This window comes from Paenibacillus sp. WLX1005 (assembly GCF_046603685.1).
Taxonomy (GTDB): domain Bacteria; phylum Bacillota; class Bacilli; order Paenibacillales; family Paenibacillaceae; genus Saccharibacillus.
On record NZ_CP176756.1, the window covers coordinates 2,035,659 to 2,151,001 of the forward strand.

A 115,343-nucleotide genomic window follows, 5' to 3' on the forward strand; every position below is an offset into this window, starting at 1 on the left:
GACGTGACGGATTCGTTATGGCGGAAGGATCAGGCGTACTGATTCTGGAATCACTGGAGCATGCCCAGAAGCGCGGTGCGCATATCTATGCCGAAGTGATCGGTTACGGTCTGAGTGCAGATGCGTTCCACATGACAGAACCGAACCCAGATGGTCCGGCGCGTTGTATGAAGATGGCACTGCGTACAGCTGGCATCCAGCCGGAAGACGTTCAATACATCAATGCACATGGTACATCGACTCCAGTCGGCGACAAATCCGAGACGAAAGCGATCAAAATGGCGATGGGCGACCACGCGTACAAGATGGCAGTCAGCTCGACCAAATCGATGACAGGTCACCTGCTCGGCGCAGCCGGCGGTGTGGAAGCGGTTATCTGTGCACTGTCTCTGGAAAATCAGATTATCGCACCAACGATCAATCTGCATGACCAGGACCCTGAGTGCGATCTGGATTATGTTCCAAATGAGGCACGTAAAGCTGATTTGAATGTGGTTATGTCCAACTCTTTTGGATTCGGGGGACACAATGCCTCGATCGTCCTGAAGAAATTTGAAGCGTAAGGGGTCAGTTTCTTGAACGGAGATGTGAAACAGCTACAGCAACAAATTCAAATTCAGTTCCATAACCGCCAGCTGCTCAAACAGGCGTTCACACATGCTTCGTATGTGAATGAACATCGCTTCAGTCAGCATCAGGATAATGAGCGTCTGGAGTTTCTAGGCGATGCGGTTCTGGAACTGACGGTGTCGGAGTATCTGTATAATGAGTATCCAGATCGGCCGGAAGGCGAGCTGACGAAGCTGCGTGCAGCGATCGTTTGCGAGCCTTCGCTGGTCAAGTTCGCGGAAGCACTTGATTTTGGACGTTATGTTTTGCTTGGCAAAGGGGAAGAACTAACCGGTGGACGTCAACGTCCGGCGCTGCTGGCAGACGTATTTGAATCCTTTATCGGTGCGCTGTATTTGGATCAAGGTCTGGATGCAGTGAAATCTTTTCTGGAAAAGTACGTATTTTCAAGCATTTCGCCTGGCGGACAACTTCAGATGATGGACTTCAAAACCGAATTACAGGAATTCACCCAGCATCATAATATGGGTGTATTGGAGTACCGGATCATCGAGGAAAAAGGCCCTGCCCATGAGCGGGAGTTTGTCTCGGAAGTCTACATGGGAGATGAAAGCCTTGGCCAGGGCTCAGGACGTTCCAAAAAGGAAGCGGAGCAACGCGCAGCAGCAGCTGCACTGACCCGGTTAAAGCTGAAATAACATCTCTTTCTTTTCTGGCGATTACAGGACAAACAAAGAGCAAAGAGCAGTCACCGCCACCTTGCAACAAAGGCAAGAGGCACGACCGCTTTTTGCTCTTTTTCCATTGATGGCAAAGCAGGTAATTATGCTACAATAGCAATAGAGGTGAACACGAACTATGTTCCTGAAACGAATTGAATTAGCCGGCTTCAAATCATTTGCCGATAAAACGGAATTGGAGTTTGTCCAAGGAATTACTGCTGTTGTAGGACCAAATGGCAGCGGTAAAAGTAATATCTCCGATGGCATCCGCTGGGTGCTAGGTGAGCAGTCTGCCAAGTCACTCCGTGGTGGCAAAATGGAGGATATTATTTTTGCAGGTAGCGATTCACGTAAACCGGTCAGCTATTCCGAAGTATCACTGACACTGGATAACGAAGATGAAGCGTTGCCGCTCGATTTTAACGAAGTGACCATTACCCGGCGCGTACACCGTAGCGGGGATAGCGAGTATATGATCAATAAGCAAGCGTGCCGGCTCAAGGATATTACCGAACTGTTTATGGATACCGGGATCGGTAAAGAAGCGTACTCGATCATTGGGCAAGGTCGTATTGAGGAGATTCTCAGTACGCGTTCGGAAGATCGACGCGGTATTTTTGAAGAAGCATCAGGTATCGTGAAATACAAATCCCGTAAAAAGGATGCCGTGCGCAAGCTGGATGATACCGAGCAGAACCTGCTGCGCATCTTCGACCTGGTGAATGAGCTGGAAGACCAGATCGGTCCGCTGAAGGAGCAGTCCGAAAAGGCAATTCATTTTAAACAATTAAAAGAACAGTTAAAGCATAAAGAAATCTCACTGTATGTGCATGATATCGAACGTATTCACGGTTCGTGGACGACTGCAGGCGAGAAGCTCAAAGAATTAGAAGCTGTACAGCAAAAGCTGGCTAACGTTGTAGCCGGACATGATGCCAAGCTGGAAGATGAGCGTAATGCGCTGCGTGAAGCCGAGCAGATGGTGGAGCGGATGCAGGAACTGCTGCTGCAATACAGTGAGCAGGCAGAGAAGGCAGAAGGTCAAGTGGAGCTGCTCAAAGAACGCCGCCAAAATTTAGAGCAAAATCGTAAGCAGCTTGGTGTCGCTCTGGAACGCAGTGAAGAACGTACAAGTCAACGTACAGGCGAAACCCAGCAATTGCAAGATAAGCTGGCTGAGTTACAGCGCCAGTTGATCGAATTGAAGCAGACGCTTGCGACCGAAGAAGCGCAGCTAAATGATATTAACGGCGGGATTAGTCAGAATCGCGAGGAAAGTCTCAAAGGCGATCTGCTGCAATTGATGAATGATATGGCGAATATGCGTAATGAGATTCGGTACGCTGATCAGGAGACGGAAGCAACGCAGCGCCGAATGGTGCGAGCCGAGACTGAATCTGGTAAATGGCGCGACGAGAAAAAGCGACTGGAGCAGAGCAAAGCTACATTTACCATTCAGTTAGAGAAATTTGCCAAAGAAATCGCAACGGTACGCACGGATTATATCAAGCAAAGTGAGCAACTGAATGCGCTGCAAAAATCCGCCGAAGATATGCAGACCTCGATTCGCAAATGGGAACAGCGCCGCGAAGCGCTTATTTCTCGCCGTGATACGATGCAGGAGATGCAGGAGGACTTTGAAGGCTTCATGCTAGGTGTCAAAGAAGTGCTCAAGGCGTCTCGCAACAATCAGCTGCCAGGTGTACATGGTGCTGTCGCTGAATTGATCCGTGTGCCAGAGCATTTGGAGCAAGCGATGGAAACGGCACTTGGTGCATCCGTTCAGCATGTCGTTATGGAAAATGAAGAAGTGTCTCGCCGCGCGATTGCTTTTCTGAAACAGCGTCAACTCGGTCGTGCAACATTTTTGCCGCTGGACGTTATTCGTCCACGTCGAATTCAAGATAGCGACAAACGACTGGCAGAAGGTGCCGAAGGCTTTGTTGGTATCGGTGCGGAACTTGTGCAATACGATGAGCGTTACGCGTCTATCGTGGGTAGTCTGATCGGTAGTGTAGTCATTGCCGAGACACTGGAACAGGCGAACAAAATCGCTGCCAGACTGAATTATCGCTACCGCGTGGTCACATTGGAAGGCGATGTAGTCAATGCTGGTGGTTCTATGACCGGTGGTAGCCAGCACAAAAAGAACAACAACCTGCTTGGACGCAAACGCCAGCTGGATCAGCTTGGTGAGCAAATTATCGAAAGCGAAGATCAGATCAAACGTCTGAGCGCTGAGATTATTACTGTGCGTGATCGACTGCAAAGTACCGAGAATCGTTTGGATCAATTGCGTGCTGCTGGTGACCGTAAACGTACTGAAGAGCAGCAAACGGCGGGTGAACTAAAGCAACTGGATCACGAATTCCGGCATGTGAACGAACAGTACGAGCTGTATGGGCAGGAGAAAACGGCGTATACAAGCGAGCTGGAAGGCATAGCCAAAAAGCGCAAAGAAGCAGAGCAAAAGCTGGCTGAATTGCAACAGCAGGAAGAACGTATTCAGTCCGCGATCCAGTCCGCCGAGCAACAGCGCAAATCGAACGAATCGGTCAAAGAGCAATTACAGGAAAAAGTGACCGATCTCAAAATTCGCGAGGGCAAGATCAGCCAGGAGATCTTTTCACTGGAAGAGCAAATGTCTCGTACTCACGAAGAATCTCAGGACTATGGTCGTGAACTGGAAAGTAATCGTGAGCAACTGTCTATCCTTGTCCGCGATCTGGACAAAAACAGCAATGATCAGAAGCGCCAGCAAGAACAATTAGATCGTCTGCGCCGTCAACGCAGCGAAACAAGTGAGCAGCTGGAACAGAAGCGCGCACAGCGTCTTGCTTTACAGCAAAAGCTAGAGCAAGAAGAAGACAAAACTCGTCAGCAGCGCAACGAACTGAAGGCGATTGAAGATGAACTGCGTAAAACCGAAATTCAGGTCAATCGTCTGGATGTGGAACTCGAAAACATCCTTGCCAAGCTGCAAGATGATTATGAGCTAACCTACGAAATGGCGAAGCAGCGTTACGACTTGCCAGAGAATGTGGAGCAGACTAGTCGCGAAGTGCGCGAGCTGAAGCTGCAAATCGCCGATCTGGGTGAAGTCAATCTGGGTGCGATTGAGGAATATCAGCGTGTTAACGAACGCTACGAATTCCTGAGTGAACAGCAAAACGATCTGATCGAAGCCAAAACTGCATTGTATCAGGTCATCAAAGAAATGGACGACGAGATGTCCAAGCGCTTTAAGCATACATTTGAAGCGATTCGCGGACAATTCGGTATGGTCTTTTCCAAACTATTCGGCGGCGGTCGTGCCGATCTGATTCTGGCAGATCCTGAGCGGATGCTGGAAACAGGCATCGATATCGTTGCCCAACCACCAGGGAAAAAGCTGCAAAATCTGCAATTGTTGTCCGGCGGCGAACGTGCATTGACCGCGATGGCATTATTGTTTGCTATTTTGCAGGTGAAGCCGGTGCCGTTCTGTGTGCTGGATGAAGTCGAAGCGGCATTGGATGAGTCGAATGTGACGCGTTTTGCCCAATATTTGCGAGAATTCTCTGGTCAGACGCAGTTTATCGTCGTGACACACCGCAAAGGTACGATGGAAGAAGCCGATGTGCTATATGGTGTGACGATGGAAGAAGGCGGCGTTTCGAAGCTGGTTTCCGTTCGTCTGGAAGAAGTGGACGGCGCGGAGATCGCTTAATCCGTACGTGATAGTCTATACGTTATTATGATGGCAATGTATTGAATGAATCATGTATTGCCATTGTACGTATTATCATCCAACATGCAATCTTGTTTAGTTATTCCCGAATATACGGCAGCATTCTATCCACGAATCATGAATGTCTGCATCCTATCGGATCAATAAGGTACGTCTGTACTCACTAACTTATGTCGACGGAGGAATCCCATGAGCTTTTTTAAAAAATTGCGAGAGAGCATTTCGCAACGTACCGAAGCGGTAACTCAGCAGTTCCGTGATGGTCTGGAAAAAACACGCAAAGGTCTGGTCGATGCAGTGACCGATCTGGTTGTGCGTCGTAAGAAGATCGATGAAGAGTTTTACGAAGAACTGGAAGAGATTCTAATCAGCGCCGACGTAGGTGTAAATACCGTAATGGAATTGATCGATGATCTACGAGTCGAAGTGAAAAAGCGCCGACTGGAAGATGCTGCTGATTTGCAACCTGTGCTGTCAGAGAAACTGACTGAATTGCTGCGCGGCGACGAGAACCCGGGTCTGAACATGAACCCAGACGGAATTACCGTTATTTTGTTTGTCGGTGTGAATGGCGTCGGTAAAACGACTACGATCGGCAAAATGGCGCATCGCTTCAAACAGGAAGGCAAAAAAGTACTACTGGCAGCAGGCGATACGTTCCGTGCCGGGGCAATCGAGCAATTGGAAGTATGGGGACAGCGTGCAGGCGTAGATGTGATCAAACAGCAATCAGGTTCTGATCCGGCAGCTGTTATGTACGATGCTGTACGTGCTGCCAAACAGCGTAATGTGGATGTATTGTTGTGTGATACAGCAGGACGTCTGCAAAATAAAGCGAATCTGATGGATGAGCTGAACAAAATCTTCCGTGTGATTCAGCGTGAGATTCCAGATGCACCGCATGAAGTATTGATGGTGCTTGATGCAACAACCGGTCAAAATGCACTCAGCCAAGCAAAGCTATTTGGCGAAAAGAGCGGTGTTACTGGTCTCGTATTGACCAAGCTGGATGGTACAGCCAAAGGCGGTATTGTTATCGCTATCCGTCAAGAATTGAATTTACCAGTCAAATTTATCGGTTTGGGCGAAAAAGTCGGCGATCTGCAGCCGTTTGACAGTGAACAATTCGTGCATGCACTGTTCACCGGTCTCATTCAAGCAGAACTCGACGCTGAAGAAGGTAAAACCGAGTAATTGATTTTATTTTACTCTGTCATAATATAGAAACCACAATAAAGCCTGCTTTTCGCTGATACACCAATCGCTGACTAAACAGATGCGATGGTTGCTTTTTAGCGAAAGGCAGGCTTTTCTAATTAGGTAGAAGTATATTTCGCTACTATCTTCGTTCTATAACATAATGGATTAGAAAGAATAGACGCATTGAGCAAATGTACATATCATGTACACGACTACGCTGGAAATATCATGCACTTCCGGGTTACAATAATAACAACATATCACACCAGACACAGAAAACTGCTAGGCATCCAGCAGATCAGGATTGGAACCATGAGAGGAAGTGTACGATGGCGGATACACATATCTATACCCGGCGCGAAGAAGTTGCCAACGCGATTACGCACGGTATTGGCGCAGCATTAAGTGTGGCTGCACTTGTACTGTTGATTGTTTTCGCTAGTTTGAAAGGGACACCTTGGCATATTGTGAGCTTTACTATATATGGCATTACGATGCTTCTGCTTTATCTAAGCTCTACACTGGTGCATAGCTTTAACGAAGGTAAAGTCAAAGACCTGTTCGAGATTTTTGATCATTCGGCGATCTATTTGTTTATTGCCGGTACGTATACACCGTTTATGCTGCTTGCAGTGAAAGGTGCACTAGGTTGGTCAATTTTCGGTACTGTATGGGGCATGGCGCTACTTGGTTGCGCGTTTAAAGCCTTTTTCGCGAAACGGTTTCTGTTTATGTCCACGATTTTCTATGTGCTAATGGGCTGGTTGATCGTGCTGGCATGGGGACCACTGACTGCATCGATTGCAACGGGCGGTATTATCTTACTTGTTGCGGGCGGCATTATGTATACGCTCGGTACCGTATTTTATGTATGGAGAGGATTTCCGTTCCATCATGCGGTCTGGCATATATTCGTATTGGCAGGCAGTGTACTGCATTTCTTCGCCGTTTTGTTTTACTTACTGCCATGGCAGTCATAATATGATAGAAGCCAAAAAAAAACAAAATGTATACATCCTTTATCTGCCTGTCATTTTGAGGCGAGGTGAAGGATGTATTTTTATGGATTGGCTATGTTGAATAGACCAATTATTGCTTGCTATTCTCATTTGAAAATGGACTCTTTGTCCAGTGTGAATATGTTAAGGGAAAATGCTTGACATCATCCTGTATTTTAGCTATGATATAAAACGTTGAACATCACTGTAAAGTGTTTTTCCTTGACGGAGGGAGTGCCCCGTATGAGTCAAGAGAATCGGCTCGAAAAGACGAACCGAATTAATTTATTATTCGACTTCTATGAACTGCTGCTGACCGAAAAACAGCAAATGTTCCTTAAATATTATTTTCACGATGACTATTCCCTCGGCGAGATCGCTGCGGAGTTTGACATTAGCCGTCAGGCGGTTTACGAACATATCAAGCGTGCCGAACAGGTGCTAGAGATGTACGAAAACAAGCTGGGACTGATGGACAAGCATTACCGCCGCTCGCGACATTTGGAACAGCTCAGAGTCATTCTGGAGCAGGACGGTTGGAACGAAGCACAACGAACCGAAGCGTTACAGCTGATGTCGGAGCTTGAACAAGTGGACGATATGTCCTAAATACGAACCTGTGCGCCGCAATCCGGATTAGAACTGTAACGCCGGATACGGTATACTATATAGATACTGCCACTTTGAACCAAAGTACAGTACACGAAGCTGCATATAATGGAAACCATGCTTACGGCATGATGGCATAGAACAGGAAGCGAGGTGAAGACAATATGGCATTTGAAGGATTGACGACACGACTGCAAAACGTGTTCAGCAAGCTGCGCGGCAAAGGCAAAGTATCCGAAGAGGATGTAGGCGAAGCGTTGCGTGAGGTACGACTGGCATTGCTCGAAGCGGACGTTAACTTCAAGGTGGTAAAAGAATTTATCGCCAAGGTGAAGGAGAAAGCTGTCGGTCAGGACGTGATGGAAAGCTTCACTCCTGGCATGGTCATCATCGATATCGTAAACAAAGAGCTGACGGAGCTGATGGGCGGAACGCAGGCGAAGCTTGCGAAGGCAACCAAGCCACCAACCGTCATTATGATGGTCGGTTTGCAGGGTGCTGGTAAAACGACCACCTCTGGCAAGCTGGCACGAATGCTGCAAAAGCAGAACCATCGTCCATTGCTCGTTGCAGGCGATATTTATCGTCCGGCTGCGATCAAGCAATTGCAGGTTCTCGGTGAACAGATCAAGGTGCCGGTCTTCACACTGGGCGACCAAACAAGCCCGGTAGAGATTGCTCGTCAGGCGTTGCAAGAAGCCAAAACGAACAATAACGACTACGTAATCATCGATACCGCAGGTCGTCTGCATATTGATGAAGAACTGATGGATGAACTTCGTCAGATTCACGAATTGACCAATCCAGATGAAGTACTGCTCGTCGTTGATGCGATGACCGGTCAGGATGCGGTTAACGTAGCGGATAACTTTAACAAGCAATTGCAATTGACCGGGGTCGTATTGACCAAGCTCGATGGTGACACCCGTGGTGGTGCAGCGCTTTCGGTCAAAGCCGTTACGGGCTGTCCGATCAAGTTTGCCACCCTCGGTGAGAAGCTGGATGCGCTGGAAGTGTTCCACCCGGAACGTATGGCTTCCCGTATTCTCGGTATGGGCGATATGCTCTCCCTGATCGAGAAGGCGCAGCTGAATATCGATGAATCAAAGGCAAAGGAAATGGAGCGCAAAATGCGCAACGCCGAATTTACCTTTGAAGACTTTTTGGAACAGATGGATCAAGTGAAAAAGCTTGGCCCGCTCGACCAAATCATGGATATGCTGCCCGGCATGGGCAAAATGAAACAAACGCAAAATCTTCAGGTGGATGACAAGCAGGTTGGCCGGATCGAAGCGATTGTACATTCGATGACGATTCAAGAGAAGCAGCATCCAGAAGTGATCAACAATAGCCGTCGCAAGCGTATTGCAGCAGGTAGCGGAACTTCCGTAGCCGAGGTGAATCGTCTGATCAAGCAATTTGATGAAATGCGCCGCATGATGAAACAGTTTTCGGATATGATGGACCCGAAAGCAATGAAGGGCGGCGGCAAGAACAAAATGATGAAACAAATGCAAAAGTTGAGCAAAGGCGGCGGGGGCGGCGGTTTCAAGTTCCCATTCCGTTAAAACTCACTTTACAGATACCAGTTATGAATTAGTTTAAGGAGGTGAATTCTCTTGGCAGTACGCATTCGTCTGAAACGTATCGGTGCTCACAAAGCGCCTTTCTATCGTATCGTTGTTTCCGATTCCCGTTCTCCTCGTGATGGACGTTTTATCGAAGAAATCGGTACTTACAATCCAGTTGCAGAACCATCTGTAACTAAAATTGATGAAGAAAAAGCTCTGAAATGGCTTCAAAACGGCGCACAAGCTTCTGACACTGTTCGCAACTTGCTCAGCAAAGCTGGCGTTATGAAAAAATTCCATGAGCTGAAACAGCAAAAATAATTGCTGAATATGCTTGGCCCTATGAAGCGTTAGCTAACAGCTAGCGATTTGACGTGAAGCGCGATTTTACACAAAATTGCGCTTTTGTCAGGTCTGCTGCTGATGGCGGCGCTTTGGGCTGCTATTGCAGCCTGTTTTGACGACAACTGATTTTGCACCGCAACATATTTTGTCTACTCCGGAGGATGAAACGATGGAACAATTAGTAATGGTTATTGCTAAAGCTCTGGTGGATCATCCGGAAGATGTGTCTGTGAACGTGGTGGAGAAGGAGAACCTCATCGTATACGAACTAAGCGTCCACCCGGACGATGCTGGCAAAGTAATTGGCAAGCAGGGACGTATCGCGAAGGCTCTTCGCACCGTTGTCACATCAGCCGCGGTAAAGACACATAAACGGGTTACGGTTGATATCATGTCTTAAAAATGTATGCCAAAGGGCTAGGAGGATTCCTAGCTTTTTTGCGTACATTTTTATCATTATTATAGTATAAAGATCATTAAAGGAGCGTTTTATGGCACAGCAATGGTTAATGGTGGGCAAAATCGTCAATACACATGGTATTCGCGGTGAACTGAAAATTTATCCGAATACCGATTTTCCGGAAGTGCGTTTTGCACCAGGCAACAAACTGATGATGTTTAATGAAGAAAACGGAAATCAGCAACAAGTGGAGATTCAATCATCCCGTTTGCAAAAAAATATGTATGTCGTGCGCTTCAAAGGCTTTGGCAATATTAACGAAGTAGAACAATACAAAGGTTGGGCGTTGCGCGTAAGTAAGGATGAAGCGGTCGAACTGGAAGAAGACGAATACTATTTCCACGAGATCATTGGTTGTGAAGTGGTAACTGAAGAAGGTGAGTCACTCGGTATTATCAAAGAAATTCTGACACCGGGAGCGAATGATGTCTGGGTTGTTAAACCTGCCAAAGGTAAAGATATTTTGATTCCATATATTCATAATGTCGTGCAGGAGATCAATATCGAAGACAAGAAGATCATCGTGCATATTATGGAAGGCTTGCTGGAATGATGAAGATCGATGTATTGACCCTTTTCCCAGAAATGTTCACCGGTGTATTTGGTTCGAGTATTCTCGGTAAAGCTGCTGCCAAAGGCATTGTTGAACTACATGCGGTCAATTTCCGTACCTATTCCACCAGTAAGCATGGCACGGTTGACGATACGCCGTATGGTGGTGGTGGAGGTATGGTGCTGAAGCCAGACCCGATCTTCGCAGCAGTAGAAGATCTGTTGTCTAGCCCAAAGTCGGACCTATCTGAACAGTCCGCTGAGGCAGAAGCAGGTGTGAAGCCGCGTATCATTCTGATGTGTCCACAAGGTGAGACGTTTACACAGCAAAAGGCGGAAGAATTGTCCCGTGAACAGCACTTGATCTTCATTTGTGGTCATTATGAAGGGTATGATGAGCGCATACGAGAGCATCTGGTAACCGATGAGTTGTCAATCGGTGATTATGTGCTGACAGGCGGTGAACTGCCTGCAATGACCGTTGTAGACAGCGTGGTACGTCTATTGCCCGGTGTGCTTGGTAACGAAACCAGTGCAGTGACCGACTCATTCAGTACCGGCTTGCTGGAATATCCGCATTATACGCGTCCAGCTGAATTTCGCGGTATGAAGGTGCCGGATGTATTGCTGTCCGGTCATCACGCCAATGTAGAGAAATGGCGGCGTGAGCAATCACTGCTGCGTACATGGGAGCGTCGTCCCGATCTGCTGGAACAGGCGGATTTGACCGATAAGGAACGGCAATGGTTAAAATCAAAAGATTCTGAGCGAAAAGGCAACTAACGCGGGTAAGGTTACAAAGATAGGAGTCTGGAACATGTCAAATTCTAACGAAGTCACCGAACCTGCGATTGGTTGGGTACAGCGGTTAAGCAGTGATCTGCGCAGTCAGGGCTATGCTTCCATACTGAACATTACCTTTTCGGAGCAGGAAGCGGATTCCGTTATTGGTCAGCTCTTACCGGAGTTTAAGTATTTGCTGTATATCGATGCTGATGAGCGTAAAAAATATTTTATCGCCGACTATGCTGGACGTAATACAGTAATCAAATTGCTGGATCGAATGATAGACCAAAAGAAAAGCGCCCGTCTAAATATTGACGAGCATGATCGCATTGGGTATAACCGCTATAGTGGCGAGATCCAGCACTTGGATGAACTCAAAAAAATGCTGCTACAGGAACGTTTTGGTTGATCTGAAAATAAAGTGAATGATCCTTCAAAAAAGTATTGTCAGCTTCTATAAAAGTATGATATGATTCGAATGTTGTGTAAATACGATGGTCCTCTGCAGACAATGATGAGAAGACGTAAGGTCTTCCTGAGTCGCAAGAACATCTGTGCGGAAGGAGGGAGTCATAGATGAATATCATTCAGGCGATTACTCAAGATCAACTGCGTAAAGATATCCCTAATTTCCGTGCCGGTGACACTTTGAAAGTGCACGTTAAGGTAATTGAGGGAACTCGTGAGCGCGTTCAGTTGTTCGAAGGTGTTGTAATCAAACGTCAAGGTGGAGGCATTGGTGAGACTTTTACAGTTCGTAAAATCTCTTACGGTGTAGGTGTGGAAAGAACTTTCCCAGTACACTCCCCTAAGATTGATAAACTCGAAGTGGCTCGCCGTGGTAAAGTGCGTCGTGCGAAGCTGTACTATCTTCGTGAACTTCGCGGTAAAGCAGCGAGAATTAAAGAATTGCGCCGTTAATCCCATTTGGGACAATGGTTGGAAAGGGCTTGGTCATACAAGCCCTTTTCTTTATGTTAAAGCTTACTTAATTGCATAGGCAGGTTGTCATTCCGCCAGACAGTTTTACGGAAATGTCGTTTTTCATCCAAATGGACCGCTGTGTACACCAGAGCTTGATTGGTATACGTGCTGTTGCGTCTGTCGCATTACGCGTCAGAACGACGTAAACGGTTTATTTTTATGGTAAAATGACCCGCAGCTGCAGACGGAATTTTTTGTATCATGATCTATGTATGTATTGTCATGAAGAGGGTCATATCAAACTTGACAATCATAATCCTTCAAAATTTGGTTTTTACAAAATTGTGTGTAAAATAGATTAAGGAATCGTATAGGTACTTGGTAACATTGACACTGGGGATGTTGCCTGATGGTTCAGACCGGTACATATACAAAGCGCCAATTCAACCAGGAAAGAAGGCATAGTTATGGAGCAAGATAAACAAAATAATCATGTAGCAGAGACAGCTGAGCCTGTCGTGGTACAGGACACGGATACCGTACACACTTCTGAATCCGAAACTGTTCCACCCAAAAAGAAAAAAAGCGAAGCGAAAGAATGGATCAAGGCGATTGTAGTTGCATTGCTGCTCGTTATCGTAATCCGTGGCTTCCTATTTGAACCATTTATTGTAGATGGACCATCTATGCAGCCGAATTTCCATACAGATGAGCGTGTGATCGTTAATAAAATTCTGTATGATATTCGTGATCCACATCCAGGCGAAGTGGTCGTATTGAAAGTCCCTTCACAAAATCGGGATTTCATTAAACGGGTGATCGCTGTTGGTGGCGATACAGTCAAGGTAGAAGGCGATACTGTCACGGTAAACGGTAAAGCCATTAGTGAACCATATATTCAAGCTGCCATTGATAAAGCACATGCACAGGGCAGTGATTACAATATTAACAATTTCCCAACCGAACAGATTCCAGATGGCAAAGTGCCAGCAGGTTATGTGTTCGTGATGGGTGACAACCGTTCCAATAGCCAGGACAGCCGGATGATCGGATATGTGCCTCTGGGCGATATTATCGGTCGTGCCGATGTTATTTTCTGGCCATTGAGCGATGCGCAGTGGATTGATCATTATTAATCCCTGACTCTATTTTAGGATGTAAGGGGGAAAACCTGTGACCATTCAATGGTTTCCCGGACATATGACCAGAGCGAGACGCCAGATCGAAGATAAGCTGAAGCTGATCGATATGGTAATCGAGCTGTTGGACGCGCGTTTGCCGCTGTCCAGCCGTAATCCGATGATTGATGAAATTTTGCAAAATAAACCAAGATTGATTGTTCTGAATAAATCCGATCTCGCTGATCCAGTGACGACAGCAGGCTGGGTAGATTATTTCAAGCGTGAAGGTCATGAAGTACTCACGCTGGACGCTGCAAGTGGACATGGGATCAAAGAAATTCCAGAGCGTGCCAAGGTATTGCTGAAGGAACAGCGTGATAAACGTGCGGCAAAAGGCATGAATCAGCGCCCTATCCGTGCGCTAATCGTCGGCATTCCCAATGTCGGCAAATCTACATTGATCAACCGTCTTGCCGGTAAAAGCATTGCTGCTACCGGTGATCGTCCCGGCGTAACGAAGGGACAACAGTGGATCAAAGTTGGTACGGAAATGGAATTGCTTGATACACCAGGTATTCTATGGCCGAAGTTTGAAGATCAAGGTGTAGGTTATCGACTCGCTGTAACGGGAGCGATTCGTGAAGAAATTCTGAACGTAGAAGATATCGCTTACTACGGGATGAAATACATTTGCGAATATTACTGGGACAATATTGCTGAGCGCTTTGATCTGGATGAGCGACCGCAGGATCTCGATAATCCGAACGACATCGTGGAGATTATGGAAGGGATCGGTCGCAAGCGTGGCTGTTTGATGAGCGGCGGTCGTGTCGATCTGGAGAAAGCGTCCAAAGTAATTTTGCGCGAATTGCGTGCAGGGAAATTAGGTCGCATTTCGATGGAAACACCGTAAAAAGGAAATGAATATGGAGGGACTGCCGTGTCTGAACTGCTGAATTATGAGCGGGAATGCTGGGCTGCCAGTTATGAACATGTAGCTGGCGTGGACGAGGTTGGTCGTGGTTGCCTATTTGGTGATGTGGTCGCAGCTGCGGTTGTTATGCCGCAGGAGCTAATCATCGAAGGCGTCACCGACTCCAAAAAATTAAGCGACAAAAAGCGTGAGCAACTATATACGCAGATTATGGATCAGGCGCTTGCTGTCGGTATTGGTCACGTTAGTGCTGCCATTGTGGATGAGATCAATATCAAGCAAGCAGCACGATTGGCGATGAAGATTGCCCTTGAGCAATTGACGGTAAGTCCTAATTATATTCTGGTCGATGCAGAACAGGTCGATCTGCCACAACCGCAACGTAGCATTATAAAAGGCGATGCCAACAGTCACAGTATTGCTGCCGCTTCTATCATTGCAAAGGTGACCCGTGATCGCCTTTGTGTAGGGGAATGGGAAGAGCAGTATCCAGGCTACGGCATTGCTGGACATAAGGGCTATGCGACCAAGCTGCATCGCGAACGTATTTTGGAGCTTGGGGTTACACCGCTGCATCGTCGTAGTTTCCTTGGAAATTTGCTGCTGGAACAACCGACATTGTTTTGATGTGATGAAGTAGTGATCAGGTAGGATGCAGTAAGTAGGGATTTACTATTGCTTGATGCACTATGTATGGTGATCGTAAGTGCAACAGCTGCGTAACCACTGCATAAAAATGCATTTGCGCTTCTATGCGGAATGCGTTACGATATGAGGTATACAAGACCTGCATACAGAGAAGTATGCGAACGTCATGGGAAGAACCCGAATCTTTGACCAAAGATCGGGTTCTTTTTGTATCTTATCTACTGTAACCAATGATAACGATGCAAGCCGCTACGAGGTGAAGGCTTATTTTGTACGGTTATGACATTTATAACTCATCATAACAGGCGAATAAACCGATAAATAAACCATATATTCTGGTGCGCACGGTATACATACATTGTGTTACAAGCACCATGTGAACAAGCATGAAGATAGGGGGAGAAGTTATGAATATCGGTTCACTGTTCCGTGGAATCATGGGCGATAGCAAACCCGGCGAAGCCAAACAAATGGAATTGAAAGAAGGTCAGGTTGTCCGCGGAGTAGTGACCAGTGTATCTGAAGATGGTCAGGAAGCAGTCGTTCAGATTCAAGGTGTCAAAGTACGTGCCAAGCTGGAAACACAACTTCAGCAGGGAGCGACAACACTACTGCAAGTTCAGCCGCCCGGCAAGGATGGTATGCCTGTACTCAAACCGGTAACCGCCAATACGACAGGTCAGCAACCCGCTGCTTCGATGAATGATTTGCTGGAATCGATGAGTTTACCAGACACGAAAGACAATCGCGAAATGATTACTCAGATGCGTTCTGCTGGTATTCCGTTAACCGCTGAGAACGCTAAAAATATCCAAGCCTCACTCACACAAAAGCCTTCATCTGTACCGCTCGGCGAATGGGTACAATCAGCGGCGGTTGCTATTCAGCGTGGTCTACCTGTTACCGGACAAAGTGTTGCTGGTTTACAGCAGGCGATCTTTGGACCGCCACTACACGAAAGTTTGGATAACTTAAATAATCTGCTGCGTACAGTAGCTTCGCAAACGCTGGGCAATGCTGCTTTAGCAGATCAAGCTGTACCAGAGGGAACATTACCAACGAATACGGCTACAGCTCAGAGCAATACCACAGCTACCAGCGGAAACACTACATCCGCAGTCAACAGTCAACATACAGCATCAACAGCGAATACTGCTGCTAATGCCAATGTGGCAACTACCGCTGGACTGAGCACCGGGACTGCCCAGTTGCTTGATAAGCTGCAACACGTCATTCGCCAGTTAAATAGTCTTATTCCACAAGCGGAACCTAACGAAAGTGCTCCGCAGCAGAGCAATGCTACAGTGAATAATCAAAGTCAATCGCCCACAGCGGAAGGTCAGCAGGCAAGCGCCACTGCCAATACAACAACACCAACAACTACACAAGGCAGTACCAATAGCTCGCCATGGTTAGGACAGGTGATGAAGCTGCTGGGTGCTGAGTATGAGCAGCAGACGGTACGTGCGGCACTGACGCTTACTTCGACACCAGCTTCCACAGAGCAATCCAATGGTCAGCCAGCGGCGAACGCCAATCCTGCGAATGGCAATGCGTCATTGAGTGGGAATCATGCAGCAGAGCAGGCGGCACGCAACATAACAGGCAATACACCGCCGCCTGTCAACAATCCGCTCGCCAGCAGTCCAATTCCGAATCCATCTGCACCGGTACCACCGCAGGCTCCACAAGTGCCGAATGGAGCGCAAACAGCTTCGGCTACCGCTTCTTTGACAGATGTAGAAGTACCAGATGCTCCACAGGCACCGCTTGCGACTAGTACAGCCAATCCAGCTGCAACGAATAACGAGCAAACGACTGCTCAGCCAAGCAATAACAATACTGCTAATCCATTGTTACGTGGAACGGCGGATAGTACGGATGCACAACCTGACCCGGCTAATCTCATTCCTGCATCCCATGCGTCTGCTGAAGAAACGATAGCCAAAGCACAGGATACATTGAAAGGATTACTGTTACAGCTCAGCAGTGCAGATGATGCGCCGCCGGTTTTAAAAGATGCTGCTCAACAACTCGTTCAACAGCTGACTGGGCAACAGCTACTGTTAAATACCGATCGTACGGCTCCTTTTGCTCAAGTTACGATGTTTGTGCCGTTTAATGGACCAGATGGGCAGGAAACTGCTTCGGTTCAGATTCAGTCTCAGCGTGGTGGGAAAGGAGAGCTGGATGCGTCCAATTGCCGCCTCTGGTTTGATTTGGATATGAAGTCGCTTGGTCAGACGTTGCTGGATGTACAGGTCGTTGATCGCATCGTTACACTCAAAGTGCATAATGATCAGGAACAGTTGGCACCGTTTGTAGAAAGTAAAAAGCAGGATATTTCTGATGCTATCGGTAATCTTGGTTACCAGTTGCTCTCGCTACAATTTGCGCCGCTACCTGTACGTTCAACTACCGATTCATTGTTAGGTACAACAAGTAGCGATATTACCGATCAATACGCACCACCTGAATACAAGGGAGTTGACATGAAAATATGAATACGCCCAAACGTCAACCGTCCAAAGCGAATACCATCAGTGCTAAACGCGCTGTTGCTCTTAAATATGATCCTGCTCAAAATGCCGCTCCAGTCGTCGTAGCCAAAGGACGCGGTAGAATTGCTGAAACGATTTTGGAAAAAGCACAGGAAGCTGGCGTAATTATTCAAGAAGATCCAGCGCTGGTCGAAGTCTTATCCAAGCTGGATCTGGATCAGCAAATTCCAGGTGAACTGTACGATCTAGTCGCTGAGATTTTATCGTTTATTTATCGCACTGATAAAAACTACTCGCCCGGTTTGGATATATGGTAAGTAGTCACGACAGACCGGACGATCGCAAACGAAAAGGAAACATTGCCGAAGATATTGCCGCGTACTATTTGGAACAACAAGGCTATACGATTGTACAGCGCAATTGGCGTTGCCGTAGCGGTGAGTTGGATATCATCGCTACAGAGCTGAACGAATATACGACAACTCCTGCTATTATTGTAGTGGAGGTTCGGAGCCGTGCCAGCGATACACATGGTACGGCAGCCGAATCGATAGATTGGCGTAAACGCAAACAGATTCGTGAAACGACCTCTGTCTATGCACACCAAAATGGATTGTCTGGTTACGCTTTTCGGTATGATGTGATTACGGTACAGTTGAATCGTCATTATCAGGCGATTCATATGGAGCATTGGATCGAAGCATTTGTATAAGTATCACGCTACATACGATGAACGTAGAAGTAAGCGAATATGAGTTATTATGTTTTTAAAACGAATACTATTGTACTAAAAATACATTGTACGAGAAAATTGAGGAAGCACCCATTTTCGCACTGAATATGCGTTGCAGAACAGGAATCAGCAAAGGCTGTACATGATCTGTACTGCAACTAGCGAAAAGAGAGGGTGTTTTATTTATGTATGGAAAACTGTATAGTGCCTGCGTGCACGGAATTAATGGCGTTATGGTCGAAGTAGAAACGGATCTCTCCAATGGACTGCCAATGGTATCGATCATTGGCTTGCCGGATTCAGCAATCCGCGAATCGGTAGAACGTGTTCGTTCAGCGATCAAAAATTGCGGGTTTACGTTTCCGTCGCAACGTGTCACTATCAATCTCGCACCAGCGGATCTTCGTAAGGAAGGCTCGGCGTTTGATCTGGCGATTGCACTTGGCATACTTGTCACGAGTGATCAGATTGTATTTCCTCAGCAGGAGCAGATGCTATTGATCGGTGAATTGGCACTGGATGGAACATTGCGTCCGGTAACTGGTGTATTATCTATGGTCGATACGGCGCGTCAATATGGGCTGAAATCAGTTGTTTTACCGCTGCAAAATGCTGCTGAAGCTGCATTGGTCGAAGGCATTTCTGTATACGGAATTAGTCATATTAATGATCTGTTTGCAGCTGAACAGCAAGTTTCTGAAATCGGCACGGAACAATTCCAATTCCATATTCCTGGTCAGCCTTCGGTACTGGTCAAAAAGATTGCGTCAGAACATGCCCATCCTTCATCTCATCCACAGAAACAGGTCAATATGAAGCCTTTATTATACGTACGTGAATCTGCGAATAGACAACAAACTTTTACCTGTCATATGAAAGAAGATTATGCCGATGTATTCGGGCAGCAACATGTGAAGCGTGCACTGGTTATCGCTGCTGCTGGAATGCATAATATTTTGCTGCTGGGACCGCCCGGTACAGGCAAGACGATGTTAATCAAACGATTGCCGACCATTTTGCCGCCGTTGAGTGAAGAGGAAGCACTGGAAGTGACCAAAATTCTAAGTGTAGCCGGCAGATTCAAAGAAACTGGTGAAGGCTTGATCCGTGCACGTCCATTCCGCTCCCCTCATCATAGCATTACTGCTTCTGGTCTGATTGGCGGCGGAGCTATTCCCAAACCCGGTGAAGTCAGTTTGGCACATCAGGGCATATTGTTTTTGGACGAGTTCCCGGAGTTTCCAAGACCGATTCTGGAATTGCTACGTCAGCCGTTGGAGGATGGGGAAGTACATATTAGCCGTTCACGTGCTGTCTTTACGTTTCCAGCATCCATGCTGCTTGCTACAAGCATGAATCCGTGTCCATGCGGATTTTTGGGTAGTGATCATCCTTTGCAGCGCTGTACATGTACGGAGAATAGAATCGCACGCTATCGTGCCAAAATCTCCGGTCCATTGCTAGATCGAATTGATCTGCAAATCGAAGTACCACGTCCAAGCGAACGCGATTTTCAGCAATCGGAGACTTCTCAGTCTGATGGCTATGATTCGACTACAATGCGCCAGATGGTATTGGATGCGCAGCATATTCAGCTGAAGCGCTATAAAGGGACAGGCATATACTGGAATAGCCAGTTGTCAGGTAAACTGCTGCGACAGCATACAGTGGCGACAACCGAAGCAACAATGCTGCTCAATGCTGCTTTTGAACAATTGGGCATGAGTATGCGTGCACGCGATCGGATTTTAAAACTAGCGCGTACGATTGCTGATCTGGAGCAGAAAGATCAGCTGGATGCGGTACATGTTGCAGAAGCAATTCAGTATCGACAGTTGGATCGGAAGGTGTAAAAGGAATTGTAGCATTGGATAAATAAACAGTACAATGAAGATATAACGTGTATAAAAAGATTTGTAAATGTCTGTAATATGAGAAAGGAGGATCATATGCAAAAGAAGTATGAGACGCGTGATTTTAATGAATTGACGATCTCAGAAATTTCCAGAATGAAAGGACTTCCCGATGATGAACCTGATAAGCGAATACCATTGTCAGTCTGGATTCATGACATACGCAATATTCCTCTAAAACAACTAACCGATGGCGATATTGCTAAGTTAATTCGTCAGACCATTTTCCTGAGCTATATTGTTCCTATAGCTTATAACAGAATAAATAATAACCCCCTTGCCGGCTCTCTAGGAGATGGAGAAGTAATAGAGTCATTTCAGTTAATCAGTGTAGAAGAATGGAAAAAAGAAAGTAAGGCATTGTGTATCGATACTCAGCGATTTTTTGGAGATTTACTTTGGAAATTAAATCATTTGCAGTTGGATATTCCTTACGATACAGAAGGATTTGATGACGTGGACAAAGCAGATTTGGAGAATTCGATTCAGCGTACGATTGAGAATTTAAATGAAGCTTTGCAGTGAAATTTAGGAACATGGAATTACAATGCTATATACTTTGGAAAGAGGGGATTGTAATGAATACCGATGAACTCAAAGACTGGATTCTCAGGCACGAGATTGAGAAAAGGACGATAGAATGTTTTTGGCTTAATTTTAGATGTTATGAGACAGAGGAAAAGGAAGAATGTAAACATTTTTTTGGGAGTTTTGATGAAGCTGAATTGCAGGTGAAGATATCACAAATTGCTTTGATGCTAGGGAATTATCCAAAGTTCGATTATAATCATATCGTCTCGTACATTCCGATTATTTATAGAGGTAAGAACATTGGGCTATATCGTCTTTACTTTGAATATAGTGGAGCAATCAGCGATGATTACTTTACTTTGTATTAATAATAAGTTTGAGAAGTAGAATGAACTGAAACGAAATGATAGGAAAACTGTTGCGTTATTTCCGTTCAGTCTTAGCAAAATGAGAGAACATACGAAGAGTACATAAGAGAATAGGCTGCCTTATAAAAAAGACAGCCTGTGTTTATCGCATTACATCAATTTTATGTGGTAATTTATCATACCAGTTGAGATATCATTTATCACACAATCACACAATCACACAATCACACAATCACACAATCACACAATCACACAATCACACATCGAGCCTAGACAGATTTGATTTTCAAAAAGTTATCAATGCGCTCCAGTGCTTCGGCTGGACCGCCGGATTGATGGAAGCTAGCGTTGATTTTTTTGACATTTTCTTTATATGCCGGATTACATAATACTTCATCAACTGCTGTTCGCAGTGACTCCACATGGATCTGATCTTTGGTAATACGATAACCAGCGTCCAGCTCTACCAGTCGCTGCGCGACCATCGGTTGGTCTTTATCCTGTGGCAATACAACCAGCGGAACATTAAAATGAACGGCTTCATTAACACTATTCATTCCACCATGCGTAACAATTACATCTGTATGGTTCAACACTTTCAATTGAGGCACATACGACGAAATTATAAAGTGATCAGGTGCTGGATTAAGCTTGGACAGATCTGCTTTTTCTCCCGCAGCGATAACAACGACACCTTTAAAATCAGCAAAAGCTTCAATGCATGTGTTAAAAAATTGCTCCACTTGATCCAGCACTGTTCCCATAGAAATATACAGCACCTGTTGACCTTCCAGCCGCTCCAACGGGAAGTCAGAATTGTCCACGCGCTCTGGAAAGCTTGGACCGATAAAAATATTATTGTCGCCGAACAATTCGATCTTAGGTTGAAAATATTTACTTGTATAAACAACCGTTAGTTGTCCCACATTATTCATAAATTGAATCATACCTTTGGGCGAGACGCCATATTGCTGTTGCATCAAAGCTAGCGAATCTTTCATCTGTTGGTTCGGCTCAAAGGGCACAGGACCTTCATTACGGAAAATTTTATCTGCCATTGCATGATCCGGCATTAGAAACGAAGCGGAGGAGCCGATAGCTGGCACATTCAGATACTCACTCACCAATTCACCAGCTCCGAATTTATCGAAAATAACAAAATCAAAATCAATCGTTTGCTTCAATTGACTGGCAATTTCCAGATTCGCGAGCGAAGTTTGAATATGAATATTCAAAAAGTCGTTCAATCCTTCTGTTGTTTTGATATTCACTGCTGACATACGCATCCAGTCCGTATGCAGATGGACAGTTGCACCAACTGCTTCCACACGAGCTTTGTATTTTTCAGTCGTAATATAATGAACTTGATCGCCGCGCTCGGTAAATGCTTGTACCAATCCGAGTGTAGGATTCACATGACCTTCTGCCGGGAAATTGACGAATAAAATGTTAAGCATGACGTACCACTCCTATTCTCTATACTTGAAAATACATATTCGCTATGATCTTGGTCACATCGAATACGAAGTTACACGCACTTTCAGTTATACACGTTTACTGGTAGAAAAATCAACTTTGTACAAAAATTCTCTGTTTTTGTTCACACATGCGATGTATACAAATATCATTGTTATTAGATATAAATATTCGACATATTCTATATGTATTTATACATTTGATTTGCATCATGAAGAAATGAATCAGAATATGTAATAATATATGTATTTTTATAATTATGAACAAGAGTATATGTAAATATATATGCAAAGGTATATGTAGTTGAGCATATTTATTGCAGTATGTCTATTTCAGTACGATATACTTGCTCTCTTGCAGGTATTACATGTATCCTATGATGAATTGATCTCTATACAATAAAATTTTTGTACAATAAATTGTTTGTCATATCAACTCTCTATCACATCAACTCTTTGCAAAATGAATGGTATGTGTGACGAATTCAATATTCGCAAACATCTATTGTAGAGCCTGTATTCACTCAAGAATCCAATCAATACATCGAAAAGGAGCACAATAAAGATGAGCCAACAATCCTCTAATCAACATCATCAGAACCAATCGACAGCCGATCAGTCTGTACTTTCTAGCTCCATGCCTACGATTGCCTTTCATCAACCAGATACATTGCCAGCAGTTCCAGGCTATACACATGTAGTCGAAGTTACAGGCGGCAGAACTCTCTATATCTCCGGTCAAGTTGCATTAGATGAGCAAGGACAGCTCATCGGCAAAGGCGATGTTATTGCCCAAGCAGAGCAGGTATTCCGTAATATACAATTAGCATTACAGACAGCGGGCGCGACGTTTGAGCATGTCATCAAATTAACATTTTTTATGACCGACATTACCGATTTACCGTGTATTCGCCCTGTTCGCGATCAATATATCAATACACTTCGTCCGCCTGCGAGTTCAGCTGTAGAGGTTCGTCGATTGGTGCAGGAAGATTGGTTGCTCGAAATTGAAGCGATTGCGGTTTGTCCATAAACGAGCGGGTAATGAATGACAACTCTATTTAACATGATCCAAGGGAGGCATGTATCATGCTTGATAAAGCGGATCGTCTAAAAAAGGCACGTGTACCGCAAAAGCCGCAGCTGGAAGAAGAAAAGGCAAAACGTGTACCGCCGGGACAAACGCTGACCGATAGTTTTCCGATTTTGCATGAAGGTATGGTGCCGGAATACGATATGGCAACATGGGATTTGCGGATATTTGGAGCGGTAGAAGAAGAGCGGACGTTTACGTATGATCAGCTTCAGCAATTGCCGATTACACGCACGGTGAGTGATATTCATTGCGTCACGCGCTGGTCCAAATTAGATACGCCATGGGAAGGTGTACGTTTTGCCGATCTTGTCAAACAGTTAAAAATCAAACCGGAAGCTCAATATGTAATGCTGCACGCTGATCCAGATTATGAGACGAATATTGCTCTGGATGAACTGATGAAGGACGATGTGCTGCTTGCGTGGAATTACGATGATAAGCCATTGACTGCCAAGCATGGCGGACCACTGCGCATGGTTGTACCACAATTTTATTTTTGGAAAAGTGCCAAATGGCTGCGCGGAATTGAATTCATGACAGAAGATCGCCGGGGATTTTGGGAAGATCATGGATTTCATAATGTGGCTGATCCATTTAAGGAACAGCGCTTTTCTTCCGACGAATATGAAATGCCCGAAGACGAGTGGAAGTACTGCGAAGCAGATTGAATCAGCTTGTAATGTAACGTATAAACGAAAACCCAGCCCTTGTATTGCGGGCTGGGTTTGTTTTGTGTTCAGCATTCCTGTAGTGCTCAAAACAATACATACTACAAATAGACAATATTACAGACTGTTTACTGCTTTTTTCAGTTCAGCATCCAGTTTACCTTTTTCTGTGCTACCGTCATTCAGTGCTGGTTCGAACCAATAAATGACTAATACATTGCCTTTGGTATACTCTGTTTTGCGGAAAGGAACGCCGTTGACTTGCGTTTCCAGATCTTTCATACCTTTTTCCAGATCAGCGGAAGAATCGAATACATAAATGGAAACAGGTTCTGCTTGTTTAGCATCACTGCTCGTTACATAACGATCCGGTTTCACATTGTTCAGTACCCAGTCTTCTTTTGGTTGGGAAGTCAATTTGATTCCTTGTTTTTCGATGACTTTGGCAACATCTTTGGTTGTCAGATCGCTAGCCGTTGTGGATTCAATGCTGCTAGTATCTGTAGATTCTGTGCTCTCATTACTACCTGTGTCTGTACTTGTTGCGGAATTGTCCATGCTGCTTTCTTGACTACCAGTTTCGGTAGAAGTGGTGCCGCTGTTATCGGCGCTGTGTTCACTAGTGGCTGGAGTCGTTGTGCTTTCTCCGGTAGTTTGGCTGTTGTTACTGGAATTGGAACAGCCGGTCGCCGCAACGACGGTCAGTGCGAGTAGTAGAGTGCTGATTTTGAGTTTCATACGTTGACCTCCTGTGAGTGCTCTGTTTTATTTGCAGAAAATAAATGCAACGCTTGATGCGGTTTACATTATAGTTCATACATAAACCACAGAGCAACTTTTGACACAATGCTTACATATTACGCAAGAGCATTATTGTCGAAATTACGATCCTATTGTTATGTATAACGACTGGATAGAGACTAGGTAACGATATAAAAAAGACATAGAAAAGAAGCGATACATGCATCGCTTCTTTTCTACTACTTATCTATTTATATTACAGTACGTTCAGTTCCACCGCGATGTTACCGCGTGTTGCACGGGAATATGGGCATACATCATGTGCAGCTTTTACGAGTTGCTCTGCTGTTTCACGATCTACACCTTTTACAAGTACATCCATCGTTACAGCCAGCGCAAATCCGCCATCTTCGGCTTTACCGAAGCTTACTGTACCCGTTACTTCTGTACCTTCGTGTTTTACTTTTTGCATACGTGCGACCATATTCAGTGCGCTATCAAAACATGCAGAGTATCCAGCTGCAAACAGTTGCTCAGGGTTTGTTCCTGCACCACCAGCGCCACCCATTTCTTTCGGAGTAGATATATCGAGACGCAATTCTGGGCTGGAAGATTCGATATAACCGTTACGACCGCCTACTGCTTTAACCGAAGTTTCATACATTTTTTGTTGAATATTTAGCATGTTATTACTCCACCTTTTCTATTTGATATTTTAAATTATTTAACAAAATTAAATTTAGCACAATTAATATTAAAAGTAAAATATTTTTCGTAATCATACTGTCATGCAATTAAATGTATGATATAATATACGTTAAGCAATACAGGTTTCCGCATATTTATATGTTCATGCAATTATGTATACGTTAGTAATATTCGGTTGCATAAATACCTGTTCTCGTTACTAGGTACGATATAGGTACGGTTAGTGGCAACCAGAGCATGATAAGCTCCATGAGTGCAGAAGATGATTAGAATAAATGAGTTTTTATGATGTTTATCGCGGGCTGCAGGTTGATTACCAACAGGACAGCCGCATTTTGAATAATTATTATATTGAAAAAGTAGGTGATTGTATTATGGATACGTCTCAAGAATATCCTCATCCTCAATTGAAGCTGGACAATCAGTTATGTTTTGCCATTTATGCTTCTTCGCGCGAAATGACCAAAATGTATCAACCTTTATTAGAACATCTCGGTCTGACGTATTCGCAATATCTTGTGATGCTCGTATTGTGGGAACAGCAAGAATGTACAGTCAAAGAATTAGGTACAGCGTTATATCTGGACTCTGGAACATTGACTCCATTGCTGAAACGTCTGGAAGCTGCCGGTTTGATCATTCGCAAACGTTCAACGGAAGATGAGCGCAAAGTGCATATTACGCTAACTGATGCAGGTTGGGCATTGCAACAACAGGCGCTCTCGATTCCTGATGATTTGCGTAGTCGGACTTGTATGGATCTTGATAAACTGGATGAATTATTGCATGAATTCCGTCATTTACTGAAGACGGTACATGAAGTGAATGTGAGTGGTACTAGCAAATAAGTCATTGTTTTCATATGGTATATATATCGTTTATCGTTATGACATATAGGATTAACGATGATATGTGCACGAAATCATTTGGATGATCCCCTTTGCCATACAGGTGAAGGGGATTTTATTTTTTTACTTTGTTAACGCATAAATGGTATATTATTTATATCATCCATATCTTGGCTTTTAGGTGGCAGCCTCTAGTTGATGATGTGGAATACCGTAACATTGTGCAGCATTTTACTGCTGTTTTTGTTGAAATACGGTGTGGATTAAAATGGTAAAATTTTTAAGGAAAGCGTTTTAAAAACGTGGTACAATGACTAAGGTTGTTGATTTGCCGGGCAACATAGCCGGAATGCATTCATGCCGATAGGAGGATTTACCAGATGAATATCCATGAATATCAGGGAAAACAAGTACTCAAGCAGTATGGCGTGGCAGTACCAGAGGGGAAAGTTGCTTTTACAGTTGAAGAAGCTGTGGAAGCGGCTCAATCGCTCGGAAGTCCGGTAAGCGTCGTAAAAGCGCAAATTCATGCCGGTGGCCGCGGTAAAGCGGGCGGTGTCAAGGTAGCGAAAAGCGTTGACGAAGTGCGTGAATATGCACAGGAACTGCTCGGCAAAGTACTGGTCACACATCAGACCGGTCCTGAAGGCAAAGAAATCAAACGTCTGCTCATCGAAGAAGGCTGTGATATTCAAAAAGAATATTACATAGGGGTAGTTATCGACCGTGCCACTGGCCGCGTTGTCATAATGGCTTCCGAAGAGGGCGGTACCGAAATTGAAGAAGTAGCGGAGAAAACACCGGAGAAGATTTTCCGCGAAGTGGTTGACCCTGCTATTGGTTTGCAGCCGTTCCAAGCGCGCAAGCTGGCATACGCAATCAATATCCCAACCAAGCTGGTGAACAAAGCAGCTCAATTTATGGTGTCTCTGTACACTGCATTTGTGGATAAAGATTGCTCCATTGCTGAGATTAACCCGCTCGTCGTTACTGGCGACGGACAAGTACTGGCATTGGATGCCAAATTGAACTTTGACTCTAACGCTTTGTATCGTCATCCGGAAATTCTGGAGCTGCGCGATCTGGCAGAAGAAAATGAAAAAGAAATTGAAGCATCCAAATTCGATCTGAGCTATATCGCTCTCGACGGCAACATCGGCTGTATGGTCAATGGTGCGGGTCTGGCGATGGCTACGATGGATATTATTAAATATTACGGCGGCGAACCCGCTAACTTCCTCGACGTAGGGGGCGGTGCAACAACCGAGAAAGTTACCGAAGCGTTCAAGATCATCCTGTCGGATGAGAACGTAAAAGGGATCTTTATCAACATTTTCGGCGGTATTATGCGCTGTGATGTTATCGCCAACGGTGTGGTCGAAGCGGCAAAACAAGTCGGTCTGGATCGTCCGCTCGTTGTCCGTCTGGAAGGCACCAACGTGGAGATCGGCAAGAAAATTCTGGCTGAATCCGGCTTGAATATCGTTGCTGCGGATTCCATGGCGGATGGCGCACAGAAAATTGTCGCGCTGGTATAACATCTGAACCCAATTTAAGTGATAGGAGCTGTGACTGGACAATGAGTATTCTGGTAGATAAGCATACAAAAGTTATCACTCAGGGCATCACTGGTGCTACGGGACTGTTCCACACCAAAGGTGCGCTGGATTACGGCACACAGATGGTAGGCGGTGTTACACCAGGTAAAGGCGGCACTAACGTCGACATCACACTGGAAGACGGTTCCAATGTTAGCCTGCCGGTATTCAATACCGTGAAGGAAGCTAAGGAACAAACCGGCGCAACCGCCAGCGTTATTTATGTTCCACCTGCATTTGCTGCGGATTCGATTCTGGAAGCTGTCGATGCAGAACTGGATCTGGTCATCTGTATTACGGAAGGTATTCCAGTACTGGATATGGTAAAAGTGTCCCGTTATCTGGAAGGCAAAAAGACGGTTCTGATTGGACCGAACTGTCCGGGTGTTATCACACCAGGCGAGTGCAAAATCGGCATCATGCCAGGGTATATCCACAAACCGGGCTACGTAGGTGTTGTTTCCCGTAGTGGTACACTGACGTATGAAGCGGTTCATCAGCTGTCCACACGCGGTATCGGTCAATCCTCCGCAGTTGGTATCGGTGGTGACCCGGTAAAAGGCTCCGAGTTTATCGATATTTTGAAGCTGTTTAACGAAGATCCGAATACGCGTGCCGTCATTATGATCGGCGAAATTGGTGGTACAGCGGAAGAGGAAGCAGCGGAGTGGATTCAAGCGAATATGACCAAGCCGGTAGTCGGTTTTATCGGTGGAGCAACAGCGCCTCCAGGCAAACGTATGGGTCACGCTGGTGCGATCATTTCCGGTGGTAAAGGTACAGCTGCTGAGAAAATCGCCAAGCTGGAATCGTGCGGAATTAAAGTAGCGCCAACGCCTTCTGAAATGGGCTCCACACTAGTGGAAGTACTGGAAGAGCGCGGTCTGCTCAGCGAGTGCACGACACACTAATTGCCTTTTGTGGGGCATGATTTGTGCGGTATAATCATATGATAGATTTGGTGTGCGATAGTGCATGTATATGTTCGATCGTATCGCCTTTGCCGGAGCAAGCAAATGAGCATGAGTAGTAGTTTAGCGCTATGTTCAGTCATTTTGTTTTGCATTCGGAAATAGATGGGTAGCAGACCGTAACGTCCACCAGTAGGATAGGGATGGACTTTACGGTCTGTTTTGTTTATAATGACGTCAATATCATATGCTCATGAAATGAACGGGTAAGCAACCTTTGTCACTGATATCATCAGGCAAAGGTTGCTTTTTTGCGTTAATCATCCGTTTACAAATGACGCAAATGATAGTCTATGCAAGTAAACGCTTGCATTATCAAATAACTTACGATTAAATGGAGTAGATGATCTGATCTGGCTCCGCTAGGGAGACATACATATGCTGGATGAACGCTCAATCTTGATTGCACTGCATGGAACAACAGGTATTGGCTGGAAAAGAATCTATGATATACTACAACAGCATGCAGATCTGCGCGAACTGCCGACATGGAGTGCCGGACGCTGGCGTAGTTTGGGCATGCCTGAGAAAGTGGCACAGGCGCTGGTTGCTCATTTGCATAAGCAGCAGATCGAAGCGTTACTGAATAAGTATCATCAACAACATATTCAAGTCGTAACGATTATGGACGAAGAGTATCCTGTATTAATGAAGGAAATTGCACAGCCGCCTTGGGTATTGTATGTACGCGGACAGCAAAAGCTGCTGAATTCTTTCTGTATCGGTATGGTCGGAACGAGAGTACCTACCGCTTATGGCAAGCGTGTTGGTGAATGGTTAGCTGGCGGTTTGGCAGAACGTGGCATTACAGTTGTAAGTGGTATGGCGCGCGGAATCGATAGCGTCTGTCATGAAGCAGCCTTGCAGGTGAATGGTTCTACGATTGCCGTGCTAGGTACAGGCATTGATGTCATTTATCCACCGGAAAATCGTTCGCTGTATGAGCGGTTGCATCAGTATGGATTGATCATATCGGAGTATCCACCCGGTACACGCCCATCACCCGGAACGTTTCCACAGCGTAATCGGATTATTGCTGGAATGTCGCACGGTTCGATTGTGGTGGAAGCGGATGAACGGAGCGGATCTTTGATTACAGCAGACTATGCGATGGATTGCAATCGTGACGTATTTGCCGTACCCGGTCCGATCACTTCACCCAAAAGCAAAGGCACATTATCGCTTCTCAAACAGGGCGCTATTCTAGTCACTGATATTGGCGATATCACAGCGGAATATGATTCAAGTTTATACAAATGGTGTGATAAACCATACGACGAACAGGAAGAAAATGTATCGGTTTCCACCGATAATCAACCCCTATGTTCGGCGCCCGCCAATATTTCTCATTTGACAGAACAGGAAAAGACGATATACCTTATATTGGAGCAGGGCGATGCAAGTATTGATGAAATCCAATCCCAATCGCAATTTGATTTTGGACTTTTGCATACTGTTCTGTTATCTTTAATCATAAAAAAACAGATCAGTCAGCGCGCTGGCGCAATATACACCCTCATATAATTTCAAATTATAGATAGAATACGAGAAAGGGGGACAAACCTGTGGCAGATTCACTCGTTATTGTAGAATCACCGGCAAAAGCGAAAACCATTGGCAAGTATCTTGGTAGCAAATTTATTGTGAAAGCATCAATGGGTCATGTCCGTGATTTGCCAAAAAGCCAGATTGGTGTTGATGTTGAAAATGACTTCGATCCCAAATACATTACTATTCGCGGTAAAGGTTCTGTTCTGAAAGAATTAAAAGATGCACGGAAAAAAGTGAAAAAAGTGTATCTGGCGGCTGACCCGGATCGCGAAGGAGAAGCTATTGCTTGGCATTTGGCGCATGCACTTGATGTAGCAGATGGCGAAGCATGCCGCGTAGTATTTAATGAAATTACCAAACAGGCGGTCAAAGATGCGTTCAAGACACCTCGTCAGATTAATATGGATCTGGTGAATGCGCAGCAGGCACGTCGTATTTTGGATCGGCTGGTCGGCTACAAGATCAGTCCTTTATTATGGAAAAAAGTGAAAAAAGGATTGTCCGCCGGACGTGTACAATCCGTCGCAGTCAAAATCATCATCGACCGCGAAAATGAAATTTCTGAATTCAAACCGGAAGAATACTGGAGCATTACCGCCAGACTGACAGTGAATGATACAACGTTTGAAGCCAAATTCACTCAGCTGAACGGCGAGAAAAAAGAGCTGCATAGCGAAGATGAAGTGAACGAAGTGCTGGCAGCGATTGCCGATGCGGCATTCGAAGTAACGGAGATCAAAGAACGCGAACGTCTGCGTCACCCAGCTGCTCCGTTTACAACTTCGTCTTTGCAACAGGAAGCGGCGCGCAAGCTGAACTTCCGTGCAGCCAAAACGATGTCTGTCGCGCAGCAATTATATGAAGGAATTGATCTTGGCAAAGAAGGTACGGTCGGTCTGATCACCTATATGCGTACCGACTCTACCCGGATTGCAGCTTCCGCACAAGAGGAAGTACGCGAATATCTGAGTGGCAAATACGGTGCTGATTTTATTCCAGAAGAGCCGCGCCAATATACGAAAAAGAATGCCAATGCGCAGGATGCGCATGAAGCGATTCGTCCAACCTCAGCTGTACGTGATCCTGAATCGGTCAAAGAATATATGAGCCGCGATCAGTTCCGTTTATACAAGCTTGTATGGGAACGCTTTGCTGCAAGCCAGATGGCATCGGCTGTACTGGATACGATGTCTGTCGATATCGCTGTAGGACCGGCTACATTCCGTGCCGTTGGTTCCAAAGTACGTTTTCAAGGTTTTATGAAAGTGTATGTGGAAGGCAATGATGATGGAAAAGAAGAAAGCGAGAAGTTTCTGCCGCCATTGAAGAAAGGCGACAAACTCAACAAAGAAGAGGTTGAGCCTAAGCAACATTTTACCCAGCCACCGCCACGTTATACAGAGGCACGTCTGGTGAAAACGCTGGAAGAACTCGGTATTGGTCGCCCAAGTACGTATGCGCCAACACTCGAAACGATTCAAAAGCGCGGATATGTAGCGATTGAAGAGAAGAAGTTCATGCCAACCGAGCTAGGTGATCTAGTTATTCAGCAAATGGAAGAGTTTTTCCCAGAGATTCTAAATGTCGAGTTTACCGCTAACATGGAACAGGATTTGGACCATGTTGGTGATGGGCAGGAAGACTGGGTACAGGTGCTGAATGAATTTTACGGATCATTTGAGAAGCGTCTGGAAGTAGCAGAAGAGGAAATGAAAGAAATCGAGATCGAGGATGAAGTGTCCGACGAGATTTGTGACAAGTGTGGACGCCATATGGTATACAAACTCGGTCGCTTCGGTAAATTCCTTGCCTGTTCCGGTTTCCCTGATTGTCGTAATACGAAACCAATTATCAAAGATATCGGTGTGGAGTGTCCAACTTGTCATGAAGGGCATGTTGTAGAGCGTCGTAGTAAAAAAGGTCGCATATTCTACGGCTGCAACCGTTATCCAGATTGTGACTTCGTATCATGGGATCGTCCATCGCCGAAGCCTTGTCCAGTATGTCAATCGATGATGGTTGAGAAGCGTAACAAACAAGGTGTCAAACTGCAATGTACGAGTTGTGATCATACCGAAATGGTCGAAGAAAACGATGATGCAGCGGTAGAGTTAGATTGATAGGATGCTCTTGCTGTAGCATCTATGCAAGCACAGTATCGTCAAGCTAGCTACGTTGCCCTATATTAGAATTTTAACTTCATTTAACGTATAATGTGTTTGTATACTTGCAATCACATTATAACCACAGACTTGTATTCAGCTTTGTTTCTGGATACAAGTCGTGTTGTTTTCATTCATGTTCTGTTTTGGTTTTATTATTATCTATCGCAGGAAGATGCAGGGGGTTTTTACATCGTGTCAGAGATTCAAAAGGTAACCGTTATTGGCGCAGGGCTTGCCGGAAGTGAAGCCGCATGGCAGATTGCCAGTCAGGGAGTGCCTGTCACATTATACGAAATGCGTCCAGTTGTGAAGACACCGGCGCACCATACAAACCAGTTCGCTGAATTGGTATGCAGCAACTCACTTCGTTCCAATACAATGGCGAATGCTGTAGGTGTTATGAAGGAAGAAATGCGTATGCTAAACTCGCTTGTATTGAGTGCAGCGGATACTCATGCCGTACCGGCAGGTGGCGCATTGGCTGTAGACCGTGATGGATTTTCCGGTGAAATTACATCTACATTGCACAATCATCCACTGGTGACTGTATTAAATGAAGAAGTGCAGGAGATTCCCAAGGATGGCATCGTCGTTATTGCGACTGGTCCATTAACTTCCCCGGCACTGTCCAAGCAGATTCAAGATCTATTGGGCGAGGAGTATTTCTACTTCTACGATGCAGCTGCACCGATTATTGAGAAAGATTCTATCGACATGAGCAAGGTGTATCTGGCTTCGCGTTATGATAAAGGCGAAGCGGCTTACTTGAACTGTCCGATGAATGAGCAGGAATTTGATGCGTTTTACGAAGCATTGATTGGAGCGGAAACAGCTCAACTGAAAGAATTCGAAAAGGAAATTTATTTTGAAGGCTGCATGCCGATCGAGATTATGATGAAGCGCGGTAAGCAAACCGCACTATTCGGTCCGATGAAGCCAGTCGGTCTGGTCAATCCACATACTGGCGAATTGCCGCATGCTGTCGTTCAACTTCGTCAAGATAATGCTGCTGGAACACTGTACAACATGGTTGGCTTCCAGACGCATTTAAAATGGGGTGAACAGCGCCGTGTGCTGTCCATGATCCCAGGTCTGGAACAGGCAGAGTTTGTACGCTATGGTGTAATGCACCGCAATACGTTTATTAATTCGCCACGTCTGCTGGAACCGACGTATCAGCTGAAGCGTGACAATCGTATTTTCTTTGCCGGACAGATGACTGGTGTTGAAGGATACGTAGAATCTGCTGCTTCTGGTCTGATTGCAGGAATGAATGCTGCACGTCTGGCAAAAGGTGAAGAACTGCTGGAATTGCCGCAGTCAAGCACGCTCGGCAGCATGGCGCATTACATCACTCATGCTGATCCAGACCATTTCCAGCCGATGAATGCGAACTTTGGTCTGTTGCCTAAACCGGAGAAGAAGATCCGCAACAAAAAGGAAAAGAACGAGATGCTTGCCAATCAAGCATTGGATAGCATTCGTTCCTTCTTCAACCTGCCACAGCCTGAGCCGCAACCGGAAGTAGAACAAGAAGCTAAAGTAGTCGAGTAAGAGAAGTTCGTTATAGAATGTTCTGCTTTGACAAAGAATGATCCGTTATTGATCAACGAATAGATACCTATTCTTATGTTAGTTAACGTAATATAGCATGTGTTTTTGTACTCTGCTGATCTTTGATCTGTTTTACAATGTTCTAATCCTATAATAAATGTGTAAATAATCCTGAATGTGCAACTTCTATACAGCTGAACCGTAGTACCGACAGACGATGAACGGGAGGGAAAACAGATGGAGCTTTCATTTCATGCAACAACAATCTGCGCTGTGCGTCATAACGGCAAAGCCGCAATCGCTGGTGATGGTCAGGTGACATTCGGTCAGAATGTAATCATGAAGCAACACGCCAAAAAGATCCGCCGTCTATATCGCGGACAGGTGCTGGCTGGATTTGCCGGTTCCGTTGCTGACGCTATTACGCTGTTTGAGAAATTCGAAGCCAAGCTGGAAGAGCATCATGGGAATTTGCAGCGTGCTGCGGTGGAGCTTGCCAAGGAATGGCGTTCTGACCGTGTACTGCGTAAGTTGGAAGCTTTACTGATCGTAATGGACAAATCCGGTATGCTGCTTATTTCTGGCGGTGGTGAGATTATCGAACCAGATGACGATGTAATCGCCATTGGCTCGGGTGGCAACTTTGCCTTGTCTGCTGCGCGTGCGCTCAAACATCATGGCAAAGATCTGGAAGCGCGCGACATCGTCGAAGCGTCGCTCAACATTGCGGCAGATATTTGTGTGTATACGAATAAGAATATTATTGTAGAAGAATTGTAAGCCTGTCCGGTGAGGGTCGTACTCCAGTAAGGTAGGCGGTCAGCACCGGTTTTTGTTTCTGAAATTAGGATGGAGGGACACAGGATGAGTAAAGATGCCCAGGCGTTAACACCAAGACAGATCGTAGCAGAGTTGGATAAATATATTGTCGGACAAAAAAAGGCGAAAAAATCAGTTGCTGTTGCCTTACGTAACCGCTATCGTCGCAGCCTGCTCCAGGATGATGTTCAGGACGAAATTGTACCCAAAAATATTTTGATGATCGGACCTACTGGTGTCGGTAAAACAGAAATCGCTCGCCGTCTGGCGAAGCTGGTGCATGCGCCATTCGTCAAAGTGGAAGCGACCAAGTTTACCGAAGTTGGGTATGTTGGACGCGATGTAGAATCGATGGTTCGCGATTTGGTAGAGACAGCGATTCGTGTAGTCAAAGCTGAACGCACAGAACAGGTGAAAGACAAAGCCGAAGAAGCTGCCAATGAACAAATTGTGAAGATTCTTGTTCCATCTGGCTTCAAGTCCAAAAATCAGCGTAATCCGTTCGAAATGCTGTTTGGTGGCAATACCAACAATCAGCAAGAAGAACCAACTACACATGAGTACAACAGTGAAGACAACTCTATTCAAGATCGTCGCCGTCAAGTACGTTTTGATTTGTTGAACGGCAAGCTAGAAGAAGACATCATCGAGGTGGAAGTCGAAGATACAACACCGAACATGATGGATATGTTCATGGGTCAAGGTAATGATCAGATGGGCATGAATATGCAGGAGATGCTGGGCAATTTCTTGCCGAAGCGAATGAAGAAACGCAAACTGCCGATTAAGGAAGCACGCAAAGTGCTCACGCAGCAGGAAGCAAACAAATTGATGGATCTGGATGATGTAAATCAAGAATCGCTACGCCGTGCAGAGCAGAGCGGTATCATTTTTATTGATGAGATTGATAAAGTAACAAGTTCTGGTCGCGGTACAGGTCCTGATGTATCACGTGAAGGCGTACAGCGCGATATTTTGCCTATCGTTGAAGGTTCAACGATTATGACCAAGTACGGTCCAGTGAAAACGGACTATATTCTTTTTATTGCTGCTGGTGCGTTCCATACGTCCAAGCCTTCGGACCTCATTCCAGAATTGCAAGGGCGCTTCCCGATTCGGGTGGAATTGGAAAGTTTAACAATGGAAGATTTTGTGAACATTTTAAAAGAACCGAAAAATGCGCTTACACAGCAATATACGTATCTGCTGCGAGCTGAGCAGATCGAATTAGAGTTTTCGGATGAAGCGATTCGTGAGATTGCTAGTATAGCCGCTTCGGTCAATGACAACACCGAGAATATCGGTGCACGTCGATTGCATACGATTATGGAGAAGCTGCTGGAGGATATCTCATTTGAAGCGCCTGAATTGACGCTGGACAAATTTTTGATCACGCCTCAGTATGTGCAGGAGAAACTGAAAGATATCGCTCAGGATCGTGATTTGAGCCAGTATATTTTATAATTACGTACAGATAAAATTGCTTCCCTATCACTATAGGAAGCCAACCAAATAGTCACTATGCATTTTAGGAAAAAGGTGGGGTACTTATTTTACAAGTTCCCCGCCTTTTTCCTATGTTTTCGTAACTGCGAAAATTGTATGATGAATATAACAAATTGATCTACATTATGTATTTCGGTAATCCGATAAACACATGTACACGTATCTATAATATCCGGACAAAATTTAGCCACATTTTCAGATGGATTTTTAAAATGCTTTACGGTATGATAGTGGCGCTTGCGCAAATGCGCAAATCTAAATATAGACCTTCAATAAATTAAAAAATTCATTTCAAAGTGTTAATGCTTTGGAATAAATTGGTTAAAAGTTAACAAGCGCAATATGAGTTAACTCAGCAATAAGTATTATGCCCTAGGATTTAGGACGTAAATAAATATCCTGATAATGGAAAAAGCCATCATCAATATACTTTTTAGCTCAAGTATTACGTTCGAAAGTCATCTCTAACTCCGGAAATTTCAAACTATTTATTGGTTATAAATGTAAAATAAAAGGATTTTAACTAAATAATTGATGTTAATATCTGCTTTTAGTGTCATATTATTTATAATTACTGGAAAAAAATAATCAAAAGAAGACAAAAAAAAAACGATTATTTATGTCAAAAGATAGTCCTTTATTCTCATTGTGCAAAGATCGATTCTCTAGGAAACTTATGGTATCAGTTTTTTAGGAATAATGACGCAGTATGGAATGAAAAGTGTGAATTTGTGAAATGTTTGTCGAATGACAGCGTGAAATGAAAATGATGGAATTTACATTCTCCATTGAGATAAAACAGAATACGAAAGGAGTGACGTAAGTGAATTTGCTGAATGATGCCAGTTTTCGCCGTTTGGAAGGAGCAATTAGTGCTTCTAACCTCAGACAACAAGTGATTACAAACAACATTGCCAACGCAGATACACCTTACTTCAAACGTTCCGAAGTGTCCTTCGAGAACTTGCTGCAATCGCAGATGGATGGAAGTCAAAGCTCCATCAGCGGAATTACAACGAATCCTCGTCACTTTCAAATTGGATCAACGGCTGGCAGTGTTCCTCAAGCAAGCGTTGTGACGGACAACAGTACGGTAATGAACAACAACCTCAATAACGTAGACATGGATGTAGAAATGTCCGATCTAGCTGAGAATCAACTTCGTTACAACACGTACATTGAGCAGGTTAACCATCAGATCAAAATGATGCGAACTGCAATCCAAGGTGGAGGAGCATAATAGATGAAAATCAGTAATGGATTTGATATCAGTGCCTCAGCGTTAACCGCACAGCGACTTCGCATGGACGTTGTATCCTCCAATATCGCGAATGCTGAGACAACTCGTGCAAAAGTTGTTAATGGCGAAGCAGTACCGTATCGCCGCAAAGAGGTCGTTCTTTCAACGAACAAACCATCGTTTGCAGATACGCTAGACTCCGCCATGAGCGGCAGCAATAGTGGCATTGACGGCGTCAAAGCTGTTCAGATCAAAGAAGACCAAGAACCTTTCAAACTCGTTTATAACCCAACACATCCCGACGCTGACAAAAATGGATATGTAAAAATGCCAAACGTCGATACTCTAAAAGAAATGGTGGACATGATATCAGCTTCGCGTTCTTATGAAGCTAACGTAACTGCACTCAATGCCTCCAAGGCGATGATTACAAAAGCCTTGCAAATTGGTAAATGATGAATAGAACATTGGAAGGAGGGGTAATTAATGATTGAAAATACAATGTTTAACAGCAACTCTGTCACTTCACCACTGCAAATGACAACGGGGAATTCGTCAACAAAGCTTGCAACTCCTGGCGAAGCGGTTGATCAATTTGGTTCTTATCTCGCTGATGCTCTGAATCAAGTCAATGCTCAGGAACAAACGGTTCACCAGCTGAACGATAAATTCTTAGTAGGAAAAGCTGATGTGGATCAAGTAATGATCGCAGGTGAAAAGTCGATGCTGAGTCTGCAACTAACTGCCCAGATTCGGAATAAAGCAGTAGAGGCATACCAAGAAATTATGCGTATGCAAATGTAATGACAAGTATGATGCTTCATAGCACAGTTTCGAATGGGGTGACGTTGTGAATGAAAGAGTTGCCCAGTATAGAGATAAAATCGTCCAATACTGGAAAAATTTCAACAGAAATCAAAAGATTCTGCTGATTTCGACACTGGCATTTATCATCATTGCGATCGTCGTGCTGACTATTCAATTCTCCAAAACCGAATATGAAGTAGCATTCCAAAACTTGGATGCTACAGACTCTGCTGCGGTTATGGAATACTTGGATGGACAAGGTATTACTTACCAACTCAGCCAGGATGGAACCAGTATTTCGGTACCTGTTGGAGATGCTGCAAGAGCAAAAGTAGCAGTAGGCTCACAGGGATTGATTCAAAATGGTACGATCGGATTTAGTGAATTTAACACCAGTTCTTCAGCAATCGGTATGACTGACAATGAGTTTAATGTGAAATACAAAAACGCTCTCAACGGCGAGGTATCCCAATTGCTTCGTAATATGAATGGCGTTGAAAATGCCAAAGTTCTGATCAACCTTCCCGAAGAAAGCCTGTTCGCCACTGAGGAGAATCAGGACACAGGTAGCGCTTCGGTTGTTATGCAATTCAAACCAGGTTTCCGTGCTTCGCAAGAAGCAGTCGACGGTTACTTCAACCTGGTTCATACCGCAGTACCCCACCTTCCTATCGATAACATCACGATCACCAACGGCACAGACGGAAGCGAACTCGTAGCCACAGTCAAAGGTGGCGGCTCTGGTAACCTTACCGGCGCAGTTCAAGAAAATATGGCTTTACAGAAAAAATACGAAGCTGACGTTGAAAATAATGTAAGACAATTTTTGTCTCGACTTGTTGGTCCTGATCGTGTCAATGTACTCGTGACATCTACATTAAATTTTGATCAGCGTACAACGAAAGAAGATCGCGTTGAGCCTGTAGACGAAGAGAATATGCAAGGTATTCAGATCAGTGCGCAAAAGATCCAAGAATCTTATACAGGTACTTCTAGTCCTGATAGCGGTACAGCAGGCACAGGAGATACCGATACACCAACCTATCCAGGTGGTTCTTCTTCCGGCAATACCGAATCCGAGAAATCGCAAAGTACAATTAACTATGAAGTGAATCGGATTCACAACGAAATTGCTGCAAGTCCATATCGCGTACAAGATTTGAGCATCAACGTAGTACTTGATCCTATTCCAGGGCAAGATAATACTCCAGTCGTTAATGCTGTTCAGACTATGTTGCAAAATATCGTACGTGCATCTCTTGCTGAGAATGGTGTGGATTATACTAATGCTGCTAATGCCACCGCGATTCAAGGTAAAGTTAGCGTAGTATCGCAAGCATTTGCAACAGACGACACAACGAATACCGGTTTCCTTGCTAACAACTGGCAGTGGATTGCTGCTGTAGCTGCTGCACTCGTGATCGCAATTGTCGGCTTTGTTATCTATCGCCGCCGCAAACAACAAAACGAACAATTGGAAGAAGATATTATGCTTCCTTCCGTTACCGAAATGCCTTCCATTAGTTTGGAAAACTTGACCAATGACAGTCAGGTACGTAAACAGCTTGAATCGCTGGCGAAAAAGAAACCAGACGAATTTGTCAATCTGCTGCGTACATGGCTTGCTGATGAATAAGAGGTGAAAGAGTTTGGCGAAGGCAGCTACATTGAACGGACGTCAAAAAGCGGCTATCCTGCTGATTTCGCTGGGACCTGAAGTATCCGCCCAGATTTTCAAGCATTTGCGCGATGAAGAGATTGAACAATTAACTCTCGAAATTGCCAATGTTCGCAAAGTAGATAGCAACGAAAAAGACTCCGTTGTTTCCGAGTTTCATCAAATTTGTCTGGCTCAGGAATATATCTCGCAAGGCGGTATCAATTACGCCAAAGAGATTTTGGAAAAAGCACTCGGTGAAAACAAGGCACTCGAAGTAATCAATCGCCTGACAGCAACATTGCAGGTACGACCTTTCGATTTTGCCCGCAAAGCCGATCCAAGCCAGATTTTAAACTTTATTCAGAACGAGAATCCGCAAACCATTGCGCTCGTCTTATCGTATTTGCAATTTGAGCAGGCGGCAGTCATTCTGTCGTCCTTGCCACAGGAAAAACAAGCCGAAGTTGCGCGCAGAGTCGCTGTCATGGACAGCACATCGCCTGAGATTATCGCTCAGGTAGAGCGCGTACTGGAGCAAAAGTTATCCTCTACCGTAACGCAGGACTACACCAACGCTGGTGGTATCGAATCGATCGTTCAGATTTTGAACGGTGTCGATCGTGGTACAGAACGTACCATTCTGGATTCTTTGGAAATTCAAGACCCGGAACTGGCAGAAGAAATCAAAAAGCGGATGTTTGTATTCGAAGATATTGTCAACGTCGACAATCGCTCCATCCAGCGCATTATCCGCGATGTGGAAAATGCAGATCTACAGCTGGCACTCAAAGTGGCGAGCGAAGATGTACGCGAAGCGGTATTTTCCAATATGTCCAAACGTATGGCAGATACATTCAAAGAAGAAATGGAATTTATGGGTCCTGTGCGGCTTAAAGATGTCGAAGAGGCTCAAAGCCGTATCGTAGGTATTATCCGCAGACTCGAAGAGTCCGGTGAAATTATTATAGCCCGTGGCGGAGGAGATGATATCATTGTCTAATTTGATAAAATCATCCCAGTATATTCCGGTTGAAATTTTAAAAAAGTTAGATCTTGGTAAAGATTACTTCAAAGCTACCGATCTGGCAGGTAATGCCGATCATGTGCCTCATGTTATTTATGATCAACCTAGAGTGGATCAACAGACCGTTTTAATGAAAGAACAGATGCTAACCGACGCTCGCGAGTTTGCGGAACGTCAGGTGCGCGAAGCAGCCGAGGAAGCCGAGCGGTTGCTGCAAAATGCGCAGGATATGATTTCTTCCTGGTGGGAAGAACGTCGTGAGCAGGATGAACATCTGGTCGAAGCCGTTAAAGCACAAGCGTTTCAAGAAGGATTTGAAGAAGGTAGAGAACGTGCGGAACAGGAAATGCAGCAACGGATTCATGACATGATGACCGAAGCACAGCTTGTCCTGTCCCAAGCGTACGAAGCCAAAGACCAAATCATTCAAGAAGCAGAACCTTTTCTCGTTGATCTAAGCTGTGGTATTGCCGAGAAAGTCATTGACAAAGAACTTGGCGAACAGCCTGAACTCGTAATGTCATTGATCAAGAAAACTTTATCACGCAAGCGTGAACAGGGCGTGATTACCTTATGTGTAAGTCCAGCGCAGTTTGACTTTATCCATACAGCGCGCGAAGAACTAGTACTGTCGATTGACTCACAGGCAGAACTGCAAATTTTGCCCGATGCTACTGTACGCGATCGCGGCTGTGTCATTCGCTCTTCTTTTGGAAGTGTGGATGCACGTATCGATACACAATTAACCGAACTCAAAAAAGAATTGCTGCGACTGGCGCTGCATGACGAAGAGCGGGGGAATGGAAATGCAGGATCTTAATGCAGGACGTTACCTGGACTATCTGAAACAGCTGGACCCGATTCGAATCAATGGCAAGGTAACACAGGTTATCGGTCTGATGGTCGAATCCGAAGGACCAGACGCCAGTATCGGCGATGTTTGTTATATTTACCCGACCAAAGGGGCTGACCCGCTTCGTGCAGAGGTAGTCGGTTTCCGAGATAACAAAGTATTGCTTATGCCGCTTGGCGAATTGCAATCGATTGGTCCAGGTTGTGATGTCGTCGGCACAGGCAAACCGCTAACTGTACAGGTTGGCTCTGAACTACTCGGCAAAGTGCTGGATGGTCTGGGACAGCCGCTAGATGATTCGCTACTGCCAGCGCGGATGACACATTACTCTACGTTTAATTCTCCACCAAATCCAATGACACGCCCACGGGTGCAAGATCCGATGAGTGTAGGGGTACGAGCCATTGATGGACTATTGACTATCGGTAAAGGACAGCGTGTTGGTATTTTCGCCGGTTCCGGTGTTGGTAAGAGTACTCTGATGGGCATGATTGCCCGCAATACCGAAGCCGATGTAAACGTAATCGCCCTGATCGGCGAACGTGGACGCGAAGTGCGCGACTTTATTGAACGGGATTTGGGTCCTGAAGGGCTACAACGCTCCATAGTCATTGTTGCAACATCTGATCAGCCAGCGCTGATTCGTATCAAAGGGGCTTTGATCGCTACAACGATTGCTGAATATTTCCGTGATCGCGGTATGAATGTAATGTTTATGATGGACTCCGTTACCCGGTATGCGATGGCGCAGCGTGAAGTTGGGTTAGCTGTTGGCGAACCGCCAGCGATGAGAGGGTATACGCCTTCCGTATTTGCTGGACTTCCCAAACTGCTAGAACGTGCAGGTACTGGACCTAATGGTTCGATTACCGCCTTTTACACCGTGCTGGTAGATGGGGACGATATGAACGAACCGATTGCCGATGCGGTACGGGGGATACTGGATGGTCACATCGTACTCAACCGTTCGATTGCGAACAAAGGACAATTCCCGGCGATCGACGTGCTTGCAAGTATCAGCCGCGTAATGAAAGACATCGTTAGTGAAGATCAGAACGATGCAGCAAATAATATGAAACGGCTTATGTCGGTTTATAAGGAATCTGAAGATTTGATCAATATCGGCGCTTATCAACAAGGTTCCAGTCCAGATATTGACGAAGCCATTTCTCGTATCCGGGATGTGTGGAACTTTACAAGACAGAAGGTACACGAAAAGACAACATTGCCTGAAGCACAGGAGCAGATGATTTCCGAATTTGTGAGGAGCTGATAGATCATGAATTTCCGATATAACTTCCAAAAAGTTGTCGATATCAAATCAAGTGCAAAAAACCAAGCTGAGTGGATGTTGTCCACTGCACTAGGCGAACTGCAAACAGAGGAGCAATCTCTTCAGCAATTACTGGAAGATCAGAACCGAACGCTGGAAGCTATCAATCAGGCGATCGAGCAACGCGCGCCAATCTCCGACCTTCAGGATATGCAGCGCTATGTCGTGTACTTGGATAAAGCTATTGCTGGTAAAATCAATGATGTACACAAAGCTCAATTAAATGTAGATCACAAAAAGCTTCATTTAACAGAGAAAATGGTCGATGAAAAAGTATGGCTGCAAGCGAAAGATAAAGCAAAAGCCAAATTTACGCAAGAGCAGATGCTTCGTGAGCAAAACGAACTGGACGAAATGGCGACCGTACGGTACGCAATGCAGTCCAGATAAACCATTGCATCTCAGTAGTGGTTAACGTAACAAACCGCTATAAGTAGATAACTGGTATGTATGACGAATGGCAGCGAAGCCAGGCAGCTCAAGGAGGTTTACCGTGGCGAAGAAAACACTGGATATGGAAGTGGAGAAGGAAGGCGGCGGTCTTGGACGGTTCCTATTCATTGCCACTCCCATTCTGTTTACCCTAGTACTAGTAGGAGCAATCATCATGCTGTTCAATGTTGATTTGCGCAATAGCATGTTCAGTACACTTGATAAAATTCCGATAGTGAAAAATTGGATTCCGTCTGCCGATAATAGTAGTACGACAGCAGCATCTACTCAGGATGAGAGCAATTCGGCTACCGTTGATCAATTGAAAAAAGACCTGGCTGCTTCTCAGAAAACACAAACAGATCAAGCTCAGCAGATCAAAGACTTGCAATCCAAGCTTACCAGTCAGTCTAGTACTACAGGCAGTGGAACCGGTACAGGGGCAGCTACTGGCGGAACGACAGGTACAACGAACAGTACTGGTACGACAGGAGCGACAAGTGGAACAACCACATCGACTGTACAAACCGAGCAAGATAAACAATTGAAAAATCTGGCTAATGTTTACGCGGATATGAGTTCCTCCAAAGCAGCAGCCATTATGCAAAATATGACGACCGATGAACAAGTGCTTATTTTCAGCAAAATGAATGCTGAAGCACAGGCTGGTATCCTGCAAAAGATGGATGCTAAAGTGGCAGCGGAAACATCGCTGGCACTGAAAAATGCAACAACAGCAAGCCTTGCGTTGCTGCAAAGCAAAACAAGTAATCCTCAGACACCGGCTACGCCGAGTACTAGCATGAGCGTGTCGGACATGGCACAGACTTTTACAACTATGCCTGCCAGCAGTGCAGCTTCATTATTACTGCAAACCGCCAAAGTTAGTCAAACCAAAGTGCTTCAAGTATTAAACACGATGGATGATACTACTCGTGCAAGCGTATTGTCAGCAATGTCGACATCAGATCCTGCAACGACTGCCCAGATCGTCAACCGACTACTGGCAAACTAATTTGATGAGGTGATCGGAATCATTTCCTATTCTTATCATTATTCATTACTAGGGAACTCTTTCTCATTCATTTTTCATGCCAAGGAGGTGATAATAAATGAGTATGATACTACAAAACCTGACTACATCATCCACACCGACACCCGCCGCTAAAGTCTCGGGTAATGCTGGAACAACCGGCACCGGTTTTAACCAGACATTATCATACGTAATGAATACTGCTGGTGGTACGGCAGCGACCGCAACTACAGGCAATGCAGCAGCGGCAACAGCATCCGCCGCTGGAGGTCAATCGCTTTCTGGCTTGATGGGTAGTGCAGCTTCTCTTCTGGAAATGCTGCAAGCACTGATTTCCGGTGATCAGCAGGTAGATGATCAACAAGGCGATGGCAAAAGCGTTCAGAAAGTGGATAAGCTGATGGACGATCTGCTGAAAAAGCTGCAAGAGATGGATTCTTCCATTATGAATGATCCAGCGTTAATGCAATCCTTGCAAGCATGGCTTGTGCAAGTTCAACAAGTACTGAATGGCGGCTCCGCAGAACAAGGAACCACTGCTACAGATGCGGATGGACAAGCAGATCAAGCAACCGCTCAATCGATTACAGCAGCTTTACCGGTACTAGCACAGCAAGCGGACACGATCCGGTTTGCGGTAGCAGATGCAGTATCCCAAATCGTGGACAAACTGCAAGGTGTACAAAATGGTACCCAGCAAGCAGATCCGAAGCTGGAGCAACTGCTGACCAATCTGCAAAATGTTTTGCAGCAGGTAGGTAGTGGTTCATCGACATCATCGGATAGCGGACAGAGTAACCAGCAAAACCAAGCACCTGTCCAAATCGTAGTAAATAATGAAACCAAAGCAGCAGAAGCTACAACAACGGCTGCCGCAACACAGGAAACGGCTGAGCCTGAAGCAACGACAGCAACACCAGCCAATCAGCAACAGCAACCGGTTATCGTGACCGCAGGGCAACTGGCAATGCGTGCAGAAGCGACACCGCTGACCAGCACACAGGCACCAGCAGCAAGCGTAAACGTGAATGCTTTCCCGGATGAGATGAGCAAGTTTATCGTCAGCAAAATGGATATCCATCAGCTAAATGGCGTGTCTGAAGCACGAATCATTCTGAACCCTGAAAATCTGGGTCAAGTTGATGTGAAGATCAGCATTCAGGATGGACAGGTTATGGCACAGTTCATCACCGAGAAACACGGCGCTAAAGATGCATTGGAACAACAAATGTCTCAATTGCGTACAGCCCTTCAATCTCAGGGGCTTCAGGTCGATAAACTAGAAGTAGCCCAAAGTTCTTCGCTCTTCTCTGATATGTACAACGGTGGACAAGGCTTCCAATCCAATGCAGGCCAGCAACAGTCTGGACGACGCTCCAAGTCAAAAGACGAGCAGTCTGACGATGCGATGTTGACCGCCGAGATCGGTAACGAGTTGAAGGAATGGCGTGAAGAGCAACAAGCTTCCGGCAATACTGCGGGAGTGGCACATATGCTGAATTACGGTAGCACCTATGTAGCAAAAGCGTAAATTTGGATGGAGGTGAAATCATTTGGCAGATTTAGTTTCCACATCGGCAACATGGCCGAACTATTCGACAAGTAACGTAAAGACAGCTGCTTCCACGTCCAAAACGGAGCTTGGTAAAGAACAGTTTCTGACCATTCTCGTTGCCCAGCTGAAAAACCAGGATCCATTGTCTCCCATGGATAACTCACAGTTCGTAGCCCAGATGGCACAGTTCTCCTCCCTGGAACAGCTGATGAACATTAATGAGAAGATGGACACTGTACAAACGTCCATGGATACATCGCTTGGCGGTGCTTCTCAATTGATCGGTAAAAAGATCACCTGGCTGAATGAGAGTACAGACAGTACTACGGGCGCAACTAGCTCTACGTACGAAACTGGCACAGTCGACTCGATCATCTTGAAAAATAAAGTGTTGTATGCACAAGTTGGAGAGAATGCCATTCCACTTTCGCTTGTTACCAAAGTTGAACCACTCTCGACTAGCTCGACAACAACTGCGGAAACATCGACAGCAGCAACGGATACGGCTGCAACAACTACAGCAACCGATACAACATCGACTGGCACGACAACAACGGATTCTACATCGTCCACATCGACAGGTACAACAACTGGTTCTACCAATACAACATCATCCGGTACAACAACTGATAGTACAACAGGAAGTACCACAACTGGGAATACAACAAGTAGCGGCACAACAACAGACTCTACTACAACCGATACAACGTCAGATAGTACAGCCGCTTCGGATACTAGCAGCACAACGCCGGCAACCGACAGCAGTAGCAGTACGGACAGCACATCGACCGATAGCAGCACTTCTGAGACTGGTACAGACTCCGCTGCATCGTCATCGAATGCGGAGACGGCATCATGAATGGCCCAATCCAAGTAGGTCAGTTATACCCGTCCAAGCTCAATTCAGGCTTGCTGGGGCGGCCTAACAATACCGCTTCGGCGACGCAAAACAAAGATTTTCAAAATATTCTGGATCAGAACCTGCTAAAGTTTAGCAATCATGCATCCAAACGTTTGGAACAAAGGGGCATCGAATTTAGCACGGAGCAGATGACCAGTCTCAATCAAGCGATTGACAAGGCAGCTGCCAAAGGTTCCAAAGACTCGCTGATTCTGATGCAAAACAATGTCGCTCTTATCGTTAACGTACCCAATAGGACCGTAGTCACCGCCATGGATGGCAACTCAATCAAAGATAATGTGTTCACACAAATCGATAGTGCTGTGATTTTATAAGCTACTGGCTGGACCTTAACCGGAAAGCCAACGAACTGCCGACCGACTGAAGCGGTTCAAATTACACTACACATCCATTAGGAGGAAATTAAATGTTAAGATCCATGTATTCTGGTGTCTCGGGTATGAAAGGCTTTCAAACAAAACTGGACGTTATCGGTAACAACATCGCCAACGTCAATACAACAGGATTCAAAAGTTCACGCGTTATGTTCCAGGATATTTTGAGCCAAACGACCAAAGGCGTAACCGCTCCAGTTGAAGGAACAAGCGGCGGTGTTAACGCACAACAAGTTGGTCTGGGTAGTACTGTATCCTCGATCGATACCTTGCATCTGGCAGGTAGCGCGCAAACAACCAACAACCCGACAGACTTACGGATCGATGGTGATGGATTCTTCGCTGTTAAATTGTCTGAAGATCAAGAAACGCCATACCTGACGCGTGCTGGTGACTTCCACGTCGACGCTAGTCGTCAACTGGTTACTTCTGATGGTGCATTCGTCGTTGACAGTGGCGGCGCTCCTATCCAGATTAGTGAAGATGCAGTATCGTTCAGTATTCAACAAAACGGTACGCTGTTATACACACTGGCTGATGGTACTACGGAAGATGGTCCACAGCTCGGTATCGCTAAAGTAACCAACCCAGAAGGTTTGGAGAAAATCGGTGGCAGTTTGTACCGCGTAACACCGAATGCGATCACTGACGGTGCTATCGAACTGACAACAGCTAATGATGCAGAAACAGGTACAGGCGCAATTGTAGCTGGTCAGCTAGAAATGTCCAACGTTGACCTGACAGGTGAGTTTACCGAGATGATCACAGCGCAGCGTGGTTTCCAAGCAAACTCCCGTATCATCACAACATCCGATGAGATTCTGCAAGAAGTTGTCAACCTGAAACGATAAGCTACATTGAAATAGAGGGAGATCTTATTCTGCTCCCTCTGTTTCTGCAGTATAGAAAGATATCCAAGGAGGGGTATTATGATCCCGGTCACGCGGCTCAACGGTTCTCCTATGTGGCTTAACGCCCTGCTGATAGAGATGGTGGAAGAAACGCCGGACACTTATATTACCTTAACGACAGGCAAGCGTATGATTGTGCTAGAAAAGGCAGATCAAATCACGCACCTGATCACGGAATACAACAAAAGTATAGGCACTCTTACGGGAACAATTAAGGTGCAGCAGATGGAGGAATTGGAATGAAGAAGTTATTACCCTGGATTGTCAGCGGGGTACTCGCATTGGGACTTATCGGTGTTGTTGCTTATTTCCTGCTTGGGAATGTACTTGGTAACAAACAACCGATGACAGCAGCTGAAGCCGCGGCGGCCGAAAAAGCAAAGATTGCAAGCATGAGCGCTTCTGAAATTGCGGAAGTATCCTCAGATGTTACAGATCTGACAACGAATTTGGCAGATCCGAATTATGTTGTGAAAATTAGTTTTTCCTTCCAAATGGAAGATAAAGATGCCAAAACCAACTTTGATTTGATCAAAGACCTGAAAGTAAAACCGATCCTGGTACGTGTACTGGCAGATACAGAGCCTGCTGATCTGGGCAGCGCAGCTGGTATTCAAAAACTGGATGACAAAATCCTCAAGCTGGTGAACAGCTCACTGCCGGAAGATGGCGGCAAAGTAGTTGATGTCGAAGTTTCCGACAAGATTGTAAGTGGTATCTGATCCAACATATGTGCAATTCCGCATTCCCGACACCATACGCCGGAGTGTATCCGGCGGCAAGCGGGCCTGCAAGCCAAACCTTTTAAATCGTAGGGGGGTGAGATTATGGTAGATGTATTATCCCAGGGGGAAATTGACGCCCTTCTGGCGGCATTATCCTCCGGCGAAATGGATGCGGAAGAACTCAAAAAAGAAGAGAGCGAGAAGAAAGTCCGGGTATATGATTTTAAACGGGCTGTTCGTTTTTCCAAGGATCATATTCGCAGTTTGACCCGGATTCACGAGAACTTCGCTCGTTACCTGACGACTTACTTTTCAGCGCAACTTCGCACCTTTGTACAAATTAGTGTTGTCCAGGTGGAGCAGCTTCCTTATGATGAATTTATACGTTCCATTCCCAAAATGACTATCCTGAACATCTTTGAAGCTGAACCGCTTGAAGGACGGATGGTATTGGAGGTTCACCCGAATATCGCTTTCGCCATGCTGGATCGCATGCTGGGAGGTACCGGAACGGCACCTGCCAAGATCAATGCCTTGACGGAAATCGAAACAACGATTATTGAGCGTATGTTCAGCCGAACGTTTGAAAGTCTTCAAGAAGCGTGGAAAACAGTAATTGATCTGTCACCGCGCATGGAAGCACTGGAGACGAATCCGCAGTTCATGTCGCTGGTATCTCCAAACGAAACGATTGCCCTGATCTCGCTCAGTACCAAAATTGGTGATACAACCGGTATGATCAACTTGTGTATCCCACATGTTGTAATTGAGCCGATTATGAGCAAGCTGTCTGCCAACCATCTCTTTTTCTCTCAGAAAAAAGAGCCAGCGGTTGAAGAGGTGCAGGCACTCAAAGAGCGCGTTCATCGCGCTCAATTGCCAGTTATCGCCGAATTGGGCGAATCGCGATTGTCCATTCAGGAGTTTCTTAGCCTGACAGTGGGCGATGTGATTTCACTGAATAAGCCGGTGCAAGAGGCGCTCTCGATCAGAGTAGGCAATCAACTGAAATTTATCGGAAGTCCCGGAACAGTCAAGGACCGGGTAGCGATCCAGATTAACGAAATCGTCAGTGAAGGAGTGGAAGATCTTGACGAGTAAAGATTATTTGTCACAGGAAGAAATTGATGCTTTGCTCAGACAGTCGTCAGGTGATGACGACAGCGCAGCAGCGGCGCCATCCGGCCAGACGGTCGACGATTTCCTGACTCCGCTGGAGCAGGATGCTCTCGGCGAAATCGGTAATATTACTTTTGGTAGCGCGGCTACTGCCCTGTCTACCCTGCTTGGGCAAAAAGTAGACATTACGACTCCACGCGTAGGGATCATTACACGTGCGGAATTTGAAGATGAGTTTCCCAAACCGCATGTGGCGGTACACGTCGAGTACGTCGATGGATTTCAGGGGATTAACTCGCTGGTCATCCAGACGCGCGATGCACAGATCATTGCAGATCTGATGCTTGGCGGTGAAGGGCAGCCGAAGGACGAGGAACTGAACGAAATTCATATCAGTGCCGTACAGGAAGCGATGAACCAGATGATGGGTTCGTCGGCAACCTCGATGTCCACCATCTTCAATCGGTTCGTCAACATTTCGCCACCGGGTATCGACATTCTGGATGTGAGCAATGATCAAGGTGTCAGCATGTTGCCGAACGACGAGACGCTGATCAAAATCTCGTTCCGTCTGTTGATCGGTGATCTGATCGATTCCACGATTATGCAATTGCTAACTGTAAAGTTTGCGAAATACATGGTCGATATACTCATTAATGGTGCGGAGGATACACCGGCTGAACCAGCCGCAGCAGCAAGTGCACCTGCACCGGAGCCAACACCGCCGCAAGCTTCACAACCGGCTGCAGCAGCTCCACAGCAAGCTCCAGATATGGCAGCAGCTCCTCCGGGAATGCCGCCGCAAGGTATGCCTCCTTATGGGCAGCCACCGCAATACGGTACACCAGAGCAGCCATATCCGCCGTATCCGCAATATGGATATCCTCCACCAGGCTATGGGTATCCGCCGGCACCACAGGCTCCACAGCATTACGGTGCTCCGGCAGGACGCGAAGTGAATGTGCAACCGGTTCAATTTTCTAACTTCGGGGCAGGCGCTGCGCCTAACCTGGATGAAAATAATTTGAACTTATTGATGGACATTCCACTCAAAGTCACCGTAGAATTAGGAAGGACCCAAAAGCAAATCAAGGATATCCTCGAATTGTCCCAGGGCGCAATTATTGAACTGGACAAATTGGCGGGCGAACCGGTCGACATCCTGGTCAACAACAAACTGATCGCCAAAGGAGAAGTAGTTGTTATCGATGAAAACTTTGGTGTTCGCGTAACGGATATCGTCAGCCAGTGGGACCGAATTCAAAAAATACAATAAAGATCACTTAGGGAGGATTTTAAATCAATGGCAAACCGAATTCTTATCGTGGATGATGCAGCTTTTATGAGAATGATGATCCGGGATATTTTAACTAAAAACGGGTATGAAGTAGTAGGGGAAGCGCAAGACGGATCCCAGGCAGTTGAGAAATTCAAAGAACTTCGCCCGGATCTGATTACGATGGATATCACAATGCCAGAGATGGACGGTATCGCCGCTCTGAAAGAAATCAAAAAACTCGATGGCGGAGCAAAAGTAATTATGTGTTCTGCGATGGGTCAACAGGCGATGGTTATCGATGCTATCCAAGCAGGAGCCAAAGATTTTATCGTTAAACCTTTCCAAGCGGATCGTGTTATTGAAGCGATCAGCAAAACGCTAGGCGTATAGGAGAATATTCCCATGTCAGCTCAAACAGCCACAATGGGAGGAACAGGCGATTATATCCTAAACCTCGTTTGGGTTATAATCGTCTTGGCTGTAATAATAGGGCTTATCGTATTGTTGCTTCGGTTTCTTGGTCGGACAAATCAGACCTGGTTATCCCGCCGTGCCATACGTACCATAGGCGGTATGGCACTGGGACCGAACAAATCCATTCAGGTGATTGAGATTGGAAACACGGTCTACCTGATCGGAGTTGGGGATGATATTACGCTTGTGGATAAAATCTCTGATCCCGAGGAAGCGATGCTTGTTATTCAGTCTTTTCAATCCGAGGCGGCGGAACCAAACAATTTTTTGACTCCGCTCATCTCCAAGCTCAGCAATCGCTTTCGTCCGAAATCTGCCATCCAGGAAGAAGAAATTGGCGATACGGATGCTTTTCAGGAAGTTTTTGAAAGCAAACTGCGCCAGATTCCAAATCGCAGACAGAAGATGGAGGAACTGCTGAAGGAGGAAGATTCTACAGATCGGTCGAGGGATTCATGAAAAAAAAGCTGATTTTAACGTTTATGCTGCTTTTTGCTGTTAGTCTAATATCGGTTCATCCTATATTTGCAGCAGCCGATCCGATCCCGAATATCGACATTCAGATCGGCAATGATAACAAGGGTAGCTCAGGAAATGAACCGGCGACCAGTTCGCTGACCATTTTGCTTTTGATAACTATCATCGGTATAGCTCCATCATTTCTGGTACTTATGACCAGTTTTACACGTATTGTGATTGTGCTCAGCTTTGTCCGGACTTCATTAGGGACTAACCAGATGCCTCCCAATCAGGTACTGGTAGGGCTGGCTTTATTTTTAACCTTGTTCATTATGTCGCCAACGTTGTCGCAGATGAACCAGGTGGCATTGCAGCCATATTTGCAAGGGCAGATTAATCAAACCCAAGCATTGCAGGCAGCAGAGAAGCCAATCAAGGAATTTATGTTCAAGCATACGCGCGAGAAGGATTTGCTGCTGTTTCTGGAATATACAGGTACAGCTAAGCCATCTAACGTACAGGACATTCCATTGACTGTCATGGTTCCATCGTATGCAATCAGCGAGCTGAAAACAGCATTCCAGATGGGCTTTATGATCTTCATACCGTTCCTTGTCATTGATATCGTTGTTGCTAGCGTATTGATGGCGATGGGGATGATGATGCTACCACCTGTCATGATTTCACTTCCTTTCAAAATTTTGCTATTCGTTCTTGTAGATGGATGGTATCTTATCGTCAAGTCGCTTTTGATCAGTTTCAATTAGCGGGGCTTCCTCTGGAATCACCGCAGTATTATATTCACCTCGTTGAAGGAGGTTCATTATGAGTTCGGAGTTTATCATCGGTATGGCGGGGCAGGCGGTCTATACTGTGCTGAAAGTAAGCGCGCCGATGCTTATTCTGGGACTTGTAGTCGGTTTGCTGGTTAGTATTTTCCAGGCGACTACGCAGATTCAGGAACAAACTCTTGCCTTTGTGCCGAAAATCGTTGCTGTCATGCTGGCGCTGCTGCTTTTTGGCCCGTGGATCTTAACGGTTATGATTGAATATACAGCCGATATCCTCGGTAATCTGTACAAATATATCGGTTAGGCTGATGGCTTATGGAGACACTACTGCAAAGCTTTCCTGTTTTTTTGCTTGTTTTTTGTCGAATGACAGCTTTTTTTGTAGTTTCACCTGTCTTTTCATCCAGAGGGGTGCCAAGTCAGTTTAAGGTGGGCATTGCATTATTTGTTTCCCTTCTGATCTATTTGATAAAAGGTACGACAATCAAAATACCGGACGGCACGGAAATGTACATGCTGCTCGTTATACGTGAGGTCATGATCGGCCTGCTGCTTGGATATATCGCTTATCTGATGTTTATGGTAATCCAGACAGCAGGCTCGTTTATTGATATTCAGATCGGTCTTGGGATCGCGACTGTATTTGATCCGATGACCGGTGCTTCGGCTCCATTGATCGGTAACTTTAAATATATGTTCGCCATGCTTATCTTTCTGAGTATGAACGGTCATCATTATTTGTTGCAATCGGTATTGTATAGTTACGACTGGATTCCGATGAATAGTGATATAGCCAGTCAGATTTTGAATGGGTCGCTCAGCGACTTTTTGATTCGAACATTCAGTAATTCCTTTCTAATCGCTTTCCAGATGTCAGCGCCGATTGTAGTCGCAATGTTTTTGACAGACGTGGGACTCGGTTTTCTGGCGCGTAGTGCGCCGCAATTTAATATTTTCGTTATTGGTGTACCGGTCAAAATTATCGTAGGTTTATTCCTGCTCATGTTGCTGGCTCCCAGCTTTGCTTTTATTTTCGAGCATTTGTTTGAAGAAATGTTTCAGGCGATGCAGGGCTTACTGCAAGTGTTGGGGAATCGCCCGACTTCATCATCACCGTAACCTCTCTGTAGAAAGGAGGCTGTAAGCAGTGGCATTCCGGTTACGCATGAATCTTCAGCTGTTCGCTGGAGAGAAAACGGAAGAAGCAACACCGCAGAAACGTAGGGAAGCGCGTAAAGAAGGTCAGGTTGCTAAAAGTATCGACATACCAGGTTCGGCAATTATGCTGGGCGGAATTGCGTGTCTGATGATTTTCGGCGGGTTTTTCCTGAAACGGATTACATGGCTGTTTACAGACGGCTTTCTACATCGGTTATCTACGGAGATTACAGTGGCGAATGTGATGCAGATGCTGGGGCAGTATGCCATGGAGATTCTCATTATTGTATCTCCGGTATTCGTAACTGTATTTTTACTAGCAATCATTACAAACTATGCACAGGTCGGCTTTATGCTTACAGGTAAGCCGCTGATGCCCAAGCTGAGCAAGCTTGATCCTATCAAAGGATTTAAAAATATCGCTTCCATGCGCTCGGTTGTAGAATTTTTGAAATCAGTTTTGAAAATGATAGTCATCGGTTATCTTGTCTACAGCACGCTGGCAGGCGTCAGTCATGATATTCCAAAAACGGCATATATGCCACCGGAATCAATCTTGCACTTTGCTGCTGGTTTAACAGCCAGTCTTGGTTTGAAGGTTGGTGTTGGACTGTTTGTTCTCGCCATCTTGGACTATATGTATCAGCGGTACGATCATAACAAAAAGCTGCGCATGTCCAAGCAGGATATCAAAGATGAATACAAAAAGACGGAAGGGGACCCGTTGATAAAAGGGAAAATTCGCGAACGGCAACGCCGCATGGCGATGCAGCGGATGATGCAAGACGTTCCCAATGCCGACGTTATTATTACGAACCCAACGCACTTTGCTGTTGCTCTCAAATATGATAATTCACAGATGGCAGCACCAATGGTAGTTGCTAAAGGTCAAGATTTTGTCGCATTGCGAATCCGTGAAGTGGCCAAGCAGAATCGCGTGGTCATTATGGAAAATAAACCGCTGGCACGGGCGCTGTTCGCTCGAACAGAAATTGGCGAATCGATTCCCGGTGATCTGTTTCAAGCCGTAGCGGAAGTTCTAGCCTATGTATACAAGGTGAAAGGCAAAACGAAGTAAGGGATCGGAGGGCTGAATAACATTGAAGAAAAAAGATTTGGTTGTCCTTGTGGGTGTCATTGGAATCATTATGATGATGATACTTCCGATCCCAACATGGCTGCTCGACATATTGCTGATTATCAATATCTCACTCGCAATGATTATTTTGCTGATTGCGATGAACACCAGGGAAGCGCTGGAGTTCTCGATCTTCCCGGCGATGTTGCTCATAACGACATTGTTCCGGTTAGCACTTAATATTTCCACAACCAAGCTCATTCTCGGACAGGCGGATGCAGGCTCGGTCGTATCCACGTTCGGCAGCTGGGTAGCAGGCGGGCAAATTGCTGTTGGTTTTATCGTCTTCCTGATTCTCGTTATCGTGCAGTTTATCGTTATTACAAAAGGTTCAGAGCGTGTAGCTGAGGTTGGCGCACGGTTTACACTCGATGCGATGCCTGGTAAACAGATGAGTATCGATGCCGATCTGAATGCTGGTCTGATCAATGAACAGCAGGCGCGTGAACGTCGTAGCAAGATTGAGCGCGAAGCTGACTTCTACGGCGCAATGGACGGTGCGAGTAAGTTCGTTAAAGGGGATGCTATTGCAGGCATTATTATCCTCATGATCAACTTGATCGGTGGATTTATTATCGGGATAGCGATTCATGGAATGGCATTTGCTGATGCGCTCTCCACTTACTCTATACTGACCATTGGTGACGGTTTGGTCAGTCAGATTCCTGCACTGCTCATCTCCACCGCAGCTGGTTTGATCGTAACGAGAGCTTCCTCAGAAGGAAATCTGGCGGATGACATTACAAGCCAGTTATTCTCGTATCCAATGATGTTATACATCGTTGCAGCTGTTATTACATTGCTCGGTTTATTTACCCCTATTCATTTCATCACAACCTTCCCACTGGCTATTCTGCTCGTATTCGCAGCTCGCAAAATGCAAGCGAATCTTAATCAAAAGGTTGTAGATGCGGAGCAACAGCAGGAAGAGCAACAGATTGAAGAAGTACGAAGTCCAGAAAGTGTTATCAATCTGCTGCAAATTGATCCGATTGAATTTGAATTTGGATATGGTCTGATTCCACTGGCTGATACACAACAAGGCGGCGATTTGCTAGATCGAATCATTATGATTCGTCGTCAATGTGCACTCGAACTGGGTCTTGTGGTCCCTGTCATTCGCATTCGCGATAATATTCAGTTGAAACCGAACGAATATGTTATCAAAATTAAAGGAAATGTAGTAGGTGGTGGTGAATTATTACTAAATCACTACCTAGCCATGAGTCCTGGGTTTGAAGATGACTCGATTACGGGTATAGAGACTTTAGAACCAGCTTTTGGGCTTCCTGCACTATGGATAGACGAGATTACGAAGGAACGCGCAGAACTATCTGGTTATACTGTGGTCGATCCACCATCTGTGGTGGCTACCCATTTGACTGAATTGATCAAAAAGCATTCTCACGAATTGCTTGGACGTCAAGAGGTTCGTTCGCTGGTCGACAATCTGCGTGAGAATTATCCTGTGCTGGTCGACGAACTCATTCCTTCCGTATTATCCATCGGTGATGTACAGAAAGTATTGGTTAAGTTGTTAAAAGAGAAGATCTCGATTCGCGACATGGTATCCATCTTTGAAACGCTTGCCGATTACGGAGCCTATACCAAAGATCCAGATGTGTTAACCGAATATGTACGCCAGGCATTATCTCGCCAGATTACGCAGCAATTTACAAGCCAGGGCGAGACGCTTCGTGTCATTACGGTTGGACCGAATTTGGAAAAGAAAATTGCCGAAAGTGTGCAGCAATCTGAACAAGGCAGCTATCTGGCTTTGGACCCGGTTTCCACGCAATCGATGTATCAGAAAATCAACGAGCAGGTGAACCGTTTACTGCAAATGGGACAACAGCCAATCGTGCTAACCTCGCCAGCGATCCGCATGTACTTGCGCCAGCTGATTGAGCGGACGATGCAGGATATCCCGGTGCTGTCCTACAGTGAGCTGGAACCTAACGTTGAAATTCAGAGTGTCGGAGTGGTGAACTTATGAGAGTAAAACGTTATATTGTAGACACAATGCCTGACGCGATGCTGAAGATCCGTACTGATCTTGGTAGCGATGCCGTCATTTTAAGTACGAAGGAATTGAAGACTGGTGGCTTTCTAGGCATGTTTCAAAAGAAAAAGATCGAAGTAATCGCAGCAGTGGAGAAGGAGCAGGCGGCAGAAAGCAAATCCGCAGCTGCTTCCACACAATCAGCTGCTCCAAAGGAAAATGTTATTCCACCGATTGCACCGATTCCGAAAAAAGCGGTACCGGATGCGTATCGCAAATCAAGTCAGGCATTTGCCGAGTCCATGCGCCAAGCACTGGCTGTGGATGATCAGCCTGCCCAGAATGTACCGGCAGCATCGTTACCTTACAACCAGCCACAAAGCCATACGCAAACACAAACTGCGACTGCTGAAGTTCCAACGGAACTGCCACCGCAGCATACGCCAGCCTCTGTATCGATTCAAGCATTACAGCAAGCGTTGCAGCAACAGGCAGGCGGTAGTGAGCAAATGACTGAAGAACGATTGTTTGAAGAACTACGCCAGATGAAAAAAATGATGGCTGATCTTACGCGAGATCGGGAACTGGCTGAGCTTCCTGAAACGCTGATGCAGATCGTACAGCATTTGAAGGTCCAGGGCGTCGATCAGAGCATGATTGACGGCTGGGTAGACCAGATTATGGACCAGCACCCTACAGGGCAGCAGATGAGCGCACAGGAAGCGAGAAAAGCAATGAAGACGCAGATTGAGCAGTTTACCGTGTCTCGTATTGGAGGGGGCATCGATCCGGGCACGAAGATTGTCTACATTGCCGGACCGACAGGAGTAGGCAAAACAACTACGATTGCCAAGCTTGCCGCAGAGCAGCTGTTCAAATACAAACGCAAAGTCGGCTTCATCACTTCCGATACGTACCGTATTTCCGCGGTTGAACAGCTTCGTACGTACGCTTCTATCCTCGGTGTTCCATTGGAGGTTGTGCAATCGCCTGGTGATTTGCAGCGATCGTTACAGCGCCTGGCAGATTGCGATTTGATCCTAATGGATACCGCTGGTCGCAACTACCGGAATGAATTGCTCGTTTCCGAACTGCAAAGTCTGCTGGCACCTCTGGAACAGAGCGAGACGTATTTGGTACTTGCTTTAACATCCAAAACGGAAGACATGAGAACGATCACCGATCATTTCAGTAAGTATCCGCTGGATAAAGTGATTTTTACCAAAGCGGACGAAACCGGAAGTTATGGGGCGATGTTTAACCTTCTACAAGAACATCCACTGCGACTGTCTTATATGACCAATGGACAAAATGTGCCGGATGATCTGCTGATGCCAAGCCCTGACTTTCTGGCAAATGTATTACTTGGAGAGATCTTGCCATGATGGATCAAGCCCAATCGTTACGCAATCTGATGTCGACCAAAGCCAAAGCTCTTGAAACGCGTGATCCGGGCAATGGCGGTGCCAAATTCATTGCTGTGACAAGTGGCAAGGGAGGAGTTGGTAAATCCAACTTCACTTTGAATTTTGCACTCGCATTACAACGGCTCGGACGGAAGGTGCTCGTATTTGATGCCGATATCGGCATGGCAAATATTGATGTTCTGATGGGCGTTCGTTCGCAATACAATCTGTCACATCTGCTTAGCGGTGAAAAACAGATTGGCGAAATCATCGAAAAAGGTGCCGGATCATTGCCTTATATTGCAGGTGGTTCGGGATTAAGTTCACTATTTTCGCTGTCTGAGAAAGATTTAGTTTACTTTACTACTCAAATTCAAAAAATTGCTGCCGATATGGATTATATCCTGTTTGATACAGGAGCAGGACTGTCCAAGGAAACATTGCAGTTTATTATGTCCTCAGATGAGTGTATTGTCGTGACCACGCCAGAGCCAACGGCGATCACGGATGCATATGCACTGATCAAGGTGGTACATGGATTGGAAGACAGCACCGCTTTTAAATTGGTGGTTAACCGAGCGGAGAGCCAGCGTGAAGCCAACCAGACCGCTGATAAGATCGGTTTGGTCACCAGCCGGTTTCTAAATCTGGACATTCCGATGCTTGGTTTTGTCAGTGATGACTCTCATGTTAGCCAATCGGTGAAAAAGCAGGTTCCTTTTTCCATTCATGCTCCAGGGTGTCTTGCTTCAAAGGATATCCAGAACCTGGCTATGCAGTATGTCGTTTCACCGGATCTGCGCCAGGAAGGGACCTTATCAGGAATCAAGGGATTTATACAAAAATGGATGCGGCGTACTAAATGATTCTGTAAGGAACAGAGGTGCTATAGTTATGGCAACTTATAAAGTGCTGGTTGTAGATGATTCCCCATTCATGCGTAAGATCGTTTCGGATCTGATTCAGGCGGATTCGGAATTTCAAGTCATTGATACGGCAGGCAACGGTCTGGAAGCGACACAGAAGGTACTGGAATTAAAGCCGGATGTGGTGACGATGGACGTAGAAATGCCGGAAATGAACGGTCTGGAAGCACTGAAAATTATTATGTCTCAGCGTCCACTGCCCGTTATTATGCTATCTGGCATTAACGAGCAAGGAATGCGAGAAACGATTATGGCGTTGGAGAGCGGAGCGTTCGATTTTATCCGCAAGCCTTCTGTCAGCAATTCGCAGGACATTGAAGAGGTTGGTCAGCAGCTGCTTCGTCAACTGCATACCGCCGTTCATGCTCTCGAAAGAAAACGTAAACGTAACGAACAAAAGTATTTGGCAGTCGATCAGGCAACAGCGACTGTTCAACCGGAAGCTGAAGCTCCACCTGTACAGCAGACACCTACAGCTTCTCCGGCGCCTCAGGAGCCGCCTACACGACCTGCACCTGTCAAAGACGTCCCTAAACGTCCAACGACAAGTCCGGCGTCGTCAAGCTCACCTATAGCGCCACTGAATGGCAGAGTTACACAGCCAGTGAAACCGAATGCCACCAAAAAGACAACGCTGGATAAACCGCTTGATTCACATCGTACTAGCGATCGTCCGGCATCCTCGGCGACTCCGCCGAAGCCTGCCGAGTCCAAAACAACTAGACCGCCGATCAGCCCTTCTCCGGCACCTGCACGCAGGGAACTGGAAAAACCTGCTGCATCGTCGGTGCCGGCGTCAGCCTTTTCGACTCCACCGGCATCCAAGACAGCTCCGGGTGATCGTCCGGCAGCAGCGATCAGTAAGCTGGTCGCTGTAGGTTGCTCCACCGGCGGACCTCGAGCACTAAAAAGTTTCTTGGAAAAAATCCCAGCCAATTTCCCGGCACCGATCGTCATCGTGCAGCATATGCCGCCGAACTTTACGCGATCGCTGGCGCAGCGCTTGAACAGCCTGAGTCAGATCAATGTTGTGGAGGGGGAGCACGGCATGCCGCTGCAACCTGGCACGGCCTATATCGCACCTGGGGGCTATCATATGACGGTAGTTCGCAGTCAAGGCGGTTATCGGCTTGAGCTTTCGCAGGACCCTCCACGCAATGGACACCGTCCTTCCGTGGATACGCTTTTTGCTTCAATCCGCTCGTTCAATGATTTGCAGCGTTATGCGGTGATCATGACGGGAATGGGAAGTGATGGCGCGAGGGAAATGAAAAATTTATACGACAGTGGTGTAATCCCTACCTTCGCAGAAAACGAAGATACTTGTGTAGTGTACGGAATGCCTCGCTCGGCTGTAGAGCTCGGATGTGTGAACCACCTCCTGCCATTACCTGATATTGCGCCAAAACTTGTACAAATCGTTAAATAGCTTACGAAAAGCACTATGTTATTCTATGGAGGAGGTGTCTCACGATGGACATGAATCAATATTTATCCATGTTTATTGATGAGTCGAACGATCATCTGCAGTCGTTAAATGAAAAAATGCTTGAACTGGAAGGAAACCCGACAGACCTAGGAATCGTGCAAGTCATTTTCCGCTCAGCACATACGTTGAAAGGGATGGCAGCTACGATGGGATTTGAAGATCTGGCGGCGCTCACGCACCAGATGGAAAATGTACTCGATCTCGTCCGCAATGAAAAGCTGGCGATGCAAGAATTTATTTTCGATACCTTGTTCAAAGGTCTGGATGCGCTGGAATCAATGGTGCAAGATATTACACAGGGCGGCGAAGGGAAAGCTGATGTCACCGCGATTGTTGAAGCGCTACAAGCGATTGTGCGAGGAGATATTCCGGCCGCTACAACAGCCGCAGCTGCGCCCGCAGCGGCAGCAACACCGGCAAGCAGTACACCCGTAGCCATCAAAGATAGTGAAGGCATCGAATTGGATGAATTCCAGCAGTCGGTTATCGAGCAATCGATGGCTGCCGGTCATCAGGCATTGTACATGGAAATATCGATTCGTGAAGATTGTCAGCTGAAAGCGGTTCGTGCCTACATGGTATTTGATCTGCTGGAACGTTATGGCGATGTGATCAAATCTGAGCCTTCCACACAGGATATTGAACAAGACAAGTTTGAACGTAGCTTTTCACTATACTATGTGACACAAAAAGATCCTGCGGAACTGGAACCAATGGTTAGCAGCATTTCCGAGATCGAGAGCGTTAAGGTGACGCAACTGGATGTAGATTCGCTGAAACAGCTCGCCGCTTCCAAAGAAGTTCCGGCTGAGCCTCAAGCAGCACCTGCACCGGAAGCAGCAACACCGACCAGCACGCCTGCACCAGCAGCCAAAGCGGCAGCACCAGCCGCTGCTCCCAAAGCAGCAGCCAAAGCGCCTGCGCCTGCTCCATCCCGTACCATTCGCGTCGATATCGACCGTCTGGATGTACTGATGAACCTGTTCAGCGAATTGCTGATCGACCGTGTTCGTCTGGAGCAACTGGCAAGCGAAGTGAAAGTACCAGCACTGACCGATACGGTGGAACATATGGGTCGAGTTAGCAGCGATCTGCAAAATATCGTATTGAAACTACGCATGGTGCCTGTGGATACCGTATTCAACCGGTTCCCGCGTATGGTTCGTGACCTTGCTAAATCACTCGATAAAAAGCTGGATCTGATCATCACTGGTGCAGAAACGGAACTTGATCGTACCGTTATCGACGAAATCGGCGATCCGCTCGTTCACTTGTTGCGTAACTCCGTTGACCATGGTGTTGAGTCTGTGGCGGATCGTGTAGCCGCTGGCAAAGACGAAACCGGTACCGTTAAACTGAGTGCGTTCCATAGTGGGAACCACGTCTTTATCGAGATCGAAGATGATGGACACGGGATCAACCGTGACAGAGTCCTGCAAAAAGCGCTAAAAAACGGCGTCGTGTCTCAAGAGCAAGCGAATAGCATGAAGGATGAAGAAGTATACCAATTGCTGTTTGCACCAGGTTTTAGTACGGCAGAAGTGATTTCCGATATTTCCGGTCGCGGTGTTGGTCTGGATGTTGTGAAATCGAAGATCACATCGCTTGGTGGTCATGTGACTGTATCGTCCGAACTGGGCAAAGGCACCAAGTTCTCGGTACAACTGCCACTGACTCTGTCGATCATTTCCGCGATGATGATTCGCGTCGGTTCGGAAAAATATGCGATTCCGCTGACTTCAATTGTGGAAACCGGTATTATCAAAGCGAAACAGGTACGTGATCTGCATGGCAGCCAGCTGATTCCTTATCGCGATACGCATATTCCGTTACTGTCTCTGAGCCGTGTATTCGAGGTTCCAGACTTTGATGAGCGCGAAGAAGAGGAAACGGAAATCGTTGTTATCCGCAAAGGAGACAAATTGGCAGCAATCGCTGTAGAGAACTTTATTGGTCAGAACGAGATCGTACTGAAAACCCTGGGCAGCTACTTGCCTGATACACAGGGCATCTCTGGTGCGACGATTCTCGGTGACGGCCAGGTCGCTTTGATTATTGACCCGAATGCATTTATTAAATAATGCAGTCCATTTATTGAGGAGGATTTACCCATGGATGAATTGAAAGTAATCGTATTTAAACTGGCAAAAGAAGAGTACGGTATCGAAGTCGATAAAGTACAAACGATCGAGCGCATGTTGCCGATTACCCGCGTTCCCAAAACGCTGGATTTTGTAAAAGGGGTTATTAACCTTCGCGGCGTTGTTATTCCGGTTATCGATCTGCGCGGACGCTTCAATCTGCCAGGAGCCGAATATTCGGATCAAACGCGTATTATCATCGTGGAAGTGGACAAAATGCAGGTCGGCTTTATCGTCGATTCTGCTAACGATGTTGTAGATATCAAACGTAGCAGTATCGAAAAACCGCCTGAAGTGGTTGGCGGCGTAAAAGCAAGATATCTGGATGGTGTAGCAAAGCTCGACGAAGAACGGCTGCTGATCATGCTCAATCTCGCGGAAGTGCTTAACAAAACCGAGGTTGTACAACTGGAAGGTATTGAAGACTGATGGATCTCTTCAAAAAGCTTGAAGGATTCAAAATGGATGTGCTCAAAGAAGTTGGGAATATCGGGGCAGGCAATGCAGCCACTGCCCTTTCCCAGCTTCTGGACAAGCCCATCGATATGGCTGTACCGAAAGTGCAGATTTTGCCGTTTGAGCAAATTGCTAACAAAGTCGGCGGCCCAGAACAAATCGTGCTCGCCATCTTCTTCCGTGTGGAAGGGGATGCGCCGGGCAATCTGTTTTTCATTCTTACTCCGGAAGCAGGCAAAGGTTTGCTACACCGACTTGCGGGTCTAGAAGTAAGCGATGATGAGCAATTCAGCGAAATGGAGCAATCCGCACTCGCCGAAATCGGCAACATTCTGGCAGGTTCCTACCTGTCTTCACTAGCTGATTTTACACGCTTGTCGATGAGCCCTACCGTGCCTGGTCTTGCTTACGATATGGCAGGCGCTATTTTGAATTACGGACTTCTCCAGTTCGGGGAAATGGGTGACGATGCACTGCTGATCGATACTACATTCCTGGAAGGTAAAGAAGAAGTGGAAGGACAATTTTTCCTGATTCCTGATCCCGAATCATTTGAAAAGATCTTCATTTCACTAGGAGTTCCGTTGCAAGATGATTGAGGAACAACATGTCGTTAAAGTGGGTATGGCTGATCTGAATGTCGTGAAAACGGCAGGCATTATCCGTACGACGGGATTAGGTTCATGTGTGGGCCTTACCCTCTACGACAAAAACATTCAGCTGGTTGGTATGGCGCATGTCATGCTTCCGTCTTCGGAAATCGCGCGTGAAGGGCAAGTCAATATTGCCAAATACGCCGATACCGCTTTGCCGGAACTGATCAAGCGAATGCTGGGACTTGGAGCATCGAAGACACGTCTGGTTGCCAAAATGGCAGGCGGCGCGCAGATGTTTTCCTTTTCCAGCGGTGGTGATCACATGCGGATTGGTCCCCGTAATGTGGAGGCATGCAAGTTATTTCTGAAAGAGCAGCATATTCCTTTGCTTGCGGAGGACACAGGCGCCAACTACGGGCGTACGATCGAAATGGACTGTACAACCGGTCTTTTGTCGATTAGAAGTGTACAAATGGGTAAGAAGGAAATATGAGGCATGATAGGGAATATTAAAATAAACCTATGGTTCGGAATCATAGGTTTTGCGATTACCTTTTTTGCCTCTTTCGGAAATAATCCATGGACCACAAGTCTCGTTCGAGGCTGTTTCGGATTCGCTCTATGGTTTATGTTGGCATTTTTGCTGCGTTTCATTCTGGGGATTCTCGCGAGTCCCGCAGGCGCAGCCAAAAAGCCACCATCCCCAGCAGGAACTAGCGGTATGCCAGGAACGGCGGAACAGACTGTACAAGAAGATCAGGATCGTGGAAACCGCCTGGATATTACTTCTCCTGATCAGGACAATGAATTGAACAATTTGCTTACACCGAAGCCGGTAGATTCCGGAGGACAGGAAAGTTTCTCGCCTCTCGATCCGCCCAAACTGGTTTCAACCAAGCAACAAGATCCGGAGGAACTGGCCAAGGCCGTACGCCACCTAACACAAAAGTAAGGAGGGTGAAAGCAATTGAGCGAGCAAAAAGGAAGCCATTTGAACCATATCGAGTTGTGGATACAGTGGAAAGAGCATGGTAATGTGGAAGCAAAAAAACGCTTGATCGAAAACTATCTTGGCACCGTAGAATATGTATCCAGCCGCCTTGCGATCGGTCTCCCGAAAAATGTTTCCAAAGACGATTTGATGAGTAACGGGGTTATGGGTCTGATTGATGCGATTGAGAAATTTGATTATAAGCGTGGTCTGCAATTTGAAACGTATGCCTCGTGGCGGGTACGCGGAGCAATACTGGACGGATTGAGACAAGGAGATTGGGTTCCCCGCTCTGTACGTGAAAAAGCACGCAAAATCGAAGATGCTTATCAGCAGCTGGAACAGAAATATTTGCGTTCGGTATCGGATGCAGAGATTAGCGAATTCCTGGATGTAAGTGAGCGTGAGTTCCAAACCATGTTGCAGGATGTTGCCGTGATGACGATCACCTCGCTGGAAGATCCAATCCGTGAAGAGGAATCCGAAACGCGTATGTCCTTGATTGTGGATGAAAAAGCGAAAAATCCTGATCGCAGCGTGAATGATTTTGTGCTCAAGGAACTGCTGATGAAAGGGATTGAGAAACTTACCGAAAAAGAAAGAACGGTTGTGTCACTGCTTTACTATGAAGACCTTTCACTCAGTGAAATTGCGGAAGTCATGTCACTGTCTCCGTCCCGCATCTCGCAATTGCATTCCAAGGCGATTCTTCGTCTTCGGGGAGCACTGGATAAACAAAGAGGTCTGTTAATGCAGGATATGTAACGCCGTTTGTGAAAGGGGAAAAAGGCGTGACCTCTCAATTAACACTCGACGAATATGTTAAAGTAAGTTTTTCGAATGACAAGTCGGCTGCTTATCTGTCATTTACTACGTTTGATGATGAGTTTGCATGCACGGCTGAACAACTGGAGGGATTTTTGCGTACGCAGGGAATCACATATGGCATCAAGATGGAAGAGCTGATCAAGCTGGTATCGCAGCCAGAATTGTATCAAGCTGAAACCATTGAAGTGGCGCACGGTACCGCACCGGTACCGGGCACCGATGGTTACATTCATCATGCCATAGCGACAGATTCCGAGAATAGAGGACCACGGGAAGCCGAAGACGGCAGCGTGGACTATAAGGAAATTTTACGTTTGAACAATGCGCTCAAAGGACAGCTGATTGCCGAAAGGATCGATCCGCAGCCGGGCGAGCCGGGCATTGATGTATCGGGTGAACCAATCCCTTACAAACCCGGCAAGGAAGCGCGTTTCAAAGTCGGCAAAAACATCGTACTGAATCCCGAGCAAACAGCCATCTATGCTGCCATTGACGGTGTAGTATCGCGTACCGATAACGGTAAGATTAATGTGTTTCCTGTTTATGAAGTGAATGGCGATATCGATTATCATACCGGCAATATCGACTTTGTCGGTACGGTCGTCATTCGTGGTAATGTACTTTCCAACTTCCGCGTACGTGCATCGGGTGATATCCGAGTCGTTGGCGGAGTAGAAGGTGCTGAACTAGAAGCAGGTGGTTCAATTGAAATTACTGGCGGTATTATTGGGTATAACAAAGGATTAGTCAAAGCAGCTGTCAATGTTAAGACTGGGTTTATTCAGGAAGGCAACGTACATGCGGGCGAGTCAGTTATCGTTTCGCAAAGTATTATGCATTCACATATTCAAGCCGGAGAAAGTATCCGCTGTGACGGTCCCAAAGGACTCATCGTCGGCGGACAACTGCAAGCCGGAGAAATCGTCGTTGGACGTACCATCGGCAATACCGCTTTTACCGTGACTGAGATTGAGGTTGGCGTTCTGCCGGAACTGCGCAATCAGCTCGTCGTGCTGCGGAAAGAACTCAAAACACATAACGAGAACCTCGACAAAACCGAAAAAGCACTGACGTTGTTGGATCAATTGGCATCGGTCGGACAATTGGGACCAGACAAGATGGCACTTCGTATCAAATTGTCAGCTACCAAAAAGAGTCAACTGCGCGAGCGGGATGATCTCAAAGATAGTGTACTGGATATTGAACGGCGGTTGGAGGAATCGAGCAAAGCCAAAATCGAAGTCATGCATACGATTTATGGCGGTTCCAAGCTGGTCATTGGACGGTATACGAAGTATATTAAAGATACGGCACAGCGGGTAAGCTTCGTATTCCAAGACGGAGACATTACGATGGTGGCGAATCATTAATTTCAGACAAGGTGGGTGTTACCAATGGGTATGAGAGCTGTGGAATTACAAATTGCAGTACCGCGTACAAGTGAAGCTGGCAAAATTCAACAGGAACATCTGATACGTCCATCCATTGAGCAGTCGATGCTGGCTGACCGCTCCCTTGAACAAGCAGAACGCATGAGAACGCGTAGCGATGGAGTGAAGCAATCGGCAGAGGCGTCGATTCATGATGGTCATCCGGGTGAACAGCATGCCCAGCAGCAACACCACCAGCATTCGGAAGAAGAGACACAATCGGCTCCAGCCGAGCATCCATACAAAGGCAAACATATCGACCTGTCCTTTTAAAAAGACAGGTTTTGTTTGTGATATTATGACATATTGACTTAGGGTGAGCTAATTATGGGTGATTTTCCTTCATGGGTATATATCGTTTTATTGGGAGCGCTTGCCGTTGTGTACGGTATGGTGCTTCCTCGCAAAAACAAAAGCCAGCCGGAAGAAACAGTCGCAACCGCTACAGTCGAAAAGGTTGAGGACACGCTGGAGCATTATATGACGGAGATTGAAAAGGAAAATGAGGAGATTATCGATCTCGTTTCCAAAATCAAGCAGGAATCGACTGCAAAGCAAATCGCCTTACAAGAGCAGGTAAGCGAAATGCGTCAGCGTTTGATGGAATTAGAGCAACGTGCGGCTACAGCTGCCGTTCAGCCAGTACCAACAGCTGTACCTGTCGTGCCAGCTGCGATTCCTGCTCCACCGCAGGAGATGAGCGGTTTGAACCGTCAGGGCGAAGAATTGATCAAGTCAGCGGCACGTATGATGCAAGAACAGCAGCAAGCACCAATAGAGCCGGAATTGCCTCCACAAGAGCGTATTCAGGATCGTTATCCAGAGCTGTTCAAGCTGCATGACAATGGCAAGTCTGTGGATACGATTGCCAAAACGGTTGGTTTGCAGCGTGGAGAAGTGCTGCTCATCCTGCAACTTGCCAAACAGGAGGAACAATCGTGATCAAAAATCGTTCATTTATGATCGGCATCGGTGTCGGAATTATTGCAGGTGCCGTTTTGTTGCAGCTTGTTAATATTGGTAAAGGGCAGACGATGCTGAATGGCATGCAGCTGACTCCTGAACAAATTCAACAAGCAGCACAAGCGCAAAATATGCAAGTGTACAGTTCAGACGAGCAGGTATACAGTCGAGATCAATGGCAGGAACTGCAAAAGCAAGAGGCAGCCAAAAAAGCCGAAGCGCAAAAGCAGACAGAGACGACGGAACCAACAAGTACAGATCCCGAAGCACCCACTAGCCCGGAGCAGCCTGACACATCGTCTAGTAATTCGACTAGCTCTACTACCGCTCCCGAACAACCGAAGTCATCGTCAACGAGTTCGACGACGAATCCGAAGCAGCCACAGTCCTCATCAACCGCTTCGACAACGAACACAGAGCAGCCGACTTCGACATCCACCAGCTCTAATAATGCGCAATCCGAAGCAGCAACAACGCAACCTGCGAAGAGTGCTACACCGTCTACGGTACAATTTAATATCAGTAGCGGCGAGATGCTGAGTGATGTCGCATACAATCTGAAGAAGCAAGGCTTGATTGATAGCCAACGTGATTTTGTGAATCGTGCATCTCAAATGAATGCCAATAAGCATTTGCAGATTGGCGATTTTCAGATTAATGCTGGCGAAAGCTATGACAACATCATCAATGTTATTACCGGACAGCCATCCTCTTAATGTGCAATATGCACAACAGCCGAGGATGGCTGTTTTATAATATATCGTACATAGTCAGTAACAAAATATTGATGTTGCAACAGACAATATATTTATGATATATTAACTAATGGTGTTAAAACACACGCATTCCGATTTCGCGCAGAGGTGCTTTTCGTATGAGAAGTTTTGCCGGAAGATGAAGGATGCGGAGGCACACAAAAAACCAAACCATTAGGAGGAACACAAACATGGCAGTTATTTCCATGAAACAGCTTCTCGAAGCTGGCGTACATTTCGGTCACCAAACTCGTCGTTGGAACCCGAAAATGGATCGTTACATCTTCACTGAAAGAAACGGTATCTACATCATTGACCTGCAAAAAACGGTTAAAAAAGTTGACGAAGCTTACAACTTTGTAAAATCCGTTGCAGCTGACGGCGGTACAATCCTGTTCGTTGGTACAAAAAAGCAAGCTCAAGATTCCGTTAAGGAAGAAGCTGAGCGCGCTGGTCAATTCTACATCAACCAACGTTGGTTGGGTGGTACACTGACTAACTTTGAAACGATCCAAAAACGTATCAATCGTCTGAAAGAACTGGAAAAATGGGAAGAAGACGGTACTTTCGAAGTACTTCCTAAAAAAGAAGTAATCTTGCTTCGCAAAGAAAAAGATCGTCTGCAAAAATTCTTGGGCGGTATCAAAAACATGAAAGGTCTGCCTAGCGCCCTGTTCATCATCGATCCTCGTAAAGAGCGTATCGCTGTTGCAGAAGCACGCAAACTGAATATCCCAATCGTAGGTATCGTTGATACAAACTGCGATCCAGACGAAATCGACTACGTTATTCCAGGTAACGACGACGCGATCCGCGCTGTTAAACTGTTGACTGGAAAAATGGCTGATGCGGTTATCGAAGCAAACCAAGGCGAACAAACAACTGCATAATTGCCGCTTGTGCGTCGATATAGCAATACATGCTTTCTAAAAATAAAAGGGTGGTTGGTAGGTGTAAACCTTTCACTGCCCTTTTTTTAAGGTAATCGGGAATTTTATTTCCCGGTGAAATATGGTAAGCTTCTACTGGATATGGTTGAAGCGGCGGCTGTGATGCCGTCAGCGGCGTACAATTGGTAACAATCGTAGCGTTCCGCACAGGTACTTACATTAAACTTTTGACTATATGGAGGTCACACTAATGGCAGTTAACGCAAGCGCAGTAAAAGAGCTTCGTGAGAAAACAGGCGCAGGTATGCTGGATTGCAAAAAAGCGCTGGAAGAAACAAACGGCGATATCTCGAAAGCAATCGACGTACTTCGTGAAAAAGGTTTGTCGGCAGCAGCAAACAAAGCTGGTCGTGCAGCAACAGAAGGTACAGTTGAATCTTATATCCACGCTGGTGGACGTATCGGCGTACTGGTAGAAATCAACTGTGAAACTGACTTCGTTGGTAAAACAGATCAATTTAAAGACTTCGCTCGCGACATCGCTATGCAAATCGCAGCAGCAAGCCCGCTGTATGTTCGTCGTGAAGAAGTACCTGCTGAAGCGATCGAAAAAGAAAAAGAGATCCTGAAAGCACAAGCACTGAACGAAGGCAAACCAGAGAAAATCGTTGAAAAAATGGTTGAAGGCCGCATCAACAAGTACTATGAAGAGTACTGCCTAATGGAGCAATCCTTCGTTAAAGATCCAGACAAAACAATCAGCCAACTGCTGAACGAAAAAATCAGCACTATCGGCGAGAACATCTCGATCCGTCGCTTCGCTCGTTTCGAGCTGGGTGAAGGTCTGGAGAAAAAAGAAGATAACTTTGTTGAAGAAGTTATGGCACAGGTTAAACGCTAATCTTCCAAGCCGGAAGATAGACATACCGGAAAACGATTCGGAAATACAAACAAGGGAGGGGACACAACATGTGTTCCTTCTTTTGTAAAATCGTTTAATTACGGCAACCTAGAAACGGCGTACCCGGTAGCAATTGCCGGTATGATCGTGATCATAACCAAATTTACAAAGTGGAGGGTATGCATTTGAATAAGCCTGTATTTAAAAGAGTGGTCTTGAAAGTCAGTGGTGAGTCGTTGTCGGGTACGGCTGGATATGGCATTGAAGCGAGTACGATTGCTTCGATCGCAGACCAGATCAAAGAAGTTGTCGCACTGGGTGTAGAAGTTGCAGTCGTATGCGGCGGCGGTAATATCTGGCGCGGTATTGCAGGAAGCCAGGGCGGTATTGATCGTGCAACGGCTGACTATATGGGCATGCTGGCCACAGTGATGAATTCGCTGGCACTGCAAGATGCACTGGAGCAAATCGAAGTGCCTACGCGTGTACAGACTTCCATCGCAATGCAGCAGATTGCTGAGCCATACATCCGCCGGAGAGCGATCCGTCATTTGGAAAAAGGACGCGTAGTGATCTTCGCGGCAGGAACAGGCAATCCATTCTTCTCCACAGATACAACAGCAGCACTGCGTGCAGCTGAGATCGAAGCAGAAGTGATTTTGATGGCTAAAAACAAAGTGGATGGTGTGTACTCAGCGGATCCGTTCAAAGATCCAACGGCACAAAAATTCGAACAGCTTACATACCTCGAGGTGCTGAACCAGAATCTGGGCGTTATGGATTCAACTGCATCTTCGCTGTGTATGGATAACAATATTCCATTGATTGTATTTGCAATTACCGAACAGGGCAATATTAAGCGCGTTGTACTGGGCGAAAAAATCGGAACTACTGTTAAAGGGAGTGTAGACTAATGCCTCAAGGAATTAAGAAAAGCGCCGAAGAACGCATGCAAAAAGCGATCCAAGCACTGGGTCGCGATTTGTCGACACTACGTGCAGGACGTGCAACACCTTCCATTTTGGATCGTGTACAGGTGGAATACTACGGAGCACTGACACCGGTAAACCAGCTGGCAAACATTACAACACCAGATCCGCGCACATTGATCATTCAGCCATGGGACAAAACATCGCTGGGCGATATTGAGCGCTCGATCATGAAATCGGATCTCGGTCTGACACCAGCGAACGACGGTAACATCATTCGCCTGTCCATTCCGGCACTGACAGAAGAACGCCGCGCCGAGTTGGTCAAACTGACCAAAAAATTCGGTGAGGAATCGAAAGTAGCGATCCGTAATATTCGCCGTGATGCGAATGACGATATCAAAAAACTTGAAAAAACAGATATCTCTGAAGATGAATCGCGTGGTCATCAGGAAGATGTACAAAAACTGACCGACCGTTTCATCAAGGAAGTCGACAACGTACTTGCTGCGAAAGAAAAAGAGATTATGGAAGTGTAAGAGACTTGCGACCCCTCCGAACGGTGGGGTTTGTCTCTTTTCACACTGTATGGAGGAAAAGTGATGTTCAAGCGTGTTCGCTCGTGGTTGGATAAAGACGAACAACAGCATACCAGCGAGCTCTCGCCGGATAATGTTCCCCATCATATCGCCGTTATTATGGACGGAAATGGTCGTTGGGCGAAAAGTCACGGTATGCCTCGTGTCATCGGACACCAGAACGGCATGAAAGCCGTTAAACGGGCCACTATGGCCGCCGACGAACTTGGAGTTAAATATTTGACGATGTATGCCTTTTCTACGGAAAACTGGAAAAGACCGAAAGACGAAGTGGATTTTCTAATGAAGCTGCCTGCTGAATTTGTAGCAACCGAGCTGGATGAGTTGGTTGAACGCAATGTACAGGTACGCCTGATGGGTGATAAAAGTATTCTCCCTTCCTATACGCTAGAACCGCTGGAAAAAGCGATGCGTGATACGGAACACAATACCGGTCTTGTACTGACATTTGCCTTGAATTATGGCAGTCGAATCGAGATTACCGAAGGCGTCAAGCAGATGGTGAATGCTGTGCAGGAGGGCAAGCTGTCTGTCGATGACATTACACCGGATACATTCGGTCAAGTACTGCAATCATCCGGGTTGCCTGATCCCGATCTGTTGATTCGTACAAGCGGAGAGCTGCGTCTTAGCAACTTTATGCTGTGGCAGCTAGCTTACAGTGAATTGTGGTTTACACCGATTTACTGGCCGGAATTTGGCAAAGAACATATGATCGAAGCAGTAGCGGAATATCAGCGCAGAATACGCAGATATGGCGGGCTGTAAGCCGTACTAACGGCGATACCCCTGTTGTTTCGGATGGAGGATAAATTGTGAAAGAGCGGATAATCACTGGTATCATAGCCGCAATCGTATATCTGGGACTTTGTCTCTTTGGAGGGTATGCGTATCAAACCCTTTTATTGGTGATGGCGCTTGTCGGATTTTATGAATTTGCAACGATGACAAAGGCGGCTCCATTTGGAGCACCGGCGGTGATCGGTTACATTAGTGTCGCATATATGCTGTTTCCCTGGACACTAATGAATCTGACACCGCCATTGTCGGTTGATCATATGATATGGATCGTCATGCTGTTGCTGCTGTCGATTACGGTGATTACCAAAAACCAGCAGGACATCAAGCTGATGGCATTGCTGTTTATCGGTGCATTTTATATCGGTACTGGGTTTTCCTATATTGCCGAGACGAGGCAAGCACCGGACGGTCACGGTTTGTTCTGGACCTTTATGCTGCTTTGTTCCATCTGGGCTAGCGATATCGGAGCGTATTTTACAGGGAAGACGCTTGGCAAAAATAAACTCTGGCCTTCGATTAGTCCTAATAAGACGATAGAGGGTGCTGTAGGCGGTATCTTTTTTGCTATGCTGGCAGCGATCGCTTTCTCGATCATCTCGCCGACGTTATTTCATATTGGCAATGCGTTGTTGATCGGTCTGGCGGCAGCGGTTGTTGGGCAAATGGGCGATTTGATTCAATCTGCGTATAAGCGTGTGTATGGCATCAAGGATTCGGGCAAAATCTTGCCGGGGCATGGCGGTATTTTGGATCGCTGTGATAGTTGGCTGATGGTTTTTCCGTTTGTGCATATTTTGATGCTTATGCCGTTCTGATCATTTGTAACAATACAGGTACTCAAGACGGAGGCTACAATGAAAAAGATCGCGATTCTTGGTTCAACTGGTTCGATTGGTACGCAGACGCTGGATGTGGTTCGTACCCATGCAGATCAATTCAAAGTGGAAAGTCTGGCTGCTGGTAGCAATGTAGAACTGGTTGTGGAGCAAGCGCTGGAATTCCAGCCGAAAATAGTATCCGTTTCAACAAAAGAACTGGCGGAACAGGTACGTGAGCGATTACCACAATCCATGACCGTGCATTACGGAGAGCAAGGGCTGATTGAAGTAGCTGCTCATAATGATGCCGATACCGTAGTTACAGCGGTGATGGGCAGTATGGGTCTGCCATCGACACTGGCAGCGATTGATGCAGGTAAAATGATTGGTCTTGCTAATAAGGAGACATTGGTTACTGCGGGTCATCTCGTGAATGAGCGTGCTCGCAATAAAGGTGTTCAGATTTTGCCAATCGACAGCGAGCATTCAGCACTATTTCAATGTCTGAATGGGGAGCCGCGTGAGCGTATTACTGAGCTGACATTAACAGCATCCGGCGGTTCGTTCCGTGATCGTACACGGGATCAACTGCGTGATGTGACCGTAGCGGACGCACTCAAGCATCCGAATTGGTCAATGGGCGCCAAAATCACGATCGATTCCGCCACGATGGCGAACAAAGGATTGGAAGTTATCGAAGCGCATTGGCTGTTTGGGATGACGTATGATCAGATCTCGGTCGTACTGCATCCTGAGAGTATTATTCATTCATTTGTAGAATTTGCCGATACTAGCATTATTGCGCAGCTGGGCAATCCAGATATGAGAGTGCCGATCCAATACGCACTGACATATCCAGATCGTCAGCCGTCTCCTTCGACTCGATTGTCGCTGACAAAGGTCGGTCAGTTGAATTTCCGCGAGATGGATTATGAGCGTTTTCCATGTTTGCGTATGGCGTTTGAAAGTGGACGTGCAGGCGGAACAGCTCCAACGGTATTCAATGCAGCGAATGAAATTGCGGTGTCTCGCTTTTTGAAGGGTGAAATTTCCTTTTTGACCATTGAAGACATTATCGAAGATGCGCTTCAACATCATGTCGTCATATCTTCCCCTGATCTGGAAACGATCCAGCATGTAGATGCAGAGGTTCGTCAGCGTGCTGCTGTCGCATTTGCCTAATGTATTGTTGTCTCTGATTGTCAATAAGATCGTATAGATTATCCCTGTGTATTATGGAAACCATTTCATGTATTCCTCATCCCGCTGCTTGTAAGTAGACGGAGAAAAGTGATAATCTAATGGAGTACGAACGCTCTGATCGTACAGACTTCGGTCGCAAGCATATGAAGGAGGATTTGGCAATTTGGAGACACTTCAAGTAGTTATTATGACGGTACTCATGTTTTTCGTTATCGTTACGGTGCATGAATGGGGACACTATTTTTTCGCCAAACGTGCTGGAGTACTCGTACGCGAATTTGCAATAGGATTCGGTCCCAAGCTGTTTTCATATAAAAAGGACGAAACCGTATTTACACTCAGACTGCTGCCGTTTGGCGGTTATGCACGGATGGCAGGCGAAGACCCGGAGCTGGCAGAAATTCAGCCCGGACAGACCATTGCCGTACGGATGGCAGACAATCAGGTCAAATCCATTTTTGTCGATCAACTGGATAATCGTCGCAACGTAATCCGTGGCGAAGTAGAGTCCATTGATCTGGTGGACGATCTGAAGATTGTCATGAATGTGGATGGCGAAGTGCAGACGTTTGATGTGCATCCGCAAGCGATGATGACGGTAAAAGGGCAAGAGATTCAGATTGCTCCACGTAATCGTCATTTTAATAGCGCTTCGGTTGGACAGCGTGCATTGTCTATCTTTGCAGGTCCAGCGATGAACTTTATTTTGGCGTTTGTGCTCTGTCTGATCTTCGTACGCATGACTGGCGTGCCGGTCGATAATCCGACAGGTGTTGTTCTCGGTCAGGTAACCGAATCATCAGCAGGCGCAGCAGCTGGATTGCAAAAAGGTGATATCGTTGAGGAGATCAACGGTACAGTTATCGGTGGTGATTCCGCCAAAATGATTCAATTGATCGAGCAATCGCCGAACAAAGCGATGGAATGGAAAATTGATCGCGGTGGTCAGGAGCAGACATTGTCTGTGACACCAAAAGCCGATGCTAGCAGCGGTAATGTAGGTAAAGTTGGGGTAGCGGTGTCCCCTCAGACTCGCCCGGCTTCGTTTACCGAAACGTTTACCCAGGCAGGTCATCAATTTGTCGATATGAGTACAGCGATTCTGACTGGACTCAAAAAATTGGTCTTCGGACAATTCGCGATTAACGATCTGGCTGGACCGGTAGGTACGATTGACATGACGGCTCAAGTCGCACGTCAAGGTCTGGCAAGTATGATCTTATGGACAGCACTGATCAGTACAAACCTTGGGATCTTCAACTTGCTGCCGATTCCGGCGCTTGATGGAAGCCGGTTGATCTTTATCTTTGTGGAATGGATTCGTCGGAAACCAATCGAACCGAGCAAGGAAGGTCTGGTGCATGTTATCGGCTTTGCGATGTTGTTCCTGTTAATGATCGCTGTCACGTACAACGATATTTTACGATTGATCAAAGGATAACTGTTTTACAAAAATTCTGTTTTACAAAAATTCATTACATGTAACAAACATTTCAGCCAGACCCGGCATATGCATATATGTCTGTTGGTCTGGCTGTCGTCTGCTATCTGTCTTTTTTACAGAGGTAGAGTGGCTTAGATGCCGGATGTAGTGATGGATTGCGGCGAAGGCGTGACATTTCCAAGATAGCGTTCATGCTTGTTTCTAGGAAAAGATTCAAAAAAAACGTTCAGTCATGCTACAATAGATGAACAGACAGAACCGCATGCAATAGCTTGCAGTCGTTCTGAACCAAGACCAATTTAGCAGCCGTTTTGGCGGGTGCTCATTATCATAATGGTTACTTACGGGAGGATATCCACTTTTATGTCGAACGAAAAGCAGGACAAACAATTTGTAACAGAAATCACGCCACAGAGTGAAGACTTTTCACGCTGGTATATCGACGTGATCAAAAAAGCCGAACTGATGGATTATTCCCCAGTACGCGGCTGTATCGTATTCCGTCCGGACGGATACGAAATTTGGGAACATATTCAGCGTGATCTGGATCGTCGTTTCAAAGAAACCGGTCATCGTAACGCATATTTCCCACTGTTTATCCCAGAAAGCTTTTTTGAAAAAGAAAAAGAACACGTGGAAGGCTTCAACCCTGAGTTGCCGTGGGTAACAGAAGCAGGCGGCGATCCGCTGGAAGAACGTCTGGCGATTCGCCCAACTTCCGAAACGATGTTTGGACATATGTACTCTCGTTGGATTCAGTCGTATCGTGATTTGCCAGTACTGATCAATCAGTGGGCAAACGTTGTACGCTGGGAGAAACGTACGCTGCCATTCCTGCGTACGAGTGAATTCTTATGGCAGGAAGGTCATACTGCGCACGAGACAGCTGAGGAAGCACTGGAAGAAACGATGAAAATGCTGGATGTATACACGGAGTTTGTTGAAGAATTCCTGGCAATTCCAGTTATCAAAGGTCAAAAGAGTCCATCCGAGAAATTTGCCGGTGCAAAAGCTACATACTCCATCGAAGCGATGATGAAGGACGGACGCGCTGTACAGGCAGGTACTTCCCACTATATGGGTACTAACTTTGCGGAAGCTTTTGATATTCAATTCCTGAGTCGTGAGAACAATCAGGAATTTGCTCATACGACATCTTGGGGCGTAAGTACACGTCTGATCGGTGCTCTCATTATGGTACATGGTGACGATCGCGGTCTGGCATTGCCTCCAAAAGTAGCACCAAAACAAGTGATGATCATTCCAATCGGTCCACCGAAAACACGCGATGTAGTCGTTGGACGTGCAGATGAACTGTTCGCTGAATTGAAACAAGCAGGCGTACGCGTAGGGATTGACGATCGTGCCGATGTGCGTCCAGGTTGGAAATTCAATGAATACGAAATGCGTGGTATTCCAGTACGTCTGGAAGTTGGTCCTCGTGATATTGAAAATGGCGTCTGTGTACTCGTTTCTCGCATTAGCGGTGAGAAGAAACAAGTGCCACTGGAAAATATCGTCGAAGAAGTACAAAACATGCTGGAGCAAGTACAACAGGAAATGTACCAACGCGCGCTGTCCTTCCGTGAAGACAATATGCACGTTGTCGATACACTGGATGAAATGAAGAGCATTATGGAAGAGAAACGTGGCTTCTTTATTGCTGGCTGGGATGGTACTGACGAAACCGAGCGCAAGGTCAAAGAAGAAACAGGCGCGACGATCCGCAACATTCCATTCCAATTGGATGTGCAAAAAGAGAAATGTCTCGTAACCGGTCAACCGGCGAAACATACCGTCGTATTTGCACGCGCTTATTAATTTTTCATGTATAGAAACACATTTGTAGTCGTATCGTTAGACAGAGGTACCAGCATACAGACAATCGAGATCAGTGAATATGTATGATTTGATCGGATTGCACTGGACAGGTGTAACGATACCTATGTAATGAATATACGCCTGATTGAGCTTTCTCATCCGGCAGCAAAGTATAACTCAAGCAGGCAAGCTTCCAGCAAACGGAGTGGACATAGGTCCGTCACCGGTATAGACGGAAGCTTGCTGCTTTTTTCAAAGGGGGACCTCATGAGCGCAAGCGGGGAAAAAAGACAACGTTTTGAGCTGTTGATGCAGCAGGCGCAAGTGCCTGTGGGTCTGATGGAGCCCTATTTTGCGGATGGAATCATCGAACGGGTGGAGATCAGCCGTAGCAACAAAGAGTGGAAACTGATTATCGTCAAAGATACGATCGTGCCGTCACCGACCTACCGTACGTTTTGCCGTCATATTCAGGACAAGATGAGCCATATCGCCAAAATCCGCTTTTTATTTCAATATAGTGACCAGATTGATCGTGTCCAAGTAGTGGAAGAATATTGGACACTATTTCTGGAATGGGTACAGCGCCAGATTCCGTCAGTGAACGGATGGATGACTCGTGCTAAGTTTGCCCTTAACGACGATGTATTGACGTTGACCATGACCGATCAGATGGCATTGGAATTAGCGAAGAAAAAGCAAATTGATCAGGCTATCGTTACATTTTACAACGAGTACTTTAATGTACAGCTGCGGATCAAAATCGAAGTTGGCGAGACATCCAGTGAAGCGGTGCAAGCATTCCATGAACAGCGTCGTCAGGAAGATTTGTTAGAGATTGAGCGTCTGATGACCAGTGTCGAGTCGGAGCTGGAAGAAGAATTGGATGAAGACGGCGAGCCGGTTCGTTTGCAGGTTGGTTACGAGTTGAAGGAACCAGCGATACCGTTACAAGAATTGCAGGATGAAGAGAAGAAAGTCATCGTACAGGGTACGATTTTTGGTCTCGACAGCAAAGAGTTGCGTAACGGCAGTACGCTCTTCACCTTCTTTATTACTGATTTTACGGACTCATTGCAAATGAAGATGTTTGCCAAAACCAAAGAAGATCTCAAGATCATGAGCCTGCTCGCTAATGGCAAATGGGTCAAAGCACGTGGACGGGTAGAGTATGACCGGTTTATGCAAATTCCAGAACTAGCGATGATTCCATCCGACCTGAGTGAGATCAAATCGCCACCAGGACGTAAAGACGATGCGAATGAGAAACGGGTCGAATTCCATCTGCATACAACGATGAGTACGATGGATGGCATTACGACGATCGATAAATATGTAAAAACAGCGGCAGATTGGGGACATCCAGCGATTGCCGTTACCGATCATGGTGGGGTGCAGTGTTACCCGGAAGCAGCCAAAGCAGCCAAAAAGCACGGTATCAAGCTTATTTACGGATTGGAAGCCAATGTTATCAACGATGCAACTGCCATCGTATTGGAACCACAACCGCTTGATCTGCGCACATCCACATATATCGTATTCGATATTGAGACCACGGGTCTGTCGATTACACAGAACAAGATTATCGAGATTGCAGCTGTAAAAATGGTAGCAGGCAAAGAAATCGACCGTTATGCCACATTTGTCGATCCACATGAACGTATTCCGTACAATATTCAGCAATTAACTAATATTACTGACGAAATGGTACGTGGCGCACCAGAGATTGATCAGGTCATTCGCGAATTTGTAGAATTTGCTGGCGATGGCATTCTAGTCGCGCACAACGCGCGTTTTGATATCGGTTTTATCCAAGCAACATTGAAAAATCACGATTTACCGGAAATGACGAATCCGGTACTGGATACGCTAGAGCTGGCTCGTTTACTGTATCCAACGCTGAAGAATCACCGTTTGAATACACTAGCATCCAAATACAAAGTCGCATTGGAAAGTCATCACCGCGCGATTGACGATACGATCGCACTCGGTGGCATTCTGTTCGGCTTGCTAAAAGATGCGGAGCAGGAGCGTCGATTGACGCAATTAGATCGACTGAATGATTTTGTCGGTAAAGATCTGTCCAATGCTCGTCCATTCCATTGCACCATCTATGCACTGAATGAAAAAGGCAAAAAGAATTTGTTCAAACTCGTCTCGCTGTCGCATACCGAATACTTTAAACGGGTACCCCGTATCCCCAAATCGGTATTGACGCAATATCGCGAAGGTCTGCTAGTGATGTCCGGTTGCGAAAAAGGTGAATTTTTTGAAACCGTACTGAACAAAACGCAGGAAGAAGCAGAAGAGATCGCACAGTTCTACGACATTCTGGAAGTTCAACCAATGACGATGTACATGCACCTAGTGGACAAAGGTTTAGTCGGCACACCGCGTGAGTTGGAAATCGCCCTGCAAAAAATTTGCGAGATCGGTGATAAGCTGAACAAGCCGGTCGTAGCGACAGGTAATGTGCATTATTTGGAACCACGCGAGAAGATTTTCCGCGATATTACGATTAACGGAATTACCGGCTTTAGTCCGCTCAAAGATCAGCGCAAACCGGAAGCCCATTTCCGCACGACAAAGGAAATGCTGGACGAATTCACCTTCCTCGGTGAAGACAAAGCATATGAACTTGTTGTGACCAATACGCAGGCACTGGCGGAACGTTTTGAAGTGTATCCGCTATTTCCAGAGAAGCTGTTTACACCGGATTTGGAAGGGGCAGACGAAGAGATTCGTAATACGTGCTATAGCACAGCACGTTCGATCTACGGCGAAGATTTGCCGGAAGTCATCATTGCTCGTCTCGAAAAAGAATTAGAGCCGATTATTAAATACGGCTTCTCTGCCAACTATCTCATTTCCGAGAAGCTGGTGAAAAAGTCGAACGAAGACGGCTATCTGGTTGGTTCGCGGGGCTCGGTTGGTTCGTCCATCGTAGCAACCTTCCTCGGTATATCCGAAGTCAATCCGCTGCCAGCACACTATATCTGCATCAACAAGGAATGCAAGCATAGCGAATGGTTCCTTGATGGTAGCGTACCGAGTGGATTCGACCTTCCAGAAAAAGAATGCCCGAATTGTGGCGGTCGATTAAAAGGCGAAGGTCAGGATATTCCGTTCGAGACGTTCCTTGGCTTTAAAGGGGATAAAGTCCCCGATATCGACCTTAACTTCTCCGGTGATTACCAGCCGATCGCGCATAACTATACAAAAGTACTGTTTGGCGAGAAAAACGTATTCCGTGCTGGTACAATCGGTACGGTTGCCGAGAAAACGGCATACGGGTTTGCCAAGAAATATGAAGAGTTGCATCAGAAGAAATGGCGCGGCGCTGAGCTAAGCCGTCTGGCAGCAGGCTGTACGGGCGTTAAGCGTAGTACCGGACAGCATCCCGGCGGTATCGTCGTTGTACCGGATTATATCGACGTGGAAGATGTAACGCCGGTTCAATACCCGGCGGATGATGTGAATGCGGAGTGGAAGACTACGCATTTTGATTATCACGCGTTTGAAGCCAACTTGCTCAAGCTTGATATTCTCGGACATGATGATCCGACCATGATGCGGATGTTGCAGGATTTGACCGGAGTAGATCCGACGACAATTCCGATGAACGATCCCAAAGTCATGAGCATGTTTAACTCCACCGAGGCACTCGGCATCTCACCGCATCAGCTGCGTAGCCCGGTAGCGACTTACGGTGTACCAGAGATGGGAACCAAATTTGTACGACAGATGTTGGTGGAATCCCAACCGTCCAGTTTTGCCGATTTGCTGCAAATCTCCGGTCTGTCTCACGGAACCGGTGTATGGCTGGGCAATGCGCAGGAATTGATCAAAAACAATACCTGCACGATCAAGACAGTAATTGGCTGTCGTGACGATATTATGTTGTTCCTGATTTACAAAGCGGGCATGGATGCAAGTCTGGCATTTAAAATTACGGAGAGTGTACGTAAAGGTAAAGGTCTGACGCAAGAATGGATCGACGAGATGAAGAACTGCAAAGTGCCACAATGGTACATTGATTCCTGTCTCAAAATCCAGTATATGTTCCCGAAAGCCCACGCCTCGGCATATGTTATCTCCGCCGTACGTACGGCTTACTTCAAGCTGTATCATCCGATCGAATATTATGCCACCTACTTTACTGTACGCGCGGAAGATTTTGATATCGATCTATGTTGTCAAGGATACGAAGCAATCTATCGCAAAATCGAAGAGATTGAGCAGCTCGGTTTCCAAGCTTCGCCAAAGGAAAAGGCGATGCTGTCCATTTTGGAAATGGCGCTGGAAATGACGGCACGCGGCTTTACTTTCAAACCGCTAGATCTGTATCGCTCACATGCGACTTCGTTTACCGTAGATGGCAAAAGTCTGGTTCCACCATTCTCTGCGGTGCAGGGGATCGGTGATAACGCGGCACGCAATATTGCAGCATCGCGCGACCATGGCGAGTTTCTATCAATTGAGGATTTCCAGCAGAAATCCAAAGCGACCAAAACGATTGTCGAGCTGATGACCCAGATGGGCTGCTTCCGCGGCTTGCCGGAAAGCAATCAGCTGTCACTGTTCTAAATGTTGATTGTAAGCCAGCTATTAGAATGGAACATTGCAACTGGTAACGGTAGACAAAGCCATGATCACATGTTCCTTATGATTATGATGCTACAAAAGGCGTGCAGGTCAAGGCGAATTACTTGTCACCACTGCGGTATTATGGTATAATTTTTGAGAGTGAAGAAAGAAATAACCGTCCTGTAAAGAGTGGGGAAACCCACTCTTTACTGTTTGGTATGAGGCTGTCAGCTTATATTCACATCAGACCGCACTGCAAAAGATCGAACCGAGAGCGCTTTTTCTGGTTCGATTTTCTTTAAGCTGGGACGGTTTGCGGATACGACAGCCTGCAACAACATAACAGGATTCTAAGGTGATGGAGGGTTGGATTGTTTGAGCACACCAAAGATTAAAACGACCGTCGAGGAAATGGTGCAGCCATTTTTGGAGGAACATGGATTTGAGCTGGTCGATGTGGAATACGTAAAAGAAGGCAAAAACTGGTTTCTGCGCGTGTTTGTAGATAAAGAAGGCGGCATCGATATTGATGATTGTGGCCGGATCAGTGAGTACATGAGTGAACAACTGGATAGTCATGATCCGATCAAGGACCCTTATTTTCTGGAAGTATCTTCCCCGGGTGCGGAGCGCCCACTCAAAAAAGAGAGTGACGTTGTCAAAGCGGTCGGAAAAGATGTATTCGTAACGACCTATGAGCCGGTGGATGGTCTGAAGGAGTTTGAAGGACACCTGTTGTCATTTGACGATGGTGAACTGCTAATCGAAGCGGGTAAGAAACGCTTTACGATTTCATATGCAAAAGTAGCCAGCGCCAGACTGGCAATCATTTTTTAAACGGTAGTTTTTTGAAAGGGGGATCTTGAAGGTCATGAGTATGGATTTTATTGAGGCAATGAACGAGCTGGAACGCGAAAAAGGGATTAGCAAGGACGTGCTGTTTGAGGCGATCGAAGCTGCCCTGATTTCCAGCTACAAACGTAATTTTAATACAGCGCAAAACGTACGTGTAGATATGAACCGTAATACCGGCGCCATCAAGGTATTTGCACGCAAAATGGTTGTGGAGGAAGTACTGGATGAGCGTACCGAGATTTCGGTAAGTTCTGCACGCGAGATCAATCCTCACTTCCAACTGGAAGATGTAGCGGAGATCGAAGTAACACCGCGTGACTTTGGACGTATTGCTGCTCAGACAGCAAAGCAGGTCGTAACTCAGCGTATTCGCGAAGCAGAGCGCGGTTTGATCTACAATGCGTTTATCGATAAAGAAGAAGATATCGTTACCGGTATCGTACAGCGTCAAGATGCGCGTAACATCTATGTGGATCTTGGGAAAGTGGAAGCGGTACTGCCGCTGACCGAGCTGATGCCTAACGAGAAGTTCAACATGAACGAGCGTATCAAAGCCTACATCACCAAAGTAGAAAACACGACCAAAGGTCCTCAGATCGTGCTGTCACGCACGCATCCAGGTCTGCTCAAGCGCTTGTTTGAGCTGGAAGTGCCAGAGATCTTTGACGGTGTCGTTGAGATTCGTTCGGTTGCACGCGAAGCCGGTTTCCGCTCCAAGATCGCTGTATACTCCCGTAATGCGGAAGTAGATCCAGTCGGTTCTTGCGTAGGTCCACGCGGTTTGCGTGTACAGACTATCGTTAACGAACTGCGCGGTGAGAAAATCGATATCGTGCGCTATTCCGAAAGCGTGGAAGAGTATGTAGCTAATGCACTCAGCCCTTCCAAAGTGCTGGAGGTTCAAGTGTTTGAAGAAGAAAAGATGGCTCGTGTCATCGTGCCGGATTATCAGCTGTCGCTGGCAATCGGTATCAAAGGTCAAAATGCCCGTCTGGCAGCCAAGCTGACCAGCTGGAAAATCGATATCAAGAGCGAAACTCAGGCAGAGGAAGAATTTGGACGTCCGAGAGAATTGGGCGAAGAAATGCATCAGGATTCCGTATCGGTCGACTAAACCTTCCCGTTTGTGCTTGACCGGATGACTGTTGATCCAAGCATCAGATGAACAGCGTATAGTTGCTTTACACTGGTACGGAGCAACAGGGCGATCCGATGCTTGAAAGGGGTTGGTTATCAAATGAAGACAAAGAAGATACCGCTGCGCAAGTGTGTCGCGTGCCAGCAAATGATGCCCAAAAAAAGCCTGGTACGTATCGTTCGTACACCGGAAGATCAGGTAGAGATTGATTTGACCGGTAAAAAATCGGGTCGTGGCGCTTATGTATGTGCCACGCAAGCTTGCTTCCAGCTGGCACAGAAAAGTCGTGCGTTTGATCGTGCGCTCAAAGTGCCGGTAAGCCAAGAAATTTATGAACGGCTTGCTAGCGAATTTAGCAGCGTAGAAAGCCATTTTAGTTCAGTGCAGGAGAGAGACGCTAATGAATAACGAACTATCCCTACTCGGACTTGCCATGCGTGCCGGAAAAGTACTTTCCGGGGATGAGCTGGTACTGAAGGCCATTCGTTCCCGTGAAGCTGCGCTCGTAATCCTCGCTGGTGATGCTTCCGCCAATACGCAGAAAAAATTCCGCGATAAGTGCAGCAGTTATCAAATCCCGCTGTTGGTCGGTTACGACCGCGACAGTCTGGGAACCAGTATTGGAAAAGAAGGTCGTGTTATTATCGCACTGACCGATCAAGGGTTCGCAGGGCTTCTCCGTAAACGAATAGGGAATTCGTCGGAGGTGGAATATATTGAGTACACAGGAGCAGAAGGATAAACTGAGAGTTTATGAATATGCGAAATCTCTCAATATGAGCAGCAAGGAAATCATTACGATCTTGAAAAAACTGAATGTACCGGTCAACAATCACATGAGCGTTATGGAAGACGGCGCCGTGGGTAAAGTGGAACAATTTTTCAAAAATATCAAATCGAACGCTGCTGCCGATCGGCAGAACAGCGAAACGAATACATCGGCGGACGCTTCGGCGACGCACGAAAAAAATGAAAAGCAGGTAGGTATGGATATAAAAACTCAGAACAACTCATCCAATGGGAATAACAGGTCCCAAAGCGGTTCTAGCAATTCTGCTAATCGCTCTAACTCGTCGTCTAGTCAAAATAACAGTAATCGCAGTGGACAAAGCTCTAACCAATCGGGTAACCGTAGCACGTCGCAAGGCGGCAACCGTCAGCCTAGCGCTGCTTCTCGTCCACAATCCGGTTCTTCTTCGCAAAACCGTCAACCTTCGGGTTCGGTAAGAACATCCCAAGGTGGGAATTCTTCCAGCGACAACCGTAGCGGTGGTGGCAACAGTGGTAACAGCAACCGCGGTGGCAATAGTGGCGGCGGTAATCGCAGCAACAGCAACAACCGTGGCGGTAATGGCGGTGGCAATCGTTATGGTAACAACAACGGTAACCGCAATAACAGTCGTGGTGGCAAAGGTCGCGGTGGCAGAAACTTCAACAACAACCAACCGCCACGCGAGAAAATCGATAATACGCCGAAGAAAATCATCGTTCGTGGTGAGATGACTGTCGGTGAAACAGCCAAATTGCTGCACAAAGATGCTTCTGAAGTAATCAAGAAGCTGATCAGCAGCGGTGTAATGGCAACAATCAACCAAGAGCTTGATCTGGAAACGATCCAACTGATCGCTGACGATTATGGCGTTGAAGTAGAGATCAAAATTCCAGTTGAAGACGATCGTTTTGAAACGGTTGAAGAAGTGGATGATGAAGCCGATCTGAAAGCTCGTCCTCCTGTTGTTACAATCATGGGTCACGTCGATCATGGTAAAACAACGTTGCTGGATGCAATCCGTTCCGCTAACGTAACTGGTGGCGAAGCAGGCGGTATCACGCAGCATATCGGTGCATACCAAGTCGAAATCAACAAAAAGAAAATCACATTCCTGGATACACCGGGTCACGAAGCGTTTACCGCTATGCGTGCTCGTGGTGCGCAGGTAACGGATATTACAATCATCGTTGTTGCAGCGGATGACGGCGTTATGCCACAAACCGTAGAGGCGATTAACCACGCCAAAGCGGCAGGTCTGCCAATCATCGTAGCAGTCAACAAAATTGATAAACCAGGTGCTAACCCGGATAAAGTAAAACAAGAACTGACCGAGTATGAACTCGTACCGGAAGAGTGGGGCGGCGATACGATCTTCGTTAACGTATCTGCAAAACAGCGTACTGGTCTGGAAGACCTGCTGGAAATGATCCTGCTCGTGGCTGAAGTTAACGACTACAAAGCCAATCCGAACAAACGTGCTCGCGGTGCGGTTATCGAGGCCGAGCTGGATAAAGGTCGCGGTCCGGTAGCTCGTATTCTAGTACAACACGGTACACTGAAAGTCGGCGATGCATTTGTTGCCGGTAACTGTTTCGGACGTATCCGTGCTATGGTAAATGATAAAGGACGTCGTCTCAAAGAAGCTGGTCCTTCCACACCGGTCGAAATTACTGGTCTGACTGAAGTTCCACAAGCAGGCGATCCGTTCATGGTATTCGAAGACGAGCGCAAAGCCCGTTCGATTGCCGACAAACGTGCAATTACACATCGTCAGTCCGAGCTGGGTGCGAATACCCGCGTAACGCTGGATGATCTGTTCCAGCATATCAAAGACGGCGAAATCAAAGATCTGAACGTCATCATCAAAGGCGACGTGCAGGGTTCGGTCGAAGCCCTCAAAGGCTCACTCGAAAAAATCGAGGTGGAAGGCGTTCGCGTCAAAATTATCCACCGTGGCGTAGGTGCCATCAACGAATCCGATATCATTCTGGCAGCAGCATCCAGTGCTATCATTATCGGTTTCAACGTTCGTCCTGATGTTCAGGCGAAACAAACGGCAGAGCAGGAGCAGGTCGACATTCGTCTGCACCGCGTAATCTACAACGCGATCGAAGAAATCGAGCAAGCGATGAAAGGGATGCTGGATCCGGAGTACAAAGAAGTGGTTATCGGTCACGCCGAAGTGCGTAACACCTTCAAAATCAGCCGCGTAGGTACAATCGCAGGTTGCATGGTTACTTCCGGTAAAATTACCCGTTCTGCGGAAGCTCGCTTGATCCGCGACGGCATCGTTATTTTCGAAGGCAAGATCGATTCCCTCAAACGCTTCAAAGATGATGCCAAAGAAGTGGCACAAGGCTACGAGTGCGGTATCACGCTGGACGGCTACAATGATATGAAGGACAACGATACAATCGAAGCCTTTATCATGGAAGCTGTAGAGCGCAAATAACGAGGTGAAAAACAATGGCTAAGATTAGAACAGGACGAGTAGGCGAGCAGATCAAAAAAGAACTGAGCCTGCTGATCCAAAACGAACTCAAAGACCCGCGTATCGGTTTCGTGACCGTTACCGGTGTTGATGTAACCAATGACCTGTCACAAGCTGAGGTATACCTCAGCGTGATGGGTGATGACGAACAAAAAAAAGGTTCACTCAAAGGAATCGAAAAAGCATCCGGTTTCCTGCGCTCCGAACTCGGCAAGCGCATCCGGTTGCGTCATACGCCTGAACTGCTGTTCAAGTTTGACGAATCGATTGCTTACGGTAATCGCATCGACGAACTGATTAATCAGATTCATCGCGATGATTCCGACAAAGACGAGTAAACCTCAAAGGAGACGGCAATGCAGACCTATGAACAGTCTCTTCTTGATGCCAAGGCATTTGTAGAAGAGCATGACAATTTTCTGGTGGTTTCGCATGTTCAGCCGGACGGAGACGCAGTCAGTTCCACGGTAGTTGTGGGCTGGCTGCTGTCTTGTCTCGGCAAACAATTTACCCTTGTCAATGAAGGTCCGATTCCGAAACGGATGCAATATCTGACCCTTTCCGGCGACATAATTAATTTGCTGGAAGATGGCGGCAAGCGGGAATACCAACATATCATCTGTGTCGATTGCGCAGATTTCAAGCGCGTCGGTCTGGTGAAAGACTGGATGGCTGAATCGGCGTCCATGTTGAACATAGATCATCATCCGACGAATGATCGTTACGGTACTGTCAATGTGGTCAAAGATGACGCTGCGGCGACCGCTGAGGTATTGTTTGATTGGATCAATCTCTTTGATGTCGAGTGGACCAAAGAAGCGGCAGAAGCGATTTATACCGGTCTGCTGACAGATACCGGTGGCTTCCGTTATTCCAGTACATCGCCAAAAGTGATGGAGATTGCATCCAGACTATTAGAGCTGGGCGTCAAAGGGCCGGATCTTGCAGAAACGTTGCTGGAAGAAGTAACGTTGCCGCAGGTAAAAGTGCTTGGTCTCGCATTATCCACATTGGAGCTGGAAGAGGATAGCCGGATTGCGCATGTTTACGTAACACCGGAGCATATGATTCAGGCAGGTGCGGAGAATGAAGATCTGGAAGGGATCGTCAATTATCCGCGGAATATTCAAGGCGTCGAAGTTGGTATTTTCTTCAAAGTCATTGACGATTATGCGGTCAAAGCCAGCCTGCGTTCTGCGGGTAGAATCGATGTGGCAGCAGTCGCTCAGCATTTTGGTGGCGGTGGACATATCAAAGCGGCAGGATGCCGTATGGAAGGCAGCCTGGAACAGGTGAAGCAGCAAGTCGTTTCGTATATAAAGGAGCTTTTATGAACGAGTTTGATGGTGTACTGGCAATACACAAACCAGCAGGCTTTACATCTCATGATGTAGTGGCAAAAGTGCGTCGACTGGTGAGCATGAAGCGCATTGGTCATACCGGCACGCTGGACCCGGCGGTCACTGGGGTATTGCCACTTTGTTTGGGCCGTTCCACCCGCATTGTTGAATATTTGCAGGAAATGCCTAAGGAATACGTCGCGGTGCTGCGTTTTGGCGTAGCAACCGATACCGAGGATATGACCGGTGAGATTATCGAGCAGGTGGCAAAGGTAGAATTGGAAGAAGAACAAGTGCGTGACGTCCTCAAAGGACTAACCGGTATCATTTCACAAGTGCCACCGATGTATTCCGCTGTCAAAGTGGATGGCAAACGCTTGTACGAGCTGGCACGCGAAGGGAAAACCGTTGAGCGCAAAGCGCGCGAAGTGCAGATTCATGAGCTGGAAATGACAGGCTGGGTGCCAGGTGATCATCCGGAAATATCGTTCCGTGTTCTCTGTTCCAAAGGCACGTATATTCGCACACTTTGTGTGGATATCGGTCGCGCATTGGGCGTGCCATCCACGATGGTACAGCTTATACGCACACAGTCGGCAGGCATTACACTGGACAAATGTGTTACATTTGAACAGATAGAACAGCTGATGGAGCAAGGTGCGTTGGAACAGTATTTGATTCCACCAGATCAGGCAATGTCGGCATTGCCTGCTTATACGGTAGATGCGGCGGTATACAAGCATACATTGCAAGGCAAGCATATCGCGATGAACCATATTGCACCAAGAGAATCGCAGTCTGTACCTAATGAACAGTCGCCGCAGGGAGAACAGACTTTGTTCGTGGACGTTTCTGCGGACAAGGGCAGTACTACTACGGCTGAGCAGCTGCTCAAGCTGTATGCGCCAGACGGTACGTTTATCGGTATTTTTGAGCGCGATGATCAGGCAGCTAAGATCGTGCCGGTCAAAGTATTTTTACCCTAATGATTCTGACATCATGAGACCAGCTTGAGTAAACACATTCATTTGTAGAAATGCGGGTGATATCACAGTGAATATAGTAAGGTTGGCTTATCCATGGCCGGAAGACGGCATTCCGCACGCAGCAGGCCCGCAGGTGATGGTCATCGGTCAATTTGACGGTGTTCATCTCGGACATGCCAGCGTTATCGATTATGGCATCCGTCTGGCGCGGCGTCTAGGCATTACCGCTTCCGTCATGACTTTTAACCCGAATCCGAAGGAAGTGCTTGGCAAAGGCGATTATGAAGGCTATCTGACTCCGCTTGCGATCAAAGAAGAAATTCTGCGTAGCATGGGTGTCGATACGCTTTATATAGCAGAGTTCAATCGCGCATTTGCAGCCGTGACACCAGAGCAGTTCTATGAACAAATGCTGGTGCCGTTGCAGGTGCAAACTGCTGTTGTTGGCTTTGATTTTCATTTTGGTCACCGTGGTGCCGGTACACCGGAACTGCTACGGGAACTAGGACAGGATACGCTGTCTGTAGAAACGGTTCCTGCCTTTTTACTGGAAGACAGCAAGGTGAGCAGCTCCGCAATCCGTCGTGCACTGCGTGAAGGCGATGCTGCTCATGCAGCATTGTTGCTCGGACGTCCGTATCAGCTTCGCGGTAAAGTCGTGGACGGGGACAAGCGCGGTCGTACGATCGGATTCCCGACAGCCAATTTGCAGCTAAATGAGAAATATGTCGTTCCTCGCCCGGGTGTGTATGCAGTGCGGGTCATGGCGGACGGAGCATGGCGTGCAGGCGTGATGAATATCGGCTTCAAACCGACGTTCCAAACCGGCGAGACACGTCCAAGCTTTGAAGCGCATATTTTGGACTTTCAGGGCGATCTGTACGGTCAGCAATTAGCTGTTGAATTGGTCGATTATATTCGTGATGAACGCAAATTCGGCTCCATTGATGAGCTGGTTGCGCAGATTTCCCGAGATGCAGAATCTGCCCGTCAGATTCTTTTATAACGGCATTGCTATTTGCAATCGCGGTATGTTATACTGATCAACGTTGCTGTTTCTGATATCAGCAACATAACCTTGGCTTGGTTATTCGGTCTCACCGCCGATATCGAGGCCAATGGCGATTATTAATGAAATTTTAAGGAGGTGAATAGGATGGCATTAACTCAAGAGCGTAAGCAACAACTGATCGAGGAGTACAGAACTCACGAGTCCGATACAGGATCACCGGAGGTACAAGTCGCTATCCTGACGCAAAACATCTTGAACCTGCAGGATCATTTCCGCAGCCACAAAAAGGATCATCATTCCCGTCGTGGTCTGTTGAAAATGGTAGGTCAACGTCGTAAGCTTCTGGCTTACATCAAGAAAAATGATGTTAAACGTTACAGCGCACTGATCGAACGTCTCGGTCTGCGTCGCTAAAACTAAAATGCAATTCCAAAGCAGCCTGGTTGTTCAGCCGTATGGTCTTTTCGGAGCCAACGGCGGCGGCCGGGTTGCTTTTTGTAAGTACACATATTTTTCCGGTTTCGATTTCTGGAAGGGAATCGAGACTTGATTATAGAATAGTAGGATGACCTAAAAAGGAGGAATTTCATGGAACAGCGAGTTGAAATGCAGCTCGGAGGCAGAACCCTCGTACTGGAAACTGGCCGTTTGGCCAAGCAGGCAAACGCAGCAGTAATGGTGCGTTATGGCGATACATCTGTGCTCTGTACGGTGACGGCATCTTCTGAGCCGAAAGATCTGGACTTTTTCCCTCTTACCGTAAACTACGAAGAAAAGCTGTATGCCGTAGGTAAAATTCCCGGCGGATTTATTAAACGTGAAGGCAGACCGAGCGAGAAAGCGATTCTGGCGAGCCGTCTGACTGACCGTCCGATCCGTCCATTGTTCCCGGAAGGTTTCCGGAATGATGTACAGGTTGCCAACTATGTTATGAGTGTGGAGCAGGACTGTGAACCGCAAATTGCTGCGATGATCGGTACATCTGCTGCACTGAGCATCTCCGATGTACCGTTTGATGGTCCAATCGGTGGTGTAGCTGTCGGTCGCGTTGATGGCGAATTCGTAATTAATCCAACGATTGCCCAGCAAGAAGTAAGCGAAATGTACCTCGTTGTTGCGGGTACACGTGATGCGATCATGATGGTAGAAGCGGAAGCAAATGAGCTGCCGGAAGATATCATGCTGGAAGCGATCATGTTTGGTCATGCCGAAATTCAGAACATTATCACCATTATCGAGCAACTGGTACAAAGTGCTGGCAAGCCGAAAATGGCTGTAAAATTGCATACTGTAAACAGTGATGTGAACAGTGCTGTTCGTGCATTTGCTGAAGCACGTCTCGTAGACGCGCTGAAAATTGCCGAGAAGCAAGCACGTCAAGATGCAATCGATGTAGTGAACAACGATGCGGTTGCTCATTTTGAACAACAATATGCGGAAACGCCTGAATATATGGATGATGTCAAAGAAGTGCTGCACGATATTGTAAAAGAAGAAGTGCGCCGTCTGATCACCCATGATAAAGTACGTCCAGATGGACGTAAACTCGAAGAAATTCGTCCAATCGAATGCGATGCGAAACTGCTGCCAAGAACGCACGGTTCCGGTCTGTTCACACGGGGACAAACACAAGTACTCAGTATTTGTACACTGGGTGCACTTGGTGATGTACAGATTCTGGACGGTATCGCACCGGAAGAATCCAAACGCTTTATGCATCATTACAACTTCCCGCCATTCAGTGTCGGTGAAGCACGTCCGTTGCGTCCTCCGGGTCGTCGCGAAATCGGTCACGGTGCACTCGGCGAGCGCGCGATGTCCAAAGTTATCCCTTCGGAAAAGGAATTCCCGTACACGATCCGTGTCGTTTCTGAAGTACTGGAATCGAATGGTTCGACTTCCCAAGCAAGTATCTGCGCCAGCATTCTGGCAATGATGGATGCAGGTGTACCGATCAAAGCACCGGTAGCCGGTATTGCTATGGGTCTGATCAAAGATGGCGATCATGTATCCATCCTGAGCGATATTCAAGGTATGGAAGATCATCTCGGCGATATGGACTTCAAAGTAGCCGGTACAGCTGAAGGCGTAACAGCTATCCAAATGGATATCAAAATTAACGGTATCGATCGTTTGATTCTGTCTGAAGCGTTGGCTCAAGCACGCGAAGGTCGTCTGCACATCCTCGGCAAAATGAACGCCCTGATGGACAAACCGAGAACAAGCCTGTCTCAATATGCTCCGAAAATCGTGATCATTAACATCAACCCGGACAAAATCCGCGATGTAATCGGTCCCGGCGGTAAAATCATCAACAAAATCATTGATGAAACCGGCGTGAAAATCGATATCGAGCAAGACGGTCGCGTATTCATTGGTTCTTCCGATGAATCGATGATCCAAAAAGCACAAAAAATGATCGAAGATCTTGTACGTGAAGTGCTGGTTGGCGAAACGTATCTGGGTAAAGTAAAACGAATCGAGAAATTTGGCGCATTCGTAGAACTGATTCCAGGGAAAGACGGTCTTGTGCATATTTCTCAGCTGTCTACAGAGCGCGTAGCGAAAGTAGAAGACGTTGTATCCATTGGCGATATGATCACTGTTAAAGTCACAGAGATCGATGGTCAAGGTCGCGTCAATCTGTCCCGCAAAGTGCTGCTGACTGCCGAAGCTGGCGAAAAAGCAAACTCCTAATGATGTTCATGTCCTCATTCCTGTATTCAGGTTTGAAGGACATGAGTATGATTGAACTTCATAGCATGATGAGCAAAAGAGCCAGAGTCTGATTCTGACTCTTTTTTTCATGCCCATTGGTTGCTTGATAGTATCTGGTATAATGAGAGATACGCTGCATTGTTGTACAATATCGTAGTGAAAATGGCGTAATCTACAGCTCTGAAACGCAGCAATAGATGATCAATTTTTTGTATTATAAAAACAAGTTTTTGCAGTGGATGACATTTTCTTTCTATATAAGCAGTGATCGTATGTAGCATCCACATCGGGTAGCAGGCTGCAAAACATACACTGCTCGCAATAAAAAGTGCAACTGTAGAGCAGAAGCGAATATTGTGTTAGGATAGGAATGCATTTATCAAAGAGGGGGCCAGTCAATGGAACGGATACAATTGAATAATGGTCTGCGGATCGTTATGGAAAAAATGCCGACTTTCCGTTCTGTCACATTCGGAATTTGGATCAAAACCGGTTCCCGTAACGAAAGTCTAGTGACGAACGGGATTTCGCATTTTATTGAGCATATGATGTTCAAAGGTACCAAGCGCTTTGATGCCAAAAAAATCGCTGAAATCTTCGATGGTATTGGCGGCAATGTGAACGCCTTTACAAGTAAAGAATATACATGCTTTTATGCCAAAGTGCTGGATGAGCATCTGGAGATCGCACTGGATATTTTATCGGATATGTTTTTCAATTCGCTGCTGGACGCTGATGAACTTGCACGCGAGAAAAATGTTATTCTTGAAGAAATTTCGATGTACGAGGATGACCCGGATGATCTAGTGCATGATCTGATCACCGTTGCTTCGTATGGCAACCATCCGCTTGCGTATCCTATTCTCGGTACAGCTGAGCGTCTCGCACCAATGGGACCAGATCAGTTGCGATTATTTATGAAAGATCGCTATACGATTGAGAATACCGTAATCAGCATCGCTGGTCATATTGACGATAGCGTTGTACCACTGCTAGAAAAGTATTTTGGCGGTTTTGATATTCATGGTAGCGAGCAGCAGTTGACCGCACCGACATTCAAAGGCGAAGTTGCGTTTCACAAAAAGAAAACGGAACAAAATCATATCTGCCTCAACTTCCCGGGTGGTAAAATAGATGATCCAAGGTACTATGCCATGGTGCTGCTCAACAATGCACTGGGTGGCGGTATGAGTTCGCGTTTATTTCAAGAAATTCGGGAAAAGCGCGGTCTGGCTTATTCCGTCTATTCCTACTACACGGCTCATGCAGATAGCGGTCTGTTTACGATCTATGCAGGTACAGCGCCGAAGCAGACACAGGATGTATTCGAGCTGACCCATAACCTGCTGCACGATCTGAAGGTGAACGGTCTGACCGAATATGAATTGGAGCAGGGGAAACAGCAGCTCAAAGGCAGTCTGATCCTTGGATTGGAGAGCACGAGCAGTGTGATGAATCGCCTAGGCAAAAACGAGATTATGCTGCGTGAACACGATACGATCGATGAGACGATCCGCTACATCGAAGAAGTTCAGATGGAGGATATCCGTTCAGTGATCGACGATATGTTTGCGCAGCCGTATGCGCTGGCAATGGTCGGCTCATCAGATAAAAGCATTGCACATGTAAGGAGAGATGAACTTGTCCACTAATACCTTTAACATTGAAATTATGACTCTTGCGAATCACGAAGGTCTGGAGCTACCGCGCAAAATGTCTGAACAAGCTTCCGGCTACGACCTGTACGCAGCGGTTGAGACACCAATAACACTGCAACCGGGCGAACGTACACTAGTGCCAACGGGTCTAGCGCTGGCGATGCCAGGCGGACTGGAAGCACAAATTCGTCCACGTAGCGGTCTGGCGTTCAAACACGGCATCACTTCGCTCAACACACCGGGTACGATTGATGCGGATTATCGTGGCGAGATCAAAGTATTGCTGATCAACCATGGTCAAGAGCCGTTCGTGATTACACGCGGCGAACGTATTGCGCAGATGGTATTCCAGATCGTACCGGAAACGAATCTGATTCAGGTTCAAGAGCTGTCAGAAACGGTACGCGGCGCTGGCGGATTCGGTCATACTGGCACCAAATAATACAATACACGTGTTGATGCAACAGGATGGAATAAGCCGCCTCATCATCGGCAAAGCGTCAATGCTTTAAAACTTTTCTGCAAAACAGTTGAAAGATATTACAGGGAATGATATCATTTCTACAATTATTGCAGGATACTGAAATTTATTTCCGGCACTATTCGCCGGGCGGTCAGGGTCTGCGGTGGTCGTAACCGACCGCCGTTTCAGTCTTTGTACAGATGCCCTGCAAAATCGAAGGGGAGAGAGATGCTAGATGTCTAATCAATTCTTTAATGTGGCTGTCGTTGGAGCGACAGGAGCAGTAGGACAACAGATTGTAAGATTGCTGGAGGAACGCGATTTTCCGGTGAAAACGCTGAAGCTTCTGTCTTCCGCGCGCTCGGCTGGCAAAAAGGTGCTGTTCAAAGGTCAGGAAGTGACGGTAGAGGAAGCAACGCCGGATAGTTTTGCCGGTGTAGATATCGCGCTCTTCAGTGCTGGTGGTGATATCAGTAAGGCGCTGGCTCCGCACGCCGTTCGTCATGGTGCTGTCTGTATCGACAATACGAACGCTTATCGTATGGACCCGGATACGCCACTGATTGTACCGGAAGTCAATGCTGATCGTATCGCCGATCACAAGGGCATTATCGCGAATCCCAACTGTTCCACCATTCAGATGGTTGCTGCTCTGAAGCCACTGTATGATCGTTATGGTATTGAACGCATCATCGCCTCGACGTATCAGGCGGTATCCGGTGCGGGTAACCAGGCGATTGAAGAATTGAAACGTCAAAGCCAATCTGCCCTAGCAGGCGAAGAAGTACAACCGGACATTTTGCCGGTCGGCTCGCTGCCGGTGAAGCATCAGATCGCTTTTAACGCGATTCCGCAAATCGATAAATTTCAGGACAACGGTTATACATTAGAAGAAATGAAAATGGTTCGGGAAACGAAGAAAATCATGGAAGATGACGAGATCAAAGTCACTACTACATGCGTACGTATCCCGGTTGTATATGGACACTCGGAGTCCGTATACGTTGAATTGAAACAGGACTTTGATCTGGACGAAGTAAAACAGCTTCTTCAATCTGCACCGGGCATAACGCTGGTGGATGATCCGGCGAATCAAGCCTATCCACTTGCAACGGATGCAGCCGGCAAAAACGATGTATTCGTAGGCCGTCTGCGTCGCGATCTGGGCGATTCCCGTGGACTGAACATGTGGATCGTATCCGATAATCTGCTCAAAGGTGCAGCCTGGAATGCGGTTCAAATCGCCGAGATCATTGCCGCAAAAACAGCAGCAGTCAGCAGCTAACGGAGGCTATGGTCATGACGACCTTATTACAAAAAACATCAAACATACTCGTACAAAAATTTGGCGGCACATCGCTCTCTACCCCTGAGGCGCGAGAGCATGTGCTGCGGCATATCAAACGCGAGCTTGCCCGGCAGGTCAAGCTCGTTGTTGTGGTATCCGCAATGGGACGCAGCGGCGACCCTTACGCTACCGATACATTACTGGATAGCACTGCCCGCAACGGCAGTGTACCATCCGCCCGTGAACGCGATCTGTTGATGGGCTGTGGAGAGATCATTTCCGCCGTCAATCTGAGCGGTATGCTGCATGCAGAAGGCATTCCGGCTGTCGCGCTAACCGGTGCACAGGCAGGGTTTATTACCGATAATAATTTTGGTAATGCCCGTATTCTGGCGATTCGTCCAGAGCGTGTATTGCAAGAACTAGAAGAAGGCAAAGTTGTGATCGTAACCGGCTTTCAGGGACAAACTGAAAATGGCGATCTGACCACACTCGGACGCGGAGGTAGCGATACGTCAGCAACGGCGCTAGGTGCAGCTCTGCATGCAGGTATGGTTGATATCTATACTGATGTTGAAGGCATTCTGACCGCTGATCCACGTATTGTCGAGGATGCTAAGCCACTTGCTTATGTGAGCTATGCTGAGATTTGCAATATGGCGCATCAGGGCGCAAAAGTTATTCATCCACGTGCTGTTGAGATTGCGATGCAGGCACAAGTGCCCGTCCGTGTTCGTTCCACTTTTGCCGAAAGCGAAGGCACATTGGTGACTCAGCCGGAGCAATTCGTCGATTCGCCAGGTGGAGTTATTGACCGCTTTGTTACCGGTATTACCTACATGAACAATGTAACGCAGATTACAGTTAATCAGCAGGATGGTGTGGAAAACCTCCAGCTTAAAGTATTCCAGTCGATGGCCGAAAACCGCATCAGCGTCGATTTTATTAACGTAACGCCTTACGGGGCGGTCTATACGGTATTGGATCATGAAGCAGAACGAGCAATGGAGTTGCTTCGCGATATGGGGCTGCAACCGAGCAGCGTATCTGGATGTGCAAAAGTGTCTGTCGTTGGTGGCGGCATCAACGGTGTACCGGGCATTATGGCGCGTATTGTCGCTGCATTGACCGGACAAGGCATTCCTATTTTGCAGTCTGCCGATTCCAATACAACTATCTGGGTGCTGGTGAAGAAGGAAGATATGGTACAGGCAGTCCGTGCCCTCCACAACCAGTTTGAACTGCACCTATAATCTGCCCAATTTCTGCGGGAAGCATCCCGTATTGAAGGAGGAAAAACATTGGTAGACTTTGGAAGACTAATTACGGCAATGGTGACTCCCTTTACCGATCAGGACGAGATCGACTGGGATGCCACAGCCCGTTTAATTGACTATCTGATTGAAGAGCAAAAGTCCGAATCTCTTGTCATCTGCGGAACGACTGGTGAATCACCAACGCTAACTGACGAGGAGAAACTGGAAATGTTCCGCTTCTCCGTCAAACATGCCGCCGGCAGGTGTAAAATTATCGCTGGTACAGGCAGCAACAATACGAAGCATTCCATCCATCTCACCCGCGAGGCTTCTAAGCTCGGGGTGGATGGGCTACTACTGGTCGTGCCCTATTACAACAAGCCGAATCAGGCAGGTTTGTACGAGCATTTCAAAGCGATTGCAGCAGCAACCGAATTGCCGATCATCGTATACAATGTACCTGGACGTACAGTAACATGTATGTCTGCGGAAACGACGATCAAGCTGGCACAAATCAGCAATATCGTCGCAACCAAAGAGTGTGCATCAATCGATCAGGTGACTGAGATTGCCGCTGGTGCGCCGGAAGGCTTCCGCATCTATTCCGGTGAGGATGCTACAGGCTTTGCTGCGGTAACAGTAGGTGCGTACGGTATTATTAGCGTAGCAAGTCATGTGGTCGGTCAGAAAATGTCTGATATGATCAACCAATATGTAAACGGCAATGTGGAACAAGCGGCGCGTATCAATCAAAAACTGCTGCCATTGTTCAAAGGGTTGTTCGCCTGTCCTGATCCGTTGCCAAACCCATCTGCGGTCAAATATGCGCTTTCTATACGTGGTTACGGCAATGGTGATGTGCGTCTGCCACTACTGCCACCATCAGATGCGCAGAAAAAATTTATTGAAGCTCTGCTGTAAATACGAAGCATGAATTGTGAAGCATGTGTACAACTGGCTGAATAGCTGGTGCATAATGATGTATAGGAATACACTGTATCGAAGCATTGCGGCAAAGCGTTATTAGCTGCATAATAATGTATGCTATACAATTCGTATATTCTGTACATAATCTGTTTTCACATTCCATTTTATTTGTATACGCAGACATATGAATAACGCTTATGCAAGCACAGTCCTATTTGCGGACTGTGCTTTTTATTTTATCTAGCGCATATTCGGTAAGCAGTCGTACATAACGGGTAAGAAGAGGCGAGAGCGCATGTCGTAATCAATAGACAGATCGGCATGCAGCAGTGGAGAAATTCATCATAATCTGAGGAGTGAATGTCCATGAAACCGCAAACTGTACCTGTTGATTACTCATCACCTGCTTATTTGGAGAAAATGAACGCCTGCTGGCGGGCTGCTAATTATTTGTCAGTCGGGCAGATTTATCTGAAAGACAACCCGCTGCTGAGACGACCTTTACAAGCAAATGATCTGAAAATTCATCCAATCGGGCATTGGGGAACCGTGCCGGGACAAAATTTTATCTATACGCATCTGAACCGAATTATTAATAAATATGATCTGAATATGTTTTATATCGAAGGCCCTGGACATGGTGGTCAGGTGATGGTGTCTAATGCGTATCTGGAAGGTAGTTATACCGAGATATATCCAGATATTACTTGCGATGAGCAGGGTATGCAGCGCTTGTTCCGGCAGTTCTCATTTCCGGGTGGAGTTGCTTCGCATGCTGCTCCAGAAACACCTGGTTCGATTCATGAAGGTGGTGAATTGGGATATTCGTTATCTCATGCGGTTGGAACGATACTCGACAATCCAGACCTGATTGCTGCTGTAGTGATTGGCGATGGGGAAGCAGAGACTGGTCCGCTGGCAGCTTCGTGGTTTTCCAATCGTTTTATAAATCCGGTGACAGATGGGGCAGTGTTGCCTATCTTGCATTTGAATGGCTTCAAGATCAGCAATCCGACAATTCTGGCACGTCAAAATGATGAGGAGTTACATGCCTATTTTACAGGAATGGGCTGGGAACCGATCTTTGTAGAGGGGGATGATCCGCAGCAGATGCACCCGGCGATGGCTGGAGCGCTGGATCATATCGTAGAGCGGATTCAGCATATTCAGCAAAGCGCTCGTCACAATGGGGCTCTCAAACGTCCACGTTGGCCACTGCTTATTTTCCGCAGTCCCAAAGGTTGGACAGGGCCGAAGGAATGGGATGGCAAAGTGATTGAAGGCTCGTTCCGTGCACACCAAGTGCCGTTACCTGCGGATCGTGAACATATGCAGTATGCATCTGCATTGACGGAATGGATGCACAGTTATCGCCCGGAAGAATGCTTTGATGAGCAGGGACGATTGCGTGCTGAGTTGGAAGAGATTTTGCCACAGGGACAAAAGCGCATGAGTATGAATCCAGTGACCAATGGCGGTCAACTGACCAAAGATTTACAATTGCCATTGCTTGCTGAACATCAGCTATCTTTATCCAAGCCGGGAACAGAACTGGCGCAGGATATGGAGATTTTGGGGCAGTATGTACGTGATCTGATTGCCCTGAACAAGGAAGACCGACATTTTCGCATTTTCGGCCCTGATGAAACGATGTCCAATCGGTTAACGTCTGTATTTGAGGTGACTGATCGCCGCTGGATGGCGCCGATTGATGAACAAACCGATGAGCATATGGCGCATGACGGCTTTGTGATTGATTCGCAGCTGTCCGAGCATCAAGCAGAAGGGATGCTGGAAGGATATTTGCTAAGTGGTCGACATGGATTTTTCGCGAGTTATGAGTCCTTTTTGCGGATTGTAGATTCGATGATTACGCAGCATTTCAAATGGTTGCGCAAGTCTAGCGTACTGGATTGGCGTGCAGACATTCCATCGCTCAATCTCATCGCATCGTCAACTGTTTTTCAGCAGGATCATAACGGGTATACGCATCAGGACCCTGGTATTCTAGGACATCTGGCAGATAAACGACATGATCTAGTGCGCGAATATTTGCCTGCGGATGCCAATACATTGCTAGCTGTATTTGAAAAAGTCGCCAATGATCGCGGCAAGATCAATCTGATCATCTCGTCCAAGCATCCACGTCTGCAATGGTTCACGCCAACAGAGGCAGCTGAATTAGTAGAACGTGGAATGAGTATCGTGCCGTGGGCAAGTACGAGTTCAGCACACGATGCCGAGCCGGATCTTGTAATTGCCGCTGCGGGTACAGAGCCGATGACCGAAGCGCTGGCGGCAGTGTCCATTTTGCATGAGCGTTTGCCGAATTTGCGTATCCGTTTTGTAAGTGTCGTTGATCTGCTGCGTTTGCGAATACAAGATCGTGATCCGCGCGGGTTGTCTGAGCAAGAATGTTTATCTTACTTTACAAAAGATACACCGGTTCTGTTCGCATTTCACGGGTATGAGGGATTGATTCGTGATCTGTTCTTCGACCATCCTAACCGCAATATTCATATTCATGGGTATCGAGAGAATGGTGACATTACAACGCCGTTTGATATGAGAGTGCGTAATGAACTTGACCGCTTCAGTCTGGTAAAAGCCGCGTTGCGCAGTTTGCCAGCTTCTCACGATCATACAGAGATCATTCAGAACATGGACGATTTGTTAGAGAAACATCATCAATATATTCGCTCGGAAGGCACCGATCTGCCGGAAGTAGAGCAGTGGCGCTGGTCTGGATTGCAATAAATAGCATTTCCACGGTTCCAAACGGAATTGTCACGGTTCCATTGGAAGATGGGCCTGCGTCAGAGCGTGTACAAGAAACCGAATGGATGCTAATGAAGATCCATTCGGTACATCGAGATTGAAGCAGCGCTTGTCTATGACGTTTAAAAAGCAAGTTATTCGGGTATTAAGCATGGATGTGCTACCAACAGAATCGGATGCAAGGCATAACAATCCAATATACCTATAAGCAGAGACGATGAGCTAAACGTTGACGATTAGTATTCATTAGAATGAATATTTATACATATAATTGCAAAATGATCATGATTTATCTGTTGCTTTCGTAATCGAAGGCGTAATTACAGGCAACTGATAGCGTTTGTACATAACCGGTTTTCCTTGCTATGAAAGGGGTTTATTGCTTATGTTGCCGCGCGTTTCAAACATGACTTGTTTTTTTGTTTTTTTATCATGTATAATATTCTCAAGTGACTGGGTGCGGTATAAAAAAGTAATACAAGTTTACGAGTAGAATTCTTTGTCAGGCAGAGTGTTCGTGACATTCGTAAACGATGCAAGAATATGAAATTTCCGGATGGTGGTTTCTTGCATACTTTAACTGGTACAGGACCGGTTTGTATTGTTATAGCCAACATTTGCAGTTGATTTTGTGAATTATTGCCATGTTATTGTAGAACACAATTGTTTTTTGTTTATAAATATTATAACGGCGTCCAACATCATAGGAGGTATAGTTCCATTGTCTAAAAAAAACACAAATAACGAAAAACTGACGATCTTTGCTTTGGGCGGCGTCGGTGAAATTGGTAAAAACATGTATGTCATCCAATACGGTAATGACATTGTCGTTGTAGACTCAGGACTCAAGTTCCCTGAGGAAGATATGCTGGGGATCGATATGGTCATTCCAGATATCTCTTACCTGACAGAAAATCGCGATAAAGTACGCGGCATTCTGCTGACACACGGCCATGAAGACCACATCGGCGGCCTGCCTTACGTTCTGAAACATCTGAATGTGCCAATCTATGGTACTCGCCTGACTATGGGTCTGGTAGAGAACAAGCTAAAAGAAGCAAATCTGCTCGGCGAAACGAAACGAATCATCATTCACGAAGATTCCGAAGTGAAACTGGGTAACACGATTACAGCAACATTTTTCCGAACCAATCACAGTATTCCCGATTCCGTAGGTGTTTGCCTGGCTACCCCGGAAGGAAACGTTGTTCACACAGGTGACTTCAAATTTGACCACACACCGGTCAACAATGAATTTGCCAACCTGCAACGTATGGCTGAGATCGGTGCCAAAGGCGTACTGGCTCTGTTATCTGACAGTACGAATGCGGATCGCCCAGGTTATACACCTTCCGAGAAAACCGTTGGTATCGTGATGGAAGATATCTTCCGCAAAGCGACGCAACGCGTAGTCGTAGCAACATTTGCATCCAACGTTCACCGTATCCAACAAGTTGTTAACGCAGCTGCTGCAACAGGTCGTAAGATCACTGTTATCGGTCGCAGTATGGTCAACGTAGTAGGGATTGCTAGCGATCTGGGTTATCTGGATATTCCAGATGGTATGCTGATCGAGCCAGAAGAAGTGAACAAAATGTCTGCGGACCGTGTCGTTATCCTGTCGACCGGTAGCCAAGGCGAGCCAATGTCTGCATTGACGCGCATGGCACGCTCTACACACCGCAAAGTGGATATTCTGCCAGGTGATAGTGTTATCATCGCAGCAACTCCAGTACCGGGTAACGAGAAATACATCGGTCGTACGATCGACGAACTGTTCCGTCTCGGCGCTAACGTATACTACAGCGGTGCAAACCCTGGCGTACACGTATCCGGTCACGGTTCTCAAGAAGAACTGAAACTGATGCTGAACCTGATGAAACCGAAATACTTCATTCCGATTCACGGTGAATACCGGATGCAACGCAGACATGCGATGCTGGGTGAAGCAACAGGCGTAGATCCGAACAACATCTTTATCGTAGATATCGGAGATACAGTCGAAATCGTCAACGGCGCTGCACGCAAAGCCGGTAAAGTCACTTCCGGTAACGTACTGATTGACGGTCTGGGTGTTGGTGATGTAGGTAACATCGTACTGCGTGACCGCAAACTGCTGTCTCAAGACGGTATTATGGTTGTTGTCGTAACCCTGAGCAAGCAAAATGGCCAGATCGTATCTGGTCCGGACATCATCTCTCGCGGTTTTGTCTATGTGCGTGAATCCGAAGGTCTGCTGGATGAAGCAAACCGTATCGTGACAAGCACATTGCAACGTCTGATGAGTGAAAATGTCAATGAGTGGGCTTCGCTGAAAACTAGCGTCAAAGACTCGCTTGGACGTTTCCTGTATGAGCAGACACGTCGCAGACCGATGATCTTGCCGATCATTATGGAAGTATAAGCACGTTATGTGCTTTTTGTATAAAAAGTAAGGGCAACCAGTCGCCCCTGCTTCTCCGCATGGTATATTGGACGGTCCCATGCGGGGAGCAGGGGTTTTGTCGTTTCAAAACGCAAACAAATGTACGGCATCGACCGACGGAGTATGCTATAATAACACATCGGAGGTGGTAAGAAGTGGCTAAGCCGAAAACAGCCCAGAAGCCAAGAACAACAACCAAAACAACGCGGAAATCCACGCCATCTACCGCGCGGAAACCGGCGCAAACTGCTAAGCGTAAATCGTCTTCGTCCACGGGACGCAAGCGTAAAAACAATAAAGCTCCTGCTCTGAGCATGTTAAAATATGAAATTTATGGGATTATCCTCATTACCTTATCGGTGATAGCATTGTCACGACAGGCAGCTGTTGGACAATTTCTGTATTACATAACTGCGTTTATTCTCGGCAAGTCGTACTTTGTATTGCCACTGGTTGGCATGTACATCGGTTTGATGACTATGCTGCGTCAACGCTGGAACAATGGTTGGAATAGCCGGATGAGCGGATTGGTTCTGCTCGTCTTTACGATGACATTACTCAGTGTATTGATCTATGTACCATCAGATCAGCTTAGTTCACTGCCTGCCAGACAAGCAGCAGGTGGTTATATCGGCGCTGTTCAAATGTGGATGCTGATGATGTTATTTGGTGTAACAGGCACAAAGTTAATTGCTGGTGTCATGCTGATCATCAGTCTGATGCTCATTACGCAAAAATCTGTCGTGGAAGTTGCGGAGTATGGACGCAATATCGTTTCGGGCGTTGGAGCAGCGGTTGGACGTAAGTGGCAGTCTTCACGCGAAGCGATGGCAGAACGTCGACAAGAGCGAGAGCTAGAATTGGCTGAAGCAGAGAAACTGGCTGCGCAAGAGCCAGACACCTATGAGGAAGACGAAGATAAAGAGCACGAGCAACGTCAAGGGTTACTTAATTGGCTGCGCAAACAGCGTGCAAGTCACGAGCGAGATGAAGAAGCCGAATATGATAATGAGACGGTTTACGCAGCTCTGCCAGAGCGTTCTAACTCGACTTCACGGCGACGTGCCCAATCCAAACCTAATGTGTCTGCTGGTGAATCTGCTGTCGCTACGTCAGCGGATACCAAGCCTCGCTCCATGTATATTGCAGACGAAGATGATCTATGGGATAATGCACCGGCAATAGGTGCAGTGGCAGTTGAGCATGATGTCAATGATCTTTCAGCTGAGGCTACAGCTGCTTCCATCGGAGCTGCTGGTAGTTCTGCATTGCCAGATCGTACACCGATCATCCGTGACTTCTTCGAGCAAATCCGTTCTGAACGTTCGGATCAGGCGGGGGATGAAGATTGGCAGTCTGATCATTTGCATAACGGAGCAAACAATGGACATTCTGCATTTACAAGTAACGATACATTGCAAGATACAGCGATGATGGGTCATGCTGAATTACCTCATTCCATCACCCATGTTGATGATGGGAATAGTACCTATGGGGCTGACGGTCAGCCTGTTACCACAGACGATATTTTATCGAATGAAGGCAATGAAGCTTCTGCATCATCGGATTCACCTCATTCCATGTCTGCCACAGGCGATGCCAATACGGAATCGGTGCCAAATGGCGATGCTACTAGTACAGATGCAAGTGGGGATGGGGCACAGACGCCCGCTACGCCGCCTCCACCGCCGCCGAAGCCGTATCGTCTGCCACCGTATAGTTTGCTTGCTAAACCGAAAATAAACAGCAGTGCAGCCGATCAGAATGACTATATGCAGATCGCTCGTAAGCTGGAAACGACACTGGAAAGCTTCGGCGTGCGTGCGAAAGTGCTGGAAGTTGTACGTGGTCCAGCAGTCACCCGTTATGAAATCCAGCCGGATGTTGGTGTTAAAGTAAGCCGGATTGTTGGCTTGACCGATGATATTGCACTTGCACTTGCTGCCAAAGATATCCGTATGGAAGCACCGATCCCGGGCAAATCAGCGATCGGTATCGAAGTGCCTAATAACGAAGTCGCTATGGTTACGATGCGTGAAGTAATGGAGACACAAATTTTCGATGATTCCGAAGCCAAGTTGTCGATCGCCTTTGGGCGCGATATTGCCGGGCAGACGATTATCGGGAATCTGGCGAAAATGCCCCATTTACTTGTAGCTGGTGCGACCGGTTCCGGTAAATCAGTATGTATTAACGGCATTATTACGAGCATCTTGTACAAAGCCAAGCCGGATGAAGTGAAATTCTTGATGGTCGATCCGAAAATGGTCGAACTGAATATTTATAACGGTATTCCGCATCTGCTGGCTCCAGTAGTAACCGATCCGCGTCGTGCCTCGCTGGCACTGAAGAAGATCGTTGTCGAGATGGAAAAACGATACGATCTATTTTCCAAATCAGGTACGCGCAATATGGAAGGCTACAACAATCTGATGAAAGACAATCCAGATGCGATTCTACCGTATATCGTCGTGATCGTCGATGAGTTAGCAGATCTGATGATGGTTGCGGCTGGCGATGTGGAAGACGCGATTGCACGATTGGCACAAATGGCGCGTGCAGCGGGGATTCACCTGATTATTGCAACTCAGCGTCCATCCGTAGATGTAATTACCGGTGTTATCAAAGCAAATATCCCTTCACGTATCGCCTTTGGCGTATCGTCCCAGATTGATTCGCGTACGATTCTTGATATGGGTGGTGCGGAGAAATTGCTCGGTCGCGGCGATATGTTGTTTATGCCGATGGGTGCATCCAAGCCGGTACGTGTGCAAGGTGCATTTATGTCTGATCAGGAAGTGGAAACGATTGTCGACTACTGCCGTAGTCAGGGCGAAGCTCAGTACAATGACGATATTGTGCCGGAAATCGACGATTCCGCTACTGCCATGGATGAGCAAAAAGACGAGCTATTTGATCAGGCAGTACAAATTGTAGTCGAAGCCAAGCAAGCATCGGTTTCGCTATTACAGCGCCGAATGAGAGTTGGTTATACACGGGCTGCTCGATTGATTGATTCGCTCGAAGCACACGGTATTGTAGGTCCATATGAAGGCAGTAAACCGCGTGAAGTACTCGTTTCTCCAGAGCAGTATCACCAGATCAGCACAGGTAGTTAAGAGAACCAAGCTCAACCAAAGCCAAACCAAGGCAAGCCCAAACTAAAGCAACTCGAGCATACACTATCGGCTATTACGAAATCGCAACAACAGCAAAATGATAACTATCTCGTCAACCAAGTAAAAACCAAGTACCAAAAAGCGGATTCGCTCATGATGAGCAAATCCGCTTTTTGTTTTACGTACATATTTTATTTACAAGATCACACTGTCAACGTATAAAGAATTAGTTGTAACGTTTCAGGATGCTGGATTTGTTGCTGCTATCATAAACAAAACCGTAGATCGTTTTGCCAAGGTTATTGTAAGCTGCATCAATATCAGCAGCGATACTGCTCAGCAGGCTAGTTGTTTGATAATCAGTCAGCGTATTCCAGTCGCTTTTGTTAGCATAGACGCGGAACACGATAGACTCGTCGTTATCATTGCTCAGCTCGATGCTAAGTTTGATATTACGATACGTACCATAGTTGGTGTTCAGGTCTTTTTGGACGTTAGTCAGATCGACATTGGCGCTCAATACAACAGTGTCGCTGCTGTTCACAGTGAAGCCAACCAGTTTTACCGAGTTTTTATTGTACACAGTACCAGTGATCGTTGCATCTTCAAACGTACTATTGTCCAGAATATCGTTTACTACATTTTGCAGCAGGTTTTTACGGTTCGTAGTGGACAGATCGTTCCAAGTGGACTCAGTTACACGAATCGCTACTTTAACCGATGATTTGCTGCCAGTCAGCTCAATTGCTGCGCCAGTACCTTTGTAATCACCATAACTGTTGTTCAGCGTTTTTTGCAGCTTGGTCATAGCTGTGCTAACGCTTGTACTTGTATCCGAGTTATCAGCCAGTTGGTTTTTCAAGGTGGTGATCTGAGAGTTCAGATCTGTTACCTGTGCTTGCAGCTGAGTAATCGTCGAATCTTTGGTTGTACTTTGTGTTGTCGCATTGTTCAGTTGCAATTGCAGACTTTGGATTTGCGCATTCAAGGAATCAACTGTCGATTGTGGAACTTGAGCAGTTGTGTCAGCGATCGTTACCGTTTTATCTGTATTGTTCCAGGTTACTTTTTTGCCTACTGCATCACCCAGCACACGCAGTGGTACATACGTTGTACCGTTAATCATAAACGGTTCCTGCGCGTCAGCTACAGTCACTTGCTGATTGTTATACAGCACCTTGATATTAGCATACACCGCTTTGAGCTGCTTGGTGGCATCCGAAGCGTATGTACTGTTGGCAAAAATAGTTCCAGACAAAGCCAGAGCGGACACGGCAGTAATGATGACAGGCTTTTTGTTTAGTTTCATGTTCGTTCATCAGACTCCTTTTAATAAATTTGGATAGCGGATGACCCGTCTGATTATCCTATGTATTTAGACGTGTCCCGAGCAGAAATGTTTCGCCCCATTTTCCCGCGGGTACCAATTTTGTGATAATGAAGACCTAATTGACCCCGGAGATTCGATTCTAACATAAAAGTCAGCGCGAAAAAAATCAGCTTTGTCATCAGTTGCTTCCATTTGCTTCGTAATCCAAGCGTATTTTTTGTGCAAAAAGAAGCAGGACCATATTCGGATGAGGTGTTTTGATGCTGTCACATTGCTTGTGCGGATTGTGATGTTATACAATGATACGTAAAGCATCTTTGATATCCATGTATGTCCATGTACATGATTCGATATACACAAATTGATCTGGATAAAGGAGTTTTGACATTGAACAGTACTGGTTTTGAGCACGGCGAAATCAATGGAATCCGCGTCCATGTCTTGCCGACAACGCGTTTTAAAACATTTGCGATCTCTCTCTATCTGGGAGTGCCGCTGGCTGAAGATACCGTTACACCGACCGCACTTATTCCCTTTATCCTGCGTCGGGGCAGTGAAACGTACCCCGAAACGACACAATTCCGCGAAGCATTAGAAGATATGTATGGCGCCGGATTTGGTATTGATGTATACAAAAAAGGCGATTACCAGATGGTGCAGCTGCGGATGGATACGATCAACGATTCGTTTGTCAGCAGCAATGAACCGCTGCTGTCACGCAGTTTGACCTTTATTGGAGATACACTGACCCGTCCAGCATTGGAAAATGGGGTGTTTCGCAATAAATATGTACAGGCAGAACGCGAAAATGTGCGTAAGCGACTGGAATCCGTTATCGATGATAAAATTCGCTATGCAGCAGAGCGCTGTATTCAAGAAATGTGTAAAGATGAGCCTTACCGTCTGAATCCGCTTGGTCGTCTGGATGCGCTGGATGAATGGGATAGCAACGGCTTGTATGAGTGGTATCGTCAATGGTTGTCTTCATGCAATCTAGATCTGTATGTGGTAGGCGATACTTCGTTAAGTGAAGTGATGGAGCTAGTCGGACGTACATTCCACATTCATCGGAGCGAAGCGACCACTCTCTATACACCGGCGGTTACCCGTCCGGCTGTAGCTGAGGTTCGTCAGATTACCGAACGAATGGAAATTAGTCAGGGCAAGCTGAATATGGGACTTCGTACTCCAGTTACGTATAGCGATGACCGTTATGCGTCAGCATTAGTAGCAAACGGCATTCTCGGCGGGTTCCCGCATTCCAAACTGTTTATGAATGTACGTGAGAAAGAAAGTCTTGCCTATTATGTCGGTTCGCGCTTTGATCCGTACAAAGGCATTACTACAATCCAATCAGGGATCGAACTGGAAAACTTCAACAAAGCACTGGATATTATCCGTGAGCAATTGTCCGTATTACAGGATGGACAGATTACCGAATCCGAGATGGCTCAGACGAAGGCGTTGCTGCGTAATGATTTCTTGGAATCACGTGATTCTGCGTATCAGATGATCGGACACGATTTTAACGGACGATTCGCTGACAAGGAGCGTCCTGTCGAAGAACTGCTGGAGCAAGTGGAAGCTGTCACCGCAGATCAAATCCAAGCAGCAGCACAATTGCTGGAACTGGATACAATCTATTTCCTAACCGGGCATAAGGAGGCTTAATTGATGGAAAGCATACGTTACGACGATTTGCAGGAAACGCTATATCATGAAAAGCTGGATAATGGATTGGAAGTATATGTACTACCCAAAGAAGGCTTTCAAAAGACCTATGCCACATTTGCAACACGTTACGGCTCGGTAGACAATCATTTTCAAGTAGAAGGCGAGAACGAAGTGAAAGTGCCGGACGGCATCGCCCATTTCTTGGAACATAAAATGTTTGAAGAGCCAGATGGAGTGGATGTATTTTCCAAATTCTCTGCCAAAGGTGCGTCAGCGAATGCCTTTACCAGCTTTGATCAGACGGTATATCTGTTCTCGGCAACGGAGCAGATTGAAGACAATGTAGAGACGCTGCTGAACTATGTGCAGAATCCATATTTCACTGAGGAAAATGTGAACAAGGAAAAAGGCATTATCGGTCAAGAAATCCAGATGTACAGCGATAACCCGGACTGGCGTGTATACTTCGGGCTGATTGAAGCGATGTATCAGAACAATCCGGTTCGCATTGATATTGCCGGTACGATTGAATCGATTAGTGAGATTACGAAGGATACCCTGTATACGTGCTACAACACCTTTTACCATCCGTCGAATATGATGCTGTTCGTAGTGGGCGGAGTGAATCCAGAAGCGATCATCGAACAGGTGCGTCGCAATCAAGATGCCAAAAACATTCAGCCACAAGGACCGATCAGTCGTTACTTTGAAACTGAGCCAAATGAAGTAGGCGAAACTTGGCATGAGGTGAAATTGCCTGTGTCTCAACCGAAGTTCCTAATGGGCTTCAAAGAGAAAGAAATCGGTTTGGATGGCGAACAATTACAGCGCCGCAACCTGACGACCAAGCTGGTATTGGATTTGTTGCTTGGCACAAGTACTGCCCTGTATCAAAAGCTATATGATGAAGATCTGATTTCGGATGATTTTGGATATGATTATAGCAATACAGCAGAATATGCGTATTCTATGATCGGTGGCGATACGAAGGACCCAGAATTGCTTGTGAAACGGCTAAAAGAAGAGATCAATGCGATCGTACAAACTGGTTTTAGCCAGGATGCATTTGACCGTGCGATTCGGAAACGGATCGGTAACTATTTGCGCGCACTCAATTCGCCGGAAAGTATTGCACATGAATTTACACGTAGCCGGTTCAAAAATAGTGACTTCTTCGCGGTATTGCCAGTCTATGAATCTCTGACGCTGGAAGAGATCAATCAGCGTTTGCGTGATCATATTGATTGGGATCAACTGGCTGTATCCGTTGTTGTTAATCCATGAGTTCATCGACTCCAGGCGGTAGCAAACCATTTGCAGAGATGAATGTGTTAATTACCGGCGGTAGCCGTGGAATTGGCGCAGCTATTGCAAGACGCTTTGCGATGGCGGGTATGAATGTAATTATTCATTATCGTCAGTCGCATGAACAAGCCAATGAAGTAGCGCGTACGTGTCTTGAGTATGGGGTGCGTGTGCTAACCGTATCTGCCGATTTGCGGGAAGTAGAGCAGATTCGCCGTATGCGTGACAAGCTGGAGCAACATGGGCTGGAGCCTGATATTCTGGTAAACAATGCCGGAATGTCGCACTACGGAATGCTAGCGGATTTGACGGAGAACGATTTTGACGATATTATGACAACCAATCTGAAAGCTGTCTTTTTCTGTTCGCAAGTGTTTATGCCGTATATGGTTCGGCAGCAATACGGACGCATTATTAATGTATCCAGCGTATGGGGAATTACCGGTGCCTCTTGCGAAGTACTGTATTCTGCCAGCAAAGGTGGCGTGAATGCTTTTACCAAAGCACTCGCCAAAGAATTAGCGCCTTCCGGTGTAACGGTAAATGCCATTGCGCCGGGCGCTGTGCGTACAGAGATGATTTCTCATTTGCAGCAGGATGAGATTCGGATGCTGGAAGATGATATTCCCGCCGGACGTATTGCCGAACCGGATGAGATTGCATCGATGGTGTACTTTTTATCGTTACCGGAATCAGGCTATATGACAGGGCAGGTGGTTAGTCCGAACGGTGGCTGGGTAACGTAACGGAGAGTCACTTTATGTTCATTCCCAAACGATAGAAGCTTCGGTACCGTCGTGTACAGTGAAGCTTCTATTCCTTGTTAGCGCATGGATATCTGATCATTATCAGCTCATTGTTATCCAATGATTATCTTTTACTGGATAGGCTATGCTGAATATGAGCTGTCAATGTCAATGATGACATCCCGGTTAAAAAGTTGTTTCCTTTCGCTTCTTGCCTTTCTATATCATTTTATATATCATTAACATGTTAAAGACGTGAAGTTCGCAGCCGGCTGAAGTCATGTACATGATCAGCCGCTTTTTATTATATGGCTGCTAGTCAGCCCTTCATGCAATACAGTCTATGATGATTCAATCACATATGAAATGCCCGTGCGGAATGATCCGCGTTATGAATGGGAAGAAAGGTTCGAGGTGAACGTGGAAGCAAAACAGACGAATCCGGAAGCGAAACAATGGTACTTGGAGTACAGGATACATAAAAACCGTCCTGGCTTACTTGGGGATGTGGCGTCACTGCTTGGTATGCTCAATGTCAACATCCGTACGATTAACGGGGTTGAAGGCAAAACGCGTGGTATGTTGCTGGAATCCGACGATGATGAGAAAATCGTGCTGCTTGGCGATATGTTGGCAAAAGTGACCAACATTACGATCACTGCGCTGCGTCAACCGAAGCTAGTCGATATTCTGGCTGTGCGTCATGGTCGTTATATCGAACGCGATTCCGATGACAAAAAGACATTTCGGTTTACACGCGATGAACTCGGTTTGCTGGTTGATTTTCTCGGTGAAGTGTTCAAGCGAGAAGGCAATCAAATTATCGGTCTGCGCGGGATGCCGCGTGTCGGTAAAACCGAATCCATTATCGCGGGCAGTGTAT

Annotated in this window: 106 protein-coding genes (2 of these 106 cut by a window edge); 102 read left to right on the plus strand and 4 right to left on the minus strand. The window is 46.4% G+C overall.

Features of this window, described 5'->3' with window-relative positions; all coding sequences use genetic code 11:
- The 22 genes from fabF to ACE3MZ_RS08945 form a co-directional block, all read left to right on the plus strand.
- Nucleotides 1-563 carry the final stretch of a beta-ketoacyl-ACP synthase II gene (gene fabF / locus ACE3MZ_RS08840; RefSeq protein WP_411346071.1) on the plus strand. The gene continues 676 nt to the left of window position 1, outside the view, so only the last 563 of its 1,239 coding nucleotides appear in the window; its start codon lies beyond the left edge, outside the window; it ends in the stop codon at nt 561-563.
- Nucleotides 564-575: 12 nt separating this feature from the next.
- Nucleotides 576-1,268: a ribonuclease III gene (gene rnc / locus ACE3MZ_RS08845; RefSeq protein WP_411346072.1), complete on the plus strand. Its 693-nt coding sequence runs from the start codon at nt 576-578 to the stop codon at nt 1,266-1,268.
- 160 nt (nt 1,269-1,428) lie between these two features.
- Entirely contained in the window at nt 1,429-5,001 is a 3,573-nt protein-coding gene (gene smc, locus ACE3MZ_RS08850; RefSeq protein WP_411346073.1) for a chromosome segregation protein SMC, read from the plus strand.
- 210 nt (nt 5,002-5,211) lie between these two features.
- Complete coding sequence (ftsY, locus tag ACE3MZ_RS08855; protein ID WP_411346074.1) at nt 5,212-6,216, plus strand: signal recognition particle-docking protein FtsY; 1,005 nt, start codon at nt 5,212-5,214, stop codon at nt 6,214-6,216.
- A 335-nt stretch (nt 6,217-6,551) separates the two neighbouring features.
- Entirely contained in the window at nt 6,552-7,202 is a 651-nt protein-coding gene (gene trhA, locus ACE3MZ_RS08860; RefSeq protein ID WP_411346075.1) for a PAQR family membrane homeostasis protein TrhA, read from the plus strand.
- A gap of 261 nt (nt 7,203-7,463) precedes the next feature.
- Nucleotides 7,464-7,829: a YlxM family DNA-binding protein gene (gene ylxM, locus ACE3MZ_RS08865; RefSeq protein WP_411346076.1), complete on the plus strand. Its 366-nt coding sequence runs from the start codon at nt 7,464-7,466 to the stop codon at nt 7,827-7,829.
- Nucleotides 7,830-7,993: 164 nt separating this feature from the next.
- Entirely contained in the window at nt 7,994-9,397 is a 1,404-nt protein-coding gene (gene ffh / locus ACE3MZ_RS08870; protein ID WP_411346077.1) for a signal recognition particle protein, read from the plus strand.
- A 51-nt stretch (nt 9,398-9,448) separates the two neighbouring features.
- Nucleotides 9,449-9,721, plus strand: a complete 273-nt coding sequence (rpsP, locus tag ACE3MZ_RS08875; protein ID WP_367056319.1) for a 30S ribosomal protein S16 — start codon at nt 9,449-9,451, stop codon at nt 9,719-9,721.
- A gap of 193 nt (nt 9,722-9,914) precedes the next feature.
- Nucleotides 9,915-10,145, plus strand: a complete 231-nt coding sequence (locus ACE3MZ_RS08880) for a KH domain-containing protein (protein WP_367056322.1) — start codon at nt 9,915-9,917, stop codon at nt 10,143-10,145.
- A 91-nt stretch (nt 10,146-10,236) separates the two neighbouring features.
- A complete protein-coding gene (rimM, locus tag ACE3MZ_RS08885) occupies nt 10,237-10,758 on the plus strand; it encodes a ribosome maturation factor RimM (RefSeq protein ID WP_411346078.1) in 522 nt (173 codons plus the stop codon).
- The gene (trmD, locus tag ACE3MZ_RS08890) at nt 10,758-11,540 is read left to right on the plus strand and encodes a tRNA (guanosine(37)-N1)-methyltransferase TrmD (protein ID WP_411346742.1); all 783 of its coding nucleotides are present in this window, start codon (nt 10,758-10,760) and stop codon (nt 11,538-11,540) included. The genes rimM and trmD overlap by 1 nt, the downstream gene beginning before the upstream one ends.
- A 34-nt stretch (nt 11,541-11,574) precedes the next feature.
- Entirely contained in the window at nt 11,575-11,952 is a 378-nt protein-coding gene (locus ACE3MZ_RS08895; protein WP_411346079.1) for a hypothetical protein, read from the plus strand.
- Nucleotides 11,953-12,119: 167 nt separating this feature from the next.
- Nucleotides 12,120-12,464, plus strand: a complete 345-nt coding sequence (gene rplS / locus ACE3MZ_RS08900) for a 50S ribosomal protein L19 (RefSeq protein WP_322903850.1) — start codon at nt 12,120-12,122, stop codon at nt 12,462-12,464.
- 470 nt (nt 12,465-12,934) lie between these two features.
- Nucleotides 12,935-13,603 (plus strand): signal peptidase I, encoded by a 669-nt coding sequence (gene lepB, locus ACE3MZ_RS08905; protein ID WP_411346080.1) that lies wholly within the window; start codon nt 12,935-12,937, stop codon nt 13,601-13,603.
- 37 nt (nt 13,604-13,640) lie between these two features.
- A complete protein-coding gene (ylqF, locus tag ACE3MZ_RS08910) occupies nt 13,641-14,501 on the plus strand; it encodes a ribosome biogenesis GTPase YlqF (RefSeq protein ID WP_411346081.1) in 861 nt (286 codons plus the stop codon).
- 27 nt (nt 14,502-14,528) lie between these two features.
- A complete protein-coding gene (locus tag ACE3MZ_RS08915; protein ID WP_411346082.1) occupies nt 14,529-15,149 on the plus strand; it encodes a ribonuclease HII in 621 nt (206 codons plus the stop codon).
- A 428-nt stretch (nt 15,150-15,577) separates the two neighbouring features.
- The gene (locus ACE3MZ_RS08920; RefSeq protein ID WP_411346083.1) at nt 15,578-17,674 is read left to right on the plus strand and encodes a hypothetical protein; all 2,097 of its coding nucleotides are present in this window, start codon (nt 15,578-15,580) and stop codon (nt 17,672-17,674) included.
- A complete protein-coding gene (locus tag ACE3MZ_RS08925; RefSeq protein ID WP_411346084.1) occupies nt 17,671-17,988 on the plus strand; it encodes an EscU/YscU/HrcU family type III secretion system export apparatus switch protein in 318 nt (105 codons plus the stop codon). The genes ACE3MZ_RS08920 and ACE3MZ_RS08925 overlap by 4 nt, the downstream gene beginning before the upstream one ends.
- Complete coding sequence (locus ACE3MZ_RS08930) at nt 17,982-18,383, plus strand: YraN family protein (RefSeq protein WP_411346085.1); 402 nt, start codon at nt 17,982-17,984, stop codon at nt 18,381-18,383. Before ACE3MZ_RS08925 ends, ACE3MZ_RS08930 begins: the two co-directional genes overlap by 7 nt.
- Nucleotides 18,384-18,589: 206 nt before the next feature.
- The gene (locus ACE3MZ_RS08935) at nt 18,590-20,257 is read left to right on the plus strand and encodes a YifB family Mg chelatase-like AAA ATPase (RefSeq protein ID WP_411346086.1); all 1,668 of its coding nucleotides are present in this window, start codon (nt 18,590-18,592) and stop codon (nt 20,255-20,257) included.
- 96 nt (nt 20,258-20,353) lie between these two features.
- Nucleotides 20,354-20,842 carry a contact-dependent growth inhibition system immunity protein gene (locus ACE3MZ_RS08940; RefSeq protein WP_411346087.1) on the plus strand — a complete coding sequence of 163 codons (489 nt, stop codon included), beginning with the start codon at nt 20,354-20,356 and terminating at the stop codon, nt 20,840-20,842.
- Nucleotides 20,843-20,895: 53 nt separating this feature from the next.
- Nucleotides 20,896-21,216: a hypothetical protein gene (locus tag ACE3MZ_RS08945; protein WP_411346088.1), complete on the plus strand. Its 321-nt coding sequence runs from the start codon at nt 20,896-20,898 to the stop codon at nt 21,214-21,216.
- Nucleotides 21,217-21,485: 269 nt separating this feature from the next.
- Here ACE3MZ_RS08945 and ACE3MZ_RS08950 read toward each other — a convergent pair whose 3' ends face one another.
- Nucleotides 21,486-22,673, minus strand: coding sequence for a macrolide family glycosyltransferase (locus ACE3MZ_RS08950; protein ID WP_411346089.1), 1,188 nt, complete (start codon nt 22,671-22,673; stop codon nt 21,486-21,488).
- Between the two features lie 655 nt (nt 22,674-23,328).
- Between ACE3MZ_RS08950 and ACE3MZ_RS08955 the strand changes: the two genes are divergently transcribed.
- Nucleotides 23,329-23,724 (plus strand): RidA family protein, encoded by a 396-nt coding sequence (locus tag ACE3MZ_RS08955; RefSeq protein ID WP_411346743.1) that lies wholly within the window; start codon nt 23,329-23,331, stop codon nt 23,722-23,724.
- A gap of 56 nt (nt 23,725-23,780) precedes the next feature.
- On the plus strand, nt 23,781-24,455 hold the full coding sequence (locus ACE3MZ_RS08960; protein WP_411346090.1) for a sulfite oxidase-like oxidoreductase: 675 nt from the start codon (nt 23,781-23,783) through the stop codon (nt 24,453-24,455).
- Nucleotides 24,456-24,572: 117 nt separating this feature from the next.
- Here the strand turns inward: ACE3MZ_RS08960 and ACE3MZ_RS08965 are convergent, their stop codons facing one another.
- A complete protein-coding gene (locus ACE3MZ_RS08965) occupies nt 24,573-25,193 on the minus strand; it encodes a hypothetical protein (RefSeq protein WP_411346091.1) in 621 nt (206 codons plus the stop codon).
- A 259-nt stretch (nt 25,194-25,452) separates the two neighbouring features.
- Nucleotides 25,453-25,881, minus strand: coding sequence for an organic hydroperoxide resistance protein (locus tag ACE3MZ_RS08970; protein ID WP_411346092.1), 429 nt, complete (start codon nt 25,879-25,881; stop codon nt 25,453-25,455).
- A 397-nt stretch (nt 25,882-26,278) separates the two neighbouring features.
- Here ACE3MZ_RS08970 and ACE3MZ_RS08975 point away from each other — a divergent pair, with 397 nt between their 5' ends.
- The 74 genes from ACE3MZ_RS08975 to ACE3MZ_RS09340 all read left to right on the plus strand — a co-directional run bounded on the left by ACE3MZ_RS08975 (nt 26,279) and on the right by ACE3MZ_RS09340 (nt 109,405).
- A complete protein-coding gene (locus ACE3MZ_RS08975) occupies nt 26,279-26,752 on the plus strand; it encodes a MarR family winged helix-turn-helix transcriptional regulator (RefSeq protein WP_411346093.1) in 474 nt (157 codons plus the stop codon).
- Between the two features lie 380 nt (nt 26,753-27,132).
- Entirely contained in the window at nt 27,133-28,290 is a 1,158-nt protein-coding gene (gene sucC / locus ACE3MZ_RS08980; protein ID WP_411346094.1) for an ADP-forming succinate--CoA ligase subunit beta, read from the plus strand.
- Between the two features lie 41 nt (nt 28,291-28,331).
- Complete coding sequence (gene sucD / locus ACE3MZ_RS08985; RefSeq protein ID WP_411346095.1) at nt 28,332-29,261, plus strand: succinate--CoA ligase subunit alpha; 930 nt, start codon at nt 28,332-28,334, stop codon at nt 29,259-29,261.
- 438 nt (nt 29,262-29,699) lie between these two features.
- Entirely contained in the window at nt 29,700-30,845 is a 1,146-nt protein-coding gene (gene dprA / locus ACE3MZ_RS08990) for a DNA-processing protein DprA (protein ID WP_411346096.1), read from the plus strand.
- Between the two features lie 41 nt (nt 30,846-30,886).
- Nucleotides 30,887-32,992, plus strand: a complete 2,106-nt coding sequence (topA, locus tag ACE3MZ_RS08995) for a type I DNA topoisomerase (RefSeq protein WP_411346097.1) — start codon at nt 30,887-30,889, stop codon at nt 32,990-32,992.
- Nucleotides 32,993-33,229: 237 nt separating this feature from the next.
- Complete coding sequence (trmFO, locus tag ACE3MZ_RS09000; RefSeq protein WP_411346098.1) at nt 33,230-34,591, plus strand: FADH(2)-oxidizing methylenetetrahydrofolate--tRNA-(uracil(54)-C(5))-methyltransferase TrmFO; 1,362 nt, start codon at nt 33,230-33,232, stop codon at nt 34,589-34,591.
- 237 nt (nt 34,592-34,828) lie between these two features.
- On the plus strand, nt 34,829-35,371 hold the full coding sequence (gene hslV / locus ACE3MZ_RS09005) for an ATP-dependent protease subunit HslV (RefSeq protein ID WP_411346099.1): 543 nt from the start codon (nt 34,829-34,831) through the stop codon (nt 35,369-35,371).
- Nucleotides 35,372-35,455: 84 nt separating this feature from the next.
- On the plus strand, nt 35,456-36,874 hold the full coding sequence (gene hslU / locus ACE3MZ_RS09010; protein ID WP_411346100.1) for an ATP-dependent protease ATPase subunit HslU: 1,419 nt from the start codon (nt 35,456-35,458) through the stop codon (nt 36,872-36,874).
- Nucleotides 36,875-37,739: 865 nt separating this feature from the next.
- Nucleotides 37,740-38,156 carry a flagellar basal body rod protein FlgB gene (gene flgB / locus ACE3MZ_RS09015; protein WP_411346101.1) on the plus strand — a complete coding sequence of 139 codons (417 nt, stop codon included), beginning with the start codon at nt 37,740-37,742 and terminating at the stop codon, nt 38,154-38,156.
- A 3-nt stretch (nt 38,157-38,159) separates the two neighbouring features.
- Entirely contained in the window at nt 38,160-38,612 is a 453-nt protein-coding gene (gene flgC, locus ACE3MZ_RS09020) for a flagellar basal body rod protein FlgC (RefSeq protein WP_411346102.1), read from the plus strand.
- Nucleotides 38,613-38,642: 30 nt separating this feature from the next.
- Nucleotides 38,643-38,960, plus strand: coding sequence for a flagellar hook-basal body complex protein FliE (gene fliE, locus ACE3MZ_RS09025; protein ID WP_411346103.1), 318 nt, complete (start codon nt 38,643-38,645; stop codon nt 38,958-38,960).
- A 46-nt stretch (nt 38,961-39,006) separates the two neighbouring features.
- Entirely contained in the window at nt 39,007-40,599 is a 1,593-nt protein-coding gene (fliF, locus tag ACE3MZ_RS09030) for a flagellar basal-body MS-ring/collar protein FliF (protein WP_411346104.1), read from the plus strand.
- A 13-nt stretch (nt 40,600-40,612) separates the two neighbouring features.
- Nucleotides 40,613-41,623 (plus strand): flagellar motor switch protein FliG, encoded by a 1,011-nt coding sequence (gene fliG / locus ACE3MZ_RS09035; protein WP_411346105.1) that lies wholly within the window; start codon nt 40,613-40,615, stop codon nt 41,621-41,623.
- Nucleotides 41,616-42,467: a FliH/SctL family protein gene (locus tag ACE3MZ_RS09040; RefSeq protein WP_411346106.1), complete on the plus strand. Its 852-nt coding sequence runs from the start codon at nt 41,616-41,618 to the stop codon at nt 42,465-42,467. The genes fliG and ACE3MZ_RS09040 overlap by 8 nt, the downstream gene beginning before the upstream one ends.
- Complete coding sequence (gene fliI, locus ACE3MZ_RS09045; protein ID WP_411346107.1) at nt 42,454-43,773, plus strand: flagellar protein export ATPase FliI; 1,320 nt, start codon at nt 42,454-42,456, stop codon at nt 43,771-43,773. Before ACE3MZ_RS09040 ends, fliI begins: the two co-directional genes overlap by 14 nt.
- Before the next feature lie 6 nt (nt 43,774-43,779).
- Nucleotides 43,780-44,223 (plus strand): flagellar export protein FliJ, encoded by a 444-nt coding sequence (gene fliJ / locus ACE3MZ_RS09050; RefSeq protein WP_411346108.1) that lies wholly within the window; start codon nt 43,780-43,782, stop codon nt 44,221-44,223.
- A 103-nt stretch (nt 44,224-44,326) separates the two neighbouring features.
- Entirely contained in the window at nt 44,327-45,280 is a 954-nt protein-coding gene (locus ACE3MZ_RS09055) for a MotE family protein (protein WP_411346109.1), read from the plus strand.
- A 97-nt stretch (nt 45,281-45,377) separates the two neighbouring features.
- Nucleotides 45,378-46,829 (plus strand): flagellar hook-length control protein FliK, encoded by a 1,452-nt coding sequence (locus ACE3MZ_RS09060; RefSeq protein WP_411346110.1) that lies wholly within the window; start codon nt 45,378-45,380, stop codon nt 46,827-46,829.
- 22 nt (nt 46,830-46,851) lie between these two features.
- Nucleotides 46,852-47,712, plus strand: a complete 861-nt coding sequence (locus tag ACE3MZ_RS09065) for a flagellar hook assembly protein FlgD (protein ID WP_411346111.1) — start codon at nt 46,852-46,854, stop codon at nt 47,710-47,712.
- Nucleotides 47,709-48,089: a TIGR02530 family flagellar biosynthesis protein gene (locus ACE3MZ_RS09070; protein ID WP_411346112.1), complete on the plus strand. Its 381-nt coding sequence runs from the start codon at nt 47,709-47,711 to the stop codon at nt 48,087-48,089. The genes ACE3MZ_RS09065 and ACE3MZ_RS09070 overlap by 4 nt, the downstream gene beginning before the upstream one ends.
- A gap of 92 nt (nt 48,090-48,181) precedes the next feature.
- Entirely contained in the window at nt 48,182-49,000 is an 819-nt protein-coding gene (gene flgG / locus ACE3MZ_RS09075) for a flagellar basal body rod protein FlgG (RefSeq protein ID WP_411346113.1), read from the plus strand.
- A gap of 78 nt (nt 49,001-49,078) precedes the next feature.
- Nucleotides 49,079-49,303 carry a flagellar FlbD family protein gene (locus ACE3MZ_RS09080; RefSeq protein ID WP_411346114.1) on the plus strand — a complete coding sequence of 75 codons (225 nt, stop codon included), beginning with the start codon at nt 49,079-49,081 and terminating at the stop codon, nt 49,301-49,303.
- Nucleotides 49,300-49,782 carry a flagellar basal body-associated FliL family protein gene (locus tag ACE3MZ_RS09085; RefSeq protein ID WP_411346115.1) on the plus strand — a complete coding sequence of 161 codons (483 nt, stop codon included), beginning with the start codon at nt 49,300-49,302 and terminating at the stop codon, nt 49,780-49,782. The genes ACE3MZ_RS09080 and ACE3MZ_RS09085 overlap by 4 nt, the downstream gene beginning before the upstream one ends.
- A gap of 105 nt (nt 49,783-49,887) precedes the next feature.
- Nucleotides 49,888-50,886: a flagellar motor switch protein FliM gene (fliM, locus tag ACE3MZ_RS09090; RefSeq protein ID WP_411346116.1), complete on the plus strand. Its 999-nt coding sequence runs from the start codon at nt 49,888-49,890 to the stop codon at nt 50,884-50,886.
- Nucleotides 50,876-52,180, plus strand: coding sequence for a flagellar motor switch phosphatase FliY (gene fliY / locus ACE3MZ_RS09095; protein WP_411346117.1), 1,305 nt, complete (start codon nt 50,876-50,878; stop codon nt 52,178-52,180). Before fliM ends, fliY begins: the two co-directional genes overlap by 11 nt.
- 27 nt (nt 52,181-52,207) lie before the next feature.
- Nucleotides 52,208-52,573, plus strand: coding sequence for a response regulator (locus tag ACE3MZ_RS09100; RefSeq protein WP_367056437.1), 366 nt, complete (start codon nt 52,208-52,210; stop codon nt 52,571-52,573).
- Between the two features lie 12 nt (nt 52,574-52,585).
- A complete protein-coding gene (locus ACE3MZ_RS09105; protein ID WP_411346118.1) occupies nt 52,586-53,116 on the plus strand; it encodes a FliO/MopB family protein in 531 nt (176 codons plus the stop codon).
- Nucleotides 53,113-53,883, plus strand: coding sequence for a flagellar type III secretion system pore protein FliP (fliP, locus tag ACE3MZ_RS09110; protein WP_411346119.1), 771 nt, complete (start codon nt 53,113-53,115; stop codon nt 53,881-53,883). The genes ACE3MZ_RS09105 and fliP overlap by 4 nt, the downstream gene beginning before the upstream one ends.
- A 58-nt stretch (nt 53,884-53,941) precedes the next feature.
- The gene (fliQ, locus tag ACE3MZ_RS09115; RefSeq protein ID WP_411346120.1) at nt 53,942-54,211 is read left to right on the plus strand and encodes a flagellar biosynthesis protein FliQ; all 270 of its coding nucleotides are present in this window, start codon (nt 53,942-53,944) and stop codon (nt 54,209-54,211) included.
- A gap of 11 nt (nt 54,212-54,222) precedes the next feature.
- The gene (gene fliR / locus ACE3MZ_RS09120; RefSeq protein WP_411346121.1) at nt 54,223-55,026 is read left to right on the plus strand and encodes a flagellar biosynthetic protein FliR; all 804 of its coding nucleotides are present in this window, start codon (nt 54,223-54,225) and stop codon (nt 55,024-55,026) included.
- 28 nt (nt 55,027-55,054) lie between these two features.
- Entirely contained in the window at nt 55,055-56,143 is a 1,089-nt protein-coding gene (flhB, locus tag ACE3MZ_RS09125) for a flagellar biosynthesis protein FlhB (RefSeq protein WP_411346122.1), read from the plus strand.
- A 22-nt stretch (nt 56,144-56,165) separates the two neighbouring features.
- Entirely contained in the window at nt 56,166-58,199 is a 2,034-nt protein-coding gene (flhA, locus tag ACE3MZ_RS09130; RefSeq protein WP_411346123.1) for a flagellar biosynthesis protein FlhA, read from the plus strand.
- A complete protein-coding gene (flhF, locus tag ACE3MZ_RS09135) occupies nt 58,196-59,590 on the plus strand; it encodes a flagellar biosynthesis protein FlhF (protein WP_411346124.1) in 1,395 nt (464 codons plus the stop codon). Before flhA ends, flhF begins: the two co-directional genes overlap by 4 nt.
- Entirely contained in the window at nt 59,587-60,477 is an 891-nt protein-coding gene (locus ACE3MZ_RS09140) for a MinD/ParA family protein (RefSeq protein ID WP_411346125.1), read from the plus strand. Before flhF ends, ACE3MZ_RS09140 begins: the two co-directional genes overlap by 4 nt.
- Nucleotides 60,478-60,505: 28 nt before the next feature.
- Complete coding sequence (locus tag ACE3MZ_RS09145; RefSeq protein ID WP_411346126.1) at nt 60,506-61,966, plus strand: chemotaxis protein CheB; 1,461 nt, start codon at nt 60,506-60,508, stop codon at nt 61,964-61,966.
- Nucleotides 61,967-62,010: 44 nt separating this feature from the next.
- Entirely contained in the window at nt 62,011-64,107 is a 2,097-nt protein-coding gene (locus ACE3MZ_RS09150) for a chemotaxis protein CheW (protein ID WP_411346127.1), read from the plus strand.
- 30 nt (nt 64,108-64,137) lie between these two features.
- Nucleotides 64,138-64,596 carry a chemotaxis protein CheW gene (locus tag ACE3MZ_RS09155; protein WP_411346128.1) on the plus strand — a complete coding sequence of 153 codons (459 nt, stop codon included), beginning with the start codon at nt 64,138-64,140 and terminating at the stop codon, nt 64,594-64,596.
- Nucleotides 64,596-65,222, plus strand: coding sequence for a chemotaxis protein CheC (locus tag ACE3MZ_RS09160; protein WP_411346129.1), 627 nt, complete (start codon nt 64,596-64,598; stop codon nt 65,220-65,222). Before ACE3MZ_RS09155 ends, ACE3MZ_RS09160 begins: the two co-directional genes overlap by 1 nt.
- Nucleotides 65,215-65,712: a chemotaxis protein CheD gene (locus ACE3MZ_RS09165; protein ID WP_411346130.1), complete on the plus strand. Its 498-nt coding sequence runs from the start codon at nt 65,215-65,217 to the stop codon at nt 65,710-65,712. Before ACE3MZ_RS09160 ends, ACE3MZ_RS09165 begins: the two co-directional genes overlap by 8 nt.
- A gap of 3 nt (nt 65,713-65,715) precedes the next feature.
- The gene (locus ACE3MZ_RS09170; protein WP_411346131.1) at nt 65,716-66,171 is read left to right on the plus strand and encodes a hypothetical protein; all 456 of its coding nucleotides are present in this window, start codon (nt 65,716-65,718) and stop codon (nt 66,169-66,171) included.
- Nucleotides 66,172-66,186: 15 nt separating this feature from the next.
- Nucleotides 66,187-66,975 (plus strand): FliA/WhiG family RNA polymerase sigma factor, encoded by a 789-nt coding sequence (locus tag ACE3MZ_RS09175; protein WP_411346132.1) that lies wholly within the window; start codon nt 66,187-66,189, stop codon nt 66,973-66,975.
- A 26-nt stretch (nt 66,976-67,001) separates the two neighbouring features.
- Nucleotides 67,002-68,408: a DUF342 domain-containing protein gene (locus ACE3MZ_RS09180; RefSeq protein ID WP_411346133.1), complete on the plus strand. Its 1,407-nt coding sequence runs from the start codon at nt 67,002-67,004 to the stop codon at nt 68,406-68,408.
- A gap of 24 nt (nt 68,409-68,432) precedes the next feature.
- Entirely contained in the window at nt 68,433-68,741 is a 309-nt protein-coding gene (locus ACE3MZ_RS09185) for a hypothetical protein (protein WP_411346134.1), read from the plus strand.
- Nucleotides 68,742-68,795: 54 nt separating this feature from the next.
- The gene (locus ACE3MZ_RS09190; RefSeq protein WP_411346135.1) at nt 68,796-69,410 is read left to right on the plus strand and encodes a hypothetical protein; all 615 of its coding nucleotides are present in this window, start codon (nt 68,796-68,798) and stop codon (nt 69,408-69,410) included.
- Nucleotides 69,407-70,147, plus strand: a complete 741-nt coding sequence (locus tag ACE3MZ_RS09195) for a hypothetical protein (RefSeq protein ID WP_411346136.1) — start codon at nt 69,407-69,409, stop codon at nt 70,145-70,147. The genes ACE3MZ_RS09190 and ACE3MZ_RS09195 overlap by 4 nt, the downstream gene beginning before the upstream one ends.
- A gap of 230 nt (nt 70,148-70,377) precedes the next feature.
- Nucleotides 70,378-71,076, plus strand: a complete 699-nt coding sequence (gene rpsB, locus ACE3MZ_RS09200; RefSeq protein WP_411346137.1) for a 30S ribosomal protein S2 — start codon at nt 70,378-70,380, stop codon at nt 71,074-71,076.
- A gap of 250 nt (nt 71,077-71,326) precedes the next feature.
- Complete coding sequence (gene tsf, locus ACE3MZ_RS09205) at nt 71,327-71,977, plus strand: translation elongation factor Ts (protein ID WP_367056499.1); 651 nt, start codon at nt 71,327-71,329, stop codon at nt 71,975-71,977.
- Nucleotides 71,978-72,162: 185 nt separating this feature from the next.
- Entirely contained in the window at nt 72,163-72,891 is a 729-nt protein-coding gene (pyrH, locus tag ACE3MZ_RS09210) for a UMP kinase (protein ID WP_411346138.1), read from the plus strand.
- Nucleotides 72,891-73,445, plus strand: coding sequence for a ribosome recycling factor (gene frr / locus ACE3MZ_RS09215; RefSeq protein ID WP_411346139.1), 555 nt, complete (start codon nt 72,891-72,893; stop codon nt 73,443-73,445). The genes pyrH and frr overlap by 1 nt, the downstream gene beginning before the upstream one ends.
- Before the next feature lie 63 nt (nt 73,446-73,508).
- Nucleotides 73,509-74,273 (plus strand): isoprenyl transferase, encoded by a 765-nt coding sequence (locus ACE3MZ_RS09220; RefSeq protein WP_411346140.1) that lies wholly within the window; start codon nt 73,509-73,511, stop codon nt 74,271-74,273.
- A gap of 47 nt (nt 74,274-74,320) precedes the next feature.
- The gene (locus ACE3MZ_RS09225; RefSeq protein ID WP_411346141.1) at nt 74,321-75,121 is read left to right on the plus strand and encodes a phosphatidate cytidylyltransferase; all 801 of its coding nucleotides are present in this window, start codon (nt 74,321-74,323) and stop codon (nt 75,119-75,121) included.
- Nucleotides 75,122-75,160: 39 nt separating this feature from the next.
- Nucleotides 75,161-76,306, plus strand: a complete 1,146-nt coding sequence (locus ACE3MZ_RS09230) for a 1-deoxy-D-xylulose-5-phosphate reductoisomerase (RefSeq protein WP_411346142.1) — start codon at nt 75,161-75,163, stop codon at nt 76,304-76,306.
- Nucleotides 76,307-76,490: 184 nt separating this feature from the next.
- Nucleotides 76,491-77,768, plus strand: coding sequence for an RIP metalloprotease RseP (gene rseP, locus ACE3MZ_RS09235; RefSeq protein WP_411346143.1), 1,278 nt, complete (start codon nt 76,491-76,493; stop codon nt 77,766-77,768).
- A 366-nt stretch (nt 77,769-78,134) separates the two neighbouring features.
- Entirely contained in the window at nt 78,135-79,592 is a 1,458-nt protein-coding gene (proS, locus tag ACE3MZ_RS09240; RefSeq protein ID WP_411346144.1) for a proline--tRNA ligase, read from the plus strand.
- A 267-nt stretch (nt 79,593-79,859) separates the two neighbouring features.
- Nucleotides 79,860-84,179, plus strand: coding sequence for a PolC-type DNA polymerase III (locus ACE3MZ_RS09245; RefSeq protein ID WP_411346145.1), 4,320 nt, complete (start codon nt 79,860-79,862; stop codon nt 84,177-84,179).
- Nucleotides 84,180-84,554: 375 nt separating this feature from the next.
- The gene (gene rimP, locus ACE3MZ_RS09250) at nt 84,555-85,016 is read left to right on the plus strand and encodes a ribosome maturation factor RimP (protein ID WP_411346146.1); all 462 of its coding nucleotides are present in this window, start codon (nt 84,555-84,557) and stop codon (nt 85,014-85,016) included.
- Between the two features lie 34 nt (nt 85,017-85,050).
- On the plus strand, nt 85,051-86,148 hold the full coding sequence (nusA, locus tag ACE3MZ_RS09255) for a transcription termination factor NusA (protein ID WP_411346147.1): 1,098 nt from the start codon (nt 85,051-85,053) through the stop codon (nt 86,146-86,148).
- 123 nt (nt 86,149-86,271) lie between these two features.
- Entirely contained in the window at nt 86,272-86,580 is a 309-nt protein-coding gene (gene rnpM / locus ACE3MZ_RS09260) for an RNase P modulator RnpM (protein WP_411346148.1), read from the plus strand.
- Nucleotides 86,573-86,914: a YlxQ family RNA-binding protein gene (locus tag ACE3MZ_RS09265; protein ID WP_411346149.1), complete on the plus strand. Its 342-nt coding sequence runs from the start codon at nt 86,573-86,575 to the stop codon at nt 86,912-86,914. The genes rnpM and ACE3MZ_RS09265 overlap by 8 nt, the downstream gene beginning before the upstream one ends.
- Nucleotides 86,889-89,396: a translation initiation factor IF-2 gene (infB, locus tag ACE3MZ_RS09270; RefSeq protein ID WP_411346150.1), complete on the plus strand. Its 2,508-nt coding sequence runs from the start codon at nt 86,889-86,891 to the stop codon at nt 89,394-89,396. The genes ACE3MZ_RS09265 and infB overlap by 26 nt, the downstream gene beginning before the upstream one ends.
- A 14-nt stretch (nt 89,397-89,410) precedes the next feature.
- Nucleotides 89,411-89,773: a 30S ribosome-binding factor RbfA gene (gene rbfA / locus ACE3MZ_RS09275; RefSeq protein ID WP_411346151.1), complete on the plus strand. Its 363-nt coding sequence runs from the start codon at nt 89,411-89,413 to the stop codon at nt 89,771-89,773.
- Nucleotides 89,774-89,791: 18 nt separating this feature from the next.
- Nucleotides 89,792-90,769 (plus strand): DHH family phosphoesterase, encoded by a 978-nt coding sequence (locus ACE3MZ_RS09280; RefSeq protein WP_411346152.1) that lies wholly within the window; start codon nt 89,792-89,794, stop codon nt 90,767-90,769.
- Nucleotides 90,766-91,761: a tRNA pseudouridine(55) synthase TruB gene (truB, locus tag ACE3MZ_RS09285; protein WP_411346153.1), complete on the plus strand. Its 996-nt coding sequence runs from the start codon at nt 90,766-90,768 to the stop codon at nt 91,759-91,761. The genes ACE3MZ_RS09280 and truB overlap by 4 nt, the downstream gene beginning before the upstream one ends.
- Nucleotides 91,762-91,828: 67 nt before the next feature.
- Nucleotides 91,829-92,767, plus strand: a complete 939-nt coding sequence (locus ACE3MZ_RS09290; protein WP_411346154.1) for a bifunctional riboflavin kinase/FAD synthetase — start codon at nt 91,829-91,831, stop codon at nt 92,765-92,767.
- Between the two features lie 150 nt (nt 92,768-92,917).
- Nucleotides 92,918-93,187, plus strand: coding sequence for a 30S ribosomal protein S15 (gene rpsO, locus ACE3MZ_RS09295; RefSeq protein WP_367056550.1), 270 nt, complete (start codon nt 92,918-92,920; stop codon nt 93,185-93,187).
- Between the two features lie 174 nt (nt 93,188-93,361).
- Nucleotides 93,362-95,470 (plus strand): polyribonucleotide nucleotidyltransferase, encoded by a 2,109-nt coding sequence (gene pnp, locus ACE3MZ_RS09300; RefSeq protein ID WP_411346155.1) that lies wholly within the window; start codon nt 93,362-93,364, stop codon nt 95,468-95,470.
- Between the two features lie 419 nt (nt 95,471-95,889).
- Complete coding sequence (locus tag ACE3MZ_RS09305) at nt 95,890-97,143, plus strand: M16 family metallopeptidase (protein ID WP_411346156.1); 1,254 nt, start codon at nt 95,890-95,892, stop codon at nt 97,141-97,143.
- Nucleotides 97,133-97,591, plus strand: a complete 459-nt coding sequence (gene dut / locus ACE3MZ_RS09310; RefSeq protein WP_411346157.1) for a dUTP diphosphatase — start codon at nt 97,133-97,135, stop codon at nt 97,589-97,591. The genes ACE3MZ_RS09305 and dut overlap by 11 nt, the downstream gene beginning before the upstream one ends.
- Nucleotides 97,592-97,847: 256 nt before the next feature.
- The gene (locus ACE3MZ_RS09315; protein WP_411346158.1) at nt 97,848-98,897 is read left to right on the plus strand and encodes an aspartate-semialdehyde dehydrogenase; all 1,050 of its coding nucleotides are present in this window, start codon (nt 97,848-97,850) and stop codon (nt 98,895-98,897) included.
- 14 nt (nt 98,898-98,911) lie between these two features.
- Nucleotides 98,912-100,153, plus strand: a complete 1,242-nt coding sequence (gene dapG, locus ACE3MZ_RS09320; RefSeq protein ID WP_411346159.1) for an aspartate kinase — start codon at nt 98,912-98,914, stop codon at nt 100,151-100,153.
- 48 nt (nt 100,154-100,201) lie between these two features.
- Nucleotides 100,202-101,077 (plus strand): 4-hydroxy-tetrahydrodipicolinate synthase, encoded by an 876-nt coding sequence (dapA, locus tag ACE3MZ_RS09325; RefSeq protein WP_411346160.1) that lies wholly within the window; start codon nt 100,202-100,204, stop codon nt 101,075-101,077.
- A gap of 366 nt (nt 101,078-101,443) precedes the next feature.
- Complete coding sequence (locus tag ACE3MZ_RS09330) at nt 101,444-103,840, plus strand: phosphoketolase (protein ID WP_411346161.1); 2,397 nt, start codon at nt 101,444-101,446, stop codon at nt 103,838-103,840.
- Between the two features lie 742 nt (nt 103,841-104,582).
- Nucleotides 104,583-106,265 (plus strand): ribonuclease J, encoded by a 1,683-nt coding sequence (locus ACE3MZ_RS09335; protein WP_411346162.1) that lies wholly within the window; start codon nt 104,583-104,585, stop codon nt 106,263-106,265.
- Nucleotides 106,266-106,441: 176 nt separating this feature from the next.
- Complete coding sequence (locus ACE3MZ_RS09340) at nt 106,442-109,405, plus strand: DNA translocase FtsK 4TM domain-containing protein (RefSeq protein WP_411346163.1); 2,964 nt, start codon at nt 106,442-106,444, stop codon at nt 109,403-109,405.
- A 226-nt stretch (nt 109,406-109,631) separates the two neighbouring features.
- On the opposite strand, the gene ACE3MZ_RS09345 is transcribed toward ACE3MZ_RS09340, so the two are convergent.
- Nucleotides 109,632-110,714, minus strand: coding sequence for a stalk domain-containing protein (locus ACE3MZ_RS09345; protein ID WP_411346164.1), 1,083 nt, complete (start codon nt 110,712-110,714; stop codon nt 109,632-109,634).
- Between the two features lie 408 nt (nt 110,715-111,122).
- On the opposite strand from ACE3MZ_RS09345, the gene yfmF reads away from it, so the two are divergent.
- The 4 genes from yfmF to ACE3MZ_RS09365 form a co-directional block, all read left to right on the plus strand.
- Complete coding sequence (gene yfmF / locus ACE3MZ_RS09350; protein WP_411346165.1) at nt 111,123-112,406, plus strand: EF-P 5-aminopentanol modification-associated protein YfmF; 1,284 nt, start codon at nt 111,123-111,125, stop codon at nt 112,404-112,406.
- 3 nt (nt 112,407-112,409) lie between these two features.
- Nucleotides 112,410-113,693, plus strand: a complete 1,284-nt coding sequence (gene yfmH / locus ACE3MZ_RS09355) for an EF-P 5-aminopentanol modification-associated protein YfmH (RefSeq protein ID WP_411346166.1) — start codon at nt 112,410-112,412, stop codon at nt 113,691-113,693.
- The gene (gene ymfI / locus ACE3MZ_RS09360; protein WP_411346167.1) at nt 113,690-114,460 is read left to right on the plus strand and encodes an elongation factor P 5-aminopentanone reductase; all 771 of its coding nucleotides are present in this window, start codon (nt 113,690-113,692) and stop codon (nt 114,458-114,460) included. Before yfmH ends, ymfI begins: the two co-directional genes overlap by 4 nt.
- 516 nt (nt 114,461-114,976) lie before the next feature.
- On the plus strand, nt 114,977-115,343 hold the 5' portion of the coding sequence (locus ACE3MZ_RS09365) for a DUF3388 domain-containing protein (RefSeq protein ID WP_411346744.1). It continues 326 nt past the right edge of the window; 367 of the gene's 693 nt are visible here — the first part of the coding sequence; the start codon lies at nt 114,977-114,979; its stop codon lies off the right edge, out of view.

Coding starts and splice junctions, on each gene's coding strand:
- smc (WP_411346073.1), top strand. CDS start 1,429: ATGTTCCTGAAACGAATTGAATTAGCCGGCTTCAAATCATTTGCCGAT.
- ftsY (WP_411346074.1), top strand. CDS start 5,212: ATGAGCTTTTTTAAAAAATTGCGAGAGAGCATTTCGCAACGTACCGAA.
- trhA (WP_411346075.1), top strand. CDS start 6,552: ATGGCGGATACACATATCTATACCCGGCGCGAAGAAGTTGCCAACGCG.
- ylxM (WP_411346076.1), top strand. CDS start 7,464: ATGAGTCAAGAGAATCGGCTCGAAAAGACGAACCGAATTAATTTATTA.
- ffh (WP_411346077.1), top strand. CDS start 7,994: ATGGCATTTGAAGGATTGACGACACGACTGCAAAACGTGTTCAGCAAG.
- ACE3MZ_RS08880 (WP_367056322.1), top strand. CDS start 9,915: ATGGAACAATTAGTAATGGTTATTGCTAAAGCTCTGGTGGATCATCCG.
- rimM (WP_411346078.1), top strand. CDS start 10,237: ATGGCACAGCAATGGTTAATGGTGGGCAAAATCGTCAATACACATGGT.
- trmD (WP_411346742.1), top strand. CDS start 10,758: ATGAAGATCGATGTATTGACCCTTTTCCCAGAAATGTTCACCGGTGTA.
- ACE3MZ_RS08895 (WP_411346079.1), top strand. CDS start 11,575: ATGTCAAATTCTAACGAAGTCACCGAACCTGCGATTGGTTGGGTACAG.
- rplS (WP_322903850.1), top strand. CDS start 12,120: ATGAATATCATTCAGGCGATTACTCAAGATCAACTGCGTAAAGATATC.
- lepB (WP_411346080.1), top strand. CDS start 12,935: ATGGAGCAAGATAAACAAAATAATCATGTAGCAGAGACAGCTGAGCCT.
- ACE3MZ_RS08920 (WP_411346083.1), top strand. CDS start 15,578: ATGAATATCGGTTCACTGTTCCGTGGAATCATGGGCGATAGCAAACCC.
- ACE3MZ_RS08925 (WP_411346084.1), top strand. CDS start 17,671: ATGAATACGCCCAAACGTCAACCGTCCAAAGCGAATACCATCAGTGCT.
- ACE3MZ_RS08930 (WP_411346085.1), top strand. CDS start 17,982: ATGGTAAGTAGTCACGACAGACCGGACGATCGCAAACGAAAAGGAAAC.
- ACE3MZ_RS08935 (WP_411346086.1), top strand. CDS start 18,590: ATGTATGGAAAACTGTATAGTGCCTGCGTGCACGGAATTAATGGCGTT.
- ACE3MZ_RS08940 (WP_411346087.1), top strand. CDS start 20,354: ATGCAAAAGAAGTATGAGACGCGTGATTTTAATGAATTGACGATCTCA.
- ACE3MZ_RS08945 (WP_411346088.1), top strand. CDS start 20,896: ATGAATACCGATGAACTCAAAGACTGGATTCTCAGGCACGAGATTGAG.
- ACE3MZ_RS08950 (WP_411346089.1), bottom strand. CDS start 22,673: ATGCTTAACATTTTATTCGTCAATTTCCCGGCAGAAGGTCATGTGAAT.
- ACE3MZ_RS08955 (WP_411346743.1), top strand. CDS start 23,329: ATGCCTACGATTGCCTTTCATCAACCAGATACATTGCCAGCAGTTCCA.
- ACE3MZ_RS08960 (WP_411346090.1), top strand. CDS start 23,781: ATGCTTGATAAAGCGGATCGTCTAAAAAAGGCACGTGTACCGCAAAAG.
- ACE3MZ_RS08965 (WP_411346091.1), bottom strand. CDS start 25,193: ATGAAACTCAAAATCAGCACTCTACTACTCGCACTGACCGTCGTTGCG.
- ACE3MZ_RS08970 (WP_411346092.1), bottom strand. CDS start 25,881: ATGCTAAATATTCAACAAAAAATGTATGAAACTTCGGTTAAAGCAGTA.
- ACE3MZ_RS08975 (WP_411346093.1), top strand. CDS start 26,279: ATGGATACGTCTCAAGAATATCCTCATCCTCAATTGAAGCTGGACAAT.
- sucC (WP_411346094.1), top strand. CDS start 27,133: ATGAATATCCATGAATATCAGGGAAAACAAGTACTCAAGCAGTATGGC.
- sucD (WP_411346095.1), top strand. CDS start 28,332: ATGAGTATTCTGGTAGATAAGCATACAAAAGTTATCACTCAGGGCATC.
- dprA (WP_411346096.1), top strand. CDS start 29,700: ATGCTGGATGAACGCTCAATCTTGATTGCACTGCATGGAACAACAGGT.
- hslV (WP_411346099.1), top strand. CDS start 34,829: ATGGAGCTTTCATTTCATGCAACAACAATCTGCGCTGTGCGTCATAAC.
- hslU (WP_411346100.1), top strand. CDS start 35,456: ATGAGTAAAGATGCCCAGGCGTTAACACCAAGACAGATCGTAGCAGAG.
- flgC (WP_411346102.1), top strand. CDS start 38,160: ATGAAAATCAGTAATGGATTTGATATCAGTGCCTCAGCGTTAACCGCA.
- fliE (WP_411346103.1), top strand. CDS start 38,643: ATGATTGAAAATACAATGTTTAACAGCAACTCTGTCACTTCACCACTG.
- fliI (WP_411346107.1), top strand. CDS start 42,454: ATGCAGGATCTTAATGCAGGACGTTACCTGGACTATCTGAAACAGCTG.
- fliJ (WP_411346108.1), top strand. CDS start 43,780: ATGAATTTCCGATATAACTTCCAAAAAGTTGTCGATATCAAATCAAGT.
- ACE3MZ_RS09060 (WP_411346110.1), top strand. CDS start 45,378: ATGAGTATGATACTACAAAACCTGACTACATCATCCACACCGACACCC.
- ACE3MZ_RS09070 (WP_411346112.1), top strand. CDS start 47,709: ATGAATGGCCCAATCCAAGTAGGTCAGTTATACCCGTCCAAGCTCAAT.
- flgG (WP_411346113.1), top strand. CDS start 48,182: ATGTTAAGATCCATGTATTCTGGTGTCTCGGGTATGAAAGGCTTTCAA.
- ACE3MZ_RS09080 (WP_411346114.1), top strand. CDS start 49,079: ATGATCCCGGTCACGCGGCTCAACGGTTCTCCTATGTGGCTTAACGCC.
- ACE3MZ_RS09085 (WP_411346115.1), top strand. CDS start 49,300: ATGAAGAAGTTATTACCCTGGATTGTCAGCGGGGTACTCGCATTGGGA.
- fliM (WP_411346116.1), top strand. CDS start 49,888: ATGGTAGATGTATTATCCCAGGGGGAAATTGACGCCCTTCTGGCGGCA.
- ACE3MZ_RS09100 (WP_367056437.1), top strand. CDS start 52,208: ATGGCAAACCGAATTCTTATCGTGGATGATGCAGCTTTTATGAGAATG.
- ACE3MZ_RS09105 (WP_411346118.1), top strand. CDS start 52,586: ATGTCAGCTCAAACAGCCACAATGGGAGGAACAGGCGATTATATCCTA.
- fliP (WP_411346119.1), top strand. CDS start 53,113: ATGAAAAAAAAGCTGATTTTAACGTTTATGCTGCTTTTTGCTGTTAGT.
- fliQ (WP_411346120.1), top strand. CDS start 53,942: ATGAGTTCGGAGTTTATCATCGGTATGGCGGGGCAGGCGGTCTATACT.
- fliR (WP_411346121.1), top strand. CDS start 54,223: ATGGAGACACTACTGCAAAGCTTTCCTGTTTTTTTGCTTGTTTTTTGT.
- flhF (WP_411346124.1), top strand. CDS start 58,196: ATGAGAGTAAAACGTTATATTGTAGACACAATGCCTGACGCGATGCTG.
- ACE3MZ_RS09140 (WP_411346125.1), top strand. CDS start 59,587: ATGATGGATCAAGCCCAATCGTTACGCAATCTGATGTCGACCAAAGCC.
- ACE3MZ_RS09145 (WP_411346126.1), top strand. CDS start 60,506: ATGGCAACTTATAAAGTGCTGGTTGTAGATGATTCCCCATTCATGCGT.
- ACE3MZ_RS09150 (WP_411346127.1), top strand. CDS start 62,011: ATGGACATGAATCAATATTTATCCATGTTTATTGATGAGTCGAACGAT.
- ACE3MZ_RS09155 (WP_411346128.1), top strand. CDS start 64,138: ATGGATGAATTGAAAGTAATCGTATTTAAACTGGCAAAAGAAGAGTAC.
- ACE3MZ_RS09160 (WP_411346129.1), top strand. CDS start 64,596: ATGGATCTCTTCAAAAAGCTTGAAGGATTCAAAATGGATGTGCTCAAA.
- ACE3MZ_RS09165 (WP_411346130.1), top strand. CDS start 65,215: ATGATTGAGGAACAACATGTCGTTAAAGTGGGTATGGCTGATCTGAAT.
- ACE3MZ_RS09170 (WP_411346131.1), top strand. CDS start 65,716: ATGATAGGGAATATTAAAATAAACCTATGGTTCGGAATCATAGGTTTT.
- ACE3MZ_RS09185 (WP_411346134.1), top strand. CDS start 68,433: ATGGGTATGAGAGCTGTGGAATTACAAATTGCAGTACCGCGTACAAGT.
- ACE3MZ_RS09190 (WP_411346135.1), top strand. CDS start 68,796: ATGGGTGATTTTCCTTCATGGGTATATATCGTTTTATTGGGAGCGCTT.
- rpsB (WP_411346137.1), top strand. CDS start 70,378: ATGGCAGTTATTTCCATGAAACAGCTTCTCGAAGCTGGCGTACATTTC.
- tsf (WP_367056499.1), top strand. CDS start 71,327: ATGGCAGTTAACGCAAGCGCAGTAAAAGAGCTTCGTGAGAAAACAGGC.
- frr (WP_411346139.1), top strand. CDS start 72,891: ATGCCTCAAGGAATTAAGAAAAGCGCCGAAGAACGCATGCAAAAAGCG.
- ACE3MZ_RS09220 (WP_411346140.1), top strand. CDS start 73,509: ATGTTCAAGCGTGTTCGCTCGTGGTTGGATAAAGACGAACAACAGCAT.
- ACE3MZ_RS09230 (WP_411346142.1), top strand. CDS start 75,161: ATGAAAAAGATCGCGATTCTTGGTTCAACTGGTTCGATTGGTACGCAG.
- proS (WP_411346144.1), top strand. CDS start 78,135: ATGTCGAACGAAAAGCAGGACAAACAATTTGTAACAGAAATCACGCCA.
- ACE3MZ_RS09245 (WP_411346145.1), top strand. CDS start 79,860: ATGAGCGCAAGCGGGGAAAAAAGACAACGTTTTGAGCTGTTGATGCAG.
- nusA (WP_411346147.1), top strand. CDS start 85,051: ATGAGTATGGATTTTATTGAGGCAATGAACGAGCTGGAACGCGAAAAA.
- rnpM (WP_411346148.1), top strand. CDS start 86,272: ATGAAGACAAAGAAGATACCGCTGCGCAAGTGTGTCGCGTGCCAGCAA.
- ACE3MZ_RS09265 (WP_411346149.1), top strand. CDS start 86,573: ATGAATAACGAACTATCCCTACTCGGACTTGCCATGCGTGCCGGAAAA.
- rbfA (WP_411346151.1), top strand. CDS start 89,411: ATGGCTAAGATTAGAACAGGACGAGTAGGCGAGCAGATCAAAAAAGAA.
- ACE3MZ_RS09280 (WP_411346152.1), top strand. CDS start 89,792: ATGCAGACCTATGAACAGTCTCTTCTTGATGCCAAGGCATTTGTAGAA.
- truB (WP_411346153.1), top strand. CDS start 90,766: ATGAACGAGTTTGATGGTGTACTGGCAATACACAAACCAGCAGGCTTT.
- rpsO (WP_367056550.1), top strand. CDS start 92,918: ATGGCATTAACTCAAGAGCGTAAGCAACAACTGATCGAGGAGTACAGA.
- pnp (WP_411346155.1), top strand. CDS start 93,362: ATGGAACAGCGAGTTGAAATGCAGCTCGGAGGCAGAACCCTCGTACTG.
- ACE3MZ_RS09305 (WP_411346156.1), top strand. CDS start 95,890: ATGGAACGGATACAATTGAATAATGGTCTGCGGATCGTTATGGAAAAA.
- ACE3MZ_RS09315 (WP_411346158.1), top strand. CDS start 97,848: ATGTCTAATCAATTCTTTAATGTGGCTGTCGTTGGAGCGACAGGAGCA.
- dapG (WP_411346159.1), top strand. CDS start 98,912: ATGACGACCTTATTACAAAAAACATCAAACATACTCGTACAAAAATTT.
- ACE3MZ_RS09330 (WP_411346161.1), top strand. CDS start 101,444: ATGTCCATGAAACCGCAAACTGTACCTGTTGATTACTCATCACCTGCT.
- ACE3MZ_RS09345 (WP_411346164.1), bottom strand. CDS start 110,714: ATGAAACTAAACAAAAAGCCTGTCATCATTACTGCCGTGTCCGCTCTG.
- yfmH (WP_411346166.1), top strand. CDS start 112,410: ATGGAAAGCATACGTTACGACGATTTGCAGGAAACGCTATATCATGAA.
- ymfI (WP_411346167.1), top strand. CDS start 113,690: ATGAGTTCATCGACTCCAGGCGGTAGCAAACCATTTGCAGAGATGAAT.